Genomic DNA, 98,491 nt, shown 5'->3' on the forward strand with positions numbered 1-98,491 from the left:
GTTGACCAAGGCCAGCCGGGGCACCTCCAGCCGGTCGTGGGCGAAGAGGTGCTGGGCGATGGCGCCGCCGATGTCATGGCCTGCCACGGCGATCGGCCCGGAGAGCTTCAACGTGGACGCGAAGTGCGCCACCCAGTCCGCGAGGGCCGGGACCGTGGCCGTTTCCGGGGTGAGTTCGCCTCCCGAGCGTCCCAGTCCGGGGAGATCGACCGCGATGGGGCGTAGCCCCGCCTGGGCGAGGCGGGCAAGGACCGGAAGCCAGACCCGGCTCCAGTACGTTCCGTGCAGCAGCAACACGGCCGGGCCGTCCTGCTCCACGGTCAGGTAGCTGGCCGTTTCGCCGTTGACCTCGACTGCGGTCCGCAGCACCTTCGTTTCGGTGGTTTCACTCATGGGACCACTGTGACCGGGGTCGACCTCCCGGCCGAGAGTCCAGAAAGACACTCATGGGTATATTCTTGCCATGAGCCTTCATCGGGTGGTGGCCCTGCTCAACCCGCCCCAGTCGCCCTTCGAACTCGCCTGTGCCGCCGAGGTCTTCGGCACCGTCCCGCAGGATGTGCCGGCCCACTACAGCTTCCGGATCTGCGCCGAGCGCCCCGGCCCCCTGCAGACCACCGTCGGCTACGCGATGCTCGTCGACGCGGGGCTGGCAGCCCTGCGGGAGGCGGACACCGTGGTCGTACCCGGTCGGCTGCCGCCCGGCGCACCGGTGGCACCGACCGTCACCGAGGCGCTGCGGGCCGCCCACCAGCGCGGGGCGAGGATCGTCGGCATCTGCACAGGGGCGTTCGTCCTCGCTCAGGCCGGACTGCTCGATGGCCGCAGCGCCGCCACCCACTGGCGCCGCACCGCCCAACTCGCCGCCGACTTCCCCGAGGTGCGGGTGGACCCGGACGTGCTCTACGTGGACCACGGCGACGTGGCGACCAGCGCCGGGACCGGCGCGGGCATCGACCTGTGCCTGCACCTCGTACGTTCCGATCACGGCGCGGCCTACGCCGCCCAGATCGCCCGGAACATGGTGCTGCCGCCACACCGGGAGGGCAGCCAACTCCAGTACGCTTCACAGCCCGCCCCGGCCAGGGCGGACGAGTCGTTGGCGCCACTGCTGGAGTGGGCCACCTCCCAGCTCGGCACCCGGCTGACCCTCGACCGGCTCGCCGAACGCGCGGGGCTGTCCAGCCGGACTCTCGCCCGGCGGTTCACCGAACAGCTCGGCACCAGCCCGGGACAGTGGCTGCTCGGCCAGCGCATCGACGCGGCACGGGTACTGCTGGAACAGACCGGTCTTCCGGTGGAAGCCATCGCCACCCGGGTCGGACTCGCCTCGGCGGTCAACCTGCGCCGCCGATTCCGGGCGCATCTCGGCACCACACCCGGCGCCTACCGACGGACCTTCGGCGAAACCCGGTAGCGCGGTCTACGCGGTGCCCCGCAGCGCGGAGCGCAGGTGCTCGGCGCTGGCCCACACGTCCTCGATCGGCCCCTTGCCGGTGGGCTCCTCGGTGAGGACGGTGTCCTGTTCCAGGACGTACCAGCCGTCGTATCCGCGTGCGCCCAGGTGCGTGACGATGGCCCGGACGTCGACGTCGCCGGCGCCGAGGGGGCGGTACATGCCCTCGCGTACGGCTTCGGTGTAGGTGAGGCGGCCCGACTGGACCTTCGCGGCGAGCTTCACGTCCACGTCCTTCATATGGGTGTGGGCGATCCGCTCGGGTGCCTGGCGGGTCAGCTCGGCCGGGTCGGTGCCGCCGATGAGGAGGTGGCCGGTGTCGAGGCAGAGGGAGATGGCCGAGTGCTCCAGGACGCGCTGGACCTCGTCACCGTTCTCGATCATGGTGCCGACGTGCGGGTGCAGGACGGCTCGTACGCCGCGTTCGGCGGCCAGTGACGTCAGGCGGTCCAGGTTGGCCAGGAGCAGTTTCCAGCCGTCCGCGTCGAGTTCGGGGCGGGAGTCGTAGCCGTCCTGGCCGGTGACGGCGGACAGGACGAGGACTTCCGCGTGCGAGGCGGCGTAGCCTTCCAGGAGCTGCTCCACCTCCGGGAGCGGGTCGTGCTCGGGTACGTGCAGCAGGAGCGGTGTGAAGCCGCCGACGGCGTGCAGGTCGTGGTGGGCGAGTACTTCGGCCATGGCCTGCGGCTGGCTGGGCAGGAAGCCCTCGGGGCCGAGTTCGGTGGCGGCCAGGCCGACCTCCTGCATATCCTTCAGCACTCGGTCCGGCGTCAACTGGTAGCCCCAGTCGGGGACTTCACACACTCCCCAGGAGATGGGCGCGCCGGCGATCCTGTTCAGCGGCTGGGTGGTGTTCATGCGGTGGCCTTTCGGTGGGTCCGGTCGGGGTTGGCGACTGCGGCGGGCGGCCGCCCGGCGCGTACGTGCGCGACGCCACCGGCGGCGTCGGTGAAGGTCAGGCGGACGAGGATTAACTCCGCGCCGTGTGACCGAAGTGCGCTCCGGGTACGTCGGGCACGCGCCGCCAGGCGCCGCTCTCGGCGGAGGCGGCCGCCGCGGAGATCATCTCGGCGACGGCGTGCGCGTCCTCGATCGTCGAGTTGCGGTGTTCGATACCGGCCACGGCGGCCAGGAACTTCTTGGCCTCGATCACCTTCAGGTCGTCGTAGCCCATGCTGTTGCCCGGTCCAGGCTGGAAGCGGGCGTAGTCGCCCAGGTGGCCGTTGCCGAGCACGGTGGTGTAGCCCTGGTGGGGGCCGCTGCGCTCCAGGGCGACGCGGAGTTCGTTCATGCGTTCGAAGTTCCAGGTGACCGAGCCGTCGGTGCCGTAGATCTCGAAGCCGAAGCCGCACTGCGGGCCGACTATGGTGCGCGACGCCTCCAGGGTGCCGACCGCTCCCGTGCTGTGTGCCCCTGGGGCGAAGCGGACGAGCGCGGCGGTGTAGTCGTCGTTCTCGACCCTGGCCATCTCGCCGTCCTCGATGACCGCGAAGTGCGTACCTGACCCCATGGGGAGGATGGGCCGTTCGGTGTAGACGGTGCTGGTGAGCGCGGACACTTCGCTGATGGGGGCGACGACATAGCTGACCAGGTCCACGACATGGCTCATCAGGTCGCTCAGCGCGCCGTGTCCCGCCAGGTCCCGCTTGAAGCGCCAGGACAGGGCGCCCTTGGGCTCGGCCGCGTAGCCGGAGAAGAAGGTGGCGCGCACATTGGTGATACGGCCCAGCCTCCCTTCGGCGATCAGCTCCCTGGCCCGCTCGACGGCGGGTGCGTGCCGGTAGTTGTAGCCGATGGAGGTGACCAGGCCGGCCGAGCGTGCGGCGGCGGCGACTTCGGCGGTCTCTTCGGCGCCGCGTCCGACGGGCTTCTCGATCCAGAACGGCTTCCCGGCCTTGGCGGCGGCGATGCCGATCTCGTGGTGGAGCACGTTCGGCGCGCAGATGGATACGACGTCGACGTCCGGGTCCGCCAGGACGGCGCGGTAGTCGGTGCTCGCCTTCTCGTAGCCGAGTACGTCGCGGGCGTAGGCCACACGGTCCTCGGCCGTGTCCGCGGCGTGCACCAGGCGTGGTTTGAGGCCCAGTTCGGGGTAGACGGACGGCATGGCCTGGTAGGCGCGGGTGTGGAGCTTGCCCATCCAGCCGACGCTGATCAGTCCGACGCCTGTCTCGCGAGCGGCGCCCGGGGTTTTCGCGGTCATTGGGTGGTTCTCCTCGTGGTCCTCAGGCTGGGGGCGGGCTGTGGGTGGTGTCGCCGGATGTGGGCCGGGCGCGCAGGTTGCCGTGGTCGAGGGGAGAGCGGTTCATCCGTACCACCGCTGGGAGGCCAGGCCGTCTTCGTACTGGCGGCGCAGCCGGGCGACCGACTCCTGCTCGGAGACCTCGGCCGGGGCCACGTCCCACCACACTCCGGAACCGGGCAGGTCGGCGTGCGGGATGACGGGTACCACGATCACGACCGGGCCCTCGTGGTCACGGGTGTCGGCCAGCGCGGCCCGTACCTCGTCGGCGGTGGTGGCCCGCAGGGCGTGTGCGCCGAGTCCCGACGCGGTGCGGACGAGGTCCACCTGGAGGTACTCGCCTTCCAGGCGGGCCGGTTTGGGGTGACCGACGGCTTCCGCGAGGTGCAGGCCGCCCTCGCGGTAGCGGAACTCGTTTCCGAACTCGCGGCCGCTGCGCATCATTTGGAGGCGGTGGATGACCTGGTAGCCGTGGTTCTCCGGGATAACGATCGTGACCGGGAGCTTCTCCTGGGCGGCCGTGACGAGTTCGGTCGGGGCCATCAGGAACGTACCGTCGCCGAGGAGGGACAGCACCCGCTTCGACGGGTCGGGAACCGCGAAGCGGACACCGATCGCTGCGGGCAGTTCGTAGCCCATGCAGGAGAAGCCGAACTCCAGGTGTGCGAAGCGGCCTTCGGTGGCGTCCCACACCTTCTGCAGATCGCCTGGCGGGCCACCGGCGGCCGCGATGATCGTGTCGCCGGGCTGGGCGTGCTCCTGGAGCAGGCCGATCAGCTGGCCCTGGGTGAGGAGCGCGTCGGTGTCAGGCACGACGTCGGATTCGGCGGGCAGCGCCGCGAGGTCGAAGGGGGTGTTCGGGTCGAGAGCGGCCGCTCGCCGGGCCTGCCACTGGTCGTCCAGGGAACGTGTCTTCGCCTGCCACGCCGGGGACGTGACGGTGCCGTCGCGGCGGACGGCTTCCGTCAGCGCGGCCAGGGCCCGCTTGGCGTCGGCCACGATGCCCGTCGCGCCCAGGCGGCCCGTGTCATGCGCGTTGACGTTGATACTGGCGAACCGCACATCCGGGTTCTCAAAGACGGACTGTGACGCGGTGGCGAAGTCGGTCAGGCGTGAGCCCACCGTCAGTACGAAGTCGGCTTCCGCGGCCAGGGTGTTGACGGCCGGGGTCCCCTCCAGACCGATACCGCCCAGCTGCCACCAGGCGCGGCACTGGACCGCGCCCTTGCCCGCGAAGGTCTCCGCGACAGGGATGCCTGCCGCGTCGGCCAGCGACTCCAGCTCCTTGGTGGCACCGGAGTACACCACACCGCCACCGGCGATGATCAGCGGCTTCTCCGCCTCGGCAAGCATCCGTGCCACCGCCGCGACCTCGTCGGCGTCCGGTGCCGGGCGCCGGATCGGCCAGTCACGCTCGGCGAAGAACTCCACGGGGTAGTCGTACGCATGGGACTGGATGTCCTGCGGAAGGGAGACGACGACCGCGCCGGTGTCCACGTCGGTGAGCGTGCGCATCGCGGCGGGCAGCGCCGTGAGCAGCTGCTCGGGCCGGGTGATGCGGTCGAAGAACCGGGAGATGGGCCGGAAGGCGTCGTTGACCGAGGCGTCGGCGTCGACGGGGTGCTGCAACTGCTGGAGCACAGGCCCCTGGTGGCGCGTCGCGTAGGTGTCGCCGGGCAGCAGCAGTACGGGCAGCCGGTTGACGGTCGCCAGGCCGGCGCCGGTCACCATGTTCAGCGCGCCCGGCCCGATGGACGCGGTGACCGCCAGTGTGGCGTGCCGCTGGGACGCCTTGGCGTAGGCGGTCGCGATGTGGACGAGTGCCTGCTCGTTGCGGCCCTGGACGAAGGGCAGTTCGTCGCTGAGCTGGTCCAGTGCCTGGCCGAGTCCGGCCACATTGCCGTGGCCGAAGATGCCCAGGGCAGCGGGTATCAGTCGGCGCCGTTCGCCATCGGCGACGGAGTACTGCCGGGAGAGATAGGTGACGACGGCTTGGGCCACGGTGAGGCGTACGGTGCGCCGCTTGGTCGGGTCGGTCATGATCGGGCTCCTGGTCGGGAGGGCGCCACGGCCCGTGGGCCAGGCCGATTACCTGAGCGCAACGCTAGGCGCGCCACCAGGGCTTTCTGAAGGGGTGGAATCCATCATTAATCCATCATCGAATACATCTATTTGCCCTCACGAAAGCAGCTCCGGTTCAAGAGTCGAAGGCTTTCCGGCTTAGCGCAGGCCCCAAGTGCCAAGTGCGTCCGTTCTCTTGACAGTTGATTTCAGGAGTTTTACGTTCCGCACCTGAGAGGCTCTGAGAGCGCTCTCAGAACTCCGGGCTCCCGGACCCCCGGACCCGGACCCCGGAGACCCCCGGTCCCCTGATGACTCGAGGTGCCGTCCATGCCAGCCCCCCACACCAGACCAGCCGCAGCGCTGGTCCTGGCCACCGCCGTGGCCGCGGTCGGACTCGGTCCGGCCGCGACTCCGGCGGCGGCCGACCCCGTCCCCGTCGGCTCCGGCAGTTACTCCGACACCCGCCCCGCCGGCACGTCAGGACCCACCACCAACACCGGCACACCGGTCACCCCAAAGGTCACCGACGCCGCCAGGAGCCGCCCCGTACCCACCAACGACTGGTGGTCGTCACTCGCCTTCCAGCGCTATGACGACAACCCGTACTCCACCCCCATGTACGGCCACCCGCTCACCTACCAGGCCACCTCGGGCGGGCTCGACGTCGGCTATCCGACCAGCCCGGCGATCGTCGGCGACGGCCGCCAGTACGAGTTCGCCCACAAGCGCGACCTCACCATCGGCCTCGCCGGTCTCAACTCCCCCGACACCAAGGCCGACGGCTGGTCCGACTGGACCGTGACCCCCTACTGGTCCGACGGCGCCCGTACCCTGCGCACCACCATCGGCCACGGCATGCCGTTCGTATACGCCAAGGGCTCCGGTGCCGACGCGCAGATCACCACGGCCGGCGCCCCCACCGTCTTCGCCGACCAGGGCAACGTCCTCGGCATCACCGTCGGCGGCCACCACTACGCGCTGTTCGCCCCCACCGGCAGCGACTGGAGCGTCTCCGGCTCCACCATCCGCGCGGGCCTCGGCTCCCGGGACTACTTCTCGGTGGCCGTACTCCCCGCCAAGGACGCGCTCGCCACCTACAAGAAGTACGCCTACAGCTTCGTCACCGGCTCCAAGGTGGCCTGGAGCTCCAGCGGCGGCACGGTGAAGGCCACCTACACCCTGACGACGCGGGCCGAGGAAGGCAGCGAGCGCGGCACGCTCCAGGCCCTGTACCGCCACCAGTGGCTGAACACCACGGACCCGCTCACCCCGTACACGTACGTCTCCCCGCGCGGCACGATGAAGGTCCGCGCGGCGGCCTCCTTCACCACCAGCCAGAAGGCGTCCGGCGTGCTGCCCGCGCTGCCGAAGTCGGACGGTGTCGACACGGCCCGGCTGCGCGGCTATCTGAACGAGGTCGTCAGCGCCGATGACCCGTTCTCCGGTGCGACGGACACCTACTGGACCGGCAAGGCGCTCGGCCGCCTCGCCCAACTCGTGCCCGTCGCCGAGCAGATCGGCGAGGACGCCACCCGCGACAAGCTCCTCGCGCTGATCAAGGGCAGGCTCCAGGAGTGGTTGACCGCGGGCGGCGCCAACGAGTTCTCGTACGACAAGGACTGGCGGACCCTCACCGGCTACCCGGCCTCCTACGGCAGCGACACCGAGCTCAACGACCACCACTTCCACTACGGCTACTACGTGTACGCGGCGGCCATCGTCGCCCAGTACGACCAGAGTTGGGCCGCCGACTCCGCCTGGGGCGGCATGGTCAAGACCCTCGTCCGCGACACGGCCAACCCCAGCCGCACCGACACCGCCTTCCCCTTCCTACGCGGCTTCGACGTCTACGCGGGCCACAGCTGGGCCTCCGGGCACCAGGGCTTCGCCGCCGGAAACAACCAGGAGTCGTCGTCGGAGTCCACCAACCTCAGTGCCGCTCTGGTGCTGTGGGGATCGGCCACCGGAGACACCTCGCTGCGCGACCTCGGCACCTATCTGCTGACCACCGAGTCCGAGTCCATCGCCCAGTACTGGTTCGACGCCGACGAGAAGGCCTTCCCGTCCTCCTACGGGCATGACACGGTCGGCATGGTGTGGGGCAGTGGCGCGGCGTACGCCACCTGGTGGACCGCGAACCCCGAGGAGATCCACGGCATCAACGTCCTGCCGGTGACCGGCGGTTCACTGCACCTGGGCGGCCACAAGGCGGCCATCCGGCGCAATATCGCCGAGATGGAGCGCGAGAACGGCGGCCCAGCCGTCGAATGGCGGGACATCCTCTGGGAGTTCGAGTCGCTCGCCGACCCGGCGAAGGCCAAGTCGAAGTGGGACGCGGGCCACGCGGGGTACACCCCCGAGCAGGGCGAGTCCAAGGCCCACACCTACCACTGGATCAACACCCTGGACACGTTCGGTGCGCCCGATGCGACCGTGACCGGGTCCATCCCGACCTCGGCCGTCTTCACCAAGGGCGGGGTACGCACGTACGCCGCACACAACCACGGTCCGACCGCCCGCACGGTGACCTTCTCCGACGGCAAGTCCCTGTCCGTGCCTGCTCGTTCGACGGCCACCGGTACGGGTACCGGCGACCCCGAGCCCGACCCGGACCCGGACCCCGATCCGGACCCACCGACGGGCGACACCTTCCAGCTGCGCGGCGGCGGTGCCCTCACCACGGCCACCGACGGCACACCGGGCAGCGACACGATCGCGTCGGCCGGTGGCGCCAACCACGACGGCACCCCGCACAACCCGCTCGTGTACGAGGCCAAGGGCGTCAACGGCACGCTCGCGCCGGGCCGCTCGACCGCTTTCCGGCTCCAGCTCGACGCGGGCAGCACGGTCGGACTCGGCCAGCAGGCCCGGGTCAGCTACGACCTCACCGGTGACGGCGACTTCGAACGGACCGAGACCTACGCCTACTTCGCGACCGATCCGGTGAACGGATGGGAGGAGTACGCCCAGTCGCGCGGACTCAAGGCCGCCACCGGCACGCTCGGTGACCTAAAGGGCGGGACGGTACGCCTGGAGGTCTGGTCCGCCATCGGCAACGGCACGTCCACGCTGCAGACCGGCACCGCCACGTCAGTCCTGGTCATCCCCTACGACTGACCGGTCGTGCCACCCCATGAGCGGCGGCGGGCGTCGGAGGTCAGGCCGATGCCCGCCGCACCAGCGTGGTCGGCGTGATCACCGAGGCGGGCGCGTCGCCTCCGGAGTCGTTCAGCAGCCGCATCAGCAGGCGCACCATCAGTCGGCCCATGCCCTCGATGTCCTGCCGTACGGTGGTCAGCGGCGGTTCGCTCGTCTCGGCCACCGAGCCCACGTCGTCGAAGCCGACGAGCGCCACGTCATCGGGCACCCGCAGGCCGCGCTCGCGCAGGGTGCGCAGGGCGCCGGACGCCATCAGGTCGTTGGAGGCGAAGACGCCGTCGAGGTCCGGGCGGCGGTCCAGCAGCTCCGCCATCGCCCGTGCGCCGCTCTGTGCGGTGAAGTCGCCCTGGCAGAGCAGCGCGGGGTCGGCATCCACCAGTACGTCGTGGTAGCCGTCGATCCGGTCGAGTGCCGACGTCTGGTCACGCGGGCCCGCGATGAGCGCGATGTTCTCCCGGCCCAGGGAGACCAGATGGCGCACGGCCTCCCGTGCCCCGCCGCGGTTGTCGCAGTCGACGTAGGGGATGTTGAGGCCGCGGCCCGCGGGTGGGCGGCCGCCGAACACGGCGGGGATCTTGGCGTGGCCGATGAGCGCGGGCAGCTCGTCGTCATTGTGCAGCGAGAAGGCGAGCGCGCCGTCGACATGGCCGCCGCCGAGATAGCGCGCAATCCGGTCATGGTCGCCGGGGCCCTCCACCCACAGCAGCACCAACTGGGAGTCGTACGCGATGAGCTCACGGCTGATCCCGCGGACCTGCCGCTCGAAGAAGGGGTCCGAGAAGATTCGGAACTCGGGCTCGGCGATGACCACACCGACCGCGCCATTGTGCCGGGTGACGAGGGTGCGCGCGGCATGGTTCGGTACGTATCCGAGCTCGTCGACCGCCTGCCGGACCTTGTCGACCAGCGGAGCACGGACACCGGTGCCTCCGTTGACGACGCGGGACGCCGTGGCCCGGGAGACACCGGCACGGGCGGCGACGGCTTCCAGGGTGGGGCGGGACCCGACGGTCGGCTCGGACAAGGCAAGCGCTCCTTGTGTCTGCGTGTCTGCGCGTCTGCCCGTCTGCCGCGGTGGCGACTGCGCCTGCGGCTGAGGACCTGGCAGGGCACAGGATATCCGTACCGGACGCCGAGTGAGAGCGCTCTCAGGGAGGCTGTGCGTCGCGCGCTCCGCGAAGCCCCGCGAGCACTGCCTTTGGCATATGTTCCAGACAGATCTGCGCTGTGACCCCGGGAACGTTTGTTGCGCAAGAGGTGAAGATTCTTCGCACAACCCCCTTACTGGACGCAGGACTTGCACCCCGAGCTCCGGAGGGGGTGCGCGGACGAGAAGATCAACTTTGTTCGATTCTGTACTTCGTATGGCGACATGTCCTAATGCAGGCCAACCAGCCTGTCGCGACTACGGACAATGACCGGGAGCCCTGTAGGCATGGCGGTCGCGGTTCCTGCCCGACCAGCGGAACCGCCTGTTCACCGCACCTACTTGGGGGTTTTGTCATGTCCGCAATTACTCGCCGACAGGCCTTGGGGGCTGCTGCCGGCGCCGCCGCAGCTATGGCCATGGCCGGTTACGCACAGGGCACGGCCCAGGCGGCCGACGCACAGGCGCACGACACGCCCGGTTCGTTCGACGAGGTCTACCAGGGCCGTCGCATACAGGGCGCGCCGTCGCACCACGGGAGCCATGGCAGCCATCACGGGGGCTACACCGTCCACATAGACGGCGAGGAGCTGCACGTCATGCGCAACACCGACGGCACCTGGATCAGCGTGATCAACCACTACGAGCCGCGGGCCACACCGCTCGGTCTCGCCCGCGCCGCCGTCGTCGATCTCCAGGGCGCGTCTCTCGTGCCGCTCTCCCTCGTCTGATCCGGAGCACCACTGCCATGACCATTCGCAAGAACCAGGCCCAGCTCACCGCTGACGAGAAGCGACGCTTCGTCAACGCCCTCCTCGCTCTCAAGAGCAACGGGCAGTACGACACCTTCGTCACCACGCACAACGGCTTCATCATGAGCGACACCGACCACGGCGACCGGGTGGGCCACCGCTCGCCGTCGTTCCTGCCCTGGCACCGCAGATTCCTCATCGAGTTCGAACAAGCCCTCCAGGCCGTGGACCCATCCGTGGCCCTCCCGTACTGGGACTGGACCGCCGACCGCACCGCCGCCTCCTCGCTCTGGGCCGTCGACTTCCTCGGCGGCACCGGACGCGACCGGGACGGGCGGGTCACGGACGGCGCCTTCGCGGCCGCCTCCGGTTCCTGGCCCATCAACGTCCGCGTCGACGGGCGCAACTACCTCCGGCGCACGCTGGGTTCCAGGGGCGGGTCCCTGCCCAGCAGGGCCGAGGTCGACGCCGTTCTGGCGATGTCCACTTATGACGCGCCCCCGTGGAACAGCGCCTCCGACGGGTTCCGTAACCATCTCGAAGGCTGGCGCGGTGCCAATCTGCACAACCGCGTCCACGTCTGGGTCGGCGGCCACATGGCGACCGGCGCCTCCCCGAACGACCCGGTGTTCTGGCTGCACCACGCGTTCGTCGACAAGCTGTGGTCCCAGTGGCAACAGCGCCACCCCGACTCCCCCTACCTCCCTCAGGCGGGCACGCGCAACGTCGTGGACCTGCACGACACGATGCGCCCGTGGAACGACGTGACACCGGCCGACATGCTCGACCACACGCCGGACTACACCTACGACACGGCCGCCTAGGCACGACGCCCGGACCCCATCGCGAGGCCCGGGCCCCGTGACGACGCCCGGGCCCTGTCACGGGGCCCGGGCGGACAGGCGGTCGGCCCAGCACTGCGGTACCGACGAAGCAATCAGGCGCGTAACTGGATCAATCGATAGAATTCGGTCATGGGAGAGCCGTCGCACACGCCCTCCGCGCCCGTGCTCGTCCTCGAAACCGACACGGGCGCCACGGTGATGATCCCCGGCCGGGACTATCACGTCGGGCGCGACCCCTTGAGCGACATCGTCATCGACGATGCCCGGGTCTCGTGGCACCACGCGGTGCTGCGGCCGGTAGCCGACCACTGGACCCTGGAGGACGAGGGCAGCACCAACGGCACCTACGCCGAGGGCAGGCGCATCCAGGAGTCGGGCGTCGGCCCCGGGAGCGAGATCCGGTTCGGGAGCCCCCTGGACGGGCCGCGCGCGGTGCTGGTGAGCCGCGAGCCGACGCCGCCCGCGCGGCCCTCGACGCCCGCCGCACGGCCACCACAGCCAGAGCCGCCCTCGACGCCCGCCGCGCAACCACCACAGCCAGAGCCGCGCTCGACGCCGGAGCGGCCCCCGACGCCGGCGTCGCCCCCCACGCCTGCGCGGGCCCCGGCGCCGGAGCGGCCGTCCGCCGTCTCGATGCCCTCGGCGACCGGCACCTTCAGCCAGCCCACCACGGTACGGCCGCTCCCGACGCGCACCGTGCGCATCGGCCGCGGCCTCGACAACGACCTGGTCATCGACGACCTCGTCGTCTCACGCCGCCACGCAGAACTTGAGGTCCACTCCGACGGCACCTACGAGATCGTCGACCTCGGCAGCCACAACGGCACCTTCCTCAACGGCCAGCCGGTCGGCCGCGCCCGGGTCTCCCCCGGTGACATCGTCGGCATCGGCCACTCCGCGTTCTGCCTGGTCGGCGACCAGCTCCAGGAGTTCGTCGACACCGGCGAGGTCTCCCTCGACGTGCAGGACCTGGCGGTCGCCGTCGACCACGGCCGCAAGGTGCTGCTCGACCATGTCTCGTTCCCCGTCGGCCAGAAGTGCCTGCTGGCCGTGGTCGGCCCCAGCGGCGCCGGCAAGTCCACGCTGCTGAACGCGCTGACCGGCCTCCGCCCGGCGGACGAGGGGACCGTCCTCTACGACGGCCGCGACCTCTACCGCGACTACTCCGAGCTGCGCCAGCGCATCGGCCTCGTACCGCAGGACGACATCCTGCACTCCCAGCTCACCGTGCGCCGCGCACTGGAATACGCCGCCGAGCTCCGGTTCCCCCGGGACACGGTCCGCGCGGAACGGCGTGCCCGGGTGAGTGAAGTCGTCCGGGAGCTGGGCCTGGAACAACGCGAGGACCTGCCGATCCACCGGCTGTCGGGCGGCCAGCGCAAGCGGGTGAGCGTGGCGCTGGAGCTGCTGACCAAGCCGTCGCTGCTCTTCCTCGACGAGCCGACCTCGGGGCTCGATCCCGGCATGGACCGTTCGGTCATGCATATGCTCCGCGGCCTCGCCGACGACGGACGAACCGTCATCGTCGTCACACACAGCGTGCTCAGCCTGGCGATGTGCGACCGGCTGCTGGTGCTGGCCCCCGGAGGCCGGATCGCCTACTACGGGCCGCCGGACGACACCCTCGCCTTCTTCGGCTTCGAGCAGTGGCCCGAGGCGTTCGAGGCGTTCGAGAACGACCGGGTACGCGACTGGGCGGACGAGTACCGGACCTCGGTGTTCCACCGCCAGTACATCGCCGGCTCCAGCGCTCAGCCGCGCAGCCAGAGTCCCGCCACACGGACGGCCGTTGCCGCTCCGCCACCGCGGACCCGCAGTTGGGGTGCGCAGTTCGGGACACTCGTACGGCGGTACGCGGCCGCCCTCAGCGCCGACCGCACCTTCCTGGCGATCATGATCGCGCTGCCCTTCGTGATGGGCGCGATGGCCCGCGCGCTGGCAGGCAGCCGTCTCACCCAGGAGACGGCGATGAACGCCCTGCTCATCCTGTGCGTGGGCGGTGTGCTCACCGGGGCGGCCAACGCCGTGCGGGAGCTGGTCAAGGAACGGGTGATCTACCAGCGGGAACGCGCGGTGGGGCTGTCCAGATCCGCGTATCTGATGTCCAAGGTGGCGGTACTCGGCGCGGTGACGGTCGTACAGGCCGTGGTTCTGACCCTGGTCGCACTGGTCGGCGTCGATCTGAACGCACCGGGCGGCCAGGGGGTGCTGCTGCCTCCCCTCCTGGAGATCACACTGGCGGTGGCACTGCTGTCGTTCACGGCGATGACGCTCGGTCTGTTCGTCTCCGCGCTCGTACGCAAGGAAGAAGTCACCATGCCGCTGCTGGTGCTGCTCGCCATCGTCCAGGTGGTGTTCTGCGGAGCGTTGCTGCAGCTGGACGGCGTGCCGGTGCTCGAACAGGTGGCGTGGCTGGTGCCCTCGCGCTGGGCACTGGGCGCGATGGCGGGCACGGTCGACCTGTCCAAGGTCGTCCCCGGCACACTGACGCAGGACCCCCTGTTCGAGCACGCCGCCGGGGTGTGGCTGCTCAACATGGGAATGCTGGCCGCGCTGTCGGTCCTGTTCTGCTTCGCCGTCGCGCGGCTGCTGCGGCGGCATGAGCCCGCCATCATGCGGAAGTAGGGGCTTGACCATGACCACATGGGACTTCCGCCCGACGCATGTGATCCCCCAGGACGGGTTGCCCTCCTGGGAGGAGCCCGATGCGTCGCACCCGTCCGAGCCGCTCGATCCGCTGCTGCCGGTGCGGCTGGTGGAGCGGCGCGGCGACTGGGGGCAGGTGGAGTGCGCGAACGGCTGGGCGACCTGGGTCGACGCGCGGCTCCTGGTGTCCGTTCCGCAGCAGCCCCCGGACGCCGGCCGTCCCCTGACCCGGACGGCGGATCCGCGGCCGCTGATGGCGCGGGCCGAGGAGGCGCTGCGGCAGTACCGCAGCGCGGCGGAGGATCTGTCGCAGGGGCAGGCGGACGGAGAGGCGTTCCACCGCAGGACACAGGGGCTGCGCGTGGGGATGGTCGTGGACGGCGAGTCGGTGTGGCTGTACGACCCGGAGCACGAGCGCTGGGTCTACTGCGACGGCACCCGCCTGACGGCCTTCGCGTCCGCTGCGGCTCCGAGCCAGAATCCGGCGCCGGGTGGGTCCGGTGCCCCGGCGGCGGGCGCGCCGGATGCGGCGCCGGGCGGTCCGGGCGCTTCGGGCGGTCCGACCAGTCCGGGCGGTTCGAGTGCTTCGGGCGGTCCGGGCGGTCCGGGCGGTCCGGGTGGTCCGGGCGGTGTCGGGCATGAGCCGACGCGGATCGTCGACTCCGCGCGGCTGCGCGGAGCGGGCGTACCCGGCGGCGACTCCGACACTCCGGGCTCCCCCGATACCCCCGGCTCCCCTGATACCCGGGGCTCCCCCGACACCCCTGGCGACGACGCCGAGCCGGCACGCCCGCCCGCAGGGCCCGACCTGAGGGGTGAACCCTGATGCCGGGCGGCGCGGCACGGGACCCGAGCATCGCCTACGGTCGGCCCTCGGAGCTGATCGGACAGCGGATCGCGGGCTACCTCGTGGAGCGCGAGATCGGCCGCGGCGGCATGGCGGTCGTCTACCGCGCCCGTGACCTGCGCCTGGAGCGGACGGTCGCCCTCAAGCTGCTCGCCCCCGAGCTCGCCCGCAACGACACCTTCCGCAAGCGGTTCACGCATGAGTCACAGGTGGCCGCCGCCATCGACCATCCGCACATCGTGCCGGTGTTCGCGGCGGGCGAGACCGACGGCATCCTCTACATCGCCATGCGCTATGTCCCCGGGCAGGACCTGCGCGTCCTGCTCGACCGTCAGGGGCCGCTGTCGGCCGAGACGGCGGGGCGGATCGCCACGCAGGTGGCGTCCGCGCTGGACGCCGCGCACGCCCACGAGCTGGTGCACCGCGATGTGAAGCCGGGCAACATCCTGATCGCGGCGGGCACGGACAGCGACCATCCGGAGCATGTCTACCTCACCGACTTCGGCCTGACGAAGAAGTCCCTGTCGCTGACCGGCCTGACCACGGTGGGCCAGTTCGTCGGCACACTCGACTACGTCGCTCCGGAGCAGATCTCCGGACGCCCGGTGGACGGCCGCTGCGACGTCTACAGCCTCGGCTGCGTCGTCTACGAAACGATGGCCGGGGCACCGCCGTTCCAGCGGGACGACGATCTGGCGCTGCTCTGGGCCCACCAGTACGATCCGCCACCGCCGTTGACCACGCGGCGCCCCGATCTGCCCGCCGCGCTCGACGACGTACTGGCGAAAGCCCTCGCCAAGACCCCGGACGAGCGGTACGGGTCCTGTCTGGAGTTCGTGTCCGACCTGCGCTCGGCCGCGGCGCAGAAGCCCCGGACCGCCCAGGTCGACCTCGCGGGCGGCCATGCGCCGACCCGCGTCGACGCCCACCTCGGCGGCCTCGCTGCTCCCCCGGATCCGCCGCCCGAGCCGCCCCGCTGGGCGATGCCGGTCTTCCCCGGACGGGTCCGCTGAGAGCCTGTCTTTGAACCCCCGTCGTCCGCGCGGAGCGCGGGCGCAGCGGCGGTTGGTGCGTGCCATCGGCGTGCGGCGGTACAGGCCATGAATGGGGTCTCCCCTGCTCAGGGGGGCACCTCCCGCTCGAGCGGAGCCGAGAGTGGGGGAGAAGCCGAGAGCTTGGGGAAGGAGCCACCTGTCCTGTGGCGCCGTGCGGCGAGAGTGCGTGCCGGGCGTCGGGGCGCAGGCGGGGGTTCAAAGACAGGCTCTGAACCCGGGCGACGGTACGTCAGTCGGGTGGCGTCGTCGCGGAGTCGGACCGTACCTCGCCGCGGCGGTGGACCGGCAGCGCCAGCAGGCCGCCGAGGAAGCCGGCGAGCAGGCCCCAGCCCGCGGCCATGCCGACGGCCGTCCAGAGGTGGGGGCGCAGGGCCACCTTGGCCGAGAGCGCGCCGCCGAGGTCGCCGATGCCGAGGAGCGACAGGCCGAGGTGTGCGGAGGTGGTGGCGACCAGGCAGACGGCCAGCACGGTGAGGGCGAGCGCCGCCGCCATGTGGACGGCGTGCTGCCAGAGCCGCACGCGTGCGGGTGAGCGGACCGCCATCAAGAAGGCCGCCCCGAGCAACAGCACCCCCGCGACGACAGCCAGCCACCACACCCGCCCGTCGTGCTCCGACAGCGTGCGCAGATTGAGGGTCGCGTCGGACGAGCTCCGCAGCACCTGGTCCAGTACGTGGGGCATGGGCAGGCCGAAGGGGCCCTCCACCCGGCCTTCCCAGGACGCACCGAGGCCGAGGGTCAGGGCGAGCCAGACGAGGTTGGGCAGTCCCAGCAGGATGACGGCGAACGTCTCCACCGCGTGACCGCGGGTCGCGGCGACGACCAGCCCGATGACCAGCCCCACGGCGACGTAGGCCAGGAGCAGGACGACCATGGCGTACGCGGCCGGGCGCACCGACTCCTGAAAGCGCACGAGGCGGGCCGGGAGCGGCGCCCCGCGCGAGACGAGCAGGGCCAGGATGAGCACGCCCGCGAGCCACAAAAGGCCGAAGACGAGGCTGAGGGCGTAGTCGGCGCGGAAGCCGATGCTGGGCGACGAGGTGCCGAGTACGTCGGTGACGAGGCCGCCCGTGGGGTCGTCGACGGGGATCTCGAAGGTGTACCGGGCGCTGGCGCACAGTGCGAGGAGGGCGGCGGCCCACAGCACGGCCAGCCGCGCCGCCCAGCCGGCGAGTTCGTCGGCGCCCGCGACGGCCCGGTGCCGCAGCGGCCGCAGAAAGCCGGCCGCGAGGGTCAGGGCCCCGGCGAGGGCGACCGAGAGCGGCAGTGCGGCCAGGTCCGCGTCCGCTCCGACGATCGCGCTGGCGTCGCCGGAGAGCGAGATGGATCCGCCGACGGCCATCAGGACGACCGCCGCGGCCACCCGCCAGAAGGAGGCGCCTGGCAGGTCCGTCGCTCCCGCCGCCCACAGGCCTAGCGCCGCCGTCACGGCCATGACGGCCAGTGCGGCGACCATCGCCGCGAGGGCCTGTGGCCATCCGTGGGCGGCGCGGCTCACGCCGCTCCGGTCGCTGGTCTGCTGCGCGCTCACGCTGCCACGCTAAGCACCTGGGGGTGGGGGCGCTCCCTGGGCTGGGCCGACCGATTCAGCTTGCGGGCAGGGCGATGGCGAGGCACACAATAGGGGCGGCATGGAAGAAAGCGGGACATTACTAGATATTCCGCGTTCACCGACATCGCTATGCCGGGGAGAAGAGGCCCGTGAGTTCCCAGCCGCCGCCGTCAGACCGCCCTACCGGTCCTCCTTCCGGCCCGCTGTCAGGCGGCCGTCCGGGACCGGCGCCAGAGGCGCCCACCGAGCTGAGCCCCACGCCTCCGCCCGGCTCTGTCCCGCCGGAACCGCCGACCGGCGGCGGTGGCGGTGGCAGTGGCGGAGGCAGCGGTGGGGGCGGCACAGGCGGCGGGGACTCAGGTGGCGGGAAGGGGGGTGGCCCCGAAGGTCCCGCTCAAGGCCCGGGTGAGGGCCCCGGCGAGGGTCCGGGAACCCCCTGGTGGCGCTCCGTGCCCAAGGTGGCCGGCATCGCCGCCGCGATCGTTGCGGCCACCGTGCTGGTCATCGTCCTCACCCGTCCGGACGATGGCGGCAAGGGTGGTGGCGCATCGGGCTCGGAGGGCGAGGTCTTCCTCCAGGCCGCGAGCGCTACCGGCGTCGACCCGTTCACCGAGTCCTCGGAGCCTGACAGCCGCCCTTCCGCACCGCCGCCGACGCTGCCCAGCGCTCCGGAGACCGACACCAATGTCACGCGCAGCGTGGAGGGTTCGGCCCCTGGCCTGTACGGCGGGACGCGCAACATCGCCAGCTGTGACGTGGAACAGCAGATCAGCACGCTCACGGCCGAGCCGGACAAGAACAAGGCGTTCGCCTCGGTGCCGAAGATCGAGGCTTCCGAAGTCCCCTCGTATCTGCGGTCGCTGACTCCGTTGCAGCTGCGGATGGACACCCGGGTCACCAACCACGGCTACAAGAACGGCGCGGCCACCAGCTACCAGGCGGTGTTGCAGGCGGGCACCGCGGTTCTCGTCGACGAGCACGGCGTGCCGCGGGTGCGGTGCGCCTGCGGCAATCCGCTGACTCCCCCGGTGGCTCTGCGGGGCGATGCGGAGCGCAAGGGCAACTCCTGGCCCGAGTACCGGCCGTCGAACGTGGTCGCCGTCGCTCCCGCGCCGCAGGTGGTGAACGTGTTCGTCATCCTGGACCTCAGGAACGGCAAGTGGTTCGAACGGGAGAAGGGCGACACGGGCGAGAAGGACAAGCCGACCACGCCCCCGACCTCGGAGCCCTCGCCGACGACGACCACCCAGTCTCCGTCGCCCTCGCCGACGCTGTGCCCGTCGGGTACGACACCGTCGCCCACCACGGGAGCCACCCCGGACGCCACGACCACCTGTGTGCCCGTGACCGCGTCACCCACCTCGCCGTCGCCGACCGACACGTCACCCACGGACACTTCACCCACGGACACGTCACCGACGGACGAGACCGGCCCGCCGACGGACGGAGCGGGGACGGACGGAGCGGCGACGGACACCCAGCCCGGTCCCTACGGCCCGACCACCTCGGTCTCGTAAGGGCTACGCCTGGAACTCCGTGAGATCGATGGCCTGCACCTGGAGCGCGACCTCGTGCACCGGGTGTACGGTCTCGCGCTCCGGGACCATGCCGAGCTTGCGCGCGACGTTCTCGGAGGCGGCATCGCCCACCGGGGCGATGCTGACGACACGGTCAAGGCCGCGGTCCTGCAGCGCGAACTCCAGCGTGGCGTGCGCGGCCTCGGACGCGTAACCCTGGCCCCAGAACTGCCGACCGAGCCGCCAGCCGACCGACACGGCGGGCATGATCTCCGGCAGGAACTCGGGCACGGTGAGTCCCGTGAACCCGGCCAGTTCGCCGGAGGCGAGCAGTTCGACGGCGAAGAGGCCGAAGCCCTCGTCGTCCCACTCGTCCTCCCACCGCTCGATGGCCTCCGCCGTCTGGTCCAGGTCGAGAACCGAGCCGTCGCCGGTCCAGCGCATGACCGCCGGGTCGGCGTTGATGTCCGCCATGGGGGCGAGGTCGTCGTCGTGCCAGCGGCGCAGGATGAGGCGGGGGGTGCGGATCTCGGTCATGCCTCCCATCCTGCCGAAGGAGCGGCTCCTGGTGGTAATCGCTCCCCCGGCCAAGCAGCCAGGGGCTCGGACGGCGCCGACGAGGTCCCGGCAGCCGGGCGGCGATCGGTTCACCCGCGGGCTCCCGCGTGCGGAACGGCGGAGGTGAGGTACCTGTTGAACCAGTCCGTGGCCAGCTCGGTCACCGATTCCAGGGTGCCGGGTTCCTCGAAGAGATGCGTCGCGCCAGGGACGACGGCCACCTCATGCGCACAGCTCAGGCGCGCCGCGGCCTGCCGGTTGAGGTCCAGCACCTGGTGGTCGCGGCCCCCGACGATGAGCAGCGTCGGAGCCTTTACCTCCGGCAGCCTGGGGTCGGCCAGGTCCGGCCTGCCGCCGCGGGAGACGACTGCCGCGATGTCCGCGGCGGGCTCCGCCGCGGCCCAGAGCGCGGCGGCGGCGCCCGTGCTGGCACCGAAGTAGCCGAACTCCAGGCCCTGGGTGTCGGGCTGCTCACGCAGCCATACGGTCGCCTGGGTCAGGCGGCGGGCGAGCAGCTCCGTGTCGAACACGTTGTCCCGGTTCACCGCCTCGGCCTCGGTGAGCAGGTCGAACAGAAGGGCGCCCAGACCGGCGCGGTTCAGCCCGGTGGCGACGAAGCGGTTGCGCGGGCTCTTCCTGCTGCTGCCGCTGCCGTGGGCGAACAGGACGACCCCGGGAGCGCCTCGGGGTACCGTCAGCCGCCCGTCGAGCGCGGCGCTTCCGGCTGGTATCCGGACCGCCCTGTCGTAGGGCAGGGAGTCGTGCTGCGGGGAGGCGCTGCCCGATGCCGACGGCGCGTCGGACGTGGCGTGCGCCGCGCGGTTGCGCTCCAGGCAGGCGCTGACCTCCTCGTCGCTGGTCTGCTCGAAGTCCGCGTAGAACTGGCCGATCGCGTAGAACTGCCGGGGGGTGTGCAGGCAGACGCCTTCGTCCGCCTCGCCGCCGAGGCGGGACGACCAGTCGTGCGGCGCCACGGGTACCGCCAGCACGATCCGTGACGCGCCGCGGGCGCGTGCGATCCGGCAGGCCGCCAGTGCCGTGGAGCCGGTCGCCAGACCGTCGTCCACCACCAGGACCGTCCGTCCCTCGTACCGGGCCGGCTGCCGATCGCCCCGGTAGCGGCGGGCGCGCTGTTCCAGGACGCCGCGCTCGTGTGCCTCCACCGCCGCCAGGTCACGGTCCGTCACGCCCGTCGCGCGTACCACCTCGTCGTTGATGACGCGCACGCCTTCCTCGCCGATGGCGCCCATGGCCAGCTCCGGCTGGAAGGGCACGCCCAGCTTGCGTACGAGGCAGACGTCGAGCGGAGCGTCGAGTGCCTCGGCCACCTGTGCGGCGACCGGGACACCACCGCGGGGAAGTCCCACGACCACCAGGTCCTGGCCCTTGAGGTGGTGCAGCAGGGCGGCGAGCCGCCGGCCCGCGTCTATTCGATCGGTGAAGTACATGATCGCCTCCCGGGTGAGGTGAGGTCCTCGAGTCCCGAGTCAAGTCCGCCGTGCGGGCCGGGCGTACGCGTCACCGAGCGGGCCGCACTCCCCGTCGGGGGTACGGTCCTCCTCACGTCCGCGGCCCCTGGGACGGCCGGACGGTGAGGGTGCCGTCCGGGTTCGGTTCTACGTGTGAGCCGTAGGCCCGGCTGATCCGGCCAAGAACGTCCCGTACCCACCTCGAGTCCTCGACCGCCGCGCGCACCAGCCGCATCCGCCGGGACCGCATCGGGGCGATGCGCACATCGTGGAACAGGCCGTCGTGCGGGTCCACGGTGGCGAAGTACAGCAGCCGGAGCTCGCCCCGGTACTCCTCCCGGCCGCCGATGCCCTCGTAGTCGTTGATCAGGTCGCCGCAGCCGTGGAGGATCAGCTTTCCCCGGTACGACTCCAACGGCCGCGGATGGTGCGAGGAGTGGCCGTGCACGATGTCCGCGCCGCCGTCGATGAGCGCATGGCCGAAAGCGGACCTGGTCATGCGGGATGCGGTAGCCCCAGTTGGACCCCCAGTGGACCGAGACGACCACGATGTCGCCCGGTCGCTTGGCCCGCCGCAGCCGGGCGGCGATCCGGGCCGCGGCGGCGTCCGACGGCTCGGCGACGAAGTCGACCCCGCTGCGCTCTGCCGTGGCGGCCCAGCTGTGGAGTATGCCGCTGGAGGCCATCCCCAGGGAGAAGACCAGGACACGCCGGCCGCCGGTGACGGGGACGATCGCGGGACGCCGGGCCTCGCCGGCGTTCCACCCCGCCCCTGCCGAGCGGAGACCCGCGTCCGTCAGGGCGTCGAGGGTCTCCTCCAGTCCGCGGCGGCCGTAGTCCAGCACATGGTTGTTGGCCAGGGCGCAGACGTGCGGGCGGGCGACGGCCAGGCCGGGCAGGTTGGCCGGGTGCATCCGGTAGTGGACGGCCTTCCCGGGCGCGATCTCGTCGTTCTGCGTGACGGCGGTCTCCAGATTGAGGATCCGGGCATCGGGCGCCGCAGCGGCGAGCACGTCCAGCGCGTCGCCCCAAGGCCAGGAGAAATCGACCGGCCGAGGAATCCGGCCGTTCGCCTCCTCGGCCAGCTCCACGTAGGCGCGGGCGTCCTTGATGTACGACTCCGGCAGCTTCGGATCGCCGGGGTTCGGAAGGATCTGGTCGACTCCGCGGCCGAGCATCACATCACCGGCCAGGAACAGCGTGACAAGGTCACCGTCCATTCCTCCAGGCTAGGCCGGTCCGGCGGGTATTGCTTCCGGGCGGCGGCCGGGGGCCCGCGCGCCGTCCGCGCCGAACCGGCCGACATCCTCCCCGCCCCCGACGCTCTCGCCTGAGCGGCGTCCCGGCGGGCCGGACGGGTTGTGGCCAGCCTCGAAGCCGTCAGCGGATCTCGCGCAACCTGCCGGTGCGGACTTCGTAGACGAAGCCGCGGATGGTGTCCTTGTGGACGAGGAGCGGGCTTTCCCGGATGCGGGCCACGGAGCGACGCACCTGCTCCTCCAGGTCGCTGAAAGCATGGAACGCGAAGGGCACCTCGGCACCTGTCTCGCTCTCTACCTGCCGTTTCAGCTCCTCGTCCCTGAACGTGAGCATCCCGCACTCAGTGTTGTGCATGAGCATGATCTCTCGTGTCCCGCCGACACGCTGCGAGATGACCAGCGACCGGATCGTGTCCTGCGTGACCACCCCTCCGGCGTTCCTGATGACGTGCGCGTCCCCCTCTTCGAGCCCGAGCATCTTGTAGATGTCGAGCCGAGAATCCATGCAGGCGATGACGGCCAGGCGTTTTCTCGGTGGCCGCGGGGGATCGAGGTCCTTGTACGCCGCCGCGAACGCAGCGTTGTTCTCGAGCACGTCGTCGACGGCACTCATCGCTCTTCCTCCAGGCGTACGTCTCGTCACAGGCTCGGCCGGGCGCGGCCTTGGAGTCATCGTCGCCAACACCCCAGCCCGCACCACGAGAGAGGGTAAGGATTTTTTGCCTATATGGGATATTTCGACCATCCGCACCGCCGCGGGCTACTGACCACGGACACCGAACCGCGTGGCAGGCGTGATCACACGGTCCGGCCCGTCCGGCCCTCACCGACGTGCACGGTGCCTCGGTCAAGGCGCATCCTGGCAGGGTGACCAGGAAGCGTGCGGCCGCGCGTGCCTCACGGAGTGAGGACGGAGCGACGCCTGGCACGCGGAACAGCGAGGCCGCAGGTGCGGATGAGCTCGGTCTGCTGCTCGCCCATGCCAGCGTGCAGGCGATCGACGCCGTCGGCGGCCATGCCGGAAGCCTCTATCTGCGCTCCCGGACCCCTGGTCTGCTGAGGCTGGCCGTCATCGTCGGGCTGCCGATCCACCTCTTCCACCCGTGGCGGCAGATGCATGTGAACAGGCCCTTCCCCGTCGCTCACGTCCATCGCTCCGGCAGACCCATCAACCTCGCCGACCCCCAGGAAGCCATGCGCCGGTACCCGCAGCTCATGGCGGGTCTTCCGTTCGATTTCGGGTCGCTGTACGCGCCTGTCGCCGCTGGTCTTGAGAGGTACGGCGTGCTGGTGGCTGTACGTCCAGCCACGCCCGGCGTTCCCGTGACGAGCGCGGACCGGCGTCAGATGCTCGGTGCCGCACAGCGCCTTGGCGGCACCCTGTCGGAGCTGGCCGCTGAGGGGGTGTCCACCCTGTGGGACCGTGATCCGGTGTCCGTTCAGCTGCCGGAGGTCACTGATCAGCCGGCGCGGATCGGGCAGCTCGACTGGGATCTCGACAGCGGCCTGCTTGCCGGAGACGCGGAGCTGTGCACGATCCTCGGTCTCGACCCCGCCGAGCTTCCCGGCACCTTGGGGGCACTGGTCAAGCGGCTTCCGCGGGGGGACGCGTACGGGCTCTGGATCGCCGCCCGCCAGGCGTCCGAGCAGGACCGGCCACTCGCGCGCAGGATGCGGCTTCTGGACGCGGCCGGACGCCCGCACCTGGTGGAACTGACCGCGCACCGCGCCAGCCCGCACCCTGGCAGTAGTGAAGATGGCGGGGTAGGTGGTCGGGAACATGCTCGTAGGAGAGGTCGGCTGAGCGGGCTCCTCGTAGATCTCGGCACCGGGGCGTCATCTGCCGGGGCTCCCGATCAGATCCCGACAGGTCTCGTCTCGCTCGACCGTCTTGGCCGGATCGCCCACGCCAACGACCGTGCCGAGGCCCTGCTCGGCCGCAGCCAGGAGGAGCTGGCCGGACAGGTGCTGTGGGAAGCCGTTCCCTGGCTGGCCCCTGCGGCCTACGAAGACCACTACCGGTCCGCGATGCTGTCCCTGCAGCCCGTTCGCTTCCCTGCCTGCCGGGCCCCGGGACAGTGGCTGTCGGTATCGCTGCATCCCCACCGCGGCGGGCTCACCGTCACCTTCACCGCGGCGGAGGAGCCCGAGTACACGCCCCCGTCCACGGTTCAGCCGGGCCTGGGTCTTGGCTCCCCGGCCGATCGCGCCTCCGCGATGTACCGCCCGGTCGCCCTGGCCATCGCGCTGACGGAGGCCGTCACCGCCCGCCAGGTGTCCGCCGTGGTGACGGAGGAGCTGCTGCCCGCCTTCGGGGGACGCCAGCTGGCCATCTACCTGCTCAGAGAGGGACATCTCTACCTGGCCTGGGAAACCGGCTTTCCGCGTGGCTTCCTTGACCGGTTCGACGGCGTAGCGCTCGACGCCCGTTTGCCGGGGGTGGAGACCCTCACCACCGGGCGGCCGATCTTCTTCGAGTCGATGGAGCACCTGGCCGCGACCTATCCGGGCATCCCGCTGGACGCTCATACCGGGGCCCGAGCCTTCCTGCCGCTGATCGCCTCCGGACGGCCGGTCGGTTCGTGCATCCTCGGCTTCGATGAGCCACGGGGTTTCAGCCCCGAAGACCGTACGGTTCTCACGGCCCTCGCCGGACTGATCGCACAGGCCCTGGAGCGGGCCCGGCGCTATGACTCGGAGGCCGCTCTGGCCCGGGGGCTTCAGGACGCGTTGCTGCCGCACCGGCTGCCTGTCCGCGACGATGTGGATACGGTCGGGCGCTATCTCCCGGGCACCCAGGGCATGGAGGTGGGAGGCGACTGGTACGACGTGGTGGAGACCGAGCGGGGACTCGCTCTGGTCATCGGCGACGTACAGGGGCACGGCGTCGCGGCCGCCGCGACGATGGGTCAACTCCGCAGCGCGGTGCGCGCGTTCGCGCTCGCCGGCCGTGCTCCGCAGGAGGTGATGCTCGGCACGAACCGGCTGCTCATCGACCTGGACCACGACCAGATCGCCAGTTGCTGCTACATCGTCCTCGACCCGGTGTCCGGTGTGGCCCAGGCAGTACGCGCGGGACATCCGCAGCCCCTGCTGCGGCACCCGGACGGACAGACCGAAGTCCTGGACCTGGCGGGCGGTGTCGTCCTCGGCGTGGACTTGGAGGCTACGTACGGCCTCACCGAACTGCGGCTGGCGCCCGGCGCCATCCTCGCCCTCTACACCGACGGTCTGGTGGAACAACCAGGTATCGATATCGATGAGGGCGTCGAGCGGCTGCGGAGTGCGCTCGCTACCAGCGAGTTCTCCTCGCTGGTAGGCATCGCGGACAAGTTGATCAGCGAGGCGCGGACAGCGACCGAACGGCCGGATGACATCGCGCTGCTGCTCGCGGCACGCCGGGCGGGCACCCGCCCCGCTAGCCGATGACGATGTCGCAGTCGGCCGTCCCGCGGTCGACGATTTTGGCGAAGTCCGCCTGGATGTAGGGGTCGTACGCCGCCGCGGTGAGGGTGCGGGTCTTCTTGCGGGGCACCCACGTCTTCCCGGTCGAGTTCCTGACGCTTGATGCGTCCCACGACAGGTCACAGGTCCAGCGGACGTTTCGGCCCGCGGGGCGCGGGTTGTGCGCGTCCGCGTTGATCGACCAGTTGCCGTCCGCCTTCACGGTGAACGTGATCTTTCCCCGTACTCGCTTGCTGCTGTCGCTCGTCTTGAACGCGACCGACTGGCCGTCTGACGCGACGTGCTTGGTGGTGGCGTTGGCGTGCGCGGGAACCGTTCCCAGCAGCAGGGAACCCAGCCCGGCTCCCGTGGCGATCAGTAGCGCCAGGCTACGCCGAGTCCGGATCGGGCCGGATGTCCTGGTGGTGTCGAGCCCCATGCGTGGGTCCTTCTCTCTCGTGTCGTGCGTCGGGAATGAACGCGGGGCTGGGGGCGGTGTTCGTGCGGCTGCTCCTCGGCCCGCTACCGTTCGAGCATCGGGCCTGCCAGCACGGCACGGCTTGGTGGGAGTCTGAGGCTTTCCTGAGGACGAGCTGAGGGAGATCTCAACTGGCGTGCTGTTTCAGCCACTTGAGGTCACTCGGCCAGGAAATCGTCGATGTGGGACAGGAATTCGGCCCAGGCCGGTTCGGACGCGGTGAGGAGGTGATTGCGGCTCTCAAGCAGGACCAGCCGGCTGTCGGGAATGAGGGCGGCCAGCTCGCTGGCCTGCGAGGCCGGCACCCGCGCGTCGTCGCGCGAGTGGATGATCAGTGTCGGGCAGTTCACCCGATGGGCGATGTCGGACACGTCGATCCGGGCGAACTCCTCCAGGAAACGGACCCCGTTGGCCGGCGAGGTCGTCCGCCGCTGGAACCTGGTGAACTCGTCCCGCTCCTCCGCCGTGCCCTCGGGCAGGAACTGGGAGGCGAAGACCCTCAGGAAGCTGGGGTCCTGGTGGATCCACCCTACCCGGGCCAGATCCAGGTCGAGGGCCGCCGCATCGCGCTCGGCCTTGTCCCGGGCCCGAACCTGCCGTCCTCGGGCGTAGGCCCCGGCGAGGATCAGCCGGCTGACCCGCTCGGGACGACGCATGGCGTACGCCACCGCCACCGCACCGCCCTGCGACACCCCGAGCAGGGGGAAGCGATCGAGCCCCACGGCCTCGACCACGCTCTCCAGGTCATCGACCCAGTCGTCGAACGAGAAGCTGGGCACCGCCCAGTCCGAGAGGCCGCAACCCCGCTCGTCATAGCGGACCAGCCGACGGTTGCGGCCAAGGCCGTGGAGCCAATGCGACCACACCGGGGTCGTCCACTCCAGGTCGAGGTGGGTCATCCAGTTGGCCGCCTTGAGTAAGGGCGGGCCCGACCCGACGGTGGCATAGGCGATACGGACACCGTCGCCGGCCCGGCAGAACCGGATGGTCTGGCGGTCCGCGCCGCTCGGTCCTCGCGGTGCCGTCGCCTCAACGCCGGAGCCCCGGTCGGCGGCGGGCGGGCCAGCCCCGACCACCGTCGCCGGGGCCACGAACTGGTAGCCCCGCCGGTACACCGTACGGATCAGTCGCTGCTGGCTGCCGGTGTCGCCCACGGCCAGGCGCGCGGTCCGCAGCCCCGTGGTGAGGGCGGCCTCGCTGACGAAGCGGTCGCCCCACACCTCGTCGAGCAACTCGTTCTTGGGCACCACCCGGTCCCGGTGCTCGACCAGATGGCGCAGCAGGTCGAGGGCCCGGGGCTCGACGTGGACCGGCTCACCCGCCCGGCGGAGCTGGTGACGAGCCGTGTCCAGCTCATAGTCCCCGAAGCGGTAGGTGTCCCCCTCCATCCATATAGGTTACGATTCGCGGCCCTTGATCCCCATGGCCCAGGGCGAGCGCCTCGGAGACATGACGGGGGATCAGTTCGGTCCGCAGCTCGTGGCTTTCGTCGGGCAGCCGAGCCTCGTAGTAGAGCCGGTGGGCGCCGTCGGGCAGCGCGAGGACGTCCAGGTAGCGGACGTCCACGACCGGGGAGTCCGCGAGCGCGGCCAGTACGGGCGCGCCGCCGTCGCCGGGGGCCGGTGCGGCCAGGCCGGTGCGTTCGAACCAACTCTCCTCCCGCGAGGCCCGCCCGTCGTAGCAGGCGCGGCCGTCGGGCAGGACGGCGGACAGACGCGCACCGCGGGCGTCCCAGGTGCCGGGGCGAGGGGCCAGGACCGTCCCGTGCCACTGCCACGTCAGCCCGTCGTCGCTGGTGGCGTAGGCCGTGCTCATCCGGTCGTCGTCCTCGCCTGGCCGGTCCAGGGGGTGGCAGCAGATCCATGCCTGCCAGCGGTGGCCATCGCAGCGGATCACCGGGTCCTTGACCGCGAGCGTGTGCTCGTCCCCGTCTAACACTCGGCGCACCGGCGCGTCGGCGAGTCCCTCCGGCGTGGCCGCCTCAAGCACACCGATCCACCAGTGCGGGCTGCCGGGCGTGGCGCAGCTGACGTAGAGCCGCCAGCGGCCCGAGCCCGTACGCACCAGGGCAGGGCGCTCAACCATCTGGGCGCCGAGGCCGTGCGAGGTGAGCGTGCCGACCGTGGTGAACGACTCCCCGTCGGCCGACCGCGCGATGACGTTGTGGTCCGCGCCGAACCCGTCGCGCACGCGGTAGGCCAGGACGACGGACCCGTCCGTGTCGAGGGCGGCGCTCGGTGCGCCCGCCCACCGGTGCGGCCCCGGACCGGGTGCTGGGGCGACGACTGCTGAGCGGCCGGGACCGGGGAGCGGGAAGCCGTCGCTGGTTGCGTTCAGTGCCATGATCACAGCTTTGCCGGGCCGAGGGCCCACACGGTACTGGCAGGGCAGTCAGGGTGCGGGAAGTTTCTGCCACGACTCCTGGCAGACTGGCGGCGTGATACGTCAGGTGGTCGCGCTGGTCGGCGAGCGGGTCGCGCCGTTCGAGCTGGGTGTGGTGTGTCAGGTCTTCGGACTCGACCGGTCCGAAGACCGGCTGCCGGTCTACGACTTCGCGGTGTGCGCGCCGAATCCCGGACTGGTCGCCACCACAGCGGGGTTCGCGATCCATGTCGACCACGCGCTGGACCGCATCGCGACTGCCGACCTGGTGACCATTCCGGCCTGGCCGGACCTGGACCACTCGGTGCCGCCCGCGGTCGTCGACGCACTGCGCGCTGCCGTCGCCGGTGGCGCCCGGGTGCTCTCCGTGTGCACGGGCGCCTTTCCGCTCGCCGCGGCGGGGCTGTTGGACGGGCGGCGCGCCGCGACCCACTGGCAGTTCGCCGACCGGCTGGCCGAGCGGTATCCCCAGGTCCAGGTCGACCGCGAGGTCCTGTACGTCGAGGACGGGCCGATCCTCACCAGCGCCGGAGCGGCCGCCGGTATCGACGCCTGTCTCCATGTGGTGCGCCAGGCGCACGGCTCGGCCACGGCCAACGCGCTGGCCCGCCGTATGGTCGTACCGGCTCACCGGTCCGGCGGGCAGGCACAGTTCATCGAGATGCCCGTCCCGACGGCCGCGGCCGACTACGGGCTGTCCGGGCTGATCGACTGGATGCAGGCGCACCTGGACCGTCCGCTGACCGTGCGGGTGCTCGCCGACCGGGCCCTGATGTCGCCGCGTACCTTCGCCAGACGGTTCAAGGCGGCGACCGGGACCACTCCCCTGCGCTGGCTGCTCGACCAGCGGCTGCAGCGCGCCGAGGAACTCCTGGAGCGCACCGACCTACCGGTCGAGGCGGTGGCCGCCAGGGCCGGCTTCCACAGCGCCGACGCGCTGCGCCATCACTTCTCCGCCCGGCGCGGCGTGGGCCCCACGACTCACCGGCGCACCTTCAAGGACGTGGCGTATGGGAGTCCCCAGGACCTGTCCACCGGTTCCGTGGCACCCGGCTCAGACCCGTCCGTGTGCCTTCTGGGCGCGGCGCGACAGGGAGTCGATGACCACGGCGACCAGCAGCACACCGCCCGTGATCATGAACTGGACGGCTGCCTGGATGCCCAGGAGGGCCACGCCCGAGGCGATCGACTGGATGACCAGGACGCCGAGCAGGGCGGACCAGACCCTGCCGCGCCCGCCGAACATGCTGGTGCCGCCGATGACGGCTGCGGCGATGGCGTTCATCAGGAGGTTCCCGGATCCCGATGACGTACTGGCCGAGGTGACCCGGGAGGCCAGGAAGAGGCCGCCGACCGCGGCCATCGTTCCGGACATCATGAACACCGAGATACGGATCCAGTCGACGTTGACGCCGGCTCGGCGGGCGGCTTCGACGCCACCGCCGAGCGCGAAGATCATCCTTCCGTACGTGGTGCGGCGCAGGACGTAGTCGAGGGTGACGAGTACCGCGATGAAGATCAACAGGGCGAGCGGCAGGCCCTGGAACCGGTTGAGCACGATGGCGGCGGCGAAGACGATCACGGCCAGGGCTGCCGTACGGACGCCGATCTCGCCCAGCGACCGGGACGGCACTCCCGCGGCTCTGCGACGCCTGGCGTCCTGAAGGGAGACGAGGAAGTAGCCGAGGGTACCGAGCGCTGCCACGCCGTAGGCGACGGCGACGTAGTGGAAGTAGAAGTTGGTCAGCATGGCGACGGGGCCCTCGTCGTCGATGTTGATCGTGCCGCTCGCGCCCAGGATGTAGAGCATGAGGCCGTTCCAGCCGAGCAGTCCCGCCAGGGTGACCACGAACGCGGGGACGCCCACTTTCGCGAAGACGAACCCGTGGATGAATCCGATGGCGGTGCCCATGGCCACCGCGATCACGACGGCGGGGACCTCCGCCATGCCCTGGCGGACGTTGAGTACGGCGAACGCGGCGGCGGCGAGCCCGCTCACCGAGCCGACCGACAGGTCGATCTGCCCCAGCAGGAGCACGAAGACGATGCCGACGGAGATCAGTCCCGTGCCGACGATGTCCACGCTCAGATTGGACAGGTTGCGCGGTGAGAGGAAGTTCCCGTTGAGGCTGACGAAGATGATCCAGATCGAGGCCAGGCTGAGCATGACCGGCAGGGAACCGAGCTCACCGCTGCGGAGCCGTTCCTTGATCGCCTCGGTGAGACGCCCGGCCAGGTGCGGTCTCGCGCCCCGGCGCTGTTTCGTCGTCGGTGTGCTGCTCACAGGTCCGCCTCCCACTCGCGTGACGTGCGGCGTGTCACGGCGTTGTCGGTGGCCCCGGTGATGGAGGAGATGATCTGTTCGTGGGACGTGGTCGGCACGTCGAAGAAGCCGTTGTTCCGGCCGAGGCGCAGGACGGCGACGGAGTCGGCGACGGCTTTGACGTCACCCATGTTGTGGCTGATGAGGAGCACCCCCAGGCCCCTTTCACGCAGCTGATCGACCAGCTTGAGGACTTGGGCGGTCTGTTCGATGCCGAGCGCGGCGGTGGGCTCGTCGAGCAGCACCAGCCTCGGTTCGCCGAGCAGTGAGCGGGAGATGGCGACGGTCTGCCGCTGCCCGCCGGACAAAGCGGCGACGGGGAGGCGCACGCTCGGCATATGGATGGAGAAGGTGTGCAGCAGGCCGAGCGTACGGCGCTCCATCTCCACCTCGTCCAGGATGCCCAGCCGGTGGATCTCGCGGCCGAGGAAGAGGTTGCCGACGACGTCGAGGTTGTCGCACAGCGCCAGGTCCTGGTAGACGGTCGCGACGCCCAGGATCTGGGCGTCGTGGGGGCGCACGATATGGATGGGCTGGCCGTCCCACTCGATGACGCCCCGGTCGGCGGGGGCGACCCCCGCGATCACCTTGACCAGCGTGGATTTCCCCGCGCCGTTGTCGCCCACCAGGGCGACGACCTCGCCGGCGTGGATCTCGAGCTCGATGTCCGCGAGCGCCTGCACCGCGCCGAAGCGCTTGGAGATTCCCCGCAGCGCCAGCAGGGGTGGTGCTGACGTGTGAACCATCTGCTCCTCCTTCGCCGGTCCGTTAGGTGAGTCCCGCTCTCGCGCAGTCGGCCGCGTACTTCTGCGTGCAGATCTCATCGACGGTGTGCATCCCGTCCTTGACCACGGTCTCCCTGATGTTGTCGACGGTGACGGAGATCGGGGTGAGCAGCACGGCGGGGATGCCGTCGGTGGAGGGGCTGTTCACCGTGGTGTCGGCGATCTGGTCCACGCTCTCGCCGTGGGCGAGTGCGACGGCCATCCGGGCGCCGGCATCCGCCTCCAGGGTGAACGGCTTGTAGACGGTCATGTACTGCTCGCCGGCGACGATCCGCTGGATCCCGCCGAGTTCGGCGTCCTGCCCGGTCACGGGGGGCAGCGGCCGGATCTTGGCGGCCTTGAGGGCGGAGATGACGCCCGAGGCGAGGCCGTCGTTGGCCGAGTAGACGCCGTCGATGTTGTCGGCGCCCAGGGCGGCGATGGCTCCGGACATGTTGCGGTTGGCGTTCAGCGGCCGCCACTCGGTGGTGTCGTAGGCCTTCCCGATCTTCACCTCGCCCTGGAGGGCCGACAGCGCGCCCTTCTTGAACGAGGCGGAGTTGGGGTCGGTCGCGGCACCGTTCATCATCACGATCTGGCCGCCGTCCGCCTTGGCACCGAGGGCTTCCAGGAGCGCTTCGCCCTGGAGCCGGCCCACCCGCTCGCCGTCGAAGGAGACGTACGCGGAGACCGGGCCCTCCACGAGCCGGTCGTAGGAGACGACCTCGATGCCCGCCTTCCGCGCCCTCTCGACCGAGGAACGCATCGACTTGGAGTCGACGGCGCCGATGACGATCACCTTGACGCCCTGGGTGATCGCCGCGGAGACCTGCCGCTGCTGGGTCGCGACATCGTGGTTCGCGCTCACGGACTCCACGGTGCAGGCGGCGCACAGCTCACGGATCTTCTTCTCGATCAGGGGCCGGTCGAACCGCTCCCAGCGATCGGTGGCGCCCGGGAGCAGCAGACCGATCTCCAGGCCGTCGCCGGTGGCGGCGCTGCCCGGCTGCTCCACCTGGGCGGCCTTTCCGCAGGCCGCGAGGGTGGCCGCCAGAGCGAGCCCGGCCATGACGGCGGTGGCCCGGCGACGGTGTGTGGGTATGGGCACTGCGCTCACCTCCTGCCCGTAGTCGGTACGGTGCCGGGCGCGGGCACCTCGCGTGGCGACAGCGCGATCTCGCTCCACACCTGTTTGCCGCCGCTGAGGGGCACCGAGCCCCATGACTCGGACATCGCCTCGACGAGCAGCAGGCCGCGGCCGCCGGTCGCCTCCCAGTCGACGCTCGTGGCCTTGACGGGCGCGCGGGGCGAGGCGTCGTTCACGGCGACGCGCAGGCGGTCGCCGGCCAGCGTCAGGTCGAGGCGTACCTCGCCGCGGGTGTGCGCGGTGGCGTTGGTGACCAACTCGGAGACGACCAGCAGGGCGACGTCGACCTCCTCCACCACGGACCAGGAGCGCAGGGTACGGGCGGTGAAGCGGCGCGCGTGCATGACGGCGTCAGGGAGCCGCCAGACCGCCCACCGGGCCCGGATCGGCCGCACCCGCATACCGTCGTAGCGCAGGATCAGCACGGCCACGTCGTCGTCCCTCCGGTGCGTGCTGGCGACGAGCTCGTCGGCCACCCGCCCGGGATCGGCCGGGTCGGCGCCGGCGAGCACCTCGCGCACGCCGCGCATGCCGTCCTCCAGGTGGAGGGTCGCCGATTCCACCAGTCCGTCCGTCAGGAGGGTGATCAGGGTGCCGGGGGCGAGGCTGAGCTCGGTCATCGGGAACTCGCCGTCGGCGATGACGCCGAGCGGGGGTCCTCCTTCGATCTCCGGCTCCTCGGTCGTGCCGTCGGGGAGGCGCAGCAGCGGCGGCAGATGTCCCGCCCGGACGGCCCAGGCGATGCCCTCCTCCATGTCCAGTTCGACGTAGCAGCAGGTGGCGAAGAGGTCGGTCTCCATGCCGACCAGCAGCCGGTTGGCGTGGGCCACCACGACGTCGGGCGGATGGCCCTCGACCGCGTAGGCGCGGATGGCGGTGCACATCTGTCCCATGATCGTGGCGGCTCCGGCGCTGTGCCCCTGCACATCGCCGATGACCAGCGCGACGTGGCCGTCGGAGAGCGGGATCACGTCGTACCAGTCGCCGCCCACTTCGAGGCCCACGGTCGCGGGCAGATACCGGGCGACGGCCACCCCGCCGGGCAGGTCGGGCAGTTTGCGGGGCAGCAGGCTGCGCTGCAGCATCGCGGCGAGCTCGTGCCCGGCGTCCAGGGCGTGCGCGCGGGTCAGGGCCTGGCCGACCATGCCCGCGGTCGCGGTCAGCAGCGAGCGCTCCTCGGGCCCGAAGTGGTGCTCACCGTCCCACCCCACCAGGCACACCCCGACCATCCGGCCGTCCGCGGGCAGCGGCAGCACGGCCAGGCCGCCGGGACCGACGCCCGCGAGGCCGGATTCGAGATCGGCGCCCGCCTGCCACAGGCTGACGTGGCCCTCGCGCAGGACGTTCTCCAGGGTCGGCAGGGTGTGGCTGGACGCGTCGGGCCACTCCGAGCGCCATTCCGAGCGCCACGAGTCGGGCCAGGCGGCCGGCTCCGGAGGGTCGAGGACGGTGACCACGAAACGGTCCCCCTCAAGCTCTGCCACCGCCACCCGGTCGGCGTCCAGCGGGGCGCGCAGGGACTCGACCACCACCCTGCTGACATCGCGGATGGTGGTCGCGCCGGCCAGCGCGGCGGACAGCCGCTGTACGAGGGACACGTCGTCGACGCTGGGGCGCAGATACGAGGCGTCGCCCACCACGCCCAGCATGCGCTGCGGCCGGCCGTCGGGTCCTGGCAGCACGCGGCAGCGCAGGCCCAGCCAGCGCAGCTCGCCGCCGGGGCGGCGAATCCGGAACGCGAGCTGCTGGTCGCCGTCCATCTGGCGGGGCTCCACGACCGACAGCAGCGCGGGCATGTCGTCCGGGACGGCGCATTCCAGCAGCGTCGCGACGTCGCCGTCGAAGTCCTGTGGGGGGATGCCGAGCAGGTCCAGGACCGCCGCGTCCACGTCCATCCGCCCGGTCCTCAGGGTGAGGGCGAAGGAGCCGCCGCGCAGGGGTAGCAGGGTCGGTCCCGTCTGGGGTGGCGTCTCGGTGACGCGGGCCGCGACCGCTTCCAGCCCCGCGGCCGTCTGGTCGGCGTAGAGCTCCAGGAGCGTGCGCTGGTCGGCGCTGAAGCCGCCGTCCGCGGCCTGGCCCACCACGAGCAGGCAGCCCAGCAGGTTGGACTCCCCGCCCAACGGCAGCGCGCCCATCGAGATGGGGTGAACCGCGGTGGCGTCACCCCGGCTCTCGATGGGTGGGGTGAACCGCGGTGGCGTCACCCCGGCTCTCGATGGGCGCGCGGGCGGGAATTTCGGAACTGTCCGTGCCGTACCGGGCGACGTCCTCTGCGGTCAGCCACAGGGGGCGGCCGGCGCGGCAGGCGTCGGCGACGGGTGAGCGGTCGGTGAGGGCGTACGCCGTCGCCGTTTTGTGCGTCCCGTCGGCGTCTTCGACCACCTCGGCGAGCTGGAGCTCACGGCCGCTCTCCGTCAGCACGTAGACAGCGGCGAGCCCGACCCCGCAGGAAGCAAAGATCTGCCCGGTCAAAAGATCGCACCGCCTCCATACGCGGGGACCCGCCAGGGTGTGCCGCGCTTTGTGCTCCTACTCCATGCTGCTCCCTGTCGGGCGGTGGCAGCCAGTCAGGCCCGTCACCGCGGCAGGGCGAAGTCGGCGACGCGGATCGGCGAGGGGGTCGTACCGCTGGACTTCCGCTGGTACATGATCGACAGAACGTTGTCCTGCTTGAGGCGGGTTTCGTCGATGACGACCTCGCCGAACGCGCCCAGGCCGTCGCCGTCGTACAGGATCTTCCAGTCCGTGTAGCCGGAGGCCTTGGAGGCACCGGCGATACGGCCGAACGGGAAGATCGCGTAGGCGTTGTCGTACGTGTCCAGGACCAGTTTGGTGCGCTGGCTGGAGTTCAGCGGCACCGGGATCTCGGTCTTCTTCCAGGCGCCGGTGGTGAGGTCCTTGCGGATGTGGAAGGCGCGTCCGTTGGCGGTGCGGTCGTTGACGTAGTCGGTGGTGCACTGCCCGAAGCGGCCGGGGACGTAGCTGATCAGGGCGTGCGGGCGGTTCGCGGAGTCGGTGGCCTGGCTCTCCTGGTTCATCAGGGAGTGGTCGGGGTCGATCGGGTCGGCGATCAGTCCGGGGTCGTTGACGGCGACCTTGTCGCTGCCGCCGGTGGTGCCGACGACGGTGCCGTCGTTGTTGCGCCAGGTGCGGCCCCGGTCGGTGGAGTAGACATAGCCGGTGTCGTGGTTGGTGATGCCGCCGCCGTCGCGCATGACGGCGCCGTTCTGCTCGCGCCAGGTGAAGAAGGCGTGCAGCCGGCCGTCGCCGCTGTAGTCGATGCCGTGCAGGTACATGTTGCGGGCGGTGCTGGAGCCGTGCTCGCTGGTGTAGGTGCCGGTGGAGCTGGTCCACTCCCCCAGCGCCGTCCACTTCGTGCCGTCGTACTCGGCCAGCGCGTTGCGGCCGTTGCCGGAGACGGCGACGCGGTAGCTGAGCTGGAGCCGGCCTTCCGGCGTGGCGACGAACTGCGGGTAGGTGAACTGGGAGGTGAGCCCGAGTCCGTCGAGGGTGGTCTGCACTCCGCCGAACTCACCTGCGGTCCAGGCGCGTTCGGAGGGGTTGTCGAGGAGGCCGGGGGCGGACTTGACGTCGAAGAAGCCGTCGCTGTGCGAGTCCATGGTGAGGTGCAGGCGCCCGTCGAGGCGGGAGATGCCCATGGAGATCACGTTGTGCGAGTCGTTGTAGCGCAGTTTGTGCGGGAGTTTGACGGTCTGCCAGTTCGTGGCGCCCAGGGCGCGGCGGGCGACGACGGCGCTGCGGTCGGCGGTGTACCAGGTGGCGTACTGGTAGCCCTGGTAGGTGAGCAGCCCGTTCTTCTGGAAGGCGTTGTTGTTGACGAGGCCGTTGTACGAGACGAAGTACAGGGCCTGGGAGTCGAGTTGGGTGTCGGCGACCTTGCTGACCGCCGGAGCGGGGTCGGCCGCTTGGGCTGCCGTGCCGGACAGGGACATGGCGGTGAACAGTACGTGCCCAGCACCGCGACGGTCAGGGGTCGTCGCATAGGGCTCTCTCCGTCTTCCGTCTTCTTCCATCGTTCGTGACTGCCTTGTAAGGGCTGGTCAGGCGAGGTGGAACACCTCGGTGAGCGGCTTCATCGCCTCGTCCGGCCGTTCTCCGTCGAGCGCTTCGAAGAACTCACCCATCTCGGCCTGCCACCGGGCGTTGATGTCGGTGGCGGCCATGGCGGCCTGGGCCCGCGCGAAGTCCTCGGTCTCCAGGTAGCCCACCAGCAGTCCGTCCTCGCGCAGGAAGAGCGAGTAGTTGTGCCAGCCGGTGGCCGAGAGGGCTTCGAGCATCTCGGGCCAGACCGCCGCGTGCCGTTCGCGGTACTCGGCGATGCGGTCGCGCCGGACCTTCAGCAGAAAGCAGACGCGCTGCATGTCCTCGTACCGCCTGTCCTGGGTCAGAAGTCGAACTCGTCGATGGTGTTCCTGACGGTCGTGAAAGGTTTCAGAACCTAGCGGGCCCAACCTGGCGCCGTCAATGGTTCACGTCAGGAAACCCTCCCAGTCTGGTCGAGTCGCGACCTGAACCAGCGCGTTTCTCTCTCCAGTTCTTGACAGGGCCGGAGCGCCACTCTAGCTTCACGGTGCTGAAACGATTCATTTCTCCAGGTGGCACACAGGAGCGCTGACGATGACGAGCCGATCCGACGTCCCAGCCGTGAAAGCAGCCCTCAAGACCCAGGCCGTCGAGACGCCGTCATGGGGCTACGGGAACTCGGGAACCCGCTTCAAGGTCTTCGCCCAACAGGGAGTCCCCCGCACCCCTCAGGAGAAGCTGGACGACGCGGCGCGGGTCCACGCGCACACGGGCGCCGCCCCGACCGTCGCCCTGCACATCCCCTGGGACAGGACCGACGACTACGGGGCACTCGCCACGTACGCCAAGGAGCGCGGACTGCGTCTTGGCACCATCAACTCCAACGTCTTCCAGGACGACGACTACAAGCTGGGCAGCGTCTGCCACCCGGACGCCGCTGTGCGCCGCAAGGCCCTGGACCATCTCCTGGAGTGCGTCGACATCATGGACGCGACCGGCTCCAAGGACCTCAAGCTGTGGTTCTCGGACGGCACCAACTACCCAGGACAGGACGACATCCGGGCCCGCCAGGACCGGCTCGCCGAAGCGCTGGCCGCCGTATACGAGCGGCTCGGCGACGACCAGCGGATGCTGCTGGAGTACAAGTTCTTCGAGCCGGCCTTCTATACGACGGACGTGCCGGACTGGGGCACGGCCTACGCGCACTGTCTGAAGCTCGGCGACAAGGCCCAGGTCGTGGTGGACACCGGGCACCACGCCCCGGGCACCAACATCGAGTTCATCGTGGCGCTGCTGCTGCGGGAGAACAAGCTCGGCGGCTTCGACTTCAACTCCCGCTTCTACGCGGACGACGACCTGATGGTCGGGGCGGCGGACCCGTTCCAGCTGTTCCGCATCATGTACGAGGTGATCCGGGGCGGCGGCCTCACCTCCGACGTGGCCTTCATGCTCGACCAGTGCCACAACATCGAGGCGAAGATCCCGGCGATCATCCGCTCGGTGATGAACGTGCAGGAGGCCACGGCCAAGGCCCTGCTCGTCGACCGTGACGCGCTGGCCGCCGCGCAGTCATCCGGCGACGTACTCGCCGCCAACGCGGTCCTCATGGACGCCTACAACACCGATGTCCGGCCGCTGCTCGCCGAAGTGCGCGAGGAGCTGGGCATCGACCCGGACCCGGTCGCGGCGTACCACCGCTCGGGCTGGGCGAAGAAGATCACCGATGAGCGCGTGGGCGGGACCCAGGCCGGATGGGGAGCTTGATCGACATGGCGTTGAACGAAACAGCTGTGACCGGCACGGCACAGCGGCACGAAGCGGTTGACGCCCTCCTGGAGCGTTCGCGCCGACTCGGGGCCGACCCCCGCAACACCAACTACGCCGGCGGCAACACGTCCGCCAAGGGCACCACCGCCGATCCCGTCACCGGCGCCGACATCGAGCTGATGTGGGTCAAGGGGTCCGGCGGCGACCTCGGCACCCTCAAGGCCACCGGCCTCGCGGCGCTGCGTCTTGACCGGCTGCGCGCGCTGAGCGGGGTGTACCCGGGCGTGGACCGCGAGGACGAGATGGTCGCCGCCTTCGACTACTGCCTGCACGGCAAGGGCGGTGCCGCGCCCTCCATCGACACCGCGATGCACGGACTCGTCGACGCGGCCCACGTGGATCACCTCCACCCCGACTCCGGCATCGCCCTGGCCTGCGCGGCCGACGGCGAGAAGCTGACCGCCGAGTGCTTCGGCGACACGGTGGTGTGGGTTCCCTGGCGCCGCCCCGGCTTCCAGCTCGGCCTGGACATCGCCGCCATCAAGGAAGCGAACCCGCAGGCCGTCGGCTGTGTGCTCGGCGGGCACGGCATTACCGCGTGGGGCGCGACCTCCGATGAGTGCGAGGCCAACTCGCTGCACATCATCCGCACCGCCGAGGCGTTCCTCGCCGAGCGGGGCCGCCCCGAGCCCTTCGGCCCCGTACTGGAGGGGTACGAGCCGCTGGGCGAGACCGAGCGCCGGGACCGGGCGGCGGCCCTCGCCCCCCACCTCCGGGCCATCGCCTGTGCCGACCGCCCGCAGGTGGGGCACTTCAACGACTCCGACGCCGTCCTCGACTTCGTCTCCCGCGCCGAACACCCGCGGCTCGCGGCGCTGGGCACCTCCTGCCCTGACCACTTCCTGCGGACGAAGGTCCGGCCGCTGGTCCTGGACCTGCCGCCGTCGGTTCCGCTGGACGAGGCGGTCGCCCGGCTGCGGGAGCTGCACACCGCCTACGGCGAGGAGTACGCCGCGTACTACGCGCGGCACGCGGATCCCGACTCCCCCGCGATGCGCGGCGCCGACCCGGCCATCGTGCTCATCCCGGGCGTCGGCATGTTCTCGTACGGCAAGGACAAGCAGACCGCGCGCGTGGCGGGCGAGTTCTACGTCAACGCGATCAACGTGATGCGCGGCGCCGAGGCGGTGTCGACGTACGCGCCGATCGACGAGCGCGAGAAGTTCCGTATCGAGTACTGGGCGCTGGAGGAGGCCAAGCTCCAGCGCATGCCGAAGCCGAAGGCGCTCGCCACGCGCGTGGCGCTGGTCACCGGCGCGGGCTCGGGCATCGGCAAGGCCATCGCGCACCGGCTCGCCGCGGACGGCGCGTGCGTCGTGGTCGCCGACCTCGACGCGGCCGCCGCGGCGGCGGTCGCGGACGAGCTGGGCGGCCCCGACAAGGCGGTCGCCGTCACGGTCGACGTGACCAGCGAGGAGCAGATCGCGACGGCGTTCCGCGCGGCGCTGCTCGCGTTCGGCGGGGTGGACCTGGTCGTCAACAACGCCGGGATCTCCATCTCCAAGCCGCTGCTCGAAACCAGCGCACGGGACTGGGACCTCCAGCACAACATCATGGCCCGCGGCTCGTTCCTGGTGTCCCGGGAGGCGGCCCGCGTGATGATGGCGCAGGGTCTGGGCGGCGACGTCGTCTACATCGCGTCCAAGAACGGCGTCTTCGCCGGACCGAACAACATCGCCTACGGCGCCACCAAGGCCGACCAGGCCCATCAGGTGCGGCTGCTCGCCGCGGAGCTCGGCGAGTACGGGATCCGCGTCAACGGCGTCAACCCGGACGGGGTGGTGCGCGGGTCCGGCATCTTCGCGTCGGGGTGGGGAGCGAAGCGGGCCGCGGTGTACGGGGTCGAGGAGGAGACGCTGGGCGAGTTCTACGCGCAGCGGACGCTGCTGAAGCGGGAGGTGCTGCCGGAGCATGTCGCGAACGCGGTGTTCGCGCTGACGGGCGGCGACCTCACACACACGACGGGGCTGCACATTCCGGTGGACGCGGGCGTCGCGGCGGCGTTCCTGCGGTAGCGGTGGCGCATGCGGCGGGGCGAGGGAACAAGCCCGCCGCAGTTGCCCAGCCTCCGCCACACCCAACCCGCACCACACAAGGAAGCCATGCCAGCCACCGCCACCGCCGCCTCCTCCGCCGCCTCCTCCGCCTCCACCTCCACGTTCGCCGCCGTCGACCTCGGCGCCTCCAGCGGACGCGTCATGGTCGCCCGCGTCGGGCCCGACACCCTCCACCTCGAAGAGGTGCACCGCTTCCCGAACCGGCCCGTGCGGGTCGACGGCACCCTGCACTGGGACGTACTCGCCCTCTACCGGGGCGTACTGGACGGGCTGCGGGCGGCGGGAGCCGCGGCCGACGGGCGGCTCGACGGGGTCGGGATCGACGGATGGGCCGTGGACTACGGGCTGCTCGACGCGAGTGGGGCGCTGCTCGGCAACCCGGTGCACTACCGCGACACCAGGACCGAGGGCGCGCCGGAGAAGGTCGACGCCGTGCTGCCGCCCGGGGAGCTGTACGCGGCCACGGGTCTGCAGCGGCTGCCGTTCAACACGGCCTACCAGCTGGTCGCCGCACAGGGTTCCGCCCAGCTCGCGGCGGCGGAGCGGCTGCTGATGATCCCCGACCTCATCGCGTACTGGCTCACCGGCGAAATAGGCACCGAGCTGACCAACGCGTCCACCACCCAGCTCGTCGATCCCCGCACCCGAGACTGGTCGCCGGTCGTCGCCGAACGCCTCGGCATCGACCTCGGGTTGTTTCCGCCGCTTCGCGGCCCCGGCGCAGCGGCCGGGGTGCTGCGGCCCGAGGTGCTCGCCGAGACGGGGCTCCAGGGCCCGGTCCCGGTGACCGCCGTCGGGTCGCACGACACCGCGTCGGCGGTGGTCGGCGTTCCCGCCGAGGGCGATGACTTCGCGTACATCGCCACCGGCACCTGGTCCCTCGCCGGGCTCGAACTCGACCGTCCCGTACTCGGTGAGGAGTCGCGGGCCGCGAACTTCACCAACGAGCTCGGCGTGTACGGCACCGTCCGGTACCTCCGCAACATCATGGGGCTGTGGCTCCTCCAGGAGTGCCTGCGCGCCTGGGAGGCGCAGGGGGATCCACAGGACCTCGGCGCACTCCTCGCCGGGGCGGCGGACGCCATGCCGCTGCGGTCCGTCGTGGACGCGGGCGACCCGGCGTTCATCGCGCCGGACGACATGCCCCGGCGGGTCGCGCAGGCGTGTGCCCGTACGGGGCAGCCGGAGCCGCGTACGCCCGTGGAGGTCGCCCGGTGTGTGCTGGACTCCCTCGCGCTGGCCCATCGCCGGACCGTCGAGGAGGCGCAGGCGCTGTCCGGGCGCACGGCGCGCACGGTGCATATCGTGGGCGGCGGCGCGCACAACGCGCTGCTGTGCCAACTGACGGCGGATGCGACGGGCCTGCCGGTCGTCGCCGGACCGGCCGAGGCCGCGGCGCTCGGCAACGTACTGGTCCAGGCCCGCGCGGCGGGCGTGGTCGCCGGCGGACTGGCCGAGCTTCGGGCGCTGCTGCGCGCCACGCAGCCGCTGCGCCGCTACGATCCGGCAGGCGACCGGGCGGCTTGGGACAAGGCCGCGGACGAGATCGCCACCGGCCGAGGGAAGGAGGACGGGGCGTGCGCGTAGCCCTCTTCGTCACCTGCGTCAACGACACGCTCTATCCGCGTACCGGGCAGGCGGTCGTGCGCCTGCTGGAGCGGCTGGGCGTCGACGTGGACTTTCCGGCGGCCCAGTCCTGCTGCGGCCAGCCGCAGTTCAACACCGGATACCGGCATGAGACCGAGCCGCTGGTACGACGCTTCGACGCGGCGTTCAAGGAGTACGAGTACATCGTCACGCCGTCCGGCTCGTGCGCCGCGATGGTCCGCGACAACTATCCGAGGATCGGGGCGAAGGCGGCCGCCGAGGGACGCGGCCAGGCGCTCGCGGACGCCGCGGCGCGGTCGGTGCCGAAGACGTACGAGCTGTCCGAGTTCCTCGTCGACGTGCTGGGCGTGACCGACGTCGGGGCGTACTTCCCGCACACCGTCACCTACCACCCCACCTGTCACGGACTGCGGATGCTCGGGCTGCGCGACCGGCCACGGCGGCTCCTGGAGCACGTCGAGGGCCTGGAGCTACGGGAGTTGCCGGGCACGGAGGAGTGCTGCGGCTTCGGCGGCACGTTCGCGGTGAAGAACGCCGCCGTATCGGCCGCGATGGGCGCGGACAAGGTGCGGGCCGTCGAGAGCACGGGCGCGGAGACGGTGTGCACCGTCGACAACTCCTGCCTGATGCACATCGGCGGGACGCTCGCCAAGCGGGGTTCGACGGTACGGCCCGTGCACCTCGCGGAGATCCTCGCCGCTACCGAGAAGGAGCCCTTCGCATGAGCGCCACGAGCGGTACGTATCTGGGGATGCCCGCCTTTCCGAGCGCGGCCCGGGACGCCGTACGGAACGAGACGCTGCGCGGGAATCTGCGGCACGCCACCCACACGATCCGCGACAAGCGCGCCAAGGCCGTGGCGGAGCTGGACGACTGGGCGCGGCTGCGGGCCGCGGGCAAGGACGTGAAGGACCGGACGCTGCGTCACCTCGACCACTATCTCCTCCAGTTGGAGCAGGCCGTCACGGCGGCAGGCGGGGTCGTGCACTGGGCCGCCGACGCGAACGAGGCCAACCGGATCGTGACCTCTCTGGTGAAGGCCACCGGAGAGCGCGAGGTCGTCAAGGTCAAGTCGATGGCCACGCAGGAGATCGGGCTGAACGAGGCGCTGGAGGCCGAGGGCATCAGCGCGTACGAGACCGACCTCGCGGAGCTGATCGTGCAGCTCGGCGACGACCGGCCCTCGCACATCCTGGTCCCCGCCATCCACAAGAACCGGGGCGAGATCCGCGACATCTTCACGGAGAAGATGGGCAGTTGGGGACGGGCCGCCCCGGAGGGTCTCACGGACACCCCTGCCGAGCTCGCCGAAGCGGCCCGGCTGCATCTGCGGGAGAAGTTCCTGCGGGCGAAGGTCGCCGTCTCGGGCGCCAACTTCATGGTGGCCGAGACGGGAACACTCGTCGTGGTCGAGTCCGAGGGCAACGGCCGGATGTGCCTGACGCTACCCGAGACGCTGATCTCGGTGGTCGGCATCGAGAAGGTGGTGCCGACCTGGCAGGACCTGGAGGTGTACCTGCAGCTCCTCCCCCGGTCGTCGACGGCGGAGCGGATGAACCCGTACACCAGCACCTGGACGGGTACGGCGGACGGCGACGGGCCGCGCACCTTCCATCTGGTGCTGCTGGACAACGGCCGCACCGACACCCTCGCCGACGAGGTGGGGCGGCAGGCGCTGCGCTGCATCCGCTGCTCGGCGTGTCTGAACGTGTGCCCGGTCTACGAGCGGGCGGGCGGGCATGCGTACGGCTCGGTGTACCCGGGGCCGATCGGCGCGATCCTCAGCCCCCAACTGCGCGGCACGGACAGCGAGGTGGACGCCTCGCTGCCGTACGCGTCCTCACTGTGCGGGGCCTGCTACGAGGTGTGCCCAGTCGCCATCGACATCCCCGAGGTGCTGGTGCATCTGCGGGAACGCGTGGTGGAGGGCGGCGAGGTGACCCGAGGCGGTGTGAAGGTCACGCTCAAGCCGGCGAAGGGGCACGCGGCGGAGCGAGCGGCGATGCGTGCCGCGCGCTGGACCCTGGACCATCCGGGTGCGCTGCGGGCCGGGCAGCGGCTCGCGTCCCGTACCCGCCGCATCCATCCGAAGCGGCTGCCGGGGCCTGGCAGGGCGTGGAGCGATACCCGGGCGGTACCGGAGGTACCGGCGGAGTCGTTCCGGGACTGGTGGCGGCGTACCCGCGAAGGCGGCGGCAAGTGAGGGGCCGAGTGGACAGCAGGGAACGGGTGCTGGCGCGGGTGCGCCGGGCGCTGGTGGATGTGCCGCGCGAGGAGCGGCCCCGGGACGTACCCGTGGAGCGCGGCTATCTGCGGGTGCACGGGGACCGGAGCGCCGAGGACACGGCCGGGCTCCTGGCGGAGAACCTGGCGGACTACCGCGCGCTCGTGCACCGGGTGGACGCGGCCGGACTGCCGGGACTGCTGGCGCGGCTGCTGACCGAACACGGCTCGCGGTCGGTGCTCGTACCACCGGGGCTCCCGGCCTGGTGGCTCGCCGACGCGGACCAGGAGCGGGTGGCGGACCGGGAAGCCAGTACGGCGCACGAGCTGGACGCGGTGGACAGTGTGGTCACGGGCTGTGCGGTCGCGATCGCGGAGACCGGCACGATCGTCCTGGACGGTGGCCCCGAGCAGGGCCGACGGCGGATCACCCTGGTACCCGACCACCACATCTGTGTCGTACGGGTGCCCGGGCAGGTCGTCGACTCGGTGCCTCAGGCGCTGGAACGGCTCGATCCCCGGCGTCCGTTGACGTGGATCTCGGGCCCGTCGGCGACCAGCGACATCGAACTGGACCGGGTCGAGGGTGTGCACGGCCCGCGCACACTCGAAGCGGTCCTCGTCGAGGGCTGACCACCGTCCGGGGAGGCTGTCGTCGTGCGCGCGGGGCGCTCCGCGTAGCATCCGGCCATGACCTCTACGGTGCTCACTCCCTGGTGGCGGCGGCGCGGCGCGGCGCCGACCGTCGGCGGCGACGACTCCGGCTCCCTCGCGGACACGCCGATCCTCGACTGGCGCCACCCCCGCGTCGCCGCGCTGCTGGCCGACGCCCGGATCGGCGCCGCGCACCAGGATGAGGCCGAGTACGAGGACGAGCGTGTGCTGCTGACGGCGGCGCACCGGCTGATACAGGAGCGGATCCGCCCCGTCTACGCCATGGACGACGCGCAGCCCGTCTCCCGCACGCTGGCGCTGGGGCGCGGCTCGTGCAGCCAGCGGCTGGCCGTCCTCGAAGCGGTGGCTCGCGCCGCGGGCGTCCGCACCCGGGTCCGCGGCCTGCTCGTGGACGGGTCGTTCTGGTACCCGCGCTTTCCGCGGCTGCGCCGCCTCGTACCAGCCGAAGTCGTCCTCGCATGGCCGGAGTTCCGGCTCGGTGGCCGGTGGGTGAACGTGTCCGAACTGTTCGGCAGCCTCGACACGCTCGCGTCGAACAGCCCGATCGGCTTCACCAACACCGGCACCCAGACCTTGTTCGAGGCACTCGCCACGACCGCCGTCGACTGGGACGGTTCCACGTGCGGCACGGACAGCTGCTCCACGTACGACCTGTCGGCCACGGTCCTGCGCGACCTGGGCCGATACCCGTCGCGGGACGCTCTGTTCGCCGCGCATGGTCAGACCCTCTGCCCGCCGGCGAGGATCGTCGGCAACGCCGTCCTGGGCCGCCGCGCGGCCGCGTGACAGCGGGCGGACGACCGCCTCATACCCGAACGGGCAGCGCGTGCGGCGGTCCGCGTTCTACGATCATTCGTATGCTGCTTCGCCAGATGGTGCGCATGGTCATGGTCCTCGCCGTGGTTTTCGCCGGAGTGGTCCAGGGAGGTGCGAACACGGCATGGGCCGGGGGGAGCCGACCGCCGTCCGATCGGCGGTTGCTGTTCTACAACCATGCCTACGGTGTGCTCGACCGGGAGACAGCCGATGCCATCGAGCACTCCGACTATCTGCGGGACTTCGCCAACTTCCACGTCCGCACCACGACAAGTGACGGACGGACCTGGACCGGTCGCTATCTGATGGGCCGCGAGACCTACCTCGAACTGTTCGGGGTCGGCGATCTGCCCGGCAAAGACGGCGCTCTCGGCTCCGGTGGGTTGGGGGTCTCGCCCGAGCGGACCGGTGACCTCGCAACGGTGACCGAGCGGTTGCGGGATCACGGGGTGCCCAACCCGACCGAGTTCCGGCAGACCCGTGACTTCGGCGACGGCGTCCCGGTGCCGTGGTTCGACGGCGTGTTCACCACCGTCGACTACGACGCCTTCGGAGCCTGGGGCATGGAGTACCTGCCGGAGTACTTCGCTGACCCGCGCAGCAACACCGAGCCGGCCAGCTACCCCGGTGACGTCGGACGGGAGCGCTACCTGTCCGACGACTACCGCGACCATCTGATGCGCGACGTGACCTCGGTCCGTCTCGCGGTCACCGCACGCGACCTCGCCAACACGGTGCCGTTGCTGCGGGCCGGCGGGTTCGTCGTTCGGCCCGTGCCGGGCGGTGGCATCGTCGCGTACGACGGCGGCACCACCATCCGGTTCGACACCGTCCCGCACGACCGGGTGGGCCTGCGGCAGGTCGGGATGTCGCTCAACCGGCCCGTCGCGTACCGGCACCAGGAACACATCGGCCGGTCGACCCTCACCGTCGGCCCGGGCACCCGCGCCGTATGGACCTTCGACGACACCAAGTAGGACGACACCCCCGCGGACCGAGGCGAGGCGTGCCGGATCAGCTGACGGTCAGGTCCGCGATGACCGCCCCGTGGTCGGAGTAGAACGCTCCGCTCTCATGCTGGGGCAGCCGCTCGTCGACGACGTACGCGTCATTGACCTCGATGCCCGAGCCCCGGGCGAAGATGAAGTCGATCCGGTCCTTGGTGATCATGTTCGCGTAATCCGGGTGCGGGCTCCAGGTACGCCCCGGATCCGCGCATACGTCCGGGTTCGCCGCGCGGTAGGTGTCCTGGAAGCCCGCGTCCGTGAGCACGTCGGTCGCCGCCAGGTCGTAGCTGAGCCCGAAGTGGTGGGCGCAGTCCGCCCACTTCGCGCTCCAGTCGGCGGCCGGAACCGTGTTGAGGTCTCCGGCCAGCAGCACCGGGTCGGTGTTGCCGTCCAGCATGTACGGCACCTGCTGGTGCACGATGTCCGTGACCTGCGGGATCTGCTGGCCCTTCTCGGCCCGGGCGACCCGCTGCGGGTGGTAGGTGGGCTTGCGGCCCGCCTGCACGTCCTTGGCGTTGGTGTCGATCATGTCGCCGATCCACGGGTTCGTGTACGACGTCCAGGTGTCGAAGAGATTCAGCTGCCGACCGCTGGGCAACTGGACGCGCGCACCGCCGATGTTGAAGTCGCTGACAGTGCTCCCGGTCGGCTTGGGGAACGTCTTCACCACGTCGTACCGGGTGAAGATCCACAGGTTGTCACTGCTGCCGTCGGTCACCTGGACGGCCTGGTAGACGCCCTTGCCGACCCGGTCCGTCAGGGCGTCCTGGATCTCCTTGGCCGAGCCGTACGTCTCGATGGAGAAGAACACGTCGGGCGCGATGTCGGCGAGTTGGTCGAGGACCAGCGGGAAGTTCTTCTCGCCGCCGAGCTCGTCGTTCCTGCCACCGTGGTAGATGTTCCACGACAGCACGCGGACGGACTCGCCCTCGACGGCGGGGCCGGGCGCGGGCACGGCGGACGGTGCGCCCAGCACGACGGAGGCGACGGCGGCCACCAACACCACGGTGCCGCGCCGGATCCTGCGGGCGCTTCGGGTGAGGGCCTGCTTCTTGAGCGTCTTGGTCTTCTGCACCCGCCGATCCCAGCACCGGGTCCCGGAGAAGGGAAGAACTGGGTGTGGACGTGTGGTGAAGCCTTCTTCGCTGACCCGCTACGGGCCGTACAGGCCTGCTCGTACCGGCCGTACAGGCCACAGCCTGCTCGTACGGGCCGTACAGGCCACAGCCTGCTCGGCGGGACAGCGGCTACGCGGGGTCTTCCTCGGGATCCTCACCGGGGGTTTCCCTCACCGTGCTCACCGCGGGCTGCCCCTTGCGCCACACAACCGTCACCTTGAGCGTCGCCTTGCCCCCGGCCTCCGTCACGACGCTCACCAGCTGGCCGCTCTTGGCCGCGATCTCGATGCCGAATTCCAGCGTCGCTTCGTCCGGGGCCGCGCGCCGCAGTCCAGCGCTGACACTGTGCGTGACGGCCTCCAGGGTTTGAGGGAGGTCGCCGAGCCGCTGTACCAGGCGGTCACCGAAGCCGGTGTCCCGTGGGCCTTGGTCATCGTCATTGACGCGCACCCATATCGACGTTCCGTCCGGCATGACGGCCTCGACCGCATCGGACACGCGTCCTCCCCCTGTTCAGCTGGTCAATTCCAAGAGGCAAGGATGCCCGATTCCGGGGACGCCCGGCGGCCGGACCCATAAAATCACCACAGCCACCGAGGGAGAGCGGTCATGACCGACCAACAAGCCCCGTCGTCGCCAGAGCGGATCTACCTCTCGGACGTCGAGATCCATCGCCAGTCCCCCATCGTGAGCGCCGAGGACCTCCGGGCACGCGTACTGTTCCACGTGCTGCTGTCCGACACCCTGCTCATCGGCGATTCGCAGTCGCTCAACACTCCGCTCTTCCGTGCGCTGGTGTCCTCGTCCGAAGGCGACAGCCAAGCTGTTCGGTCGGATCTCGCACCGCTCCTGGCCGGCGGCCGTATCCGGGTCGCGTGCCGCGACGGGCAGACACTGACGACCGTCCGCGATGCCCAAGAACTGCGGCGGGTCGAGAACGTACCCAGCGCCGCGTACGCCGAACTGATGGACCGTATGACGCAGGGTCACGCGGTCGCCTACCGCCTTGACGCCGTATCAGCCGCCTTCAAGTCAGGAGTGATCCGGCTTCTGGAGGAGCAGACACCGAACGCTGAAGGGGAGACGCGCACAACGTTCGACGCCGCGCTGGAGTTCGTGCGGGAGCAGGAGCCGCTGTACTTCAAGGCCGTCAAGGACTGGGATGAGTCCTTCCGGGCCGGGGCGTCGGGGAGCACGGAGGTCGTGCTCGCTCTGGCCGCCGTGAACCGAGCCGTGGGCGAGGCGTACCGCCAGGCGCTCCCCCACGTGCTGAGGGCCGGGACCGCGGCCCCGCGTAGTGTCGATCTGCCCGCCGCCGCCAGCCTCACGACCCTGAAGCGCACTACGCTACCGGCCGACCTTCTCGACGGCTTCTTGCTGGGCAGACTGCCTGTCGAGGCGTTCCTGGAGGCCGTCGAGCAGCCGTCCCGCAGTGTCCTCGTCCACCAACTGGGCCTCCTGCGCCGGGGCGGCCAACCGGACCTGTCCCAACTGATGGAGGCCATGACCGAGTTCAGCGGGTGGATGCGGGAGGCCTTCGTCCGCGCCTTTCGCGATACCGACGAACGCGCGCGGGCTGTCCTGGACGGCAACCGCAACTTGATGCGCTTCGGCATCTCCCAGGACGCCTTGACGGGCGCTCTCGGCGCCGGACTCGATGTGCCGACGGCCACCGAGGACGGAGGCTACCTCGGCCTGCAGGTCGTCGACCGGAGTGTGCCGGCTGCCGACGGCGTCGCCGACATCGGAGAGATCGGCGCACGGCAGATGCGGCAGCGCGTCATCACGGGTGCGTACGGAGGGTGAGTCGGACGCTGCTCACCTGGGCGGCCCGAAGCCGGAACCGTCGGCCATGGCAAGTGCCAGGGCGGCCAGCGTGACGCCGCAGGTGACGTTGCCGCTCTGCAGCCACTTCAGCACCTCGCCGTGCGGGGCCCAGACCGGTTCGGCGACCGACTCCATGGCCTCTGGCTCGGCGACCGGCTGGGCGTGTGCCGAGCCGGTGGGGCGGACGTCGGCGGCGAAGACGTGCACGTCCGATTCGATCAGTCCTGTCTCGGCGTGAATCACGCCCAGGGGGCGCAGTGCGGACGGGGCGCACTCGAAGCCGGTCTCCTCCCGTAGTTCACGCGCGGCCGCCACGGCTGGGTCCTCATCGGCTTCGCAACCGCCCCGGGGGAACTCCAGGGAGACCTTGCTGATCGGGTAGCGGTACGTGGGAACGAAGGCGAGCCCGTCCCGCCCCATGGGGACGATCACCACTCCGCCGTGGGACCACTGCCACCGCAGATAGCGGCCCTGCTCCCCCGACGGCGAGAGCACCTCGTCGTTGAAGAGCGCGCCGAAGCGGTTGCGGAAGACCTCCACCGCCCGTTCCCGCTGGATAGGTGCGGGTTTGGCTTGGTCACACGCTTCGTTGTCCATCGACGCCGGGCCCCTCTCAGCTCACACGACCATCCAGCACGTTCCTCATCTGCACCCATGATGAGCGTTCGTGTGCGAATTCGTCTAATTCGTCACTGAGTTGGAGCAGCACCTGGAGCACCAGCGCCTGCTGCTCACGCAGTCCCGGCGAGACTCCGGGCGACAGCGCCGCGCGCTCCATCGCCGCCCGGCTCAGCACCTGGTAGGCCGCACGGAAACGCCCGGCCCTGATCAGCCCGAAGCCGTGGCGCTGCAGGGTGTCGGGCAGCCGGGCAAGGTAGCGGCCGGGCCGTAGCCTGACCAGCTCCTCCAGTCGCTCGACCGCCTGTCTGCTGGAGGTGAGTGCCTCTTCGCTCCGGCCTGTGCGATGGCGGCACTCGGCCAGGGTTTCCAGGCAGGCGAGATACACCTCGTCATCGCGTGCTCCCTCCGGCACCTGTTCGCACCGTATGACGCCCTCGGCAGCGTCCCGCGCCGCGCCGTTGACCTGCGCGTCTCCCAGCCGCAGCAAGGCCAGCGTGCTCAGTGCGCCCGCCATGTCCATCAGGGTGCGGTGCCGCACGTCCCGATGGCCGTCCATGAGCTGCCGGTACAGGAGCACCGCCTCGCTGCTGAGCTCCAGCGCGGACTCCGTCTCCCCGTTCCGGTGCCGCAGCAGGCCCAGGTTGTGCAGCGCCGCGGCGTAGTCGGACCGATACCGTGCGGACCCGCGGACGAGATCGCGGCTGAGCAGGACCGCCTCGTCGGCTGCCCGGATGGCATCGTCGCGGCGGCCGCTCTCTTCCAGCCGGAGACTGTAACTGCGCAGGCGCCGCAGACGGACGTGCCGGCTGCTGTCGTCGCTCCCCGCGTCGGGCGATTGGAGCAGCCGCTGGAGCACCAGCGCCGACAACGGGGAGAGGCCGGACGGATAGGCGGGAAGACGGGGTTCGACGAGACAGAGAAGGTCGGTCTCGCACGTCTCCAGTACGGGCTGGATCAGGTCGGCCAGGGGCTCGGCGTGCGGCACGCGGGCGCCGACGGTTACCAGAGCCGGCACCAGGGTTCGAGGATTCTCGCGCACGACCCGCGCGAGCGCCCGGTCGAGGACCGCGTGGGCGGCGTGGTCGACGACGCGGCCCACGGCCGTACAGCCACGGGCCCGAGCCAGGACGTCGAGTGTCTCCAACGTGGCCCGGGTGCGTGTCTGCTCATCGCGCAGCGGGGACACGTCCAGCGCGGCCCTGAGGTAGGCGACGTCGTCGCCCGAGCTCTCCGGCTCCGCCAGCACCCGCCGTACCAGGATCTCGCCCAGCCGGTCGGGCTCAAGGGGTGCGACGTGGTTGCCGTCCGGCGCCGGGTACAGCGCGCGTAAACAGGACTGCACGGCGGCGGCGTTGACCGGCGGTTGGCCGGGGAAGGCGGCCGTGCGCACGGACATCAGCAGTGCGGTCAGCTCACTCCGGTCTCGCCGCTGGGCCAGCGTGGGCACCAGCAGCAGGCCCTCTGCCATCAGGCGTCCGGTGCGCCCCGCCAGGACACCGCCCGTCCCGAGTCGGTCCTGCAGCAGCGCGTACCATCCCGTGATCTCATGCCGGCAGATCCGTGCCAGCGGATCGTCGCTTTCCTTCCACTCCTCGCCCTGGCGCAGGGTGAGGACGGCGTCGAGGGCAGCCGCGAGCATGCCCAGAATCGAGTCCTGCTGGTCGGCTCGGCGGGCGAGGGACGGCGGCATGACCACCCACGGGCATTCCAGCAGGCGCGCGAACTCTGCGAACGCCTCGGTGACCAGGGTGCCGGGTTCCTTGGCGCTCAGCGTGCTGGGCAGCCTCAGTGAACTCGCACCGCGCAGAGCCCAGTCCTCGATGTACTGCGCCTCGAACTCGTCCTGCAACGCATGCCACAACGGCTCCTCGGAGCGTGCCAGCAGCAGTACGCGCAGGGTGATGCCGTCGGGTCGGTGCCGGTGGATATGCGCCATGAGCGCGCTGATGTCGCCCAGCCGTGCTTGCGCGTAGTCGAACACCACCAGGCAGGGGAACCCCGCGCTGAGCGCGGAGGTCAGGCCTTCCAGCCACTGAGCCAGGCGCAGCGGGTTGCCGAACGACTCCCTGTCCGCGAATCCGGCGATCCAGCCCATGTTCCGCAGCTGGTCGCACAGTTCGGCGGACAGGCGGGTCTTGCCCGAACCGCCCGGCGCGTACAGCAGGCGGAGCAGCTGATCCTCGCGTGCGTAGCACCAGTCCTTGAGTTCGCCGAGCTCGGGGCGGTTCACGAACGGCATGGCCCCGCGTGCCAGCATCTGCGCCGGTGAGTTCCCCGAACGCGGGCCGCCGGGCTCAGGGCCGAAGAGATCCGTCTGCCGTCCCCTGCGGTCACGGGCGATGTCGAACCAGACCGTTCCGGGCCGGTGCGCGGCCTGATTGCGTTCCAGCAGCCCCGGCGAGCACTCCTCCACAGCGTCGACGGGAATCAGCCAGCCCCCCGACATTCCCTTCTCGTGCCGTGACGCCTTGAGGACCCCGCACACCCGCCCTGTTGTCGTGTCGAGCACCGGACTGCCGCTGAAGCCCTGGACCACCTGGTCCCATTGAAGCCGTACGAAACGCCCGCTCCGACCGGCCACCGTGAGGAACAGGGTGTCGGGCTGGACGCCCGCTTCCAACGTGTGCCCGCTGAATCCGTGGACGGACACGGACGCCGCCTGCGTCGGGGCCGCATGGCCGAGCCATACTCCCTGCACGTCGTGTGCGGGCTCGCTCAGGCGTAGTTCGGCGAGATCCGGAAAGCCGTAGGTGCTTCCCGCGCCCCTGTCCTCGGGCATCAGGCGCACGACGTCGATCGCGACGGTGCGCCCCTCGACCGTGGCGGTCAGGCTGCCTTCCTTGCCTCCGGCCACCACGTGCGCGCACGTGAGGGCGGTGTCGACGGTCACCAGGAACCCGGTCCCGCGGAAGGCCCCGTCAGCCCAAATGCTCACGACGTTCCGCTCGGTCAGGACGCGCAGCCGCTCCAGCGGCTCGCCGTCCAGGCCGTTGTGTGTCATCGATCTCCCCCGAGCACACCGCACAGGATACTTACTGCTTACGTACCGTCAGGAGCCTTCCCGACGCGCGGCGTCTCATGGCGTCTGGTCGCGCAGCCGGACCGGCAGCGTCCGGACGCTGTTGCCCACGAAGGAGGCGTGTCGGGGCAGTTGGGCTTCGGGGACGGCGAGGGTGAGGTCGGGGAAGCGGGCGAAGAGCTGTTCCAGGGCGATGGTGGCCTCCATGCGGGCCAGCGGGGCGCCCATGCAGTAGTGCGCGCCGTGGCCGAGCGACAGGTGCCGGGCCGCGTGGTCGCGGGTGATGTCGAAGCGGTCGGCGTCGTGGCCGTGGGCCTGCTTGTCGCGGCCCGCGGCGGAGTATCCGGCCAGCACCGGAGTGCCCTTGGGGATGACGGTGCCGTCCAGGGTCAGGTCGCGGGTCGGGTAGCGGAAGGGGAAGTAGCTGACCGGGCTGTCCCAGCGCAGGGTCTCCTCCACCACGGCCGCCCAGGTCGCCTGGCCGGACCGGACCAGGGCGAGCTGGTCGCGGTGGGTGCACAGGGCGCGTACGGCGTTGGTGATCAGGTTGAGGGTGGTCTCGTGCCCGGCGATGATGGTGAGCATCAGGGTGCCGATCAGCTCGTGCGGGCTGAGGCGGTCGCCGTTCTCCTCCCGGGCCGCGATCAGGGCGGTGGTGAGGTCGTCTCCCGGCTCCTTGGCGCGGGCCGCGGCGACCGCGCCGAGAACTTCCACCATGTCCCGGTTGGCCGCCATCGCCTGTTCGGGGCCGATGTCGGTGGCGACGATCTGGTTCGACAGGTGGTGCAGCCGGTCGTGGTACTCGGGGTCCACACCGAGGAGTTCGCAGATGACGCCCATCGGCAGCGGCATCGCGAAGTGCTTGCGCAGGTCCGCGACGCCGTCGTCCGCGGTGGCGGCGGCCTGGTCGAGGCCGTCGAGCAGGGAGGCGGTCAACGCCTCGATCCGCGGCCGCAGTTCGGCCACCCGGCCGACGGTGAACGCCTTGCCCATCAGCGAGCGCAGCCGCCGGTGGTCGGCGCCGTCGGCGGTGGTCATGCCCTGCACGGTGGCGAACGTTTTCAGGGGCCAGCCGTCGGCTATCTCCCCGGCCTGCAGCGCGGCGAAGTGCTGTGCGTTCTTGGCGACATCAGGGTGCGCGAGGAACTCCTTGAGCGCGTCATGGCCGAGTACCGCCATGCCCTCCACTTCGCCGGGCAGGACGACCGGCGTGACGGCGCCCCGTGCGAGCAGCCGGGCGTTGTCCGCGTGCGGGCAGCCGCCGGTCCGGTCCAGGCGGTGCGGCTGGTCCGCGGAGGCGTTCACCGATGTCGTGTTCACAGGGCGCTCCTGGTGGAAGGGGTGGGGTGCTGGGGCAGGTGTGGGGTGGTGAAGCGGACCGGGAGCGCGGCGAGGCCCTTGCTCCAGGGCGACTTGACCCACTCCAGTTCATTCTCGGGAACGGCCAGTTCGAGGTCGGGCAGCCGGTGCCGGATCGTGTCCACCGCGGTCCGGGTGATGAGCCGGGCCGGGTCCTGTGCGGGGCAGGTGTGCGGGCCCGCTCCGAAGGCCAGGTGGGAGCGGTTGCCGACGACCGGGGTGCCGTCGTCCGGGAGGATCTCCGGGTCCGCGTTGGCGGCGGCCAGGCCGAGGATCAGCATGTCGCCCGTGTGGATGTTCTGCCCGCCGATGCTCATGTCGCGGGTGGCGTAGCGGGCGGGGAAGTTCTGCGTGGGCGGGAACCGCCACAGGACCAGGTCGAGTGCGTCGTCCACGCTGAGGTGGCCGCCGGTCAGGGAGGAGCGGAACGCCGGGTCGCAGAGCAGGATGCGCAGCGTGGTGGCGATCCAGTTGACGGTGGTCTGGTTGCCGGCGACGAACATGACGACCAGGTTGTGCAGGACTTCCTCGTCGGTGAGCTGGGCCGGGTGGCGCAGCAGGGCCGAGGTGATGTCGTTGCCGCCCCGGCGGCGCTTCTGTTCGATCAGCGTGAGCAGGATGGCTCCCATGCGCCTGCTGGCGTCCGCCGATGCGCTGTTGGCGGCGACCGTACCCGCGACGGCCTCCACCAGTTGCCGACCGGTCTCCTCGTCGACGCCGAGCAGGCCGGTGATGACGCGCATCGGCAGCTTGCGCGCGTAGTCGGCCACCAGGTCGGCCCTGCCGTGCTCGGTGAACGACACGATCAGCTGCTCGGCGGTGGCCCGTACGGTGCGCCGCAGTTCGTGGCCGTTGATCCCGGCCAGTGCGGCGGAGACCGCGGCCCGCATCCGGCGGTGCTGCTGCCCGTCGGCGAACAGCAGCGCGGGACGCCAGCCGACCATGGGCAGGATCGGCGAGTCGGCGGGCACGCGGCCCTCACGCAGCAGGCCCCAGCGGCGCGGATCGTGTGAGAAGTCCTGCTCGTCGCGGGTCAGTTGGAGGAGTTCGCGGTGGCCGAGCACGAGCCAGGCGTCGATGCCGGGGGCGATGGAGACCGGCGCCACCGGTCCGTGTGCGCGGCGCAGTCGCTCGTACAGGGCCGGCATCGCGTCGCCGTCGAGGTCGGGTCCGTACAGCGCGGTCGACGACGTCGGGTCCGCGGTGACCGGGCAGCGGGCGCCGGAGCCGGCCGTGGAGTGGGACGGACTCATGAGGTCTCCGTGGCAAGGTGGATGAGGTGGCTGACGAGGGCGATCAGGGCCCGCACCGATGACGTACGGTCGCGTGCGTCGCAGGCCACCAAGGGGGTCTCGGGGAGCAGGTCGAGTGCCGCGCGCAGGTCGCCGGTGTGGTGCTGGGGGCTGCCGGGGAAGACGTTGACGGCGACGGCGAAGGGCAGCCCGAGATCCTCCAGGTTGCCCAGGGCGTCGAAGGACGCGGCCAGATCCCGGGTGTCCACCAGGGCGAGGGCGCCGAGCGCGCCCTTGGCCAGGTCCCGCCAGGCGGGCAGGAACCGCGGCTGGCCGGGGGTGCCGAAGAGATAGAGCACCAGCTCGCCGTCGATGGTCATCCGGCCGAAGTCGAGGGCGACCGTGGTGGTCGTCTTGGCGCTGGCCGCTGCGGTGTCGACGCGGGCACCCGCCTGGGTCATCACGGCCTCGGTGAACAGGGGTTTGATCTCTGACACGGTGCCGATGAGGGTGGTCTTGCCGACCCCCAGCGGGCCGACGACGAGGATCTTGGCGGCGCCCGCGACGCTGGAGTGGAGGTACTTCCCGGCTCCGGAGCCGGGCGGCGGCGGGGCCTGGGTCGGCACGTCAGAGGCGGCTTTCGAGACCATGGAGGACCTTTCTGAGCATGGTCACATCGGCGCGTTCGGCCGGGGGTATGGGCGGGCGGGTCACGATCAGCCCCCACCCGAGGAGATCCGAGAGCAGCACCTGCACGACCGAGGACGGCTGGCCGATGTGGGCGGCCACCTCGGCGACCGACAGGAGCCCCTGGCAGTGCGCCAGGATGGCCCGGTGTTCGGGCTGGAGAGACGCGGGAAACGCCGCTTCCGTCGCCATCACCAGGGACTCCCAGGCCAGCGGCTCGGTGTCGGATGCCGCCCGCCCGCGGGTGATCACGTACGGACGTATCGGCGAGGCCGTCCGCTCCGCTGGCCGGTCGGTCATGACGACGCGGTGGCCGGATCCCGCGGCTGGCTGCTCAGATGCGCGCCGATCTTCGCCACCAGCAACTGCATCTGCTGGGCCACCAGGCCCACATCAGCGTCCAGGTCGGTGGCGACGCCCAGGTGCGCACCCACACCGGCATGAGTGAACAGCACGAACCCGTGGTCGGACTCCAGCATCAGCTGCCGCACGCCGGCACGGTCGCCGAACAGCAGCGCGGTCGTGGACCGGCCTGTCATGGTCATCGCCGCGCAGGCCGCGGAGAGCGCCTCGGCCTCGCCGAGGCTCAGGGCGGCCACCGGTCCGGAGAGGTTCTCCGCGGACGCGTGCCCGAGCCGCAGCCCGTCCTCGGAGACCACGACGGCGTGCCGGACACCAGGGATCTCGATCAACGGGCGGAGCATCCAGCCCAGGTCGGGAAGGGGGGTGATGATTCCGGTCACGGCCGGCCTCCGTCGTCTTCGTCGGGGGTACTGGGTAGGGACGGTTGTCCCGGCGGCGGGGGCGCGGCCGACGGGTGCGGGTCCGGTGCCGGGGGCGGTACGTCCGCGTCGAGGGCCGCACGGCCGCGCAGCGATCCGGACACCACGCTGGCGATCGACGCGCGCGCCGCCTCCGGCGTCCAGGGGGTCGCGGGTACGGGAGCCGGAGGGGGCTGTTGATGCGCCATCGGCCGGCGGGCCGGCGCCCCGGTCGCCTGCCGCCGACTGCGCCGCCGGGGCAGGCCGTTCGCTGTGTCGCCCTTGAGCGGCGCACCCCGTTCGGCCAGGGGAGACGGCTGGTCGGGTTCGTGCCGCTCGGGCACCTGAACGGCGGCGTCCTGGGCCGACTGGCCGGGCGCGCTCGGCTGCCGCTCGGGGGCGGTCTCGGCGGGCCGCTGCTGCGGCGCCGCTGCCTGGGCCCCCGGTCGCCGGGACACGGTGAGGTGGGACTGGGGCTCGGTCAGCAGCCGGAACGGTACGAACGCCACCACCCGCGTGCCGCCATAGGCCGAGGCCCCGCTCAGCTCGACCTGGAAGCCGAGTTCGCGGCTCCAGCGGCCCACGCAGGCCAGGCCGAGGCGGGGCACCGCCCCCAGCCGGGCCAGGTCCTGGTCGTCGCGGAGTTGCCCCATCGCCTGCTGCAGCACATCCGGAGGCATCCCGAGTCCGGCGTCGTCGATCTCGATGACCGCCCCGGCTCCCACCTCGCGGACAGTGACGACGACCTGGGTGCGCGAGGGCGAGAAGACCGTGGCGTTTTCGAGGAGTTCGGCGATGGCGTGCATCAGTCCCTCCACCGCGGGCGGCACCGCGTACAGCGTCTGTCCGCCGTGCACCTCGATCCGGCCGTACTCCACGATCCGTGACTGTGCGCCGCGTACGCAGTCGTACAGCGAGACCGGCCGGGTCTCGCGGCGGGCGGGCCAGATGCCGCACATCACCAGAAGAGTCTGGGCCTTGCGTGTCATCTGGGCGGCCGCGTGGTCGGCCTTCATCACCTCGGCCATCAGGCGGGGGTCTTCGATGGAGCGCTCGACCTGGTCGAGTACCTGCTGCTGCACCGTGGCCATCGCGTGCATGGTGCGCGCGACGGCCTCGAAGGCGGCCTGCACCGAGTCACGCAGGCCGCGCTCGCGGCGTACCGCGTCGCCCGACCCCAGTGCGACGACCACCGCGCCCAGCGCCCGCGCGAAGTCCTCACCGGTGTCGCCCGGTGACGCCAGCGGCCCGGGCGCCCCGTCCAGCCGCTGCCCGGTGCGTACCCGCTCCGCGATCGCCGGCAGCCGTACGCCCGCGAGGTGCGCCACCTCGGCTCCCCGGGCGGCGGCCAGCCGCTCCTCCTGGGCCCACCCGGCGCGCGCGGCGGACAGCCGCCGGGTGAGTAACAGCACCCAGGTGAGCAGCAGGACCACGGCCGCCGCGCAGCCACCGGCCAGGATCTGCCGCCACTCGGCCGTCGCGTAGACCGCGACAGCTAACGCACCAGCGGCCGCGAGCACGACGGCCGTCAGCCAGCTGACGGCCTCGCGCCCCACAAGCCCGCTCCTCGGACGGCTCACCACGGCGCATTCGACCGGACGAACCTGCACACCACAACCACGACGACTGAACCCTCCCCGACGCACCGAACTCCCTTGCGAATAGGGAGTATGGGTGAGCTTAGATCAACACGGCCGGTTTGACCGCCAGTTGAACAAGCCGGGGCCGTCTGTCAGCGCGCGAACCAGCGCTGCGGCACAGGAGCCGTGTTCTCGTAGATGTGCTTGGCCTGGCGGTACTCGGCGAGCCCCTCGTGACCGAGCTCCCTGCCGATGCCGGAGCGCTTGAACCCGCCCCATTCCGCTTGCGGCAGGTACGGGCCGAAGTCGTTGATCCACACCGTGCCGTGGCGCAGCCGCCGCGCGACCCGCTCGGCCCTCGCGGTGTCCGTGGTCCATACGGCGCCGGCGAGTCCGTAGTCGGTGTGGTTGCCCAGTTCGACCGCGCGGTCCTCGTCGGTGAAGCGCTCCACGGTCAGGATGGGTCCGAAGGTCTCCTCCTGCACGATGCGCATGTCCTGTGTGCAGTCGTCGAACACCGTCGGCCGGTAGAAGAACCCGCCCTGCAGCTCGGGCTCGTCCGGGCGTTTGCCGCCCGCGACCAGCTTCGCGCCCTCCTCGATGCCGAGCCGCACATAGGACTCGACCTTGTCGCGGTGCTCGGCGGAGACGAGGGGGCCGCTCTCGGTGTGCTCGTCCAGCCCGTTGCCGAGCCGGATCCGCTCGGTCCTCTCGACCAGTTCGGCGACGAAGCGGTCGTGCAGGGAGTCCTCCACGATGAGCCGGGTGCCCGCCGAACACACCTGCCCGGCGTGGAAGAACACGGCGGTCAGGGCGTAGTCGATCGCGGCCTCGACGTCGGCGTCGGCGAACACGATGTTGGGGTTCTTGCCGCCGAGTTCGAGCGCGATGTTCTTCACGGTGTCGGCCGCCGTGCGCATGATCATCTGACCGGTCGACAGGCCGCCGGTGAAGGACACCAGATCGACGTCGGGGCTCTCCGTGAGCGGCGCGCCGGCTGTCGCACCCGCCCCGAGCACGAGGTTGACCACACCCGGCGGCGCACCGGCCTCCTCGATCAGCTCCACCATCTTGACGGTGCTCAGGGGGGTGATCTCGCTGGGCTTCAGCACCATGGTGTTTCCGGCGGCCAGCGCCGGTGCCACCTTCCACGACGCCTGCAGCAGCGGGTAGTTCCAGGGGGTGATCAGCGCGCACACGCCGACCGGCTCGTGGACGACGCGGCTGCGGATCTTCGGGTCGCCCGCGTCCACCACCCGTCCGGAGTCGGCCTCGGCCTGGCCCGCGTAGTAGCGGAACACCGCGGTCACGTCGTCGACGTCGATACCGCTCTCGACAAGCGTCTTACCCGTGTCCAGGGTCTCCAGACGGGCGATCTCCGCCCGGTCCCGCTGGAGGTACTCGGCCGTTCGGCGCAGCAGGTCGGAGCGCTGGCGCGGGGTCCAGGAGGGCCAGGGCCCGTCGTCGAACGCGGCTCTCGCCGCGGCCACCGCGGCCAGCGCGTCCGTCTGGTCGCCCTCGTCCACCGACTGGACCACGGACTGGTCGTAGGGATTGAGAATCTCGCGGGTGGCGCCGCTCGACGCGGCCACCCACCTTCCACCGATCAACAGACTGGACGTGGCAGACCTTCCCCGGTTAAGCCGAATGCAGCTACACCGTTGTGCGCCGGAATTCCCCGTTGTTTATGTTTAACGCGTCACGCTCGGGGGTGCAATGCGAATCCTAGGAGCAGCATGAGCCAGGCGGAGTACGACTACATCATCGTCGGCGGCGGATCGGCAGGTTGCGCACTGGCCAATCGCCTCAGCGCGGACCCGGCCAACAAAGTCCTCGTCCTGGAGGCGGGCCGTCCCGACTGGAGCTGGGACATCCTCACGCACATGCCCGCCGCGCTGACGATGGTCATCGGTAATCGCTTCTACGACTGGTGCTACGAATCCGAACCGGAACCCTTCATGGAGGGCAGGCGCGTCAGCCATGGCCGGGGAAGGCTGCTCGGCGGATCGAGTTCCATCAACGGAATGATTTTCCAGCGCGGTAATCCCATGGACCTGGAACGCTGGGCGGCCGACCCGGGCATGGAATCCTGGGACTACGCGCACTGCCTGCCGTATTTCAAACGGATGGAGCACTGCGCGGCCGGGGGCGACGAGTGGCGTGGCCAGGGCGGCCCGTTGTGGCTGGAGCGCGGTCCCGCCAAGAACCCGCTGTTCGGCGCTTTCCTGGAGGCGGCGCAGCAGGCCGGCTACCCGCTGACGTCCGATGTCAACGGCTTTAGGCAGGAGGGATTCGCCCGCTTCGACCGCAACATCCGGCGGGGGCGGCGCTGGTCGGCCGCGCGCGCCTACGTCCACCCGGTCAAGAAGCGCTCGAACCTCACGGTGCAGTGCTTCTCGCAGGCGGACCAGGTGCTGTTCAGGGGCAAGCGGGCGGTGGGGGTGGCCTATCGCCGGTGGGGCCGGCAGCGCCAGAAGGTCTACGGCGGCGAGGTGATCCTCTGCGGAGGCGCGGTCAACACGCCCCAGCTGCTGCAGCTGTCCGGCATCGGCAATCCCGACGAACTGCGGCCGCTGGGCGTCGAGATGGTGCACGAACTGCGCGGTGTCGGTGAGAACCTCCAGGACCATCTGGAGGTTTATGTGCAGCACGCCTGCAAGCAGCCGATCTCGTACAACCCGGCGCTCAAGTGGACTCGCCGGCCCGCGATCGGGCTCCAGTGGCTGCTGTTCCACACCGGACCGGCGGCGACCAACCATTTCGAGGCGGGTGGGTTCGTACGCGGCAACGACGTCGTCAAGTACCCCAATCTGATGTTCCATTTCCTGCCGATCGCGGTGCGCTACGACGGAACCCCGGTGGGCGCCGAGCACGGCTATCAGGTGCACATCGGGCCCATGTACTCGGATGTGCGCGGGTCGGTGAAAATCAAGTCCCGTGATCCGAAGGCGCATCCGGCGCTGCGGTTCAACTATCTGTCCACGCCCAATGACCGCAAGGAATGGGTGGAGGCGATCCGCGTCTCACGGGACATCCTCTCCCAGCCGGCCTTCGCCGAATACGACGCGGGCGAGTTGTCACCAGGCCCCGGGGTCAGCACGGACGACGAGATCCTGGACTGGGTGGCGCGCGACGCCGAGACCGCCTACCACCCGTCCTGCACCGCCCGCATGGGCGTCGACGAGATGTCCGTGCTGGACCCGACCTCCATGCGCGTACACGGTGTCGAGGGACTGCGGGTGGTCGACGCGTCCGCGATGCCCTACCTGACCAACGGAAACATCTACGCGCCGGTGATGATGCTCGCCGAGAAGTCCGCCGACCTCATCCTCGGCAACACCCCTCTGGCGCCCGCCACGGTCGACTTCTACCGGCACGAGACCCAGGAGAACTAGCACCGTGTCGATCGATGGAGAGCGCGGCAGCACAGCGGAGCAACAGGGCCCGCCAGGAGTGGACACGGGGCCGGAGAAGGAGATCAGACTCAAGCCCGTTGTCTTCTACGGGTCGTCCGTCCTGATTCTCGCCATCTCGATCTGGGCGATCCTCACACCGGAAGGCGCCGAGGACACCATCGGCGTGCTGGTGGGGTGGATCTCCGACGGGTTCGGCTGGTACTACTTCCTGGCCGCGACGCTGTATCTGCTGTTCGTCGTGTTCGTGGCCGCGTCCCGGTACGGGAGCATCAAACTGGGGCCGCAGCACTCCACTCCCGACTTCGGGTTGTTCGCCTGGGCCACCATGCTCTTCGCGGCGGGCATCGGCATCGACCTGATGTTCTTCTCCGTCGCCGAGCCGGTCAGCCACTACCTCGCCCCGCCCGAGGGCGACCCGGAGACCGTCGAGGCAGCGCGGCAGGCGATCGTGTGGACCCTGTTCCACTACGGCATCACCGGCTGGGCGATGTACGCGCTGATGGGTATGGCCCTCGGCTACTTCGCCTTCCGCTACCGCCTCCCGCTGGCGATCCGGTCGGCGCTGTACCCGATCATCGGCAAGCGCGTCCACGGCCGCATCGGTGACGCGGTCGACCTCGCGGCGATCCTCGGTACGGTCTTCGGTATCTCGGTGTCGCTCGGCATCGGCGTCGTGCAGTTGAACTACGGGCTGACCTTCCTCTTCGACGTGCCGCAGGGGACAGGCGCGCAGATCGCCCTGATCGGCGTCGCCGTGCTCCTGGCCACGGTGTCCGCCGTGGCGGGTGTCGACCGGGGCATCAGGCGGCTGTCCGAACTCAACGTCGTCCTCGCCATCGTCCTGATGCTCTACATGCTGTTCGTCGACAGCCCTATCCGGCTCCTCAACGGCCTGATCCTCAACATCGGCGACTACGTGAGCCGCTTCCCGTCGATGTCGATGAACACCTTCGCCTACGACCAGCCGACCGACTGGCTCAATGCCTGGACGCTGTTCTTCTGGGCCTGGTGGATCGCCTGGGCGCCGTTCGTCGGGCTGTTCCTGGCGAGGATCTCGCGCGGCCGCACCATCCGGCAGTTCGTCGCGGCGACGCTGGTCATCCCGTTCCTGTTCACGCTGATGTTCCTGTCGGTCTTCGGAAACAGTGCGCTGGGGCTGGTGCGGTCCGGCAACACCGAGTTCGGCGAGACCGCCGCGAACGCCCCCGAACAGGGCTTCTACGAGTTGCTCGGGCAGTTCCCCGGGGCCACCTTCAGCGCCGGTCTCGCCACCTTCGTCGGGCTGCTGCTCTATGTGACATCGGCGGACTCCGGTGCGCTGGTGATGAGCAACCTCAGCTCGCATCTGCCCACCCCGCGCACCGACGCCCGCCCCTGGGTGCGCATCTTCTGGGCGGCGGCGACCGGCCTGCTCACCCTCGCCATGCTTCTCGTCGGTGGCGTGGAGGCACTAACCAACGCGACGATCATCATGGGCCTGCCGTTCTCGTTCGTGATGTTCCTCATCATCTGGGGCCTGTACAAGGCGCTGCGCGTCGAACGGATGCGGGAGGACGCGCTGACCACCACCCTGCCCTCGTCGCTGTCCGGACGGACCGTCAACCGCGGCCAGACCGCGGAGTGGAACTGGCGACAACGCCTCGCGCGGGCGATGAGTTTCCCCAGCAAGCGAACGGCGACCCGGTTCGTGGACGAGGTGTGCCGTGCGGCGTTCCAGGAAGTCGCGGCGGAGCTGAGCCAGCGGGGTGCCGAGGCATCGGTCGTGGAGGGGTCCGACGACGAGGTCGGCATCCCGCACATCGAACTCCGTATCCCGATGGGCGGGATCGAGGTGTTCATGTACGAGGTGCGGCCGGTCGAGGTGCCCACCCCGGCGTTCGCCACCCGAGTGGTCACCGCCCACGACACGTACGTGCGCTTCGAAGTGCACCTCGCCGACGGAAGCCAGGGCTACGACGTGATGGGCTACAGCAAGGACCAGCTCATCGGCGACATTCTCGACCAGTACGAGCGGCACGTGGAGTTCCTGCGGCTGCACGGGGAGGCCACCGCCCGCTCGTCGCTGCCCGACCACCGACCGGACACGGCCGAGGAGAACCAGCCGGAGAGGGAGGCCTGACGGCGCGCCTCGGCCCGCTCTCGGGTCTCGCCGGGAGGCGACGTCGCCGGTCGGTCACGGGGTGATCCGACCGGCGCGACGCTACGGCGCGACCCCCGCGGCCCGGATGTCCGTGACAGTGAGCTCCCCTTGCGCGTACTGGCGCCGCAGCTCCTTCTTGTCGAACTTCCCCACGCTCGTCTTCGGGATCTCCCGCACCGTCGTCCAGCGCTCTGGCAGCTGCCAGCGGGCCAGGTGTTCGGCCAGGTAGGCGTGGAGGCAGGGGTAGTCGACCGGGGTGGGGTGCCCGGCGATCACCGCGAGGGGGCGTTCGTCCCAGCGGTCGTCGGGGACGCCGATCACCGCGGCCTCACGTACGGCCGGGTGGGCCATCAGGTGGTTCTCCAGTTCCACCGAGGAGATCCACTCGCCGCCGGACTTGATGACGTCCTTGGCGCGGTCGGTCAGGCGGAGGTAGCCGTCGGGTGTGAGGGTGCCGAGGTCGCCGGTGCGCAGCCAGCCGTCGTGGAACTTGTCGGCCGGGCGGCCGATGAGGTGGTAGGAGCCGGTGACCCAGGGGCCGCGTACCTCCACCTCCCCTACCGCGACGCCGTCTTGGGGCAGTACGGAACCGTCGTCCTGGGACACCAGGCGGAGTTCCACTCCGGCTGGTGGACGACCCGCGGTGGTCCGGTACTCCATGGCCGGTTCCGATTCCGATTCCGATTCCGATTCCGAATCCGCTTCCGCTTCCGCTTCCCCGGAGCGCGCGTGGTGCGGTGTCCTGGCGACCGTTCCGAGCGGGGAGGTCTCCGTCATCCCCCAGGCGGCGATGACACGTACATCGTGGCGCTCCTCGAAGCCGGTCATCAGCGCCGCAGGGCACGCGGCACCGCCGACCAGGACCTCCCGCAGCGAGGCGACATCGCCGCCGTGGGTATCGAGGTGGGCCAGGAGCGCCGACCACACGGTCGGGACGGCGGCCGCGGTGTGCGGCCGGTGGGCGGCGATGAACTCGGCGAGCGGGGCGGCCTGCAGGTGCGGCCCCGGCAGCAGGAGCGAGGTACCGACCATGAAGGCGGCGTACGGCAGGCCCCAGGCCATGGCGTGGAACATCGGGACGACCGCGAGCGCGCGCACCGAGTCGTCGAGGCCGAGCGACTCCGGCATGCACACCTGCATCGAGTGCAGGTAGATCGAGCGGTGGGAGTAGACAACTCCCTTGGGGTCGCCGGTGGTTCCCGAGGTGTAGCACATCGCCGCGGCCGCGTCCTCGTCGAGGTCGGGCCAGTCGACGTGGCTGGGGGCCGCGGCCAGGAGTTCTTCGTAGCCGTGCACGTGGACCAGCGGGAGGTCGGGCAGCGGCACATCGCCCACCACGATGACGTGCTCGACGGCGGGCAGGTCCGGCAGCAGCGGCGAGAGCAAGGGCAGCAGACTCGCGTCCACGAGGACGACGCGGTCCTCGGCGTGGTGGGCGATGTGCCGGAGCTGCTCGGCGGGCAACCGCAGGTTGAGGGTGTGCAGGACGGCGCCCATGGCGGGCACCGCGAGATAGGCCTCCAGGTGTTCCTGGTTGTTCCACATCAGGGTGGCGACGCGCTGGTCGCCCTCGATACCGAGGCCGCGCAACGCGGCGGCCAACCGCGTGGCGCGCGCGGCGACTTCGGCGTACGTGGCGCGCCTGGCCGCCCCTCCCTCCCAGGTGACCACCTCGCTGCGGCCGTGCACGGTCGCGCCGTGCCGCAGCAGGGTGGTCACGGTCAGGGGATGGCGCTGCATGGTGCTGAGCACAGGGGGCTCCTGGTGGATGGGGAGGGGCGGAGGCTGGTGGGGACGGCCGGGGTCGCGTCGGCGCTACGGGAGGATGCGGCAGCCGGTCGGGGTCGCGCCTGCCGGGTCGAGGACGTTCATCACCTCGTGCAGGACCTCGGAGTCGACCTGCAAGGTGGCGTGCTGGGCGGCGTCGTACCAGCACAGGTCCTGCGTATACAGGTTGCGTACCCGCGGCCCTTCGAGGAACTGCGAGCGGACCGGGGTCACGATGAAGTCGAGCTTGGTGGCGATCACCGTGTACTCGACGCCGGGCACGGTGTCACCGCCCGCGTTGACCTTGGCCAGCAGGTCGGAGCCCTTCGCCTGGTCGAGGCAGGCCGGGCACCAGTCCTCAAGGAGCGCATCGGGTGCCCCGTCGATGGCTTGGAGGAGGGTTGCCAGGCCGGAGAGTGTGGTGCCGTGGCTGGTCGGCCCGAGGGCGACGAACCGGCCGGTCTTCTCGGCGCCGCCCAGGAACTTCTGGTAGTAGCGCGGCATGAGACCGCCCTGGGAGTGGCCGACCATGTCGACCTCGGCCGCTCCGGTGGCGGCCAGTACGCCGTCGACGAAGGTCTTCAGCTCGCCCGCGGACTGCTCGACGGGGGCGATCGCGGCCATCACCGGCACGTTCGGCATGCGGCCGTAGGTGGGTGCGAAGACGCAGTAGCCCTTGGCCTTGAGCAGCGGCGCGAGTGCGATCCAGTTCACGGTGCCGGTCACGAAGGTGCCGTGGACGAGGACGACGGGGCGGGGGTGTGCGGCGCTCGGGGTGCAGTCCCAGTCGTTGGCGCCGGGCAGTCCGCTCGCCTGGAGAGCCTTGGCGGACTCAATCGAGGTCCGACGTGAGTCGGCGTCGTCGGCGCGAGTACTGGCGGTGGCGGTGGCAGTGCCGGTCAGCCCGGCGGCGAGGAGAGTTCCCGCCACGAGCAGGGCTGCGGCGCGTCCCGTTCGCCGTAGCCGGAGGCGGATGGACATGGCGTCCTCCTGGAGAGAGGTGGACCCGGCGGCTCCGGGTCGAAACCCGGTGGCTCCGGGCTGGCACTCATCGCAGCAGGGCCGTCTCCGTCCGGACCAGGGGCGGCACCGCATCCGATGCCGCGCCCCAAAGCGGACCCCGTCGCGTTGTGCACGGCGCACAAGGGCCCGATCACGATTCGGCACCGCCCCTCGTCAACCCGCCGCCTTCGTGCCACGCTGCTGCGCCATGGAACCGATCGCGTTGTCGTCCGGCACACCGGGCGCACTCACCGGTGGGGTGCCGGTCCTCATCAAGGAGGTCGAGGACCCCTTGCGGACGCGGTTCGCGACGGTGGCATCGCGGCTCGCCACCGAAACGCTCCGTACGGATCCCGCGTACGCCGCCCTGCTCACCCACCACGAGCTGAGCGAACGTATCCATCGCAACCTCTGCCAGGCCCTGGCCAGCGTCACCCAGGCCGCCCAGGGCCTGCCCGTGGACCTCGACGACGCGATGAGCACCGGGAGCAGCCGCGCCGAGCAGGGCCTGCCGCTCCCTTCCTTGCTGCGTACCTATCGGCAGGGCGGCAGGCTGCTGTGGCAGACGCTCAGTGAGGTGGTCTCGGAGCGGGCCCCCGAGGAGCTGCCCACGCTGCTGCCCGCCGCCGGCGTGGTGTGGGACGTATTGGAGCAGATCACCGACGCCGTCACCGAGTCCTACCGCCAGGCCGAGGGCTCGCGGGCCGCCCGCGATCAGGAGCGTCGGCACGCGCTGCTCGACGCGCTCCTCGACGGCTCCGGCGTGGGCGCGGGTCTCGCCTCGGAAGCGGCCGCGCACCTGGGGCTGCCGGAGCACGGCCGCTATGCGGTGGTCGTGCTGCGGCCCGGTCCGGCAGCGCTGTCGCCTTCCAGGCCTGCTGCGGCCGCCACGCCTTCTGCGGCCCCCATGCCCGCTGCAGCCTCAGCGGCCGAGAACGGTTCCGGTCCCCGGATTCTCTGGCGTATCCGGGCGGACGGCGAGACCGGCCTCGTCCATCTCGCGGACCACTCCCTGGACACGCTCCGGGACATGCTCACCGGGTACGCGGTACGGGCCGGGATCAGCCCGGTCGTGGACTCCGTCGCCGACCTCGGGCGGGCGCGCTGGCTGGCCGAACTGGCGCTGCGCACCTGTCGTGCCGACGAGCGCGAACCCGTCCTGCTCGACGAGAGACTGCCCGACGCGCTGGTCGCCGCCCAGGCCGACCTCGGCGCCCGGCTGCGCAGCACCGTACTCGGACGCGTCCTGGCGCTGCCGCCCGAGGAGTGCGAAGTCCTGCTGAGCACGTTGGAGGCCTGGCTGAGAGCCGGAGGCGCGGCCGCGTCTGCCGCGGAGCACCTGTACTGCCACCGCAACACCGTCTCCAACCGGCTCCGCCGCCTCGAACACCTCACCGGCCGGGCCCTCAACGACCCCGCTCACCTGGTCGAACTGTCCCTGGCACTGGCCGCGCTCAGGCAGTACGGACCGCGCTGAGCAAGTCCTCGGCAGTTCGGGCGGCCCACCGCACGCAAGCGGTTCGGGCCGGACCAGCGCACGCACGGGCGACGGCCCGCGTCCCTCAGGCCGCCAAACGGTCCAGTTCCTCGCCGATGGCCGCCCGCACCGCGTTGTGCTGCGGCCCGAGCCCGTACTGCTCGTCACTCCACCGCTCTCGCGGATACAGCCACACCGGCAGACCCACGAGCTCGGCGGGCTCCCACGCGAACCGCGGCCACACATGCGCGTGCAGAAACCCGTCGGTGTTCCCGAGGATCTCCAGGTTCACCCGTCGAAAAGCCCCGTCCAGCCGTGTGCACGCGCGTTCAACGGCCTCCCCCAGCCGGTCCATGTCGGACAGAAAGGCCAGTCGCCTGCGCTTCGGCAGGTCCGACAGCCGCTGCACCGCGGGATCGTCCGTCAGAAGGACCGAGTACCCGGGCAGGAACTGGACGTCTCCGATCACCGCGAACCCCGCGTCCAGCCGTCGGAGCACCGCAGGATTCTCACCCCGGAGTGCGCTGCCGATCCGGTCCCTCCGCCAGGCGTCACTCATGACCGACGGCGAGGTTTGCCGCGCTTGGCGCTCTTCGGGCCGCCTGAACCGCCGCGTGGGCTCTTGCGGGTCGGCTTGCCTGCCGCAGGCTTGCGCCGTGTGCCGCTCGTGTCGGGGCGCTTGCCCTTCGGCTGCGCGGGGGTGCTCTTCGGCTGGGCGGGGGCCGGAGCGCGACCCCGTGAGCTGTTGACGGTGCGGCCGCGGACGATCCCGATGAAGTCCTCGACGTGCTCGGTGGTCTTCTCCTCCGGCCACGACAGCGCGATGCGCGACCCGGGGGCGTCCGTCACCGGCCGGTACGTGAGGTCCTTGCGGTGGTGCAGGCGGGCCAGTGACTGCGGGACGACGAGCAACCCCACGCCTGCCGCCACCAGTTCGATGGCGTCAGCCGTCGTGGCGGGCCGCTCGATCGCGGGCCGTCCGGGCCGACGCTCCCAGTCAAGGGTGTCGTCGAGGGGATGCAGCACGATCTCATCGGCCAGATCCTCGGCGGATACCTCGTCGACGGCCGCGACAATGTGGTCTTTCGGGACCACGACCACGGTCGCCTCGGTGTAGAGGGGGATCGCGCTGAGGTCGGTCCGGTCGATCGGCAGGCGTACGAAACCCGCGTCGGCGCCGCCGCCCCGAAGCACATCGGATGCTTCGGCGGCGGACACCTGGACGAGGGTCAGTGGGACGTCTGGCAACCGCTCGTTCCAGATCCGCACCCATTTGGTGGGCGTCACCCCCAGGACGTACGCGAGCCGAAACGAGGGGGGTACTTCCGAGCCTGTCACTCCGCCAGGTTACCGGTCGTGGTCAGAGGTAGCGCACATGCTCGATACCCTTGACACCATGACGTCGCACAAGACCGCCCAGACCATGAAGCCCGCGACCGCGGCGAAGAAGCTGGGTGTGTACCTCGAGGCCACCCCCGCAGAGTTCCAGGAGGGTGTCGTCTCGCGCACCGAGCTCAGCGCACTGCAGGCGGATCCGCCCCAGTGGCTGCTCGACCTGCGACAAAACGGCCCGCACCCCCGGCCCGTGGTCGCGGCGAAGCTGGGCATCTCCATCTCGGGTCTCGCGCGTGGCGGGGTCACCGACGCCCTCACGACGGAGCAGATCGAGGCGTTGAAGGCGGAGAGTCCGGAGTGGCTGCGGCAGGAACGCGCCACCCAGGCCGAGGTCCGCAAGGAAGCGGCGCGCATCAAGGAGAAGAACGCGGAGCGCGCCGGTCAATCCCGCCAGCCGCGTTCTTGACCCTATGGCCGACGGTAACATCAACCACCTCCGCTTCCCCTCACGGCTGCGGTTGTCCGGCGCTCGACCGTGGTCAGGCGCACGGCGCGGTTCCACGGACACGGCAGTCAACAGATCTTGCCCGGCCTGGCCGCTGTGGCCCGCAATAGATCCCGTACGAGGGTGAAGTCGATCAGCGCCGGGCGGCGGACGCGCAGACAGCCCTTGCCCATGTCGTGCCCGGCGAGCCGTTCCGCCACGGCGTCCCGGATGTCGCTGCGCATGAGGGAGAAGGAGATGTACCGCTTCTGGCTCGCGAAAGCGATCTCGGTGACTCCGTCGCGCTGGTACGCGGGCATGCCATACGCCATCACCTCGGTGAAGCCCCGCAACTCCGCGCGGCAGAGCTCACACAGCCGGGTCAGAGCCTCCCTGCGTTCCTGCGGGACCTCGGTGAGGTAGCTGTCGACATCGTCCGCCCGGCTTTGCACCATGATCCGAACGTAGGCGACAGGGCACGCCGGTCAACCTCTCGAGAACGCCCGAACCTCTCCCTGCGCCACGCTCGGCGGGTCCTGCGGCGGGAGGCCCACCTGCGCAGCTCCCTGGCCGGCCCGAGCGTCAGCAGCAGACCCAGGAAGGCGGCCACCAGGGCCTGGGAGAGTGCGGCGACAAGCAGACCCGCCCGGAGGAATCCGAAGACCGCTGCCGAGGTCAGTGCCGAGCCAGTCGCCAGCGCCACGATGACCCGACGTACGCCATCCGGGACGCTGGCCCTGCGCGGCCCACTGTCTGAGCTCCTCGGCAAGCCACAACAGGATCAGAACCCGGCTTCGACCGACGTGACCAACACGGCTGCGAGGAGATCGATCCCTGAGGCGAGCACACACCCATCCTCAGGCCGGGGCAGTCAGACGGTCGAGGCGCTCGCGCTGGGCCGGGGTCAGCCGGAGGTCGGCCGCGGCGACGTTTTCCTCCAGGTGGGCGAGTCGGGCGGTGCCCGGGATCGGGAGGATGGCCGGGGAGTGCTCGAGGAGCCACGCGAGTGCGACTTGTGCGGGGGTGGCGTCGAGTTCGCTCGCCACGGCGGTGAGCCCGTCCGGTGCGCCCGTGGCCGCTCCGGCGACGGGCCGCCACGGCAGGAACGCGGTCCCCGCCGCAGCGCAGGCCGCGAGCACCGGCTCGTGCTCGCGGTCGAGCAGGCTGTAGCGGTTCTGCACGCTCGCGATGTCGACGGTCTTCCGCGCCTCGTCGAGTTCGGCGGCGGTGACCTCGGAGAGGCCGATCCGGCCGATCTTGCCCTCGCCTTGGAGGTCCCGCAGCGTGCCGACCTGGTCGGCGAGTGGCGTCTCCGGGTCGATGCGGTGCAGCTGGAGCAGCTCGATCCGCTCGACGCGCAGCCGGCGCAGGGCATTCTCGACCTGCTCGCGCAGCACCTCCGGCCGCCCGTCGAGCTTCCACTCGCCGGTGGTGTGCGCGACACCGACCTTGGTGGTGACGAGCAGATCGTCCGGGTACGGGAACAGAGCCTCTGCCAGGAGCTTCTCGTTGGCCCCGCCGCCGTACAGGTAGGCGGTGTCGATCAGCGTGACACCGAGCTCGACGGCCCGCTGGGCGATCCTGACTGACGCCTCGCGGGCGGGTCCGGGCCCGGTCGGCAGTTGCATGGCTCCGAACCCCAGCCGCCGTACCTCCAGATCCCCGCCGATACGAAACGTGGTCGAACCCATCTGCCGCAGCCACCCCTTCGCCATCCGCCCCTTCGGCGGGTTGAAGAGGCCAGGCTAGCAACGCAGTTGACCACGGGGTCACCTTGTGGCCGCGGTCAGCGCAGGGTCTTCCAGAAGTCGTGTTGGTGGTCCTTGGCGAAGTCCACCGGGTGGATGCCGCCCGGCCCTGAGGCGAGGGACTGCACGTTCGGTGCCGTCGGGGTGGTGGGCTTCCACCCCGCCTTGCCTGTGCGGGCGAAGTCCGTCCAGATACGGATCATCGCGTCGGACAGGCTCTGCTGGGCCGGGGTGAGCGGCTCGTGCTCGGTGAGGTCGAAGAGGTACGGGAGCTCAAGGGTGTGTGCGGCGCCTACCGGAAAGTCGGGCTTCGGGTAGGCCACGCCATCCTGGTACCAGGGGGCCTCGTGGTCGGCGAACTCGTAGGTGTAGACGGGTGTTTGGCGGGACAGTGCGCGCCCGGTGGCGAGGGTGTGGCGGGCGAAGTTGCCGTCGGTCAGGGCCGCGGCGAGGGCCAGTGCCGGCGTGTTGTCGTAGGCGCTGACGGGATAGCGGTCGGCGATGGCGGCTGCCTGCTCCGTGCCGAACTCCCCCTCCAGACGGTCGTGGTAGTCGGCCTGGTCGATCTGTGCTTCCGGGTCGCCGGTGGTCCTCTTCTTGAAGAGCTCCAGGCCGAACACCATCATCCTCTCCTCGTCGTGGTTGATGCCCTGCAGCACCGGGACCTTGTTGAACTGTCCGGTGGCGAAGGCTTCCCGCGGGGTGCGCGGCAGCAGCTTGCCGCCGTAGACGGGGCTGGATTCCGGGCCCTGGCCGTGCCGCTCGATCAGGTGCTCGGGTGATGCCGTGCGCCAGTCCTTCACTCCGGGCTTCGCCGCGATCGCGATGGCGGTCTTCTCGCCCTGGCGTAGGGCCTGTTCGCGGTCGCGTCGGCCCGCGGTCCCCGCGCACGGGCCGCTCTGCGAGATGACCCGGTGGAAGAGTCCGGCCGATGACGGGGCGACCATGTGGGCACAGGTGCTGTAGGAGCCGGCGGACTGGCCGAAAAGCGTGACGTTGTCCGGGTCGCCACCGAAGGCGGCGGCGTTGCGCTGTACCCAGCGCAGGGCCGCCTGCTGGTCGAGGAAGCCGTAGTTGCCGGACTCGCCGCGTTTCTCCAGGTCCGGGTGGGTGAGGTAGCCCAGGGTGCCGAGGCGGTAGTTGACCGTCACGACGATCACGTCGCCCTGGGCGGCGAGCCGCTGCGCGCCGTGCATGGCGCCTTCGCCGTCCGTGTGGGAGCCGCCGTGCAGGTACACCATCACGGGGCGGGGCTTGGTGGATGCGGCGCGCGGGGTGGTGACGTTGACGAAGAGACAGTCCTCGTCGTTGGAGAAGGAACCTGCCGGGGGGTCGATACCGGTCTGGGGGCAGGCGGAGCCAGGCTTGGTGGCGTCCAGGACGCCCCGCCAGCGCTTGGCGGGCGCGGTCGGTGCCCAGCGGCGCTTGCCGGTGGGCGGGGCGGCATACGGGATGCCTTCGAAGGTACGCGCGGTGTCGGTCGCCGTGCCGCGTACGGCGCCCTTGTCGGTCCGTACGAGCGAGGGGTCACCGTGGTCCGCCGCGACGGCGGTGGCCGCGGTGGTGAGGGTGCCGGCGGCGAGGGCGAGGGCGATGGCTGCGAGTGCTGTCCGCTTCAACATGCAAACGAGCGTATGAACTTGAGGATCAGCTGGGCAGCCGGGCAGCCACCGTGCCCAGGGTGGTGCTAGGGACACCCCGGGCGGCGGGTCGCCCGCATGGCTGTCGGCAGACGGCGCCGGTGAGTGAGCGGGGTGTGCGGCCCGACAAGTCGCGGGCTACGCGGGTGAGATGGGCCTGGTCCGCGAAGCCTGCCGTCGCTGCGGCCACGGCCACGGGACTGTCGGGCAGAGCGGCCACCGCGGTCCGCAGGCGCTGCCACTGGCGCAGGCGGACCAGCGGTACGCCGAGCGTCGAGCGGACCAGGGCACGCAGTCTCGGCGGTGAGAGGCCCACCTCCGCGGACACGGTGTCCAGCCGGTCGGCCTGTCCGCACACCCGGACGGCGTGGGCGAGGCGCGGGTCGAGTACGGGGGCCGGCCCGGTGAGGGTGGTCAGTTCCTGTTGGACGGAGGCGAGGTCCATATCCTGGCCCAGGGCGTCGAGCAGGCGTCGTACCGTCGACGGCCGCAGTCGGGCCGGGCCGTGTCCGGGCCGTACGCACCAGGGTTCGACGTAGATGGCGACGAACGCCGACGACGTGGCGCAGGTGTGGGCGAGTTGCGGTGGGACCAGCAGCCCTGCCGCGGCAGTCGTGCCGATGGTGGTGTGGCCGCCGACCGGCAGGACCACCTTCCATGCGGGGTGCCGGTGGCAGGCGACCGCGGCCGCCGCGGTCTCGGCGTACGCCGTGATGTCGTGGCCCAGGGCAAAGGACAGGCGGCGATCGTTCTGTTCAATACTCCAGGCCCGGTGCGGTTCGATCATCAGCGCATGTCCACTCTCGGAGCTCTCGTGCTTGCCGTCCTCATGGCTGGTTCCGGCCTCGCCCACTTCGTCCTGCCCGTCTACTTCCGCACCCTAGTGCCTTCCTGGCTACCGGCACCCGCCGCCCTGGTCGCCGCCAGTGGACTGGCAAACCTCGTGGCGGGCGGGCTGCTTGTGGTGCCCGGGTCCCGGGCGGCGGGTGGCTGGCTGGCCGCCGTCTTGATCGGCGGCTATCTGACGTCGCATATCGACGCGGTGCGCCAGGCGCACCCGTCCCGGGCCCGCTTCCTGGACCGGCCGGGCGGCGTGCTGGCGCGGCTGGTGGTCAACGTCGCCTATCTTGCCTGGGCGGTGGTGGTCGCGGTCGGGGCCGCGGGATAGGCGGCTATTCCGGCCAGGGGGAGTTCTGGATCACCTCGACGAAGTCACCGGGTACGAAGCCGCGAGTGAAGTGCCGTAGGACGTCGGCCTTGACGTTGCCGAACGTGCTCTCCGGTTTGGGGGCGACGCCTTCGGTGAAGGCCTGCAGGATGCGGCGCTTGAAGTCGGGGCGTGGGTGCAGCGCGGTGATCTCGGCCCGGTCGCTGTCACTGATGTCGTGGTACCCGATGCCCAGGACGTCGTACTCGACACCGGCGGTGACGAGAGCGACGTCCGGCTCCATGAACTCCGTGATGCCGGGGGTGGTGTGCAGGGCGATCGCCGTCCACACCCGTCGGATTCTGTCCTCGGGCACCGCATGGCTGTGCAGGAAGCGGCGGGCCTCATCGGCGCCGTCCACCTCGAAGCGTCGGCCGCTGGGGTGGAACATCGCGCCCAGGCCCAGGTCGTGGAACATCGCGCCGATGTACAGCAGTTCCGGGTCGAAGCTCAGGTCCCGGTTGCGGCCCTGCAGGCTGCCGAACCAGAAGACGCGCCGGGAGTGGTGGTAGATCAGCTCACTGGTCGTGTCGCGGACGAGTTCGGTGGCCTCGGCGGCGAGCTTGGTGTCCGGTACGCCCACCCCGGCGGCGAAGGACTCGGAAACGGTCACGGCGGTGCTCTCCTCGGTTGGGAACGGAGGGTCGGTGTCGGCCCCGGTGTGCCCCTACCGTGCGTCGGGACGCCGCCCCGTAGCCATGTCTGTGAGGACAGGAAACCCACAGATGCGGACATGCTCGCTAGGCGCGGCAGCTAGCGTGCTGGCATGGTTGACCGACCGGCCCGTTACTCCGGCCCCCAGAATGTGACCGTCTTCGCCTTCGACGGCGTACGGCTGATGGATGTGTCCGCTCCCCTCGAGGTCTTCACGACCGCGGCCCCGGGCGCCTACGCAGTACGGGTGTGCACGCCCGACGGGCGGGCTGCGCGCACCTCGGCCGGGCTGCGTGTCGAGGCCGATCTCCCCGCCGAGCGGGTAGAGCGTACGGACATTCTGGTCGTGCCCGGTTCCACCTGCCTGGAGACCGCGGAGCAGCCCGTGCTCGTCAATCACGTCGCCCAACTGGCCGCCAGGTCTCAGCGGGTGATGTCGGTGTGCACAGGGGCCTTTGTGCTCGCCGCTGCGGGGCTGCTGCACGGCCGCAGGGCGACGACCCACTGGGAGCACGCCGCGGAGCTGGCCCACCGCCACCCCGACATCACCGTCGTGCCTGACGCCATCCACGTAGCGGACGGGCGGTTCTTCACCTCCGCTGGGGTCACGGCCGGGATCGACCTGTGCCTGGCCGTGGTGGAGGCGGACCACGGGCCGCAAGAGGCCCGACGTGTGGCTCGGGACCTGGTCGTCTTCCTTCAACGGCCGGGCGGCCAGTCACAGTTCTCGGCTGCTTCCCGTACTCCCACCACACGCCATCCGGTGCTGCGCCCGATACTCGACCGGATCGCCGCCGACCCTGCGGCCGATCACAGCCCGCGTGCGCTCGCCCGGCAGGGTGGCCTGAGCGCGCGGCACATGACGCGGCTCTTCAAGGAGCAGATCGGCAGTACGCCTGCTGCCCATGTGGAGGTCATGCGTCTGGAAGCCGCGCGCATCCTGCTCGAGCGCGGCGAGAGTGTCACCGCGGCGGCGCGGCGCAGCGGGCTGGGCAGCGACGAGACTCTGCGCAGGGTGTTCGCGCGCCGGCTGGGCACCACGCCGTCCGCGTACGTCGCTCGTTTCCGCACCACTGGGAGCGACGTGAGCGCCGGCGTCGGTGCCCGGTCCATGTAGGTCGGTGCCCGGTCCATGTAGGCGGTGTCCATCCGGCTGGCCCCCGTTCGGTCCGGGGGTGGTCAGGATGGCCGGTGGCCTGGGCTGTTCCTAGCCTCAGGGCATGGTCTTCCGCCGCTTGTGGCTATCCGTTGTCGTGCCGGTTGTGGTGCTGGTGCTGGCTGTGGTGGCTCTGCCGCCCGCCGCGGCAGCGGCTGAGCCAGGTCCTTCCGCTGTGCAGCGTGCCGCAGACGCGTTGCGCGATGCCGGGGTCACGGGGGTGTCGGTGCGTCTGCAGACTCCGAGCGGGACGGTGACGGCCCGGTCCGGTGTGGGGGATCTGGCGACCCGGCGTCCGGTCCCCCAGGACGGGTATCTGCGGCTGGGCAGTACGACCAAGACGTTCGTCGCCACGGTCGTGCTGCAACTGGTGGGCGAGGGGCGGCTGTCACTCGACCAGACGGTGGAACAGCTGCTGCCCGGGGTCGTCTCCGGGGCGGGCAACGACGGCCGGACCATCACGGTGCGCGATCTACTCCAGCACACCAGCGGCCTGTACGACTACACCCCTACCGTCTTCACGGACCCCAGCGCCCGTACGTACTACGCCAATCGGTGGCGCGCCTACCGCCCCGACGAGCTGGTCGCCCTGGCGATGCGCCATGCGCCCGACTTCCCGGCCGGCACTGACTGGGCGTACTCCAACACGAACTACGTGCTGGCCGGGATGGTGATCGAGAAGGTCACCGGCCAGACTTGGGAGCGACAGGTCAACGACCGTATCCTGCGCCCCCTTGGGCTGCGGGATACGGACACACCCGGCACCTGGCCCTTCCTTCCGCAGCCGCACGCGGCCAACTACCAGCAGTTCGCCGTGGACGGGCCGATGGTCGACACCACACTCCCCTACCGGCCCTTCGACAGTGGGGCCGACGGCTCGATGACCGGTACGGCGCGCGACCTCAACCGCTTCTTCGCCGCCCTGGCCGGCGGACGGCTCCTGGAGCCCCGTGAGCTCGCCGCCATGCGGACCACCGTGCCGGTGCCGCGGGACAGCGGCCAACCGGCGGGCACCGGGGCCGGACTGGGGCTGTTCTCCACCCCCCTGTCCTGCGGCGGCAGTTACGTCGGGCACGGGGGAAGCGGCTTCGGGTACGTCGTCGAGGCCGCCGCCACCACGGACGGGCAACGCACCCTCACCGTCTCCACGCACAGCCGCCCGGCGGATCCGCGTACCGCGGCCCGCCAGGCGGACCTGCTGCACGAACTCATCGACCACGCCCTGTGCCGCGCATCGTGAGTGTGCGGGGGTCAGTTCACGAGACCGCCGACGGGGTGGGCCGTGCCGCGTCCACCGTGCCGAGGACCGACGCGATGCCCCGCGCGAGATAGGGGATGCGGTGCGCGGCGACACCCGCGATGTTGATGCGGCCCGAGACCGTGCCGTAGATGGCGAACTGCTCGCGCAGGACGCGCATCTGATCGGCGGTCAGCGGCAGGGTGGAGAACATGCCCTTCTGCCGGGAGATGGTCTCCGCCTGGTCGGCGTGGCCCAGGCCGTTGAGATGGGCGACCAGGTCGTCTCGGTTGGCGGTGATCCGGCCTCGCATGACGTCCAGTTCGGATCGCCAGGCGGACCGTAGCTCCTCGTCCTCCAGGATGGTCGTCACCACGGCGGCACCGTGCTCCGGTGGCATGGAGTAGAGCGTACGGGCGATGTTCTGCAGCGACGTCTCGACGTGACCCAGGGTCCGGCGGGACGGGCTGAGGACGATGGCGCAGCCCGTACGGTCGCTGTAGAGGCCGAAGTTCTTCGAGCAGCTGACGGAGATCAGCATTTCCGGAACCCGCGCCGCCAGCATGCGCGTGGCCCGCAGGTCCGCCTCCAGGCCGTCGCCGAGGCCGTGGTAGGCGACGTCGACGAACGGCACCCAGCCGCTCGACTCGGCCAGTTCGGCCACTGCCTGCCAGGCCTCGAAGGAGAGGTCGACGCCGGAGGGGTTGTGGCAGCAGCCCTGCAGCAGGACGACGTCGTCGCGCCGCGCGTCCCGCAGGTCCCGCAGCATGCCCGCCGCGTCCGAGCGCCCCTCGGCGTCGAGCCAGCTGTAGGTCCGTACGGTCAGTCCGGCGGCCTCCAGGATGGGGCGGTGGTTGACGTAGGCGGGGTCGCTGATCCACACCGTCGCGCCGGGGCGGGTCAGGCGCACCAGGTCGGCCAGGAGCCGCAGCGCGCCGGTGCCGGCGACGGTCTGGACCGCGGCGGCCCGGTCGGCCGGTCCGTCGGCTCCCAGGACCGTCGACACCATCGCGCGGTTGAAGGCGAGATTGCCCGACAGGCCCCGGTACTCCTTGGATACGGAGCGCTCCGCGAGGCGTATCTCGGCCTCGCGGACGGCCGTCATGACGGGGGTGACTCCGGTGTGGTCCCGGTAGACGCCGACGACGAGGTTCAGGCGGTCGGGGCGGGTGTCATGGGCGTACGCGGCCGCCAGGTCCCACAGCGGGTCGGCGGGCGGGGTGGGGAGGAGCTCAAGCATCGGCGGGAACCTTGGGTCGGGGGCGTCGGTTGGACAGCACGACGCCGGTGGTGATGAGGGGGACGCCCACCAGCACGGCGAGCGTGGGTGACTCGTCGAGCAGCGGGATGGCGAGCAGGACGACGGCGACCGGGCTGAGGCTGCCCAGGACGGAGCTGCGCTCCGCGCCCAGGCGGCGGATCGCGAACGCGTACAGCAGTCCGGCGCACAGGCCGACGCCGATCCCCTGTACGCCGAGGAACAGGGCGATGTCGCTGCCCGCGGCGTCCGCGAGACCGGTGGGCAGTACACCGGTCAGCGCGAGGAGTGCGATGACGGCGAACGAGGGCAGGCAGAGCAGGCCGATCGATCCGATGGGGTCGAGGTCCACTTCCTTCAGGCCCACCGTGTACAGGGCCCACAGGCCGCTGGCGACCAGGAGCACGCCGGAACCGACCAGGACGTCGCTGTCCAGGGCGACCGTGTAGCGCCAGACCAGCGCCAGGACACCGACGGCGATCAGGACGAGCCCGGCCGCCTGGGTGCCGCGCGGAGCGCCGCGCCCGTTCGCGACCATCAGGGCGGAGACGAACAGCGGGACCATGCCCGGTATGAGCGAGCCGACGAACGCGGCGGAGGTGAGGGAACCGCCGTACATGGCGGCCAGGAAGAACGGCACCCCGGCACCGCAGATGATCTTTGCCGCGGGGCCGGGACGCACGGCGGCCAGTCTCCGCCGACGCCGCCACAGCGCGGGCGCCAGGATGACCAAGGGGGTGCCGAAGCGCAGCAGCGCCGCGTCGGCGGGCAGCAGGGTCGAGGCGCTCAGCGCCCGGGCGCTGAGCGCGAACCCGGCCCAGATCGCCACGGTCAGCCCCAGGGCCAGTACGGCAACCGCGTTCGGTGAGATCCCGCGGCCCGCGGCGCCGGGCTCGGAGACCTCCGGGGCCTGGGCCGCGGCGGGCGGTGCCGCCCCCATGGTGTTCGTCGCGACCAACGCGCTCTTCCTCCCACTGTTGACCTGTTCCACGGGACAGGTCACGGCCACGCCGCGCTCGACCGGAAGGCCGTCCTGCCCGTGAGCAACGCTAGGCCAATAGCCGGGGCACACGATTGCGTCTTCTGCCTCTCACAGCTACCTTCGGGGCAGAATCTGCCAAGGAGTGACGATGGACGCTGTCGATCTGGGGATCATCCGTGAGTTGCAGGCGGACGGGCGGCTGTCCAACCAGGACCTCGCCGACCGGGTGCGCCTGTCTCCCTCGCCCTGCCTGCGACGGGTACGCCGGCTTGAGCAGGCGGGCCTCATCCGCGGCTATACCGCGATGGTCGACCAGGTGGCCTTCGGGCTTCCCATCACCGTGTTCGTACGCATCCGCCTGGATCGCCACACCGCCGAGGCGGTCAACGTGTTCGAGGAGCACGTCGGGCTCATCGAGCACATCCAGGACTGCTACCTGATGGCCGGCAGCAGCGACTATCTACTGCGGGTCGTCATCGAGAGCCTCGAAGCGTACGAAGTCCTGGTCCGCACCCGCATCCACGCGATCCCGGGCATCGCCTCGATCGAGTCCAGCTTCGCGTTCGGCAGCGTCAAGCAGTCCAGGACCTATCCCCGGCCCGCGGCGCGCCCCGTGTGAGCGCCGGTCAGTCCCGGGGGCGCGGACCGGCGTGCCCGGTGTCGCCAATCGGGCGGGGAGTTCCACGAGTCGGCTGAGGAGGTTCGGCCGGATACGAGAGAGCGGGGGCGGCGGTGTACCCCGCGCAGCGCCGCCACGGCCGCCCCGTCACCACACCCACCAGTAGCTTCCCGCCAAATGGACCCCTTGTGTCCCTTCGGGTCACTCCCCCGTACACTCGCCCAGGCTCTCCCAGAGACGAAGCACTGACGGTCACGACCCGAAAACAGGAAGCAACGTGAGTATCACCCACGCGGACGCACCGATCTACGACGGCCTCATCGAGGAACGCGGCGACGTTCCCAACTCGGTCCGCGAAGCGGCCGAGGAGACGATGCGCAGCCTTGAGGCGGACTTCGACTTCAGCGAGATACGCGCCAGGCCTTAGCGCCCGGCCGTGGTCAGTAGGGTCTACGCCATGGATGAGGAGCGCGGGCGGCTGCTGAACGTCGTTGATGTGGAGGCCACTTGCTGGGCCGGGCAGGCACCGCCGGGGCAGGTGAACGAGATCATCGAGATCGGCCTGTGCGTAGTCGATGTCGTCGCCGGCGAGCGTGTCGCCAAGCACCGGATCCTCGTGCGCCCGGCGAGGTCGAAGGTCAGCGCGTTCTGCACGGAGCTGACCGGGCTCACCCAGTCCGAAGTGGACACCGGTGTGTCCTTCGCCGAGGCCTGCGCGCTCCTGGCGCGGGAGCACCAGGCCGCCTCCCGGGTCTGGGCGAGCTGGGGCGACTACGACCGTAAGCAGTTCGCCCGCCAGTGCGAGCGCGGACCTGCGCGGTACCCGTTCTCGGGGCGGCATATCAATGCCAAGGCGGCGTTCACTGACGCGTATGACCTGAGGAAGCGGCCCGGCATGGCGCACGCGCTGACGGTCGCGGGACTGCCGCTGGAGGGGCGCCATCACAGCGGCGCGGACGATGCGTGGAACATCGGCGCGCTCGTACTCGACATGAACCGGCGGAATGGATGGCCACAGCCGGACTGACCGGGCGGCTGTTCCAGGGCCGCCTGGTCCGGCGTCGCGCCGCGGCCTACACCGCCATCGCCGCCCTCTCCCGCCAGCGCCGAATCCTGGCACGGCGCCCGAGCACTCACGGTGAAGACACCCGTGCCGGAACCCGCCGACGCCGGTTCTCAGGTCTGGCGCACCGGGTCGTAGGCGTCCGGGTGTAGGCCGAAGGTCCAGGCGACGCCCTCCTTGGCGGTGCGGGTGGTGGGTGGGACGCGGAGCCAGTACGTACGGTGTGTGCCGTCGGGTTCGGGGGTGGAGTTGACGACCTCCACCGTCACCACGTCCTCGTCGCCGAGCAGCGGGATGCGCCAGAGCACGCCGGTCTCGTCGCGGTGTACAGGGCGCGCGTCGGACTCCGACAGGTAGCGGTCGTAGCCGTAGTGCTCCAGCATGACGCGGCGCAGCTCGGCGTTGCTCTCGGCGCGGATGCGTTCGGGGGTGAGGGTGGCGAGTTCGCTCAGGAACTCCTCGGGTACGGGCATGCCGCGCCACGCGTACAGGGCGAAGCCGTCGGAGAACGCGAGTGCTGGGCCGTCGGCGTGGTCCAGGCGGCCGGTCTCGTCGCGGTGCAGTTCGGTGGGGCGCTCGCAGAGGATCGCCTCTCGTTCGTAGGGCCACCACCAGCCGGTCGTACGGGCGACGGCCGCCAGGCCGTCGAGGAGGCTGCCCGGAGAGGTGTCGAAGGCGCAGAGCCAGGCCGCCTCGTGCTGGCCGAGGACCGCGTCGAGCAGGAGGAGTCGGATGTTCGCCTCGGCCCGGGTGCCCTGGGCGAGTTCCTCGACCACTGCCGTGCGGATACGGGTCGTGAGGGAGTGGGCGGTGTCCCAGAGCGGGGCTCCGGTCGCGTGCCAGTGCGCGGCCCACCCGGCCGGGCCCAGTTCCGCGTGCAGGCGGGCGCGCTCAGCTGCCCAGGGGCGGTTGCGTATCGCGTTGCGCACGCTCTGGCCTCGTGAGCCCTCTGCGTCCGGCTCCGCTGTCAGCCGGACCACGGCCTCGCGCGGCGATGCCACCCAGCTGATGCGCTCCGGCTCGCGGAGTCCGGCCCGCTGGTAGGCGAGGCGGACCGCCGCCTCGGCCGCCTTCCGGTCGGCCGGGCCGGTGGCCGCCGCCACCTCTCTCCACTGTGTCTGGGCCGTCTGCCCGGCCTGTGTCTCTGTCACGGTCGTCATGTCGTGCGCTCCCCCTTCGGAGGGTCTCCTAGCGTCCCGGTCCGGGCTTTCCCGGTTGTTCTCCGGCTGTCTCGGCCTATCTCGGATGACGCGGCCTGACGCGGGTTCAGTCGGCGACGAGGCGGACGGAGCCCGGCACGTACTCGCGCTGGCGCACCACTCGGTACCAGCCCTTCGGCAGCGGTATCGCCGCGTGCTCCTCGTGCACCACCCGCCCGCCGTCGGGCAGATGGAGCAGCAGCGGGCCGAACGGGCCTGGTTCGCGGATCAGTTGCCCCGGTCCGACTACGGCGTGCGCGTGTCCCGTCACCTCGCCGAGTGCGAGTACGAGCCTGCCGCGGGCGTCCCGCGGCTCCCTCGGCGCGTCGTCGATATGCGGCGGAATCGCCGCCTCCGCGACGGGCACGATGAGTGCGTCTCCCTGCCGGTACATGGGTCTCCCCCTCCCGCGGCGCGGTGTGCGCCACATCTGGGATCGACCGTACGGGGCGGGTCTGACATCGGCCGTCGAGCGGCGTGACGGCGGCGATCAGGCGGCCTGCTGCGGGCGGTGTCAGTGGGGCTTGGTACACATACTGCACATCGGTCGATCTGCGTGAGGGCGAGATCGCCGCAGTTGAGCGTCGCGAGCGGCGCCTTGGACAGGGGAACGGGCGGACATGATCGGTAGTCATCTGGAAGAGCTGTACGGCCTGCCCGCGTACCACTTTCCGCAGGCCGAGGAGAAGTCCGTCGACGCGCTGCCTGAGGCCGATGCCGTGGCCTGGCGGATCGCCGTCGATTCGTATGAGAGCGACGAGAAGTGGGAGGACGCCTTCGCGCGGTTCGCCGCGACCGTCGACATCTCGCGGGTGCGGGCGATCATCGTGGGTGCGTGGAGCGACGCGTACGAGAGCGGCCCGGGCCCGGTGATCGCCGCGCTGGTCGACGCGAGCGAGCGCATGCCCGCGCTGCGGGCCCTGTTCCTCGGCGACATGCTCAGCGAGGAGTGCGAGATCTCCTGGATCACGCAGGCGTGTGTCACCCCGCTCCTGGACGGCTTTCCCGAGTTGGCGGAGTTCGGTGTGCGCGGTGGCAACGGCCTCGCGTTTCCCGCCGTGCGGCACGAGCGGTTGCGGTCGTTGACCGTGGAGACAGGTGGCCTGCCGGTCGAGGTGGTGCGCGGGATCGCCGCGAGCGAACTGCCCGCGCTCGAGCGTCTCGAGCTGTGGCTGGGCACGTCCGAGTACGGGGCCGACGCGTCGGTGTCCGACCTGGAGCCGTTCTTCACCGGCACCCGGCTGCCCCGGTTGCGCCATCTGGCCCTGCGTAACAGCGAGATCCAGGACGAGATCGCCGCGGCCGTGGGGTCCGCCCCTGTCGTGGCCCGCCTCAAGGTGCTGGATCTGTCCCTGGGCGTACTGACCGACGAGGGCGCCACGGCGCTGCTGGCCGGCAGCCGCTGACGCACCTCAAGCAGCTCGACCTGCACCACAACTATCTGAGCGGCGGGCTGCGTACCCGCGTCAAGCAGACCCTGGAGCCGGTGGGCGTGGAGGTCGACGTCGCTCAGGGCAACGCCGATGAGGACGACGAGGGCGACGGCACGGTCTGGCGCTACGTGGCTGTGGGCGAGTAGCGGCCAGCGGAGAGTGGGGGGCGTCATGGGGTGTCGCACGGCGTACCGTTTCGCGGTCGTCGGCAATCCGGAGAACCGCAGGGTCGGCCTGTTCGCGGCGGCCGTACAGGAGGCCGGGCTGCCCGCGCCGCGGGTCGTGCCCTGGCTGGATGTGCTCCGGGACGGCGGGGCGGACTTCGGCCCGGATGAGCTCGTACGGCTCGAGTCGCCTGGAGAGAACGCCGAAGTCGACCGGGCGCTGCGGGCCGTGGACGATCCCACGCGGGTGGAGGGCAGCGCGCGCTGGTATCGGCGGTTCACCTCGGCCGTGCGGTCCTTGAGTGGTGGCGTGCGGCTGGACGACGCGGGCGAGCTCGGGGTGCTCTTCGACAAGCGGCGCTGCCATGACGTGCTCTCCCGGGCGGGGGTGCCGGTGCCGCCCTCGCCCACGTCGGGGGCGACGGCGGTGGTGCGCGGCTGGGACGACGTGGCGGCGCTGATGCGTGCGCACCGGATACCGCGCGCGTTCGTGAAGCTGGCCCATGGGTCGTCGGCGTCCGGGGTGCTGGCCGTCGAGACGGCGGGGCGCGGCCGTATCCAGGCGACCACGTCCGTCGAACTGTCGCACGGGCGGTTGCACAACTCGCTGCGGGTGCGCCGTTATCGGGACGAGCGGGAGATCGCCGCGATCGTCGACGGCCTCGCCCCCGACGGCCTGCACATCGAGCGCTGGCTGCCGAAGGCGTCGCTGCACGGGCGCGTGGCCGATCTGCGGATCGTGGTGGTCGGCGGACGGGCCACGCACGCGGTCGTACGGACCAGCCGCTCACCGCTGACGAACCTCCATCTGGGCGGCGCGCGCGGCGAACTGGCCGCCGCGGTCGAAGCGGCGGGGGGCCGCTGGGCCGACGCCCTGGACATCTGCGAGCGCGCCGCCGCCTGCTTCCCCGGCACGCTCTGCGTCGGTGTCGACCTCCTTCCGGCGCCCGGCTGGCGGCGGTTCGCCGTCGGCGAGGTGAACGCCTTCGGTGATCTGCTGCCGGGCCTGACCGGGCTGCCCGGCAGCGGGGCCGAGGGCCTGGACACCTATGCGGCGCAGATCGCCGCCGTGCGACAGCAGCAGCAGTCACCCAGCACGAGAGACCAGGCGCCGAGCCACGCAAGGCAGCACGTACCGGAGCACGCGAGGAAGCACCATGCACGCACCTGACGCCCACGGCATTCCCGATATGAACGCGGTCGTCGGCCGCGACGACCTGCTCCTGCTCACCCTGGACACCCTCCGCTACGACGTCGCCGTCGAACTCGCCGCGGCGGGCCGTATCCCGAACCTCGCCCGGCATCTGCCGGGCGGTGTCTGGGAGGAGCGGCACGCACCGGGGAGTTTCACCTTTGCCTCGCATCAGGCGATGTTCGCCGGGTTCCTGCCCACGCCCGCTTCTCCGGGGCCGCATCCGCGGCTGTTCGCCGCGCGCTTCGCGGGCAGTGAGACGACCGCCGGGCACACCTTCGTCTTCGACGCCCCGGACCTGGTGTCCGCGCTCGCCGGCGTCGGATACCGCACGGTGTGCATCGGAGGCGTGGGGTTCTTCAACAAGCAGGGCGCGCTGGGGAGCGTACTGCCCGGGTATTTCCAGGACAGCCACTGGGAGCCGGAGTTCGGCGTGGCCTCGCCCACGTCGTTCGAGGCGCAGGTGGAGCGCGTGGTGAAGGTGGTCGCGGAACTGCCGGACGACCAGCGGCTGTTCCTCTTCCTGAACGCGGGCGCGCTGCACCAGCCCAACTGGTTCCATCTGCCGGGCGCCACCCGCGAGGCAGGCGACAGCCGCGCGACCCACACGGCCGCCCTGGAGTACATCGACGGGCATATAGGGCGGCTGTTCGCCGCGCTGAGTTCACGCCGTCGCTGCTTCGCCATCGTCTGCTCGGACCACGGCACGGCCTACGGCGACGACGGCTACACGGGCCACCGTCTCGGGCACGCGTCCGTGTGGACGGTGCCCTACGCCCACTTCTTCCTGGAGCCGTCCGCATGACCACACCGCACCTGCTCGACTTCCCCGCCACGCGCCCGTACCAGAGCTATGTCTACGCCTACCCGCACAAGACGGCCTACCGTCCGCTGCCCGACCGGCCCGAGCTGCGGACGCTGTGGGCGGCGGAGCCCAAGGGCGCGCTCTCGCTCTATCTGCATCTGCCGTTCTGCGAGGTCCGCTGCGGCTTCTGCAATCTCTTCACCCGGATCGGCGCCCCCGGCGATCTGACCACCCGCTATCTCGACGCACTCGAGCGCCAGGCGACGGCGGTACGTGACGCGCTCGGGGCGCACGGTCTCGGTGAGCACGGTGGGGCGATGCCGGTCCGATTCGCCAGCGCGGCCTTCGGCGGCGGCACCCCCACCTATCTCGAAGCCGCCGAGCTGGAGCGGCTCTGCGACATCGCGGAGCGGCGCATGGGCGCTGACCTGCGGGCGATACCGCTCTCCGTCGAGGCCTCCCCCACCACCGCCACGGCCGACCGGCTCGCCGTACTCGCCGAGCGCGGTACGACCCGGCTCAGCCTCGGCGTGCAGAGCTTCATCGATGCGGAGGCCCGGGCGGCCGTGCGGCCCCAGCGGCGCGCGGAGGTCGAGGCCGCGCTCGGCCGGGTCCGCGATGCCCGGATCCCGGTCCTCAACATCGACCTCATCTACGGCATCGACGGCCAGACCGAGGACAGCTGGCGCACCTCCCTGGACGCCGCGCTCGCCTGGCAACCCGAGGAGCTCTATCTCTACCCGCTCTACGTAAGACCATTGACCGGTCTTGGCAGGCACCGGCACGGGTCGGCGCTCAGTGACCAGGACTGGGACGAACAGCGGTTGCGGCTGTACCGGCAGGGCCGCGACCACCTCCTGGCGCGGGGATACGTCCAGGTGTCGATGCGTATGTTCCGCCGCGCTGACGCGTCGCCACAGGGCGCGGACGACTACGCCTGCCAGACCGACGGGATGATCGGCCTGGGCTGTGGCGCCCGCTCGTACACCTCCGCGCTGCACTATTCCTTCGACTACGCGGTCGAGCCGCGCGAGATACGTACGATCATCGACGAGTACGCCGCCACCGAGGACTTCACCCGCGCCGTGCACGGCCGCCGCGTAGACGGCTGGGAGGCCCGGCGTCGGCATCTGCTCCAGTCGCTGCTGCAGGCCGACGGCATGCCGCTCGCGGAGTACCGCACGCGGTTCGGCAGCGATCCCAGCGACGACTTCCCCGCCGAGCTCGCGGACTTCGCGGACCGAGGCTGGCTGGAGCACCTGTCATCGCCAGAGGTGCTGCGCCTGACCCCGGAGGGCCTGGCGCACTCGGACGCGATCGGCCCCGAGCTGTTCTCCGCCGAGGTGCGGGCCGCGATGGCCGCGTACGAGCTGAAGTGAGCTCGTCGACCATGGACTTGACGATCCTGTACCGCGGACCGCTGGCGTCCTGCGACTATGACTGTCCGTACTGTCCGTTCGCCAAGCGGCGGGACAGTCCCGGGCAGTTGCGTGCCGACCGGGCGGCCCTGGAGCGGTTCACCGGCTGGGCGCGGCAGCAGGACGGGGACCGGCTCTCCGTGCTGTTCACTCCGTGGGGTGAGGGCCTGGTCCGCTCCTGGTACCGGCGCGCGCTCGTCGAACTCTCCCACCAGCGGCACATCGACCGTGTCGCCATCCAGACCAACCTCAGCTGCCGCACCGACTGGCTTCGCGAGGCCGACCTCGACACGGTCGCCCTGTGGTGCACGTACCACCCCGGTCAGACACCGTACGACCGCTTCCTCGCCAAGACACGCCAACTCGCTGAGTTGGGCGTGCGGTTCAGCGTCGGTGTCGTGGGCCTGCCCGACCATCTCGACGAGGCGAGGCGACTGCGCGCCGCCCTGCCCTCCGAGGTCTATCTCTGGGTGAACGCCGCCGAGGGGTACCGCTACACGGACGATGAGGCCGCCCAATGGGCCACGCTCGACCCGCTGTTCCCGTACAGCCGCCATCCGCACCGCTCCGCCGGTCTGCCCTGCAGGACCGGCCGGTCGGTGATCTCGGTCGACGGCGACGGCACGGTCCGCCGCTGCCACTTCGTCCGTGCCGAACTGGGCAACCTCTACGACGGTTCGTACCGCCGCGCCCTCATGCCGCGCCCGTGCCCGCTGGCCGTCTGCGACTGCCACATCGGCTATGTCCACTTGGAGACGCTGCCGTTGTACGACGTGTTCGCGGGCGGGGTCCTGGAGCGTGTTCCCGACGCGACGGCTCTGCGCGTCACCAACGGACCGCCGCAGGTTACGCGCTGAACTCCGTGTCCCGGGCGACCTTTTCCCAGGTGGAGATCTCTGTACGGACGCCGTCCAGATGGCCGACGAGAGCGTCGACGGCATCGTTGCCCAGGGGCAGCCGCGGCGGGGTCCGCTCGGCCTCCAGTGCGGTGAGGATCGCGGCGGCGGCCTTGGCCGGGTCACCGGGCTGCTTGCCGTCGCCAAGGTCCTCGACGAAGGTCCTTCGCCTTCTCAACGCCGTTATCGATCTTGTCGCTGTGCTCCTTCGGTTCCGTGGACGCAGCGGGGGTCACTCGAACCCGCCGTCATGCTTCTGTGCGCCGACTGGCGCGCTCGGCGGTGACGCTCATCTCAGCGACCGCGCTCCTGGCGGTGGCCTCGGGGCTGTTGGACCCGCCGCTGTTCGGCTTAAGGCCCGGGGACGGGGTCGTCTCCCGGCCCATGTCGTTCCGCTACGGGTGCTTCTACGGGCTGATCCTCCTCCTGTCCGCCCACTGAGTGGTCCCGGCCGTGACCTGCCTCGTGGCCGGAGTACTCCTGTGGTTGGCCGGGCAGCGGCACGAGGAGCGGGTGGCCCGCCCCGTGGAGGAGCCACCGTCGTTGCTGCGCGGGTTCGGGAGCGGGCTGCTGCACGCCGTGTATGCCCTGGATGAGTCCAGGGTGCTGCGGCGATACCGGCAGGGGGCCCGGTGCCCGTGGCGGGTGGGTTCTCTCGGCCGGGAGCTGGGTCGCCTGCACGACCGGCTGCATGCGCTGCCGGCACCGGAGTGGCTGCCCAAGCGGTTCAGCACGGCAGATGGTGACCGGGTGCTGCATCTGGTCGCCGCCGTTGTCGACGACGCCGGCTGGCTAAACCTTCGCCGCGACCTCAACCCGCTCGTCGCGCACTGGGGCACCGCCAACAGGCCGACGCCCACAATCGTGACCGCGTCACCGGCTGCGAGAGCGCCTCATGAGCCCGGCTCCCGACGAACGCGCACGTATTCGCGCAGCCATGGACCGGATCTGCGTACGTGTCCAGATCCCGGGCCACGAGAAGCGGCTCCGAAGGCCGGAGCCGGTGGCGGTCGACCGGCCTGGTTCGCGGCCCGGAAACTCGGTTGCCGACCAGATCACTCCGTCACGGGCAGGCACTCGGCGAGCAGGTCGACGACGTCGCGCCAGGCTCGCTGCGCGTGCTGTGGGTGGTAGCCGACGCCGGGGACCGTGGGATGGTCGACCGGCGGGTGGTGGAAGGCGTGCAAGGCGCCGCCGTAGACCGCGAGGCGCCAGTCGACGCCCGCAGCCTGCATCTCGGCGGTGAACGCGTTTCGTTGCGCGGGCGGCATGATCGGGTCTTCCGACCCGACCCCGGCCCACACCGGGCAGCGAATGCGCGCCGCCTCGCCCGGTCGGCCCGTGGTAGTTGCGTTGACTGTCCCGATCGCGCGCAGGTTGACGCCGCCTCGCCCGAGTTCCAGCCCGACGGCGCCCCCGGTGCCGTAGCCGACGGCGGCGATCCGGTCGGGGTCGGTTCGCGGTTCGGCGCGCAACACGTCGAGCGCCGCATGGCCGATGCCCCGCATCCGGTCGGGATCAGCGAGCAGCGGCAGGCAACGGGCCAGCATCTCCTCGGGGTCACCCAAATAGCGCCCGCCGTGAAGGTCGAAGGCCAGCGCTACATATCCCAGCTCGGCGAGCGCATCGGCCCGGCGGCGCTCGACGTCGCTGAGCCCCATGCCCTCTGGTCCGAGCAGCACCGCGGGCCGGCGGTCGACACCGGCCGGGAGCGCGAGGTGCCCGGTCATCGTCAGGCCGTCGGCCGGGTATTCGACCGTGCGCGTTGTGACTGTCGTCATGAGACTGGACTGTATTGATCGTCGAGCCCGGTCCGGCCGGTGTTCACCGCTGGCAGAACAGCGCCGGTGTGCCTCTGAAATGCGGCGACGGCTCACAAGATCCGTGACAAACGGGGGGACGCGGCGTTGTTCGTACGCCACGACGTATCGCGTGCCGAGGGCTGGGAACGGCTTGTCGCCCTCGCCCAGGCGTTATACGGGCGGATCGTTGGAAGTCACTGCCGAGGACATCCGCGTCAACTCCGTACACTCCGGCGTGATCGGCACACCGGTGATCGCCGCAGGTATGTGACAGGTGCGGAGTTCGCGGTCGACGGCGGGTTGGCGGCGTAGTAGGGCTGGGTGGTTGGGCCGGAGTGTCATAGAGCGAGACGGTCTCCGTCCCGGTCTACGGTGCGATCATGCAGCGCGCGGACGGAGGAACGGACCCTCGGCCGGGCGAGCGCGTCGTCATCGGCGCGTTCGCCGGGGTCTGCCTGCTTGCCGGGGGGAACGCGGTCGGGATCAGGTTCAGCAACCGGGAGCTGGATCCGCTGTGGGGGGCCGCGCTGCGGTTCGGGGCGGCAGCGGTGGTGCTGCTCGTGATCATGGCCGTAATGCGGCTCGAGTGGCCTCGGGGGCGGGCGCTGGCTGGGGCGCTGCTCTTCGGCGCGCTCAACTTCGGCGTCACCTTCGCGCTGGCGTACTACGCGCTGGTGCGTATCCACGCCGGACTGGGCCAAACAGTGCTCGCGCTGGTGCCGCTCGTGGCGCTGCTGCTCTCCGTGGCCCAGCGGCAGGAGAAGTTCCGGGCCCTGGCGGCGGTCGGGACCGTGTGCGCGCTGGCCGGGGTCGCCGTGGTGACCCGCGGCCCCCTCCAGGGTTCGGTGCCGCTGCTGTCCTTTCTCGCCGTACTCGGCGCCGTGTTCAGCTTCGCCGAGGCGGCAGTGCTGGTCCACCGGCTGCCCGCGGTCCACCCGGTGACGATGAACGCGGTGGGGATGACGGGCGCGGCCGTACTGCTGTTCACGGGGTCCCTCGTCGCCGGGGACGACTGGGTGTTCCCGGAGCGCGCCGTGACGTGGTGGGCGCTCGGCTACCTGGCCTTGGGCGGCTCGGTGGCGACCTTCGTGCTCTATCTCTTCGTCATCAGGAACTGGGGCCCGTCGCGGGCCGCGTATATCTTCGTCGTCATTCCCGTGGTCACGATCGTCCTCTCCTCGTGGCTCGACGACGAGCCACTCACCGCGGGTCTGCTGTTCGGCGCCCCGCTCATCCTCCTCGGCGTCTACCTCGGCGCCCTGCGCAAGCCCCCTTCCAGCGCTGGGGACCGCCCCCTTGGGCCGGTCGAGTGAGCACGCCAGGACACGGCGATGCCGCGGGGCCGGTCTGGCGGCGGCCTTGGGTGTGGGCGGCCTGTCTCGCCATCGCCATGGTGGCGGGCTACTTCCTGCTTCCCCTCGACCAGTTGGGTCCCCGCCGCCCCGGGTTCAGCTGGACCGTCTTCGTCCTCGCCCTCGTGCTCATCGCCGTCCTGTTGCTGCGGCAGATCAGGGATGTGCTCGTGGACCGGCCGGGCACCCGCCCGGGACTGCAGATCCCGCTGCTGATGTGCCTGACCATCCTGGTCTTCTCCGCCGGATACTTCAGTCTCTCGGAGCAACCGGGCGAGTTCAGCGGTCTGCGGACCCGCGTCGACGCGCTGTACTTCACCGTGGTCACGCTGGCGACGGTCGGCTACGGCGACATCACCCCGCACGGTCAGACCGCGCGACTGGTCACCATCCTGCAGATCCTGTACAGCTTCGTCTTCCTGACCGCCGCGGCGACCGCGCTGACTCGGTGGGTGCGCGGACGCCTTGGGGAGCGCCTGGGGCATCTGGGGCATCTGGGGCACCAGGGGCGCAGTGGGCGGGGGTCTGACGAGAGCCCCTAGACGTGGGTCCGAGGGTGGGGTCCTCAGATGTTGGTCAGCGGACAACGAGTCACCTGCCCGCCCGCCAGGCCGACCCCGCTCGGCCGGAGTCCGCTCAGCCGGACCCCTCGACCAGCTCTCGGCGGTGTCAGGCGCCGCGTTCTGTCCGGCCGGCCCAGATGCCGCGGCTGTGAGTGAGGTGCTTGCGCACGAGTTCCGCGGTCAGTTCCTCATCGCCCGCGATGATGGCGTCCACGATGGCGACGTGCTCCTCACCGGACCGGGTCAGCTCGCCTTGGTCCGCCAGCTTCTGCAGGCCCTCCATGCGCGCCTGGTCGCGCAACTGGCCGACCATCGCCACCAGGCGGCGGTTGCCCAGCAGTTCCAGCAGGCCGAGGTGGAACTGGCGGTCCAGGTCCAGGAAAGGCATGAGGTCTCCCGCGCGTGCGGCGTCGGTGAGCTGCTCGGCGAGTTGCCGGAAAGCGGCCACGGGCGCCCGGTCCGCGAGCCCGGCGAGCTCGGTCATGGCCGGGACCTCCAGCATGGTGCGCAGGCGGAAGATCTCTTCGAGATCGTGGTCCGTGAGCACGGGAACCCTGAAGCCCCGGTTGCGGATAATCTCCACCATTCCGAGATTGGCCAGATCCATGACTGCCTCACGGACCGGCGTGATGGAGACCCCCAGCTCCGAAGCCACGTTGATGACGCTCTCTGCGAGGAGTAAGGCGGAATACCTTACTCTCGCCTTCCTGTCCCACGGGGCGGTGGCGGAAGCGCGCAACGAGGAAGCGGGGCCCATGAACACGATCACCGTCGGTGAGCGCGAGATCCGCGAGGCCGTGACCATGCACGAGGCGATCGAGGCCGTACGGCGCGGCTTCGTCGATCTCGCCGGCGGGGAGTTCGAGATGCCCACCCGCACCGCGCTGCGGGACGGGCAGTTCCTGGTGATGTCGGCTCATCACCGGTCGACCGCGTCCGCCATGTTCAAGACGCTGAGCGTGAACTTCGAGCGCAAGCCCGCCATCGCGGGCACCGTCGTGTGGAGCGAGACCGGCCGCCTGGACCACCTGGTCGCCGACGCCGGAGCGGTGACGGCCCTGCGTACCGGTGCGGTGGTCGGCGTCGCCACCGATCTCCTCGCCCCTCCCGAGGCCGCCCGGCTGACCCTGATCGGCGCCGGTGCACAGGCTCCCGACCAGGTCCGCGCCGTCCACGCGGTCCGGCCCCTGCGCCAACTGACCGTGGTCAACGCCGACCTGAGCCGCGCACAGGCCGTCGTCGAGACACTGGAACCCGAACTGCCGGGAGTGGAACTGCGCACGGCGACCGACGCGGCGGCTGCCGTACGTACGGCCGAGATCGTCTGCTGCGCGACCAACGCGACCAGCCCGCTCTTCCCTGAGTCGGCGCTGCCCGCACGGGTGCACGTCAACGCCATCGGCGCGTACCGCCCCACCATGCGCGAGCTGCCCGACGAACTGCTCGCCGGCAGCACCGTCGTCATCGACCAACTCGATGCGGTCCTGGAGGAGTCCGGTGAGATCATCCACGCCCTGGAAGCCGGTGCCATCGCCAGGGACACCCTGACGGAGCTCGGCACCGCGCTGACCGCCCCCGGCGCCGAGTACGGCAAGCGGACCGTGTTCAAGTCCGTCGGTGTCGCCGTACAGGACTGGGCCATCGCCCGCCTCCTGGCTGACAGGCTCCTCCCCTGACCCGGCAGGGAAACCGGTCTGCGACGCGACGGAGCAGCCGGAGCCTCTGCCCACAACGCCGGGTGGATCGTGCCGATCATGTCGGCTCCCGTGCCCGCGCCCGGGATGCTCGGAAAGGCCCTGCGGTGGACGGCCCGCAAGGACAGCCCCCTGTACGTCCGCCCCTCCCCGCGGCGCGAGCACGTGCGCTTCATGATCGGCATGCTGCGACACTGCAATTCCCGGGACTTCGAGCACGGCGTCGAAGCGCTCACCTCCCTCAACCGCTCTCGGCAAGCAGGTGCTGACCGGGCTTCACTGCCCGCAGGAGCGGCACATGGAGTTCGGTAGCTGGGACGCGGCCATCGATCCGCATCGCCTGCGGGGCATCGCCCACTCCGCCCACGCGTACCTGCCGGACTTCCCCCGGCGTCACAGCCGTACGGCTGGACCGGACTGCGTCCGATGACACCCGACGGACTGCCGGTCATCGGACCGCTGCCAGGCAAGGAGAACGTCCTCGTCGCGAGCGGACACGGCATGCTCGGTGTGACCCTCGCACCGGTGACCGCGGACATCATCTCCGCGAACGTACGGGGAGGCGGGCAGGGAACCGACACAGCCGGTACAGCCCGTCCCTTCTCCCCGCAGCGCTTCGCCGCACGGCGTGGCCGGGCGGCGAAGCGCTGAGAGCTGACGCGAGTCCCCGGGCTCCGCTTCTGGCCCGCGGACGTACTCGGGCACGTCACCTCGAACACGTCCTAGTGCACAGGCATGCGCTCGTGGTGCGGCTCAGGGACCGGGGCCCCGCCGTGGTGACCGCGCTGGGCGCGGCCCGGGCGGAACGGCCACCAGGTGCCCCGGCCGAGGAGCGCGGCGAGCGCGGGCACCAGCACGATGGCGAGGACGAAGGCGGAGAGCATGATGCCGAGCGCCGTCGCGAAGCCGACCTGCTGGGTGGACGGGTTCACGGTGACGGCGAGGCTGCCGAAGGACGCGGCGAGGACAACGCCCGCCGTGGCAATGGCGGGTGCGGTGTGTCGTACGGCACGGGCGACGGCCGCGCGGGCCGGCCCTGGGCGTGCCATCTCCTCGCGGATGCGGTCGCTGATCAGGATGTTGTAGTCGGTGCCGAGGGCGACGACGAAGAGGAACAGCACCAGCGGCAGGACGAAGTTGACGCCCGGCTTGTCGAGCAGGTGCTGGAAGAACAGCGCGGAGGCGCCGAGGGTGGCGGCGAAGCCGAGGCCGACGGCGATCATGAGGATGGCCGGAGCGAGCAGGCTGCGGAGCAGGACCAGCAGGATGAGGGCGATCAGCGCGGCGGCGACCGGGAACACGATCTTCAGGTCGTGGTCGACGGCGGTGGAGATGTCCGCGAAGATCGCGGTCGTGCCGCCGACGTGGGCCTCGGTCCCGGCGGGGGCGCTACGGGCGACCGTGTCACGCACCGGTCCTGACACGAGGTCACGGGCCTGCTGGCTCTGCGTGTCCACGGTGAGGTAGAAGTCGATGCGGGCGGCGGTGCTGTCGTCGTTGAGTGTGGTCTCGCCGACCTGGCCGATACCGTCGACCTTGCTGAGGGCCTTGGGCAGGGCGCCCAGTCCTTCGGCGGTGAGGGTACGGCCGTCCTCGGCGGTGACATAGACGGTGGCCGGATCGGACACGCCGGCGGGCAGGGCGCGGGAGATCTCGGCCGAGGTGAGGGCGGCCGGAGTGTCGTGGGCTCCGCTGTCCTGGCCGTAGTCCATCCGGATGCCGACCACTCCGGCCGCCAGCGCGCCGAGCACGGCGACGGAGGCCAGTACGAGGGTGAGCGGACGGCGGGCGACCAGGTCGCCCAGGCGCCCGGCCGTGCCGGGACGGGGCTCCCCCCTGAGGGCGCGGGAGGGCCAGAACATCCTGCGTCCGGTGACCGCGAGCAGCGCGGGCATCAGGGTGAGGCTGCCGACCAGCATGACGAGCACCGAGACGGCGATGGCGGGGCCGAGCACCCGGAACTGTCCGAAGGTCGCGATGCCGAGGGTGGCGAAGGCGGCCACGATGGTCAGGGCGGCCGAGGTGATCGCGGTGCCCACACGGGCGCTGACCTCCGCCGACACGGCACGCGCGGGCAGGTCGGGGCGGGCCCGCAGCTGTTCGCGGAAGCGGAAGAGAAGGAAGAGGAAGTAGTCGACGCCGATGCCGATCAGCACCACGTTGATCATGCCGGGGGTGCTGGTGTCGAGCTTGATGCCGGTGAGTATCGCGGCGCCGACGACCGCGCCCGACGCCGCGCCGCCGATGATGACGACCGCCAGCAGGGGCAGCAGGGCGGCCAGCACGCTGCGGAACACCAGGATGTTGATCAGCACGATCAGGCCGACCATGAGGACGCCGACGAGCTGCTCGGTGGACTCCTCGGCGTCGGTCGTGTCGACGAGGTCGGCCAGGCCGCCGGTGAAGCCGGTGCGCATCCCCGCCTCGGCGAACTCGTCCTTCGCCTGGTCGCGGAAGGCACGGTAGAGGTCGTGCAGACCGGGGTCCGTGGAGTTGCCGGTCAGTTGTACGGAGAGCAGCTCGAAGCTGCGGTCGGGCGCGACCATGACGGGGCTGACCGTCGGCGTCTGGGAGTGGTCCTCGGTCAGGAAGGAGGGCTCGTCCTCGTCGGGCTCGGGCATCTCGACATGCCGAGCGCCCAATTGCCCGGCGACGGCTCCGACGCGGCGGTGGTCGGGTCCGGTGAGCGGCTCACCGTCCTCGCGGGCGACCAGCAGGGTTACCGCGTTGGCGTCGGGCTTCTCCCCGAACCGCTCCTCGGCGATCTTCAGTGCGGCGGCCGAGTCGTATTTCGCGGGCAGGAAGTCGCCCGTCTGGGTCTCGGTGACGCGGTAGATCAGCACTTGGCCGACCAGGGTCAGGAAGATGCCGACGACCGCCCAGAGGGCGATCACCTTCCATGGATTGCGGGTGGAGAATCCGGTCAGAGCGCGGATCACGTGGTCCTCCGGCAGTGGGTGCGGAGCCGGGTGCTCCCGGCCGGTGTCCAGCTCATCAGCGGGGAACACGCGAATCGTCCGAGTGCGGAACGAGAAAGGGGCTGGGAGTCGGGGCCGGGCGAAACTGCCGACCAGGACCGTGGTCCTAGCTTGGGATCAGCTCAGAGGCCTGGGGTGGGGCTCGAGGCCGGTGCCAGAATGGATCACGAACAGACAGTCGTGGCACACCGGCAGGAGTTGGTCGGGGCGGCAGGGGTGGCTGACGTAGCTGGGGTGGCTGGG

General features: G+C 70.7%; 82 protein-coding genes and 5 pseudogenes (1 of these 87 only partly in view). 39 read left to right on the plus strand and 48 right to left on the minus strand.

Features of this window, described 5'->3' with window-relative positions; translation table 11 throughout:
- Positions 1-393: the beginning of an alpha/beta fold hydrolase gene (locus tag U9R90_RS19290; RefSeq protein WP_411057888.1), read on the minus strand. Its footprint begins 447 nt before the window's first position; 393 of the gene's 840 nt are visible here — the first part of the coding sequence; the start codon lies at positions 391-393; the stop codon falls past the left edge of the window.
- Between the two features lie 70 nt (positions 394-463).
- Here U9R90_RS19290 and U9R90_RS19295 point away from each other — a divergent pair, with 70 nt between their 5' ends.
- Complete coding sequence (locus tag U9R90_RS19295; protein ID WP_411057889.1) at positions 464-1,417, plus strand: GlxA family transcriptional regulator; 954 nt, start codon at positions 464-466, stop codon at positions 1,415-1,417.
- A gap of 6 nt (positions 1,418-1,423) precedes the next feature.
- Here the strand turns inward: U9R90_RS19295 and U9R90_RS19300 are convergent, their stop codons facing one another.
- The 3 genes from U9R90_RS19300 to iolD form a co-directional block, all read right to left on the minus strand.
- On the minus strand, positions 1,424-2,314 hold the full coding sequence (locus tag U9R90_RS19300; RefSeq protein ID WP_411057890.1) for a sugar phosphate isomerase/epimerase family protein: 891 nt from the start codon (positions 2,312-2,314) through the stop codon (positions 1,424-1,426).
- Positions 2,315-2,426: 112 nt separating this feature from the next.
- Positions 2,427-3,659 carry a Gfo/Idh/MocA family protein gene (locus U9R90_RS19305; RefSeq protein WP_411057891.1) on the minus strand — a complete coding sequence of 411 codons (1,233 nt, stop codon included), beginning with the start codon at positions 3,657-3,659 and terminating at the stop codon, positions 2,427-2,429.
- Between the two features lie 102 nt (positions 3,660-3,761).
- Positions 3,762-5,738 carry a 3D-(3,5/4)-trihydroxycyclohexane-1,2-dione acylhydrolase (decyclizing) gene (gene iolD, locus U9R90_RS19310; RefSeq protein WP_411057892.1) on the minus strand — a complete coding sequence of 659 codons (1,977 nt, stop codon included), beginning with the start codon at positions 5,736-5,738 and terminating at the stop codon, positions 3,762-3,764.
- A gap of 351 nt (positions 5,739-6,089) precedes the next feature.
- Between iolD and U9R90_RS19315 the strand changes: the two genes are divergently transcribed.
- A complete protein-coding gene (locus U9R90_RS19315) occupies positions 6,090-8,879 on the plus strand; it encodes a glycosyl hydrolase (protein ID WP_411057893.1) in 2,790 nt (929 codons plus the stop codon).
- A 40-nt stretch (positions 8,880-8,919) separates the two neighbouring features.
- Here U9R90_RS19315 and U9R90_RS19320 read toward each other — a convergent pair whose 3' ends face one another.
- On the minus strand, positions 8,920-9,945 hold the full coding sequence (locus U9R90_RS19320; RefSeq protein WP_411057894.1) for a LacI family DNA-binding transcriptional regulator: 1,026 nt from the start codon (positions 9,943-9,945) through the stop codon (positions 8,920-8,922).
- 479 nt (positions 9,946-10,424) lie between these two features.
- On the opposite strand from U9R90_RS19320, the gene melC1 reads away from it, so the two are divergent.
- The 5 genes from melC1 to U9R90_RS19345 all read left to right on the plus strand — a co-directional run bounded on the left by melC1 (position 10,425) and on the right by U9R90_RS19345 (position 16,171).
- Positions 10,425-10,799: an apotyrosinase chaperone MelC1 gene (gene melC1 / locus U9R90_RS19325; protein ID WP_411057895.1), complete on the plus strand. Its 375-nt coding sequence runs from the start codon at positions 10,425-10,427 to the stop codon at positions 10,797-10,799.
- Positions 10,800-10,816: 17 nt separating this feature from the next.
- Complete coding sequence (gene melC2 / locus U9R90_RS19330) at positions 10,817-11,644, plus strand: tyrosinase MelC2 (RefSeq protein ID WP_411057896.1); 828 nt, start codon at positions 10,817-10,819, stop codon at positions 11,642-11,644.
- A gap of 150 nt (positions 11,645-11,794) precedes the next feature.
- Positions 11,795-14,290 (plus strand): FHA domain-containing protein, encoded by a 2,496-nt coding sequence (locus U9R90_RS19335; RefSeq protein WP_411057897.1) that lies wholly within the window; start codon positions 11,795-11,797, stop codon positions 14,288-14,290.
- A gap of 10 nt (positions 14,291-14,300) precedes the next feature.
- Positions 14,301-15,137: a hypothetical protein gene (locus U9R90_RS19340; protein WP_411057898.1), complete on the plus strand. Its 837-nt coding sequence runs from the start codon at positions 14,301-14,303 to the stop codon at positions 15,135-15,137.
- Entirely contained in the window at positions 15,137-16,171 is a 1,035-nt protein-coding gene (locus tag U9R90_RS19345; protein ID WP_411057899.1) for a serine/threonine-protein kinase, read from the plus strand. The genes U9R90_RS19340 and U9R90_RS19345 overlap by 1 nt, the downstream gene beginning before the upstream one ends.
- A 271-nt stretch (positions 16,172-16,442) precedes the next feature.
- On the opposite strand, the gene U9R90_RS19350 is transcribed toward U9R90_RS19345, so the two are convergent.
- Complete coding sequence (locus U9R90_RS19350) at positions 16,443-17,744, minus strand: streptophobe family protein (RefSeq protein ID WP_411057900.1); 1,302 nt, start codon at positions 17,742-17,744, stop codon at positions 16,443-16,445.
- Between the two features lie 170 nt (positions 17,745-17,914).
- Between U9R90_RS19350 and U9R90_RS19355 the strand changes: the two genes are divergently transcribed.
- Positions 17,915-19,282 (plus strand): DUF6777 domain-containing protein, encoded by a 1,368-nt coding sequence (locus U9R90_RS19355; protein WP_411057901.1) that lies wholly within the window; start codon positions 17,915-17,917, stop codon positions 19,280-19,282.
- Between the two features lie 3 nt (positions 19,283-19,285).
- Here the strand turns inward: U9R90_RS19355 and U9R90_RS19360 are convergent, their stop codons facing one another.
- The 4 genes and pseudogenes from U9R90_RS19360 to U9R90_RS19375 form a co-directional block, all read right to left on the minus strand.
- Positions 19,286-19,819 (minus strand): GNAT family N-acetyltransferase, encoded by a 534-nt coding sequence (locus U9R90_RS19360; protein ID WP_411057902.1) that lies wholly within the window; start codon positions 19,817-19,819, stop codon positions 19,286-19,288.
- Between the two features lie 110 nt (positions 19,820-19,929).
- Positions 19,930-21,288, minus strand: a complete 1,359-nt coding sequence (locus tag U9R90_RS19365; protein WP_411057903.1) for a phosphoribosyltransferase family protein — start codon at positions 21,286-21,288, stop codon at positions 19,930-19,932.
- Positions 21,289-21,400: 112 nt separating this feature from the next.
- Positions 21,401-22,529 (minus strand): annotated as a pseudogene (locus U9R90_RS19370) (CapA family protein).
- A 160-nt stretch (positions 22,530-22,689) separates the two neighbouring features.
- Positions 22,690-23,181 carry a beta-class carbonic anhydrase gene (locus U9R90_RS19375; protein ID WP_411057904.1) on the minus strand — a complete coding sequence of 164 codons (492 nt, stop codon included), beginning with the start codon at positions 23,179-23,181 and terminating at the stop codon, positions 22,690-22,692.
- 218 nt (positions 23,182-23,399) lie between these two features.
- Here U9R90_RS19375 and U9R90_RS19380 point away from each other — a divergent pair, with 218 nt between their 5' ends.
- On the plus strand, positions 23,400-25,997 hold the full coding sequence (locus U9R90_RS19380; protein ID WP_411057905.1) for a SpoIIE family protein phosphatase: 2,598 nt from the start codon (positions 23,400-23,402) through the stop codon (positions 25,995-25,997).
- Here U9R90_RS19380 and U9R90_RS19385 read toward each other — a convergent pair.
- The 3 genes from U9R90_RS19385 to U9R90_RS19395 all read right to left on the minus strand — a co-directional run bounded on the left by U9R90_RS19385 (position 25,987) and on the right by U9R90_RS19395 (position 28,833).
- Entirely contained in the window at positions 25,987-26,451 is a 465-nt protein-coding gene (locus tag U9R90_RS19385) for a hypothetical protein (protein WP_411057906.1), read from the minus strand. The genes U9R90_RS19380 and U9R90_RS19385 overlap by 11 nt on opposite strands.
- Positions 26,452-26,648: 197 nt before the next feature.
- Entirely contained in the window at positions 26,649-27,878 is a 1,230-nt protein-coding gene (locus U9R90_RS19390) for an alpha/beta fold hydrolase (RefSeq protein WP_411057907.1), read from the minus strand.
- Positions 27,844-28,833 (minus strand): hypothetical protein, encoded by a 990-nt coding sequence (locus tag U9R90_RS19395; RefSeq protein ID WP_411057908.1) that lies wholly within the window; start codon positions 28,831-28,833, stop codon positions 27,844-27,846. The genes U9R90_RS19390 and U9R90_RS19395 overlap by 35 nt, the downstream gene beginning before the upstream one ends.
- 94 nt (positions 28,834-28,927) lie before the next feature.
- Between U9R90_RS19395 and U9R90_RS19400 the strand changes: the two are divergent.
- Positions 28,928-29,872 (plus strand): annotated as a pseudogene (locus tag U9R90_RS19400) (GlxA family transcriptional regulator); the annotation flags it as partial.
- A 54-nt stretch (positions 29,873-29,926) separates the two neighbouring features.
- On the opposite strand, the gene U9R90_RS19405 reads toward U9R90_RS19400, so the two are convergent.
- The 7 genes and pseudogenes from U9R90_RS19405 to U9R90_RS19435 form a co-directional block, all read right to left on the minus strand.
- Positions 29,927-31,156, minus strand: a complete 1,230-nt coding sequence (locus U9R90_RS19405) for a sugar ABC transporter permease (protein WP_411057909.1) — start codon at positions 31,154-31,156, stop codon at positions 29,927-29,929.
- Positions 31,153-31,941 carry an ATP-binding cassette domain-containing protein gene (locus U9R90_RS19410; RefSeq protein WP_411057910.1) on the minus strand — a complete coding sequence of 263 codons (789 nt, stop codon included), beginning with the start codon at positions 31,939-31,941 and terminating at the stop codon, positions 31,153-31,155. The genes U9R90_RS19405 and U9R90_RS19410 overlap by 4 nt, the downstream gene beginning before the upstream one ends.
- 22 nt (positions 31,942-31,963) lie before the next feature.
- On the minus strand, positions 31,964-33,028 hold the full coding sequence (locus U9R90_RS19415; protein ID WP_411059740.1) for a sugar ABC transporter substrate-binding protein: 1,065 nt from the start codon (positions 33,026-33,028) through the stop codon (positions 31,964-31,966).
- Positions 33,029-33,072: 44 nt separating this feature from the next.
- Positions 33,073-35,247 (minus strand): annotated as a pseudogene (locus tag U9R90_RS19420) (SpoIIE family protein phosphatase); the annotation flags it as partial.
- Positions 35,248-35,266: 19 nt separating this feature from the next.
- On the minus strand, positions 35,267-35,578 hold the full coding sequence (locus tag U9R90_RS19425; RefSeq protein ID WP_411057911.1) for a hypothetical protein: 312 nt from the start codon (positions 35,576-35,578) through the stop codon (positions 35,267-35,269).
- Positions 35,579-35,682: 104 nt separating this feature from the next.
- A complete protein-coding gene (locus U9R90_RS19430) occupies positions 35,683-37,059 on the minus strand; it encodes a BNR repeat-containing protein (protein ID WP_411057912.1) in 1,377 nt (458 codons plus the stop codon).
- A gap of 108 nt (positions 37,060-37,167) precedes the next feature.
- Complete coding sequence (locus U9R90_RS19435) at positions 37,168-37,488, minus strand: L-rhamnose mutarotase (protein ID WP_411057913.1); 321 nt, start codon at positions 37,486-37,488, stop codon at positions 37,168-37,170.
- 256 nt (positions 37,489-37,744) lie between these two features.
- Between U9R90_RS19435 and rhaI the strand changes: the two genes are divergently transcribed.
- From rhaI to U9R90_RS19475, 8 genes are all read left to right on the plus strand, one after another.
- A complete protein-coding gene (rhaI, locus tag U9R90_RS19440) occupies positions 37,745-38,914 on the plus strand; it encodes an L-rhamnose isomerase (RefSeq protein ID WP_411057914.1) in 1,170 nt (389 codons plus the stop codon).
- Positions 38,915-38,919: 5 nt separating this feature from the next.
- On the plus strand, positions 38,920-40,992 hold the full coding sequence (locus U9R90_RS19445; RefSeq protein ID WP_411057915.1) for a bifunctional aldolase/short-chain dehydrogenase: 2,073 nt from the start codon (positions 38,920-38,922) through the stop codon (positions 40,990-40,992).
- An 87-nt stretch (positions 40,993-41,079) separates the two neighbouring features.
- Entirely contained in the window at positions 41,080-42,621 is a 1,542-nt protein-coding gene (locus U9R90_RS19450) for a rhamnulokinase (RefSeq protein ID WP_411057916.1), read from the plus strand.
- The gene (locus tag U9R90_RS19455; protein WP_411057917.1) at positions 42,612-43,367 is read left to right on the plus strand and encodes a (Fe-S)-binding protein; all 756 of its coding nucleotides are present in this window, start codon (positions 42,612-42,614) and stop codon (positions 43,365-43,367) included. Before U9R90_RS19450 ends, U9R90_RS19455 begins: the two co-directional genes overlap by 10 nt.
- Positions 43,364-44,845, plus strand: a complete 1,482-nt coding sequence (locus U9R90_RS19460; protein WP_411057918.1) for a LutB/LldF family L-lactate oxidation iron-sulfur protein — start codon at positions 43,364-43,366, stop codon at positions 44,843-44,845. Before U9R90_RS19455 ends, U9R90_RS19460 begins: the two co-directional genes overlap by 4 nt.
- An 8-nt stretch (positions 44,846-44,853) precedes the next feature.
- Entirely contained in the window at positions 44,854-45,498 is a 645-nt protein-coding gene (locus tag U9R90_RS19465) for a LutC/YkgG family protein (RefSeq protein WP_411057919.1), read from the plus strand.
- 57 nt (positions 45,499-45,555) lie between these two features.
- Positions 45,556-46,326 (plus strand): transglutaminase domain-containing protein, encoded by a 771-nt coding sequence (locus U9R90_RS19470; RefSeq protein ID WP_411057920.1) that lies wholly within the window; start codon positions 45,556-45,558, stop codon positions 46,324-46,326.
- 95 nt (positions 46,327-46,421) lie between these two features.
- The gene (locus U9R90_RS19475) at positions 46,422-47,333 is read left to right on the plus strand and encodes a DUF5829 family protein (RefSeq protein WP_411059741.1); all 912 of its coding nucleotides are present in this window, start codon (positions 46,422-46,424) and stop codon (positions 47,331-47,333) included.
- A gap of 37 nt (positions 47,334-47,370) precedes the next feature.
- On the opposite strand, the gene U9R90_RS19480 is transcribed toward U9R90_RS19475, so the two are convergent.
- Together U9R90_RS19480 and U9R90_RS19485 are read right to left on the minus strand one after the other, a co-directional pair.
- Complete coding sequence (locus U9R90_RS19480) at positions 47,371-48,438, minus strand: endonuclease/exonuclease/phosphatase family protein (RefSeq protein ID WP_411057921.1); 1,068 nt, start codon at positions 48,436-48,438, stop codon at positions 47,371-47,373.
- Between the two features lie 172 nt (positions 48,439-48,610).
- On the minus strand, positions 48,611-48,979 hold the full coding sequence (locus U9R90_RS19485) for a CU044_2847 family protein (RefSeq protein WP_411057922.1): 369 nt from the start codon (positions 48,977-48,979) through the stop codon (positions 48,611-48,613).
- A 111-nt stretch (positions 48,980-49,090) separates the two neighbouring features.
- On the opposite strand from U9R90_RS19485, the gene U9R90_RS19490 reads away from it, so the two are divergent.
- Positions 49,091-50,287, plus strand: coding sequence for a hypothetical protein (locus U9R90_RS19490; RefSeq protein ID WP_411057923.1), 1,197 nt, complete (start codon positions 49,091-49,093; stop codon positions 50,285-50,287).
- Between the two features lie 12 nt (positions 50,288-50,299).
- On the opposite strand, the gene U9R90_RS19495 is transcribed toward U9R90_RS19490, so the two are convergent.
- The 9 genes from U9R90_RS19495 to U9R90_RS19535 all read right to left on the minus strand — a co-directional run bounded on the left by U9R90_RS19495 (position 50,300) and on the right by U9R90_RS19535 (position 61,216).
- Positions 50,300-50,905, minus strand: coding sequence for an NUDIX hydrolase (locus U9R90_RS19495; protein WP_411057924.1), 606 nt, complete (start codon positions 50,903-50,905; stop codon positions 50,300-50,302).
- Positions 50,906-50,921: 16 nt separating this feature from the next.
- Complete coding sequence (locus U9R90_RS19500; RefSeq protein WP_411057925.1) at positions 50,922-53,930, minus strand: trypsin-like peptidase domain-containing protein; 3,009 nt, start codon at positions 53,928-53,930, stop codon at positions 50,922-50,924.
- Between the two features lie 75 nt (positions 53,931-54,005).
- Positions 54,006-55,268, minus strand: a complete 1,263-nt coding sequence (locus tag U9R90_RS19505) for a cytochrome P450 family protein (RefSeq protein ID WP_411057926.1) — start codon at positions 55,266-55,268, stop codon at positions 54,006-54,008.
- Entirely contained in the window at positions 55,265-56,560 is a 1,296-nt protein-coding gene (locus U9R90_RS19510; protein WP_411057927.1) for a cytochrome P450, read from the minus strand. The genes U9R90_RS19505 and U9R90_RS19510 overlap by 4 nt, the downstream gene beginning before the upstream one ends.
- Entirely contained in the window at positions 56,557-57,189 is a 633-nt protein-coding gene (locus tag U9R90_RS19515) for a GTP-binding protein (protein WP_411057928.1), read from the minus strand. The genes U9R90_RS19510 and U9R90_RS19515 overlap by 4 nt, the downstream gene beginning before the upstream one ends.
- Positions 57,167-57,526, minus strand: coding sequence for a DUF742 domain-containing protein (locus U9R90_RS19520; RefSeq protein WP_411057929.1), 360 nt, complete (start codon positions 57,524-57,526; stop codon positions 57,167-57,169). The genes U9R90_RS19515 and U9R90_RS19520 overlap by 23 nt, the downstream gene beginning before the upstream one ends.
- Positions 57,523-57,969 (minus strand): roadblock/LC7 domain-containing protein, encoded by a 447-nt coding sequence (locus U9R90_RS19525; RefSeq protein WP_411057930.1) that lies wholly within the window; start codon positions 57,967-57,969, stop codon positions 57,523-57,525. The genes U9R90_RS19520 and U9R90_RS19525 overlap by 4 nt, the downstream gene beginning before the upstream one ends.
- Positions 57,966-59,543 carry an ATP-binding protein gene (locus U9R90_RS19530; RefSeq protein ID WP_411057931.1) on the minus strand — a complete coding sequence of 526 codons (1,578 nt, stop codon included), beginning with the start codon at positions 59,541-59,543 and terminating at the stop codon, positions 57,966-57,968. Before U9R90_RS19530 ends, U9R90_RS19525 begins: the two co-directional genes overlap by 4 nt.
- A 176-nt stretch (positions 59,544-59,719) precedes the next feature.
- A complete protein-coding gene (locus U9R90_RS19535) occupies positions 59,720-61,216 on the minus strand; it encodes an aldehyde dehydrogenase family protein (protein ID WP_411059742.1) in 1,497 nt (498 codons plus the stop codon).
- 87 nt (positions 61,217-61,303) lie between these two features.
- On the opposite strand from U9R90_RS19535, the gene betA reads away from it, so the two are divergent.
- The gene (betA, locus tag U9R90_RS19540) at positions 61,304-62,962 is read left to right on the plus strand and encodes a choline dehydrogenase (protein ID WP_411057932.1); all 1,659 of its coding nucleotides are present in this window, start codon (positions 61,304-61,306) and stop codon (positions 62,960-62,962) included.
- A 4-nt stretch (positions 62,963-62,966) separates the two neighbouring features.
- Positions 62,967-65,102 carry a choline BCCT transporter BetT gene (betT, locus tag U9R90_RS19545; RefSeq protein WP_411057933.1) on the plus strand — a complete coding sequence of 712 codons (2,136 nt, stop codon included), beginning with the start codon at positions 62,967-62,969 and terminating at the stop codon, positions 65,100-65,102.
- Positions 65,103-65,183: 81 nt separating this feature from the next.
- On the opposite strand, the gene U9R90_RS19550 is transcribed toward betT, so the two are convergent.
- Together U9R90_RS19550 and U9R90_RS19555 are read right to left on the minus strand one after the other, a co-directional pair.
- The gene (locus tag U9R90_RS19550; protein ID WP_411057934.1) at positions 65,184-66,875 is read right to left on the minus strand and encodes a fatty acid--CoA ligase; all 1,692 of its coding nucleotides are present in this window, start codon (positions 66,873-66,875) and stop codon (positions 65,184-65,186) included.
- A gap of 63 nt (positions 66,876-66,938) precedes the next feature.
- Positions 66,939-67,871: an esterase/lipase family protein gene (locus tag U9R90_RS19555; protein ID WP_411057935.1), complete on the minus strand. Its 933-nt coding sequence runs from the start codon at positions 67,869-67,871 to the stop codon at positions 66,939-66,941.
- A gap of 229 nt (positions 67,872-68,100) precedes the next feature.
- On the opposite strand from U9R90_RS19555, the gene U9R90_RS19560 reads away from it, so the two are divergent.
- Positions 68,101-69,369 carry a PucR family transcriptional regulator gene (locus U9R90_RS19560; RefSeq protein ID WP_411057936.1) on the plus strand — a complete coding sequence of 423 codons (1,269 nt, stop codon included), beginning with the start codon at positions 68,101-68,103 and terminating at the stop codon, positions 69,367-69,369.
- A gap of 85 nt (positions 69,370-69,454) precedes the next feature.
- Here the strand turns inward: U9R90_RS19560 and U9R90_RS19565 are convergent, their stop codons facing one another.
- Positions 69,455-69,928 carry a diadenosine tetraphosphate hydrolase gene (locus U9R90_RS19565; RefSeq protein ID WP_411057937.1) on the minus strand — a complete coding sequence of 158 codons (474 nt, stop codon included), beginning with the start codon at positions 69,926-69,928 and terminating at the stop codon, positions 69,455-69,457.
- Positions 69,925-70,707 (minus strand): LysR family substrate-binding domain-containing protein, encoded by a 783-nt coding sequence (locus tag U9R90_RS19570; protein ID WP_411057938.1) that lies wholly within the window; start codon positions 70,705-70,707, stop codon positions 69,925-69,927. The genes U9R90_RS19565 and U9R90_RS19570 overlap by 4 nt, the downstream gene beginning before the upstream one ends.
- Positions 70,708-70,765: 58 nt before the next feature.
- Here U9R90_RS19570 and U9R90_RS19575 point away from each other — a divergent pair, with 58 nt between their 5' ends.
- Positions 70,766-71,170 (plus strand): DUF5997 family protein, encoded by a 405-nt coding sequence (locus U9R90_RS19575; RefSeq protein WP_411057939.1) that lies wholly within the window; start codon positions 70,766-70,768, stop codon positions 71,168-71,170.
- A gap of 107 nt (positions 71,171-71,277) precedes the next feature.
- On the opposite strand, the gene U9R90_RS19580 is transcribed toward U9R90_RS19575, so the two are convergent.
- The 4 genes from U9R90_RS19580 to U9R90_RS19595 all read right to left on the minus strand — a co-directional run bounded on the left by U9R90_RS19580 (position 71,278) and on the right by U9R90_RS19595 (position 75,363).
- Entirely contained in the window at positions 71,278-71,643 is a 366-nt protein-coding gene (locus tag U9R90_RS19580) for an iron chaperone (RefSeq protein WP_411057940.1), read from the minus strand.
- A gap of 402 nt (positions 71,644-72,045) precedes the next feature.
- Positions 72,046-72,879, minus strand: coding sequence for an aldo/keto reductase (locus U9R90_RS19585; protein ID WP_411057941.1), 834 nt, complete (start codon positions 72,877-72,879; stop codon positions 72,046-72,048).
- Positions 72,880-72,974: 95 nt separating this feature from the next.
- The gene (locus tag U9R90_RS19590; protein ID WP_411057942.1) at positions 72,975-74,558 is read right to left on the minus strand and encodes a carboxylesterase/lipase family protein; all 1,584 of its coding nucleotides are present in this window, start codon (positions 74,556-74,558) and stop codon (positions 72,975-72,977) included.
- A 25-nt stretch (positions 74,559-74,583) separates the two neighbouring features.
- On the minus strand, positions 74,584-75,363 hold the full coding sequence (locus U9R90_RS19595) for a helix-turn-helix domain-containing protein (protein ID WP_411057943.1): 780 nt from the start codon (positions 75,361-75,363) through the stop codon (positions 74,584-74,586).
- A 6-nt stretch (positions 75,364-75,369) separates the two neighbouring features.
- Between U9R90_RS19595 and U9R90_RS19600 the strand changes: the two genes are divergently transcribed.
- Complete coding sequence (locus U9R90_RS19600) at positions 75,370-75,744, plus strand: hypothetical protein (RefSeq protein ID WP_411057944.1); 375 nt, start codon at positions 75,370-75,372, stop codon at positions 75,742-75,744.
- Between the two features lie 4 nt (positions 75,745-75,748).
- Here the strand turns inward: U9R90_RS19600 and U9R90_RS19605 are convergent, their stop codons facing one another.
- On the minus strand, positions 75,749-76,396 hold the full coding sequence (locus U9R90_RS19605) for an HD domain-containing protein (RefSeq protein ID WP_411057945.1): 648 nt from the start codon (positions 76,394-76,396) through the stop codon (positions 75,749-75,751).
- A gap of 153 nt (positions 76,397-76,549) precedes the next feature.
- Between U9R90_RS19605 and U9R90_RS19610 the strand changes: the two genes are divergently transcribed.
- Together U9R90_RS19610 and U9R90_RS19615 are read left to right on the plus strand one after the other, a co-directional pair.
- Positions 76,550-77,554, plus strand: a complete 1,005-nt coding sequence (locus U9R90_RS19610) for a GlxA family transcriptional regulator (RefSeq protein WP_411057946.1) — start codon at positions 76,550-76,552, stop codon at positions 77,552-77,554.
- A gap of 103 nt (positions 77,555-77,657) precedes the next feature.
- Positions 77,658-78,833, plus strand: a complete 1,176-nt coding sequence (locus U9R90_RS19615) for a serine hydrolase domain-containing protein (protein WP_411057947.1) — start codon at positions 77,658-77,660, stop codon at positions 78,831-78,833.
- Positions 78,834-78,849: 16 nt separating this feature from the next.
- Here U9R90_RS19615 and U9R90_RS19620 read toward each other — a convergent pair whose 3' ends face one another.
- Both U9R90_RS19620 and U9R90_RS19625 read right to left on the minus strand, forming a co-directional pair.
- Positions 78,850-80,070, minus strand: a complete 1,221-nt coding sequence (locus tag U9R90_RS19620) for an aromatic amino acid transaminase (protein WP_411057948.1) — start codon at positions 80,068-80,070, stop codon at positions 78,850-78,852.
- Entirely contained in the window at positions 80,063-81,046 is a 984-nt protein-coding gene (locus tag U9R90_RS19625) for a DMT family transporter (protein ID WP_411057949.1), read from the minus strand. The genes U9R90_RS19620 and U9R90_RS19625 overlap by 8 nt, the downstream gene beginning before the upstream one ends.
- A gap of 172 nt (positions 81,047-81,218) precedes the next feature.
- On the opposite strand from U9R90_RS19625, the gene U9R90_RS19630 reads away from it, so the two are divergent.
- The 3 genes from U9R90_RS19630 to U9R90_RS19640 all read left to right on the plus strand — a co-directional run bounded on the left by U9R90_RS19630 (position 81,219) and on the right by U9R90_RS19640 (position 82,716).
- Positions 81,219-81,689 carry an Lrp/AsnC family transcriptional regulator gene (locus U9R90_RS19630; RefSeq protein WP_411057950.1) on the plus strand — a complete coding sequence of 157 codons (471 nt, stop codon included), beginning with the start codon at positions 81,219-81,221 and terminating at the stop codon, positions 81,687-81,689.
- Between the two features lie 277 nt (positions 81,690-81,966).
- Complete coding sequence (locus U9R90_RS19635) at positions 81,967-82,116, plus strand: hypothetical protein (protein WP_411057951.1); 150 nt, start codon at positions 81,967-81,969, stop codon at positions 82,114-82,116.
- Positions 82,117-82,146: 30 nt separating this feature from the next.
- Positions 82,147-82,716, plus strand: a complete 570-nt coding sequence (locus tag U9R90_RS19640; RefSeq protein ID WP_411057952.1) for an exonuclease domain-containing protein — start codon at positions 82,147-82,149, stop codon at positions 82,714-82,716.
- Positions 82,717-82,865: 149 nt separating this feature from the next.
- On the opposite strand, the gene U9R90_RS19645 is transcribed toward U9R90_RS19640, so the two are convergent.
- On the minus strand, positions 82,866-83,912 hold the full coding sequence (locus U9R90_RS19645) for a DUF6745 domain-containing protein (RefSeq protein ID WP_411057953.1): 1,047 nt from the start codon (positions 83,910-83,912) through the stop codon (positions 82,866-82,868).
- Between the two features lie 106 nt (positions 83,913-84,018).
- The gene (locus U9R90_RS19650) at positions 84,019-84,345 is read right to left on the minus strand and encodes a hypothetical protein (RefSeq protein WP_411057954.1); all 327 of its coding nucleotides are present in this window, start codon (positions 84,343-84,345) and stop codon (positions 84,019-84,021) included.
- A 226-nt stretch (positions 84,346-84,571) separates the two neighbouring features.
- On the opposite strand from U9R90_RS19650, the pseudogene U9R90_RS19655 reads away from it, so the two are divergent.
- From U9R90_RS19655 to U9R90_RS19675, 5 genes and pseudogenes are all read left to right on the plus strand, one after another.
- Positions 84,572-85,530: pseudogene (locus tag U9R90_RS19655) on the plus strand (STM4015 family protein).
- 25 nt (positions 85,531-85,555) lie between these two features.
- Positions 85,556-86,719, plus strand: a complete 1,164-nt coding sequence (locus U9R90_RS19660) for an STM4014 family protein (RefSeq protein WP_411057955.1) — start codon at positions 85,556-85,558, stop codon at positions 86,717-86,719.
- Between the two features lie 19 nt (positions 86,720-86,738).
- Complete coding sequence (locus tag U9R90_RS19665; protein WP_411059743.1) at positions 86,739-87,545, plus strand: STM4013/SEN3800 family hydrolase; 807 nt, start codon at positions 86,739-86,741, stop codon at positions 87,543-87,545.
- Complete coding sequence (locus U9R90_RS19670; RefSeq protein ID WP_411057956.1) at positions 87,542-88,924, plus strand: STM4012 family radical SAM protein; 1,383 nt, start codon at positions 87,542-87,544, stop codon at positions 88,922-88,924. Before U9R90_RS19665 ends, U9R90_RS19670 begins: the two co-directional genes overlap by 4 nt.
- Before the next feature lie 11 nt (positions 88,925-88,935).
- Complete coding sequence (locus tag U9R90_RS19675; RefSeq protein WP_411057957.1) at positions 88,936-89,820, plus strand: STM4011 family radical SAM protein; 885 nt, start codon at positions 88,936-88,938, stop codon at positions 89,818-89,820.
- Here the strand turns inward: U9R90_RS19675 and U9R90_RS19680 are convergent.
- A pseudogene (locus tag U9R90_RS19680) lies at positions 89,810-90,001 on the minus strand (short-chain dehydrogenase/reductase); the annotation flags it as partial. The gene U9R90_RS19675 and the pseudogene U9R90_RS19680 overlap by 11 nt on opposite strands.
- A 116-nt stretch (positions 90,002-90,117) precedes the next feature.
- Between U9R90_RS19680 and U9R90_RS19685 the strand changes: the two are divergent.
- Complete coding sequence (locus U9R90_RS19685) at positions 90,118-90,300, plus strand: hypothetical protein (protein WP_411057958.1); 183 nt, start codon at positions 90,118-90,120, stop codon at positions 90,298-90,300.
- 614 nt (positions 90,301-90,914) lie between these two features.
- Here the strand turns inward: U9R90_RS19685 and U9R90_RS19690 are convergent.
- Positions 90,915-91,640, minus strand: a complete 726-nt coding sequence (locus tag U9R90_RS19690; RefSeq protein ID WP_411057959.1) for a dienelactone hydrolase family protein — start codon at positions 91,638-91,640, stop codon at positions 90,915-90,917.
- 401 nt (positions 91,641-92,041) lie between these two features.
- Between U9R90_RS19690 and U9R90_RS19695 the strand changes: the two genes are divergently transcribed.
- Complete coding sequence (locus U9R90_RS19695; RefSeq protein WP_411057960.1) at positions 92,042-92,974, plus strand: DMT family transporter; 933 nt, start codon at positions 92,042-92,044, stop codon at positions 92,972-92,974.
- Positions 92,971-93,555 (plus strand): potassium channel family protein, encoded by a 585-nt coding sequence (locus U9R90_RS19700; protein ID WP_411057961.1) that lies wholly within the window; start codon positions 92,971-92,973, stop codon positions 93,553-93,555. The genes U9R90_RS19695 and U9R90_RS19700 overlap by 4 nt, the downstream gene beginning before the upstream one ends.
- Before the next feature lie 127 nt (positions 93,556-93,682).
- On the opposite strand, the gene U9R90_RS19705 is transcribed toward U9R90_RS19700, so the two are convergent.
- Entirely contained in the window at positions 93,683-94,333 is a 651-nt protein-coding gene (locus U9R90_RS19705) for a GntR family transcriptional regulator (RefSeq protein WP_411057962.1), read from the minus strand.
- Here U9R90_RS19705 and U9R90_RS19710 point away from each other — a divergent pair.
- Positions 94,332-95,252, plus strand: a complete 921-nt coding sequence (locus U9R90_RS19710) for an ornithine cyclodeaminase family protein (protein WP_411057963.1) — start codon at positions 94,332-94,334, stop codon at positions 95,250-95,252. The two genes, U9R90_RS19705 and U9R90_RS19710, sit on opposite strands and share 2 nt — an antisense overlap.
- Positions 95,253-95,582: 330 nt before the next feature.
- The gene (locus tag U9R90_RS19715; RefSeq protein WP_411059744.1) at positions 95,583-95,921 is read left to right on the plus strand and encodes an NAD(P)/FAD-dependent oxidoreductase; all 339 of its coding nucleotides are present in this window, start codon (positions 95,583-95,585) and stop codon (positions 95,919-95,921) included.
- A 71-nt stretch (positions 95,922-95,992) separates the two neighbouring features.
- Here U9R90_RS19715 and U9R90_RS19720 read toward each other — a convergent pair whose 3' ends face one another.
- Positions 95,993-98,278 (minus strand): MMPL family transporter, encoded by a 2,286-nt coding sequence (locus U9R90_RS19720; RefSeq protein WP_411057964.1) that lies wholly within the window; start codon positions 98,276-98,278, stop codon positions 95,993-95,995.
- Positions 98,279-98,491 lie beyond the last annotated feature (213 nt).

It is taken from the genome of Streptomyces sp. E11-3 (genome assembly GCF_046540415.1).
In the GTDB taxonomy this organism is placed as follows: domain Bacteria; phylum Actinomycetota; class Actinomycetes; order Streptomycetales; family Streptomycetaceae; genus Streptomyces.

Coding starts and splice junctions, on each gene's coding strand:
- U9R90_RS19295 (WP_411057889.1), top strand. CDS start 464: ATGAGCCTTCATCGGGTGGTGGCCCTGCTCAACCCGCCCCAGTCGCCC.
- U9R90_RS19300 (WP_411057890.1), bottom strand. CDS start 2,314: ATGAACACCACCCAGCCGCTGAACAGGATCGCCGGCGCGCCCATCTCC.
- U9R90_RS19305 (WP_411057891.1), bottom strand. CDS start 3,659: ATGACCGCGAAAACCCCGGGCGCCGCTCGCGAGACAGGCGTCGGACTG.
- iolD (WP_411057892.1), bottom strand. CDS start 5,738: ATGACCGACCCGACCAAGCGGCGCACCGTACGCCTCACCGTGGCCCAA.
- U9R90_RS19315 (WP_411057893.1), top strand. CDS start 6,090: ATGCCAGCCCCCCACACCAGACCAGCCGCAGCGCTGGTCCTGGCCACC.
- melC1 (WP_411057895.1), top strand. CDS start 10,425: ATGTCCGCAATTACTCGCCGACAGGCCTTGGGGGCTGCTGCCGGCGCC.
- melC2 (WP_411057896.1), top strand. CDS start 10,817: ATGACCATTCGCAAGAACCAGGCCCAGCTCACCGCTGACGAGAAGCGA.
- U9R90_RS19335 (WP_411057897.1), top strand. CDS start 11,795: ATGGGAGAGCCGTCGCACACGCCCTCCGCGCCCGTGCTCGTCCTCGAA.
- U9R90_RS19340 (WP_411057898.1), top strand. CDS start 14,301: ATGACCACATGGGACTTCCGCCCGACGCATGTGATCCCCCAGGACGGG.
- U9R90_RS19345 (WP_411057899.1), top strand. CDS start 15,137: ATGCCGGGCGGCGCGGCACGGGACCCGAGCATCGCCTACGGTCGGCCC.
- U9R90_RS19360 (WP_411057902.1), bottom strand. CDS start 19,819: ATGACCGAGATCCGCACCCCCCGCCTCATCCTGCGCCGCTGGCACGAC.
- U9R90_RS19365 (WP_411057903.1), bottom strand. CDS start 21,288: ATGTACTTCACCGATCGAATAGACGCGGGCCGGCGGCTCGCCGCCCTG.
- U9R90_RS19375 (WP_411057904.1), bottom strand. CDS start 23,181: ATGAGTGCCGTCGACGACGTGCTCGAGAACAACGCTGCGTTCGCGGCG.
- U9R90_RS19385 (WP_411057906.1), bottom strand. CDS start 26,451: ATGGGGCTCGACACCACCAGGACATCCGGCCCGATCCGGACTCGGCGT.
- U9R90_RS19390 (WP_411057907.1), bottom strand. CDS start 27,878: ATGGAGGGGGACACCTACCGCTTCGGGGACTATGAGCTGGACACGGCT.
- U9R90_RS19395 (WP_411057908.1), bottom strand. CDS start 28,833: ATGGCACTGAACGCAACCAGCGACGGCTTCCCGCTCCCCGGTCCCGGC.
- U9R90_RS19410 (WP_411057910.1), bottom strand. CDS start 31,941: ATGGTTCACACGTCAGCACCACCCCTGCTGGCGCTGCGGGGAATCTCC.
- U9R90_RS19415 (WP_411059740.1), bottom strand. CDS start 33,028: ATGGCCGGGCTCGCTCTGGCGGCCACCCTCGCGGCCTGCGGAAAGGCC.
- U9R90_RS19430 (WP_411057912.1), bottom strand. CDS start 37,059: ATGTCCCTGTCCGGCACGGCAGCCCAAGCGGCCGACCCCGCTCCGGCG.
- U9R90_RS19435 (WP_411057913.1), bottom strand. CDS start 37,488: ATGCAGCGCGTCTGCTTTCTGCTGAAGGTCCGGCGCGACCGCATCGCC.
- rhaI (WP_411057914.1), top strand. CDS start 37,745: ATGACGAGCCGATCCGACGTCCCAGCCGTGAAAGCAGCCCTCAAGACC.
- U9R90_RS19445 (WP_411057915.1), top strand. CDS start 38,920: ATGGCGTTGAACGAAACAGCTGTGACCGGCACGGCACAGCGGCACGAA.
- U9R90_RS19450 (WP_411057916.1), top strand. CDS start 41,080: ATGCCAGCCACCGCCACCGCCGCCTCCTCCGCCGCCTCCTCCGCCTCC.
- U9R90_RS19460 (WP_411057918.1), top strand. CDS start 43,364: ATGAGCGCCACGAGCGGTACGTATCTGGGGATGCCCGCCTTTCCGAGC.
- U9R90_RS19470 (WP_411057920.1), top strand. CDS start 45,556: ATGACCTCTACGGTGCTCACTCCCTGGTGGCGGCGGCGCGGCGCGGCG.
- U9R90_RS19475 (WP_411059741.1), top strand. CDS start 46,422: ATGGTCATGGTCCTCGCCGTGGTTTTCGCCGGAGTGGTCCAGGGAGGT.
- U9R90_RS19490 (WP_411057923.1), top strand. CDS start 49,091: ATGACCGACCAACAAGCCCCGTCGTCGCCAGAGCGGATCTACCTCTCG.
- U9R90_RS19495 (WP_411057924.1), bottom strand. CDS start 50,905: ATGGACAACGAAGCGTGTGACCAAGCCAAACCCGCACCTATCCAGCGG.
- U9R90_RS19500 (WP_411057925.1), bottom strand. CDS start 53,930: ATGACACACAACGGCCTGGACGGCGAGCCGCTGGAGCGGCTGCGCGTC.
- U9R90_RS19510 (WP_411057927.1), bottom strand. CDS start 56,560: ATGAGTCCGTCCCACTCCACGGCCGGCTCCGGCGCCCGCTGCCCGGTC.
- U9R90_RS19515 (WP_411057928.1), bottom strand. CDS start 57,189: ATGGTCTCGAAAGCCGCCTCTGACGTGCCGACCCAGGCCCCGCCGCCG.
- U9R90_RS19520 (WP_411057929.1), bottom strand. CDS start 57,526: ATGACCGACCGGCCAGCGGAGCGGACGGCCTCGCCGATACGTCCGTAC.
- betA (WP_411057932.1), top strand. CDS start 61,304: ATGAGCCAGGCGGAGTACGACTACATCATCGTCGGCGGCGGATCGGCA.
- U9R90_RS19555 (WP_411057935.1), bottom strand. CDS start 67,871: ATGTCCATCCGCCTCCGGCTACGGCGAACGGGACGCGCCGCAGCCCTG.
- U9R90_RS19560 (WP_411057936.1), top strand. CDS start 68,101: ATGGAACCGATCGCGTTGTCGTCCGGCACACCGGGCGCACTCACCGGT.
- U9R90_RS19565 (WP_411057937.1), bottom strand. CDS start 69,928: ATGAGTGACGCCTGGCGGAGGGACCGGATCGGCAGCGCACTCCGGGGT.
- U9R90_RS19575 (WP_411057939.1), top strand. CDS start 70,766: ATGACGTCGCACAAGACCGCCCAGACCATGAAGCCCGCGACCGCGGCG.
- U9R90_RS19580 (WP_411057940.1), bottom strand. CDS start 71,643: ATGGTGCAAAGCCGGGCGGACGATGTCGACAGCTACCTCACCGAGGTC.
- U9R90_RS19585 (WP_411057941.1), bottom strand. CDS start 72,879: ATGGGTTCGACCACGTTTCGTATCGGCGGGGATCTGGAGGTACGGCGG.
- U9R90_RS19590 (WP_411057942.1), bottom strand. CDS start 74,558: ATGTTGAAGCGGACAGCACTCGCAGCCATCGCCCTCGCCCTCGCCGCC.
- U9R90_RS19595 (WP_411057943.1), bottom strand. CDS start 75,363: ATGATCGAACCGCACCGGGCCTGGAGTATTGAACAGAACGATCGCCGC.
- U9R90_RS19600 (WP_411057944.1), top strand. CDS start 75,370: ATGTCCACTCTCGGAGCTCTCGTGCTTGCCGTCCTCATGGCTGGTTCC.
- U9R90_RS19610 (WP_411057946.1), top strand. CDS start 76,550: ATGGTTGACCGACCGGCCCGTTACTCCGGCCCCCAGAATGTGACCGTC.
- U9R90_RS19615 (WP_411057947.1), top strand. CDS start 77,658: ATGGTCTTCCGCCGCTTGTGGCTATCCGTTGTCGTGCCGGTTGTGGTG.
- U9R90_RS19620 (WP_411057948.1), bottom strand. CDS start 80,070: ATGCTTGAGCTCCTCCCCACCCCGCCCGCCGACCCGCTGTGGGACCTG.
- U9R90_RS19630 (WP_411057950.1), top strand. CDS start 81,219: ATGGACGCTGTCGATCTGGGGATCATCCGTGAGTTGCAGGCGGACGGG.
- U9R90_RS19640 (WP_411057952.1), top strand. CDS start 82,147: ATGGATGAGGAGCGCGGGCGGCTGCTGAACGTCGTTGATGTGGAGGCC.
- U9R90_RS19645 (WP_411057953.1), bottom strand. CDS start 83,912: ATGACGACCGTGACAGAGACACAGGCCGGGCAGACGGCCCAGACACAG.
- U9R90_RS19650 (WP_411057954.1), bottom strand. CDS start 84,345: ATGTACCGGCAGGGAGACGCACTCATCGTGCCCGTCGCGGAGGCGGCG.
- U9R90_RS19660 (WP_411057955.1), top strand. CDS start 85,556: ATGGGGTGTCGCACGGCGTACCGTTTCGCGGTCGTCGGCAATCCGGAG.
- U9R90_RS19665 (WP_411059743.1), top strand. CDS start 86,739: ATGAACGCGGTCGTCGGCCGCGACGACCTGCTCCTGCTCACCCTGGAC.
- U9R90_RS19670 (WP_411057956.1), top strand. CDS start 87,542: ATGACCACACCGCACCTGCTCGACTTCCCCGCCACGCGCCCGTACCAG.
- U9R90_RS19675 (WP_411057957.1), top strand. CDS start 88,936: ATGGACTTGACGATCCTGTACCGCGGACCGCTGGCGTCCTGCGACTAT.
- U9R90_RS19690 (WP_411057959.1), bottom strand. CDS start 91,640: ATGACGACAGTCACAACGCGCACGGTCGAATACCCGGCCGACGGCCTG.
- U9R90_RS19695 (WP_411057960.1), top strand. CDS start 92,042: ATGCAGCGCGCGGACGGAGGAACGGACCCTCGGCCGGGCGAGCGCGTC.
- U9R90_RS19710 (WP_411057963.1), top strand. CDS start 94,332: ATGAACACGATCACCGTCGGTGAGCGCGAGATCCGCGAGGCCGTGACC.
- U9R90_RS19705 (WP_411057962.1), bottom strand. CDS start 94,333: ATGGGCCCCGCTTCCTCGTTGCGCGCTTCCGCCACCGCCCCGTGGGAC.